We start from the raw sequence: 92,816 nt of genomic DNA on the forward strand, positions 1-92,816 counted from the left end.
TACTGTTGCACCTATCACTGCTGAATTAATTATAATTCCAGCAACCCCATTTTGAATAACTATTTCTTTAGACCAAGGTATGGACGTTGGTGCTTCATTAGCTCCTGCACCAGATGCTGATATGTAAGTGACGTCAAATGTACCAGTTGCATTTCCAGTTATTTCATATTTAACTGTTCTACTGTCAGATGGTTTAGTGTGATCATCATCTTTGCTACATGACATTAATACACTTGCTGTAATCAGCATAAATAAACTTGCTTTTAAAATTGATTTTTTCATATTGATATGTATTTATATTGTTGATTTTGAAGGAATGCAATGTTGTATTTTACATTTTTTTAATCTATTACAAAAATAAATGTGGTACAATTAAAACTCGTTAACTTAAGTTAATAAGTATTAAACTTCTTATTTCGAAATAATCTAATTCATGGCTATAGAATAGAAAACATTTTCTATTAATTTTGACAAGCATTTCTGAATTCTTTGGGTGAGATTTCTGTTTGAGTCTTAAAGAAATGTATCAAATGATTTGCTTGGGATTAATCATTAGATAATGAGGGAGAAAACCTTAAAGTTGTCTTTCATAAACTGTGTTTGGAAGTGAAATCAATCACTGCAAACGAAGTGCTGAGCTTAGTAGAGAACAATATTATTAGTTACTGAATTCATAGCTTTTGTCCGCCGTGTTGTAAATTGCTTTCAAAATTGTTTTTAGGTTATAATTCTCAACGTAACGAAAGCATAGCAGATTGATAATGATAACTACTCCTTTGTTAAAATTCAGAGAAACATTCTGAAATTTTAAACAGTTGGAATTTGGAAATTTATAAAATTTGGAATTTCATTCGTTTTTTTTCTTCAAACAACGTCCTCTTGGCTCATCACTTTCATGAAGTACAATTTCGGAATGCAGGAACTGTGCTGCATCGGCTGAATCTTTCACTTTGGTCGCAGAGCGTTCTAACATTTCTGTTTCAAACTCCGTTAATACACTTTTCCTTATTCCAGCTTTTCGCCATTCTGATGCAGGTCGGCATCCTTTGAAGATTTCCCGAGCTAGTGCAAGAGCATCTAGCAAGGCTTGATTAGCTCCTTGTCCCTTAAACGGACTCATGGGGTGAGCTGCATCACCAATTAGAGTTGCTTTTCCTGCTTTCGCTAACAATTCGGAACTCAGCAATTCACGATCATAAACTGGATAACCCGAAATTTGGGCTTCTTGAGTTGCTGCTAAAATTTCAGGTATTGGATTGTGCCACTGTGTTCTACGGAAAGCTTCTTCTTTAAGAGCTTGAGGTCCTTGTGCGCTTAGTTTTTTCGCTTCTTTTTCGGTCATTGGAAAACTAAGTTGCCACATGATCGAATCTGAAGTGTAAGGCATCATGTAAATTCGTTCGTTTCCATTGGCAGTTTGAAATACAGTTGCCGAGTCTAATAAAGGATTTTTAATATCTTCGAGAGCACTTAAAGGACAAATTCCCAATATCACAATACAATCCAGATAGCGTAGAGGAGAAGTATCTTCTCCAATAAGCAATCTTCGTACCGAACTACGAATTCCATCAGCTCCAACAACCAAATCAGCTTTGTAGCTCTTTATTTCGTCTTTTACTTGAAAGTTAAGATGAACATCATCCTGCGATTCTTTAAAATCCACTAATTGATGTCCCCAATGTACCTTATTTTGTCCGCCAAGTTGCTGAAGTAATGCTAAACGCAACGATTGTCGTGCGATATGAATATTGGTTCGTTTCTGAAATGTTTTCGCATCGGATTGGATCCACTTTCTGATGCCCCATTCGCCAATCACTTTTCCATCGGTAGTATGAACCAAATGTCTTGTGGAAATCACGCCTTCTTCTAACGAAAAAACACCCAATCCTTCAATTGCTTTACTCGCTTGCTGTAGAGTGAGTCCGTAACCTTGAGATCGAGCTTCGAAATTGTTGTCGCGTTCAAAAAGAGTGAAGGGAATTCCGCGGTGCAAACAAGCTACAGCAAGTGCAACTCCGCCGATACCACCACCAATAATAGCAACATGTGGAAAATTTTCTTTATCTGCTTTAGGAGGACTGGCAGCAGGAATCAAACCAGATCCGGAACATGTAGTGCAGGTATGTAAGTGTCCTTTTGGACGAACAGGAGCTGTTCCTATACCATTCAATTTTTCGAATTGATCCAATGCTTTCTGATAACGAAGTTTCGCTTTATGGCTGAGTCCTCGACTTTTTTTGCCGCGTCCCTGACATTCCGGACAAAAAGTCCAGCTTACTTCCTTATTTTCTGCTTTTTTCACTTCTTTCTAATTTGACAAATGGTATTCCTAAACAAAACTACTTTTTCCAATTGTAATAAAAAGGATTTTCAGTGCTATTTTATTGATTTTTTAAGTAGTACTTTTTAAAGTAATTCCAAATGTACTCCCCAGACCCAATTCGCTTTCAACGTAGATTGACCCATTTTGGGCATCAATAAATTCTTTGCTTATAGCAAGTCCTAAACCAGTTCCGGATTTACTGCTCCCTGGAATTTGAAAATATTTATCAAAAATTTTATTTTTATAACGAGCATCAATTCCTTTACCAAAATCAGTCACACTAAAAGAAATCTGATCATTTTTTGAAATTATTTTTACAATAATAGTGCTGTTTTCAGGAGAATAAGTGATGGCATTGGTTAAAAAATTAATTAAAACCCAAGATGTTTTTTCTTTATCTGCTTTAACATTTGGTAAATTTTCTGGAGTTTCTGTCACTAATTGGATGTTTTTTTGTTCGGCTTTTACTTTAACAGCATCAATAGCATAATTTACAATATCATTGGGATCGCTTTTTTCAATATTCAACTGAATATTTCCTGTTTCTAGTTGCGCTAAATTGAGTAATTCGGCTGTAATTTTCAATAACCGTTGGCTGTCGTCTTTAATACTTTCAACCAATTGTTTTTGTTCTTCATTTATAGTTCCAGTTGAAGTGTTTTCTAATAATTGCAGACTCAATTTTATAGAAGCAATAGGTGTTTTTAATTCATGTGAAACGGTGGCTATAAAATTAGTTTTAGCAAAATCCAATTCTTTAAAAATGGTAATATTTCTTAAAATAATAACATCTCCCACATTGATTTCTTTTTCTTCGCCCGTTGGAGTAATAGTGATTGAAATGGTTTCTTTATCAAAATAACTTTCTTTTCCGTTAGCAAAAATCTTTAATGGTTGTGTTTTTTTCGAACTATTAGTTTGTTCTTTCAAAATTAAAGACCGTATCAAATCATTCGATAAGGCTAGGGTAGAAGCTGATTTTCCAATAATATCTTCTGTTTTTAAACCTATGATTTTCAATGCTTCATCATTCACAAACAAAACCATAGCTTCATTGTCTAATCCAATAATTGGATCGTGCATATTATTGATTAGTGTTTCCAATCGCTTTTTTTCGAAAAATATTTTGTACAAATTACTGTTGTTGTATTCTTCGAGTTTTTGAGCCATAGTATTAAATGATTTTGCTAAATCGCCAAATTCATTATGATTGGTAAAATGCACCCGTTCAGAATAATTTTTATTCGCAATTTCCTTAATGCTCAACGTCAATTCTTTGATAGGATTGGCAATGTTATTTGGCAAATTTACAAGTAGATTAAAAGCAATTAAAAAACACAAACTTCCCACAATTGCAATCGAAAAATTAGCAGTTTCAGCAGTTTCTTTTGCAATATCACTCTTCACTTTGATGGCATTCATATTAAGTTTCATAATCTCAAAAATATCTTGCCGAATTTGCGATTTCAGATTTTCATTTTTAGGACTAAGTTCTAAGAGCTTAAATTTTTTCTGCAAATTTTCTGTTGCTTTTTTCTCGCCAGATTCTGTGATATTAATGAGTTGTTTTTTGAGATTCGTATCAAAAAGAAGAATAGCTTTGGATTCATTTTTAGTAATTTCGTCCAAAGAAGAAAGCATATTTCTAGAGTATTCCAATGTTATATAATTGGCTTTCAGAATATTTTGAGTGTCTTTTTTTATCGAAAAAATATAAAAAGCACTTACCAATGCAAGGATAATGATCAAGGTAAACAACAATCCGACACCGAGGTTTAATTTGGTTTTAATTTTCATATCAAGACAGAATTACAAGATCAACATTTGATTTCGAAAGATTATTCAATAATTTTCTAAAAATAGTGGTTGACAAAATTACTTTAAATAAATTGAAATGCGGTTTGCCAATACAAACCGTCGTAATGTTTTTTTGCTCCACGATTTTCAGCATCGCTTCGGTAATATTTGAACTTTCAATCTTAATGACTTCGGCACCCAATTGTGTAGCCAATTTGAAATTATAGATCAAATGACGCTGCTTGTCCAATGCAATTTTATTCGGGCTTTCCTTTGGCGTTTCCACGTACAAAACATACCAACTTCCGTTGTAATAACTCGCCAATCGTGCTGCTTTTCGGATTACGATTTTGGCGGTTTTATCGTTGCTACTAATGCAAGCTAGTAATTTTTCATGTTTTAAAGCTAATTTTTTTGGGACTTCATTTTCTACTTTCCGAACCACTTGGCTGGCCACTTCTTTCAATGCTAATTCTCGTAATTGCAGAATTTGTTCGGCTTTAAAAAAGTTAGCCAAAGCCGTTTGGATTTTATCTTCTGTATAAATTTTTCCTTCTTTTAAACGCGAAATCAAATCCTCCGAAGTCAAATCGATATTCACTACTTCATCCGCCAATCTCAGAACATTATCTGGAACGCGCTCTTGAACATCAACGCCAGTTATCCGTTTCACATCCTCATTCAAACTTTCAATATGCTGAATATTTACCGCCGAAATCACGTTGATTCCCGCTTCTAAAATCTCCAAAACATCCTGCCAACGTTTTTCATTTTTGCTTCCTTCAATATTCGTATGGGCCAATTCATCTACAATCACGACTTCGGGACGTAAATTGATGATGGCTTGAACGTCCATTTCCTCCAGATTTTTTCCTTTGTAGAAAATGCTTCTTCTTGGAATGACAGGCAAACCATCAAGCAATTCATGGGTTTCTTTCCGAAAATGGGTTTCGATATAACCAATTTTTACGTCAATTCCGTTCTTCAAAAGCGTGTGAGCTTCCTGCAACATACGGAACGTTTTTCCCACACCAGCACTCATTCCGATGTAGATTTTAAACTTTCCTTTTCGTGATTTCTGAATTAAATCGAGGAAATGCTGGGCGTTATTTTGTTTTTCTTGTTCCATATTTATAGCCACGAAGGCACAAAGTCACGAAGTTTAAAATTCAGTTATAACTTTAAAATTTTAGAATATTTACTTTAAAAACTTTGCGACTTTGTGTCTTTGTGGCAAAATTTTAAAATGAAATTGCTAACGAAGTCGTCAAAAAGGTATTATTATCCGTCGGATTTCCATCTTTCAAAAATACTTCATCTTTACTAGATAAATTTCTAGCCTCAATTCTGAACATCACATTATCAGAAACTAAATAATCAAAATTTGCTGAAAATCCATAGGTTTTAAATCCGTTTTCAGTTCCCGTGGCGATAATCACACCTTGTTTATCTTGGTAATATTCACCTCTAACCCCAATTTGAGTTTTAGCAGTTGGCTTGTGTTGCAAAATCAAAACAGGCGAATACCAAACATCATAATCACTGCTTCCATTCACGGTTTGTTGTGCTCCAATATCAAATCCGGCAGTTAGATTCGTTTTATCCGAAAATTTAAATTGACCATAAAGATTGTTGAAATACCTCCATTTTCTGTCGTTATCAGGTTGTTCGTTTCCAACATACGTACTCCAGTTTAAAGTCGTCTTACCAGTTGGTTTGTACGTAATTTGAGTTCCAAAAGCAGGCGTTTGATTACTGTCAATCTTCTGAATACGTTGCCAACCATTCAAATACATTACCGCCAAATACCATTTCTCGGATGGCGAAGTGTAGCCAATTTTTGCTCCAGCTTCATAATAAGGTGAATTATCGGCCAAAATACTTCGGGTTAAAGTTGGACAATCTTTTCCAATCGCACTTTCAAAACCAATGTGAGATGGCATAATTCCGGCATCAATCCATAAATTATGTTTCGAAGAAATTTTCACACCAACGTTCGCTTCAAAAACATTTTTCAATAAATCTTGTTCGGCTGCCAAGTTATATTCGGCATAGGTTCCCGCCATAATGGCTAAATTTCCACGGACATTATCTTTTGCATAATTCACTTTTGCAAAGCCCAAATTCAGGTTTAATTCGTTGTGTTTGTTATGGCTGTAAATAAATCCAGGACGAACATGATTGTCAGGATTTCCAAAATCATAACTGTAATAGGTTTCAATATAACCTGAAAACGTCAACGGACTTTTTTCTTTTTCCAAATCTTGGGCGTTAACACTTGAAAACCCGAATGCTACAAGAGCAGTAAATATTATTTTTTTCATTTTATTTGTCATTGCGAGGCACGAAGCAATCTCATCCTCTATTTTTTTTTTGAAGCTAATCCAGCACCCGAGGCTAGAAGCCGAACTGGCGAAGCAGTCTGGGCTAGGCATTCCGTTTTTAAAGAACTTTATTCTTAAATTCACAATCTTAATTCTTATTTTAATTTATCTAATTCAATATTCAATTGTAAAACATTAACTTTAGCAGGTCCAAACATTCCAAAAAGAGGGCGTTCTGTATTATTTTGAACAATTTCTAGTATTTTCCCCATTGACAAATTTCTACTGTTTGCAATTCGTTCAATTTGAACTTTGGCACCATTCACAGAAATGTTAGGATCTAGTCCGCTTCCGGAAGCTGTAACCAATTCCGAAGGAACTTCGCTACGTTTTACCGATGGGTTTTTCAACAAAAAGGTATCAATTCTGGTTTTTACTTCTGCCAAATAATCAGGATTGTTCGGGCCTTTATTGCTTCCGCCTGAACCGTCAGCATTATAATCCACCGCTGATGGTCTAGACCAAAAGTACTTATTCTCCGTAAATTTCTGTGCCACATTGATGTGATGATTTTTTCCATTTACGGTTATAATTTCACCTTTTCCTTGATTAGGAGCCAATTGTGCAATTCCGAGAATGCTCAATGTGTAAATTCCGGAGAAAAACACGGCACAAAAAATGGTTAATCGAATCGCTGGTATTATATTTTCTTTCATAATTTTTAGATTTTTGCCACAAAGGCACTAAGACACAAAGTTTTTATTTTTCTTGCCACTGATTTAAAGAATTAAAAAGATTTTTTTTTGCTAATCTGTGGAAATCTTTTAATTTGTGGCAAACTGTATTTCTAATTTTTAAACAAATAATGACACAACCAAATCAATCAATTTTATTCCGATAAACGGAACGATTACACCACCAATTCCGTAAATGAATAGGTTTCTACGCAACAAGGCCGAAGCACCAATCGGTTTATAAGCAACGCCACGTAACGCCAACGGAATCAAGAATGGAATAATAATCGCGTTAAAAATCACTGCCGATAAAATAGCACTTTCTGGACTGTGTAATCCCATAATATTCAATCCTTGCAAAGCGGGAATTGCTGTGATAAAAAGTGCAGGAATAATGGCAAAATATTTCGCAACGTCATTGGCAATTGAGAAAGTTGTCAAAGTTCCTCTTGTCATTAAAAGTTGTTTTCCAATTTCTACAATCTCGATTAACTTGGTTGGGTCATTGTCTAAATCAACCATATTCCCAGCTTCCTTTGCAGCTTGAGTTCCGCTGTTCATGGCTACACCAACATTAGCTTGAGCTAGGGCAGGAGCATCGTTTGTTCCATCTCCCATCATGGCAACCAATCTTCCTTCGGCTTGCTCTTTTTTGATGTAATCCATTTTATCTTCAGGTTTGGCTTCGGCGATAAAATCATCAACACCCGCTTTTTCTGCAATAAATTTTGCTGTAAGCGGATTATCACCCGTAACCATAACCGTCTTGATTCCCATTTTGCGTAGGCGTTCAAAACGTTCTTTCATTCCAGTTTTGATGATGTCCTGCAACTCAATTACACCTTGAACTTGATTGTTTTTGATGACCACCAAAGGCGTTCCACCGTTGGATGAAATGTCAATCACTTTTTGCGCAATATCGTCTGGAAATGAATTTCCTGCTTGAACCGAAATATTTTTAGCTGCATCTTGAGCACCTTTTCTAATGTTGGTTCCGTCTTTCAAGATTACACCAGAAGTTCTGGTTTCGGCAGTAAACTTGATTAAAGTAGCACCTTCGATTGATAATTTGTTAGCCACATCTTGACCAGCCAATTCCACAATACTTTTTCCTTCTGGCGTATCATCTGCCAAAGAACTGAAAACTGCTGATTTTATAAAATCGTCCTTTGAAATGCCTTTTGTAGGATAAAATGCAGTTGCTTTTCGGTTTCCAATAGTGATAGTTCCTGTTTTATCCAAAAGTAACACATCAATATCTCCGGCTGTTTCCACTGCTTTTCCAGATTTTGTAATCACGTTGGCACGTAAAGCTCTGTCCATTCCAGCAATTCCGATGGCTGATAATAATCCGCCAATAGTGGTTGGAATCAAACACACAAAAAGCGAAATAAAAGCTGCAATCGTGATTGGTGCATTCGCATATTTTGCAAATGGAGCCAACGTTACGGTTACGATAATAAAAACTAAAGTAAATCCGGCCAATAAAATCGTCAAGGCGATTTCGTTTGGTGTTTTTTGACGGCTTGCACCTTCCACCAAGGCAATCATTTTATCCAAAAAACTTTCGCCAGATTCAGAAGTTACGATTACTTTTATTTTATCTGATAATACTTTTGTCCCACCTGTTACCGATGATTTATCGCCTCCAGCTTCACGAATTACCGGAGCACTTTCGCCAGTAATGGCACTTTCGTCTATTGTTGCCAAACCTTCGATGATTTCACCATCCGTTGCAATAATATCGCCAGCTTCGCAAACAAAAATGTCGCCTTTTTTTAATTCGGCTGATGAAATAGTTTGACCGTTTTCTAATTTGGCTGGCGTTTCTTCACGTGTTTTTCGCAAACTATCAGCTTGTGCTTTTCCTCTTGCTTCGGCGATGGCTTCGGCAAAATTAGCAAACAGCAAGGTTAAAAATAAGATTAAAAAAACGGTGAAATTATAGGCAAAACTTCCTTGTGAGCCTTCACCCGTTAAAATCCAAAGACAAACAAAAAACATGATGGCTGTTCCAATTTCAACCGTAAATAGTACCGGATTTTTGACCATTATTTTGGGGTTAAGTTTCACGAAAGCCTGTTTGAAAGCTTCGCTAACCAACTCTTTTTGAAATAAATTATTTTGAGATGTACTCATTCTATTTAAAATTTAGATTAATTTTTCTAAACGATTAAGGTATTAGCGTTCATTAAGAATTGGTTAGAAGTTTAATTTTATATTAAAAAACCTTAACTTTCTTAATTCCTTAATGGTTTAATTTTTTATTTAGCAGAAAAATATTCAGCGATTGGACCTAAAGTTAAAGCTGGGAAAAACGATAAAGCGGCTACGATAAAAATGACTGCGAAAACCATCAACCCGAAAGTGGAGGTATCCGTTTTTAAAGTTCCGTTACTTTCAGGAATGTATTGTTTTTGGGCCAACATTCCAGCGATAGCAACGGGTCCGATGATTGGTAAGTATCGTGCAAACAACATTACAATTCCTGTAGCGATATTCCAAAACGGAGTATTATCGCCCAAACCTTCAAATCCACTTCCGTTATTGGCTGAAGAAGATGTGAATTCGTAAAGCATTTCACTAAATCCATGATAACTCGGATTCGCCAACCAACCCGATAAAGCTTCTGGATTTCCAGCATATAAATGACTTGCCAAAGCGGTTCCAACCAAGATTAAAAAAGGATGCAATAAGGCAATTATCATAGCAATTTTCATTTCTTTGGCTTCTATTTTCTTCCCTAAAAATTCAGGAGTTCTTCCAACCATTAATCCACTAATGAAAACTCCGAGAATGATGAAGATGTAGAAATTCAAGAATCCAACGCCAACACCTCCATAAAAACAATTGATCATCATTCCGAGAAGTGTTGTCATTCCAGTAATTGGCGTCATACTGTCGTGCATTGCATTTATAGAACCATTACTGGTTACGGTTGTATAGGTCGCCCAATTCGCAGAAGCTGCCGAACCAAAACGCACTTCTTTTCCTTCCATACTTCCCATATCTTGGGCAATTCCCATATTGGTAATAGCAGGACTTCCGTTCATTTCACTTATTACGGCAGGAATCAACAGCATCAGAAAACCTAAAGTCATGACGCCATAAATTGTCCATGATAACTTTTTGCGTTTCAAGATAAATCCTAGAGCAAAAACCATTGCTATCGGAATCAAGAAGATGGAGCTATTCTCAACAATATTGGTCAAGTAATTCGGATTTTCCATAGGATTTGCGGAATTCGGACCATAAAATCCGCCGCCATTTGTTCCTAATTGCTTAATGGCGACAAAAGCTGCAACTGGACCGCGACTGATATTTTGTTCGTTTCCTTCGAGAGTTGTGATGGTATCTTTTCCTTCAAAAGTCATTGGCGTTCCGTTCATCACCAAAATTGTAGCTACTACAAATGCTAATGGTAACAAAACTCTGGTACAAGAACGAACGAAAAAGCTATAGAAATTGCCTAAAGTTGCTGACGTTTTTTCTTTCATTGCCATAAAAACTGCGGCACAAATTGCCATTCCGCAACCAGCACTGATAAATTGCCAAAGCATCAAGGTTAATTGACCTAAATAGGACAATCCGCTTTCGCCAGAATAGTGTTGCAAATTGGTATTGGTTACAAAACTAACGGAAGTATTGAATGCCAAATCGCCACTCATGGATGGATTTCCATCAGGGTTAAAAGGTAGCCAAGCCATATTGGTCAGTACCAACATTGAAATGATAAACCAAACAACATTGATAGTCAAAAGTGCTGCCAAATGCTGTTTCCAGTTCATTTCCTTGGTTAGATTGATGCCACCAATCTTGAAGAATATTTTGTCGATTGGATTAAAAATTTTGTCCAAGCAAGTGCTTTCATAATTGAATATTTTGCCGATGTAACGACCAAGCGGAATGGCTAAAAGTATAACCAATCCGTAGATAACGATAATTCCGAGTATTTCAGAGTTCATATTTAGAATTTTTCGGGTTTAATTAAAACATAGCAGATGTAAATAAAAACCGCTATGGCGATGATGAAAAGTGGTATCATAAATTAGATTTTTTCAAAGAATTGAATCATTTTAAAAAACAAGGCGAATACAATCAATCCGCTTGCAGTAAGGACAATTGCCATCATACTCCTGAAGTATTTATTTGTTTGAGATATTCCGCCTTGAGAGATTGAGGAAAGAGATCGGAGATACTGCAATGACGCAGTTCCATAAAAGTAGAAACCGAGAAAACATAGACATTAGAAATGGCGTTTTTGGTTTCGTAACTTCCGGTAGCAAATAATTTTTCGGCTAGAGCCAAACATTTTTTTGCTCTTACAATATTTCCTGAAATGATAGCTGATTTTGTAATTTCAGCAAAGCGTTCGGCTTGTTTGTAAATATTGGTAACTTGATTTTTCATAAGAATGAATTTTTATGTTCATTCGCCTAATGCCAAAAGCTGTTCCAATAAAATAAAAATATCGTAAGGTGTTGTATTTGTTATATTTGTAATTGATGTGCCAAAAATTGGGCATAAAAAAGCCTATCAAAATGATAGGCTTTTATTGAAATGAAAAGATTTATATAAATAAACCATTAAGAAATTAAAGTTCATTAAGTCTTAACTAGCTTAATCTCTTAATGGTTTAAAAAAGAGAATTAATTTAATCCAAACTCATCAATTTTCCGGTATAATGTTGCAATCCCAATTTCTAATAATCGTGCCGTTTCGGCTTTGTTGCCTTTCGTATAATTTAATACTTTTTGAATATGCAATTTTTCAATACTTTGCATTGAAAAAGCCGACATCGTTTTATTAGAATTATCTTGAATATGTTGCATTTCGTAAGGCAAAACATCTGAAGTTAAAATTTCATCAGCTAAAATAACCGAACGTTCGATAATGTTTTTTAATTCACGAACATTTCCCGGCCAATGATAGGCTTCTAATTTTTGAAGGAAATCAGGCGAGATTTGTAGTTCTTTCTTATTGGTTTTAGCTGAAAATTGCTTCACAAAATAATTCGTCAGGGGCGAAATATCTTTTATTCGTTCTCGCAATGGCGGAATAATAATTTCGAAAATATTTAACCTAAAATACAAATCAGAACGGAAATTATGGTTCTCGCTTTCGGTTTTTAAATCGCGGTTGGTAGCTGCTATCAATCGAAAATTTGATTTTTTTGGAGTTGTATCGCCAACAGGAATATATTCGTTGGTTTCTAAAACACGAAGTAGCTTGGCTTGCAAATCAATGGGCATTTCACCAATTTCATCTAGAAATAAAGTTCCGCCGTTGGCTTCTTCAATAAATCCTTTTTTGTCTTTTAAAGCTCCAGTAAAAGCCCCTTGCTTGTGTCCGAATAATTCGCTTTCCAGAATTTCTTTGCTAAACGTACTACAATTTAAAGCCACGAAAGATTTGCCAACTCGATTGCTGTTTTCGTGAATCGCTTGTGCAAAAACTTCTTTTCCGGTTCCGGTTTCGCCTGTCAATAAAACGGTAGAATCGGTTTTGGCTACTTTTTTGGACAAATCAATTATTTGCTCTAAAGCTTTTGATTTTCCGATTATGGTATCAAATGAATATTTATCAGAGATGCGTTTTTCTAATTTTTGAACTTTCTTTTGAAGTTCCGATTTTTCTAAAGCTTTATACAAAAGCGGAATGATCTTATCATTGTCGTCGCCTTTTACGATATAATCGAAAGCACCGTTTTTCATGGCTTGAACACCATCGGCAATTTTCCCGAAAGCAGTCAATAGAATCACTTCGACTAATGGAAAATTGATTTTAATCTTTTCAAGAAATTCAACGCCATTTCCGTCTGGTAATTTTACATCACATAAAACAACATCAATATCATTTTGTTCTAATTTTTTGAAGCCTAATTTTAAATCTTTGGCTTCGAAGACTTCAAAACCTTCTGATTTTATAATTCTTCCCAACAGATTTCGAAGTTTTTCTTCGTCGTCAATGATTAATATGTTTTTCAAAACTGAAAGTTTATTTTTAACAAATTTAGCTAATATTCTAATGTATCAAAAAAGATCCTTGTTTTTATCACTTTCGAGATTTATTCTATTTAACTTTCTATTAGTATTTGATACTATCAAAAGCATTTTACAATTCTTACCTTTGTATATACAAATAAGAAGAGATCATTATGACTACAAATACACTTTCTAATATAAAATTTTCTGTTCTCGATTTAGCAATAGTTAGAGATGGTGGAAATGCTGCTGATACTTTTAAAAACAGTTTAGACTTGGCTCAAAAGGTTGAAAAATGGGGTTACAACCGATTTTGGTTAGCAGAACATCATAACATGCAAGGGATTGCTAGTACTGCAACTGTGGTATTAATTGGTCATATTGCTGCTGGAACATCAACATTAAGAGTGGGTTCAGGAGGAATTATGCTTCCCAATCACGCGCCTTTGATTGTTGCGGAACAGTTTGGAACCTTAGCAACTCTTTTCCCTGACCGAATTGATTTGGGATTAGGTCGAGCACCAGGAACTGATCAATTTACGGCTGCAGCTTTAAAAAGAGACGAACATGCAGCTATGGAATTCCCTAGTAATGTAGAAGAATTACAACGTTATTTGTCAGAAGGAAATAAGAATGGAAGAGTACGAGCCATTCCTGGAGAAGGCTTGGATATTCCAATTTGGATTTTAGGTTCTAGTACTGATAGTGCTTATTTAGCCGCTTCTTTAGGTTTGCCTTATGCTTTTGCAAGTCATTTTGCACCAGCTCAATTGCATAATGCATTAGCTATTTACAGGAGAAATTTTAAACCATCAGCACAATTGGCAGCACCTTATGTAATTGCTTGTGTGAACGTAATTGCTACTGATACAGATTATGAAGCCGAGCGATTAGCGACTTCGTTTAAAAAATTATTTTTGGGAATTATCACTGGAAATAGACAACAATTAAAAGCACCCGAAGAACCTAACGAAGATTTTATGGATCCAATGGAAGAAGCTGCATTGCAACAAATGATTCAATATACTTTTATTGGTAGTCCTGAAAAAGTTAAAAAAGAATTAGAAAATTTTATCGAAATTACTCAGGTTGATGAACTGATGGTCGCTTCTGCAGTTTATGAACACGTGGCTAGATTGCATTCGTATGAAATTTTAGGACAATTAAATAAAGAATAATTTTTACTAATTTAAAGTCAAAGCTCCTAGAATTTCTTCAGACATAAATGGTCCTCCAGGATATTTGGCTGTGTAATCCAGATTCAACCAAATTTGGTTACGCTCATCAATGTGATAGTGAAGCTGTTGGCCATGACTTTCTTTTACAAACAGCTTGTTTTTTATCAAAAAATTGGCGGTTTCTAAATCGTTCATAGTTCCAATTAGAATCTCTGGGTAAATATGTCCTTTGGTGTGAATTAATCTTGGAGTTCCTCCAATAGCGCGAACACAAGCAGCCATCAAAATCGAATGATCATCACAATCTCCGGATAAAAATTCTAAGGATTCGCTAGCGGTAGCAATATAATCTCCATCTTTAGGATCGCTTACATAATTCCAGCGGCTATTAATTTCTTTAAAAACAGCAAAACATTGGATAATCGTACGATAATCTGAATATCCTTTGATGTTTTTAAAATTCTTATTGACAGCCATAACAGCAAAATTTCGAACCTTAGGATTTTTGTATTCAATTGCACGAAGAATTTTTGATTTATTTGGAAAAGGCAGTAGTTTAGAAATAATGATATCCTGAGGATTTGGATTGTTTGACATGGTATAAATCATAGAATCATAATCTTCATAAACACTTTCGAAGCCATAATTTCCCAATACAGTTCCATAAACTAAAACCAAAATATAAATGACAATACAAATAATAATGACGGTTCTAAGTAAACGTAAAATTAATTGTGTTGCAACAACAATAAGAATAAACAATAAAATACGATCTAAATTAAACTCCCAATTTAATTCGATTAAATTTTCATGGGCAATTAGAAAAGAAGGTATGCTAATCAAAATGTTCAAGACAAAAATAATCACATCATCCCAAGGCTTCTTGACCTGAAGTTTTTGTTTTATGTTTTGAAAAGTAAGATTTTTAAAGTTTATCATGCGAAGCAAAAAAGGAAAAACTAAACTGTTTTAACTATTTCATCAAAAGTACCGATTTTATCAATAATTTTCAGTTCTAATAGCTGATTTTGAATATTGTTTAACATTTCTTTAGATAATTGCTCTTGCGACCATTCGGTAATAGAAAGCCATTCTTGAATATCTTCTATTTTTTGATGGTATTTTTTGGCTAGAACAGCGTCAATTTCAGAAATTAATTTAAAGGAAGCTGTTGCTTTATTAATTGTATCTAGAATTTTCTGAATTGCTTCTGGTTCTTTTTCTAAAACTTCATCACGCACTGCAATCACAAAACACGGCCAGGGAGTAGGGCAGTCGGCTATTTTTCTAAAAATACCTTTGTCAACCAGTGGTTTAGTCATAAATCGCTCCCACATAAAATAATCGGCAGTTCCGTTGCTTAAAGCTTCCACAGCACCATCAATAGTATTTACAATTTCAAATTGAAGATTATCAGTTTCCCAATTTTGATTGTTAGCATTTACATAAGCCATTAATTGCGATCCAGAACCCAAACGAGAAATAGCAACCTTAGTATTTTCAATATCTGCCAAGGTTTTATAATTGGATTTTGCAGCAACATGGATTCCCCAAATCAAAGGCGATTCAACATAAACCTGAACAATTTTTGATGGATTTCCTGTTACAATGTCTTTTACAATTCCTTCCGAAAGAATTACGGCAATATCAGTTTCACCATCGCGAAGCATCTGACACATTTTCCCAGTTCCTTCAGGAACGTCTGTCCATTGTAAATCGATATTTTGAGTTTCGAATTCTTTATTTTCAATACTTAAATGCCAAGGCAAATTGAAATGTTCTGGTACTCCAGCTATTTTGATTTTTTTCATTTTCATTTATTTTTTTAGGAACACAGGTTTAAGAAATCTATTAAATTTCTTAAACCTGTGTTCCAATTTTTTTATTGACTCAACTTTTGCAAAGTATAACCAATTAATTTGTCTATTGTTTTGTATGAATCATTACTAAAAGTTCCATCAGCACGATTGGCAATAATTGCATTTAACGAAATGGCTTTATGTCCTAAAAGAGCTGAAAGTCCATAAATGGCAGCAGTTTCCATTTCGAGATTGGTTATCTGAATTCCGTTAAAATTGAACTGATCCATTTTTTTATTCAAATTAGGATCTTGAATATTCAATCGTAAAACCCGTCCTTGTGGGCCGTAAAATCCGCCAGCCGTTGCTGTAAAACCTTTTTGAATTTCAACAGAATAGAAGCGGCGTGCTAAAGTTTCACTCGAAGAAATCACATAAGGTTTTCCTTTTTTCAAATCCCAACTAGTTTGCTCGATAAAAGCATTTTCAATTTCAGTATTCGAAATTTCATCAATACAATAGGAGCGAAGCATGTTGTCCAGACCAATTGCATATTGACTCATAACAATGCTGTCAACAGGAATATTGGCTTGCAGTGAACCCGAAGTTCCTATTCGAATAATATTGAGCGATGTGAGTTTTTCTTTTACTTTTCGAGTTGCAAAATCAATATTGACCAAAGCATCCAATTCGTTCAAAACAATATCAATATTATCAGGACCAATTCCAGTAGAAATTACGGTGATTCTTTTGCCTTTGTAACTTCCTGTTTGTGTTTTGAATTCTCTTTTTTGGGTCGTAAATTCAATTGAATCAAAATAGGCTGTCACTTTTTCAACCCGATCTTGATCACCAACAAAAATGATATCTTCGGCAATATGTTCGGGTTTGAGATTCAGATGATATATGCTTCCATCTGGATTCAGAATCAATTCTGATGCTTGTATCATTTTCTTTTTAAATTACTAATATTTATAAAAATTCCAATTTAAAAAATTCCAAATTCCAAAAATGAATCATTGGTATTTGGAACTTCAAATTTGGGATTTATTAGCCTCCCACACGTTTGGTTTTAAATCCTTTTTCTTGTAAAATTTTCATGATTTTATCACGATAATCTCCTTGAATGATAATTGCTCCATCTTTAAAACTGCCACCAACGCTTAATTTGGTTTTAATTTCTTTGGCAAGAATCTTAAAATCTTCATCATCACCTTCGTAACCTTCAATTATAGTAGTTGGCTTTCCTTTTCTTTTTTCGAATTTACAAATCATAGGCTCTTTCTGAATCCATAATTCTTTCTCTTCTTTTACTATTTCTTCTTCGGGAGTGGGAATATGCTCTGGAAAAAGGTTTTTTAATTGGTCTTGTAAATCCATAATTATTTTTACGCTAAAAATAAAAATCAAATTTTTAAAAATCCAAATTCCAAAAGTAACTCATTGGAATTTGGAATTTTAATTTTGAAATTTATCTGTTACTATTTTTTAATCAATCCTAAATCCACTAATCGTTCGTATAGAAAATCTCCTGCGGTAATATCTTCAAATTGTTTTGGGTTTTCATTGTCAACACAATTTTCCAAACAATTCAGAGGCATATCGCTTACTGGATGCATAAAAAATGGTACAGAATAACGCGAAGTTCCCCATAATTCTCTCGGTGGATTCACCACTTGATGAATGGTCGATTTTAATCTATTATTAGTATGTCTTGACAACATATCACCCACATTAATTACCAATTCATCAGGTGCTGCAATGGCGTCAATCCATTCTCCATTGTGGTTTTGAACCTGAAGTCCTTTACCTTGAGCGCCCATCAAAAGCGTAATTAAATTAATATCGCCATGAGCCGCTGCACGAATTGCATTTTCTGGTTCAGATGTAATAGGCGGATAATGAATTGGTCTTAAAATCGAATTTCCTTCTTTGGCATAATCATCAAAATAAAATTCGTCAAGACCTAAACGCAAAGCCAAAGCTCTTAAAACATAAATTCCTGTTTTTTCCAGCATTTGGTATGCTTCTTTTCCTATTGCATTGAAACGAGGTAATTCAGCGACGGAAATGTTTTGAGGATATTCTGCGGCATATTTCGAATCAGCGGAAACGTATTGTCCAAAATGCCAAAACTCCTTTAAATCTCCTTCTTTTCTGCCTTTAGCGTGTTCTTTTCCAAAAGAAACATAGCCTCTTTGCCCTCCCAATTCAGGATTTTCATATTTTCTTTTGGTTTCCAAGGGCAAACTGAAAAACTGTTTGATTTCACTATACAGTTCTTCAACCAATTGCTGGTCTAAAAAATGTCCTTTTAGGGCTACGAAACCAATATCTTCAAAAGCACTTCCAATTTCGTTAACAAATTTTTCTTTGCGTATGGGGTCATTGGAGAGGAAGTCACGTAAATCAACACTAGGGATATTTTGCATTAAATAAATATTTATTTGATTGATGTTGAAACTGATTTTATTTTCGGTATACAAATGTATTTAATAATTATTTTAATTAGAATTTAAAAAACTAAAATAGTTGGAAGAAATAGGCATAAAAAAATGCTTAATGAAAATAAAGCCGATCTCTTTTCTTCTAAAATTGCTACTTAAAAACTCATAAAACTCAATTGTAAAATATTCAAAAAACAGGGATGTTTTTTTTATTATATTTAATTTAATAGGCTCTTAATATTAAATTAAATATAACTGATGATATTTGAATAATTAATATGATTTAACGGATTTTATTATTTATTTTTATTTTTTTTATTGAGTTATTTCTTAGTTTTTTATATTTTAAATAACAAGTTTTTTTACTATTAAATTTACTACTTGTTATTTTTATTTTGCTACCCCCGCAATTCATAAAAAATAGGAATCATACTATTATACTCATTATGTCTGTATATCAGATGATTGAGTTGTATTTTAGAATTTAAATTATCTCTTTCTAAAAGTATTATTCTGTAAATGAAATTTCTTTTTTTATAAAAAAAATATTCTTTAATAACGTAAGGAAAAAATATTCATTATTAATTTAAAATGATAGTATCTTTTTTAATACTTGACGCAAACTATTATTTCTTCCCCATAAGAAATACAAATTTGTATATAATTCCCCATAATAATCTTAAATACCACCTACAACATGAAAGATTTAACCATTATTGGATTAACCCCTTTTGAAAATCCAGATGTAAAAATTCTGCCTCAGTTATATCAGGCAGGAGCATTTCCTGTCCTAAGCTTAGGATATGAATTGTCAGCTGCTCAAGAGGCGATTAACCAATTAGATCAAACAGATATTCCGTCTTATGGTCTTTATTTTCCTGAACCAGAACATTTATCGCTTCAATTCTCAAAAAAAGTAGAGTTCATTATTCTACAGTTTAGCAGTTCTTGTAATGCAATTGCTGATATACCTATTATTTATCAAGTAACGAGCCTAGAAGAAGCAAAAGCAGCACAGATTTTAGGCGCTAAAGGCATTATAGTAAAAGGAAATGAAGCAGGAGGTTTAATAGGTTATGAGTCTACTTTTGTACTTTTTCAGCGCATCATTAATGAAGTTCAAGATATCCCTATATGGGTACAAGGCGGTATTGGTATACATACAGCCGCCGCTTTTAAAGCATTAGGGGCAACGGGAGTAGTATTAGATAGCCAGCTGGCATTGTTTCCAGAAAGTTCAATTCCTAAAGAGATTAAGGATCTTTTTTCGAAATTAAACGGTACAGAAACTAAAATAATAGCCAATCATCGCGTATTGGTAAGACCTAATTCTCCTTCGCTATCAGAAAATGTAAGCAAGGAAGAGCTTAAAAAATATTTTATAAACTTAGATCCTAGTGAAAGTTATATTCCTATGGGACAGGATGTTTCTTTGGCAGTAGATTTAGTAGAGAATTTTAAAAATCTTAAAAGGCTGGTTTTTGGATTTAAAGAAGCCATGCGTGGGCATTTAAAACAGGCAAAAACATTTAAAGTAATCAATCCAGACAATCAATTAGCAAAAGATTTAAAGACAAAATATCCTATTGCACAAGGTCCAATGACTCGTGTAAGTGATGTTCCCTTATTTGCTAATGCAGTAGCAGAAGCTGGCGCTTTACCCTTTGTTGCTTTATCATTACTTAAAGGCAAACAAGCGAAAGCATTAGTAATGGATACTAAAAAATTAGTTGGAGAAAAAACATGGGGTATTGGTGTTTTAGGATTTGCACCAGCAGAATTAAGAGAAGAACAAAACGCCTATATTTTAGAAGCAAAACCTCCAGTAGTTTTAATTGCAGGAGGAAGACCTGCTCAGGCAAAAGTTTTTGAAAAAGAAGGAATAAAAACATTTTTACATGTTCCTTCTCCTGCATTATTAGATCTTTTTTTAAAGGAAGGAGCTACTAATTTTGTTTTTGAAGGTCGTGAATGTGGCGGTCATGTTGGACCACTTTCAAGTACGGTTCTTTGGGAAAAACAAATGGAGCGAATTTTAAAAGAAGAATCACCAGAAAAAATTAGTGTATTTTTTGCTGGGGGGGTTCACAATGATTTTTCAGCAGCATTTGTGGCTATTATGGCAGCTCCGCTAGCAGCCAGAGGAGTAAAAGTAGGAGTATTGATGGGAACTGCTTATTTGTATACGCAGGAAGCCGTTTCTTGTGGAGCTATTCAGGAAGAATTCCAAATTCAGGCACTTCAGGCAAAAGACACCGTCTTACTAGAGACAGCTCCAGGTCATGAAACTCGGTGTCTAGATACTAAATTCGCCCAATTTTTTCGCGATGAAAAAGCAAAATTGATTGAAGCAGGAACTGATAAAAAAGAAGTTTGGGAAAAACTTGAAAAATTGAATGTTGGACGATTAAGAATCGCCGCAAAAGGTTTAGAAAGACAAGGGAATAATTTAGTTACTATTCCTAAAGGCGAGCAACTAGATCTAGGAATGTATATGATTGGACAGGTAGCAACAATGCATAATCGCATCATTTCTATGGATGAACTTCATCAAAATGTTTGCGTTAATAATTATCAGTATATTAAAGAAGCTGTTATTCCCGATTTGCCAATATCAAAAGAAAAACCATTAGATATCGCTATTGTTGGAATGGAATGTATTTTTCCTGAAGCAAAAAACTTAGAAGAATATTGGAAAAATATTATTATTGGAAAAGATAGCGTAACAGAAGTACCAGACGAAAGATGGAATAAAGAAATTTATTATCATCCTGATTCTAATGAATCTGATGTTTCTCATTCAAAATGGGGAGGATTTATTCCAAAAATTGATTTTGACCCATTAGAATTCGGAATACCTCCACAATCTCTTGCCGCAATTGAACCTACACAATTATTAACCTTACTGGTTGCCAAACGTGCAATGGAAAATGCAGGTTATGGTGAAAAACATATAAATCGGGAAAATATTTCTGTAATTATAGGAGCTGAAGGAGGTAATGATTTAGCTAATAGCTATAGTTTTAGAGGTTTTTACAAACAGGTTTTTGGTGAACTTCATGAAGAGGTTAAAGAAGCTTTTCCGCATACAACAGAAGATTCTTTCCCTGGGATTTTAGCAAATGTTATTGCAGGAAGAATTACCAACCGTTTAGACTTAGGCGGAAGAAACTACACTGTAGATGCGGCTTGTGCTTCATCTCTAGCAGCACTTGAACTGGCTTGTCAGGAACTGGTTTTGGGCAAATCAGATATGGTTTTGGCTGGTGGAGCCGATTTACATAACGGCATTAATGATTACCTGATGTTTTCTAGCACGCATGCACTTTCCAGAAAAGGAAGATGTGCAACATTTGATAACGAAGCAGACGGAATTGCTCTAGGAGAAGGTGTTGCTATTTTAATATTAAAAAGATATGAAGATGCTGTAAAAGACGGAGACCGAATTTATTCAGTTATTAAAGGAATTGGAGGATCCAGTGATGGAAAAGCTTTAGGACTTACTGCTCCAAGAAAAATTGGGCAGGTTCGAGCTTTGGAACGTGCTTATGCTCAGGCAGGAATAAGTGCGGCGTCTGTTGGATTAGTTGAAGCTCACGGAACTGGAACTGTTGTAGGAGATAAAACTGAATTAAACGCATTGACTAATTTATTTAGTCGTTCAGGAGCGGTTCCTGGTCAGACATATCTAGGATCTGTAAAAACTCAAATCGGACATACTAAGTGTGCGGCAGGATTGGCAGGGTTAATTAAAGCTTCTTTAGCGGTTTACCATGGTGTGAAACCACCAACTCTTCATCTTAAACAACCTAATGCTTACTATGATAAACAAACAAGTCCTTTTACTTTTAATGATGAAAGCGGATTATGGGCAGAGAAAAACCGTTTTGCGGGAATTAGTGCTTTTGGTTTTGGTGGGACTAATTTTCATACAGTAATTGCTAATCATCCAAAAGAAGATGATTTTACAGTATTACATTCTTGGCCTTCAGAATTATTTGTATTTCGAGGAAATTCCTATGAAGAAGCTAAAATTCAATTAAATCAAGTTAAATCTTTATTAGAAATAAACGATAACATTTCATTAAAAGATATTGCTTATAGTTTAGCTTCTAATTCTGACAAACAAGTTCAGGTAAGTATTGTGGCAGGCGCCGTTGAACATTTGATGCTTAACATCGAATTAGCACTTGCAGGCATTGAAAGTAAAAATATATTTATAACAAATAAAAAAGAAGGTAAACTCGCTTTTTTATTCTCAGGACAAGGCAGTCAAAGAATAAATATGGCACGTGATTTATTTGTAGTTTTCCCTGAAATGCGAAAACTGATAGACTCTTACCCTGAATTAGAGAAAGTTGTTTTCCCTTCAAAAACTTTTGATGAAGCTACTCATCTTCAACAAAAAGAAACAATTAAAGACACTCGTTTAGCACAACCGCTTTTAGGTATAGTAGATTTGGCGTTAGCAAAATTCCTTCAATCATTAGGTATTGTTCCGGATATGTTGGCGGGTCATAGCTATGGAGAATTACCAGCATTGTGTTTTTCGGGAGTATTTGAAGAGGAGCAATTAGTAAATTTGAGTATTAAACGTGCTCAATCTATTTTAGATTCTGTTGAAGGTGGCGACCCGGGTGCTATGGTTGCAGTAAGTGCTACAAAACAAAATTTACTTCCTATTTTAACAATGGTGGAAGGCTGTTATCCTGTAAATTATAATGCTCCAACTCAATGTGTGGTTGCAGGAAGTACAGAAGCCATCAATAAATTAATAGAAGTTTTAAAAGAGGAAAGAATTTCAGCTAAAAAACTGGAAGTTGCCTGTGCATTCCACAGTCCGTTATTGGCAAAATCTAAAGGTTTGTATCAAACAGTTTTAAAGGATGTTTCATTTAATGAAATGCAAATTCCGGTTTGGTCGAATACGACAGCAAAAATTTATCCTACAAGCGTTTCAGAAATAAAAGAAAGACTAACCGATCATTTAGTACAGTCTGTAAGATTCGTTGAACAAATTCAGGCTATGTATAATGATGGAGCAAGAATATTTATCGAAGTAGGACCTGGAAAAGTATTAACTGGACTAACAAAATCTTGTCTTGAAAAAAATCAATTGGCATTGTTTGTCGAAGGTAGTAATAACAAATTAGAACACCTTCTTTCAACACTTGCTCAATATTTAGGCACAGGACGAAGTTTTAACATTGCTAAACTTTTTGAGGGGCGAAATGCTAAATTAATCCAAATCGACCAACCCGAATTGTATAAAAAAAGTCCTGCTATATGGAGAGTGAACGGACAGGCAGCTCATCCAACCACAGGTTCACTTCCTGCTAATGGTGCATTACCAATAATAAATCCAATTCAAATGAACCACTTTACTAATACTCCAACTCCTGTAACAGAAAACCAGACAAATACAGAACGTTTGTTGCAAGAATACTTAAACAGCATGAAAATGATGATTCAGGCGCAACGTGATGTGATGCTTACCTTTCTGGGACAGAACCCTCAGGTAAATCAGGCTCCAGTAGTTTATGATTCACCTATTCAAATTCAAAATATTCAAGCTCCGATTATTTCTGTTCCAAATAATGACGTTGTTGACAAATCGGTTGTCATTCTAACAAAACAAGCTCCGATAAAGGATATTAAAGCATTATTGTTACAAGTTGTAAGCGATAAAACAGGATATCCTCATGATATGCTTGGCATGGAAATGGATTTAGAAGCTGATTTAAGTATTGATTCCATTAAAAGAGTTGAAATCATTGGAACGTTGAAAGCGGAATTAGGGTCGTTTTCGTCCAATGATACTAATGAAGACAACATTATGGAGCAATTAGCAGGAATCAAAACATTAAATGGTTTAGTTTCTTGGTTAACAGAATATTCAGGAGCATCAAATACTTCAGAACAAACCGAAATTGCAGAAATAACTGTTTCAAGTACTCAAAATCAAGTTGCATTTTCTCTTGAAGAACTTCAGACTGCTATTTTAAATATCGTAAGTGACAAAACGGGTTATCCAAAAGAAATGTTGGGTTTAGATCTTGATTTAGAAGCTGATTTAAGTATTGATTCCATCAAACGTATGGAAATTATTGGTGAACTTAAAACGAAAATCGGTTTCGGTGGAGATATGGAACAGGTAGATGATTTAATGGAAAAATTAGCCGCTATCAAAACATTGAACGGATTAGCTTTATGGATTAACGAAATGAATGGAAACAGCACTTTTGAGCCAGAGCAAAAACCTTTGTCTCGTCTTCGTTTTGATTTGACTCCGACTAATGTTACTTTAAATGAAAATACCAAAACGCTTCAAGGAAAACGTTTTGCCATCACTCAGGATAATAGCTCACAAACACAAGCCATTAAAAATGAGCTTCAAAAGCATGGAGCTATTGCAGAGTTAGTAAATACCGATAAAGATTTGACGGATTTTGACGGATTGATTATTCTTGATTTATTCTCATCTTCTGTAAAGCACAATATCATCGATCATGTTGGTATGATTAAAAAAATGGATCTGGATAAAGTGAAATGGATTTATCTCATTTCAGATACTCTGGCTCATGTTCAAGAATTAACCGACACGACACTTTTACGTCATCATAAAGGACATCCAGGACTTTTTAAAAGTTTAGCCCGTGAGTTTGAACAGACCAATTGCAGATTGATTAGTTTAAGTTCTCCTCAACAAATCAACCAGATTGCGGAAATTGCTTTAAAAGAAATTTTATCAACCGATAATCCTTCTGAGGTTATTTATAAAAATGACCAAAGACATAAAGTTGACATCATTCCATCGCCGTTGTCAACAGGTTTAAGCGAAGCACAAATTCAATTAGATAAAGATTCTGTTGTTTTGGTTCTTGGAGGCGCACAAGGAATTACTTCTGAATTGGTAAAACACATGTCACAGGCTTATCCTTGTACGTATGTTTTAGTGGGAAGATCCGCAGACCCAAGAAATTTGGCAGTAAACAAAGATTTAGAAGTCTTGAAAAGGAAGGAAGAAATAAGAAGCTATCTTATCAAATCCGGAAAATTCACTTCTCCTTCTGAAATCGAAAAAGAAACAATCAAAATTTTCAAAAACAATCAAATCCTACGCACAATCCTTGATATGGAACAATTAGGAAATACCATTGTTTACCAATCATTAGATCTTTGTGACGAAGATGGCTTGTCTAAATTAATCAACAGTATTTACGAAAAACACAACCGTTTGGACGGTGTGATTCATGGAGCAGGTCTTTTGGAGGATAAATTATTCAAGCAAAAAACAACAAGTTCTTTCGGGCGTGTGTTTGATACTAAAGTAAAGCCGCTTCGTGTATTGGCAGAACAGCTTCGTGCAGATTGTCAATTTGTTGTGTTATTCTCAAGCATCGCTTCGGTGTATGGAAATAAAGGGCAAACAGATTACGCTGCTGCAAATAGTGTTTTGGATGATTATGCAAATGCTTTAAATAAAAAATTAAAAGGAAAAGTAATTTCCATTAATTGGGGACCTTGGAAAGGTGCAGGAATGGTTTCACCAACACTGGAAACAGAATATGAGCGTAGAGGTATTTCTTTAATTCCATTGGAACAAGGAAAGGAAATTTTTCTTAACGAAATAAAATATGGAACTGAAAGTCAGATATTAATCATGTCTGGAAGTAACTGGTAATCTGTAAGGTATGAAAAAAACAGATGTTGCTGTAATAGGCCTGTCTTGTGTGTTTCCAGGGGCACAGGATGCCAACACTTTTTGGCAAAATATTGTCAATAAAGTAGATTCTACCCAACTGGCTCCTGCCGACCGAATCGATCCTGTTCATTTTAGCGACAGTACGAATCCGGTTGATCGTTTTTATTGTCAACGAGGCGGATTCATCTCTGATTATGAGTTCGATCCAACTGCTTTCGGAATTTTACCATTAGCGGTTGAAGGTACAGAACCAGATCATTTATTAACCCTGGATCTGGTAGAAAAAGCCTTGGATGATGCAGGTGTTTTTCAGAGAAATATTTCGCTAGAAAAAACAGGAATCATTATTGGAAAAGGAAATTATACTGGACCTGGTGCTACACGTGCCATAGAAATTGTAAGAACTGGAGAGCAAATTTCTTCTTTACTAAAAGAATTATTACCCGAAGTTTCTTCTGCCGATATTGAAAAAGTAAAACACGCTTTTCAGGAAAGAAAAGGACGTTTTGCTGCCGATACCGCAATGGGATTGATTCCAAATTTGGTTGCTTCTTTGGTAGCCAATCGTTTCAATTTAGGCGGTGTAGCTTTTACCGTTGATGCCGCTTGTGCAAGTGCTTTATTGGCAGTTGATCATGCGGTTCAAGAACTTCAAAGAGGAAGATCTGATATTATGATTGCAGGTGGAGTTCACACTGGACAAAACGCTGCGTTCTGGAGTATTTTTGCTCAATTGGGCGCTTTATCCCGTCAACAGCAAATTAAACCTTTCAGCACTGATGCAGATGGGTTGTTGATTGGCGAAGGCTGCGGTTTTGTAGTTTTAAAACGGTTAGAAGATGCTGTTCAAGATCAAGATAAAATCTATGCAGTTATCAAAGGAGTTGGTGTAAGTAGCGATGGAAATGGAACCAGCGTGATGAGTCCTTCTGTAAAAGGTCAGTTAAAAGCTTTGCAACAAGCTTGGGCAAATGCAGATTTAGATGAAAATCAAATTGGTTATTTGGAAGCGCACGGAACAGGGACTCCGCTTGGTGACAAAACCGAACTTCAGACTTTAGCTCAATTTTTTGGAAAAGAAGAAGGTGCTAAAATCGCTGGAATTGGTTCTGTTAAATCCAATATCGGTCATGCGATGCCCGCTGCAGGAATTGCAGGTTTAATAAAAACTTGTTTGGCTTTATATCACGATACGTTGCCACCGACATTATACTGTGAAAATCCAACTGTAGATATGAAGAATACCAGATTCGAAGCTGTACAGGAAGCAAAAAACTGGTCTAAAACGGGGTTGCCAAAAGTGGCGGCTGTCAATGCTTTTGGATTTGGAGGAATCAATGCACATGTTGTTTTAGAGGGGTATGATATGCCTAAAAAGGATAAAGTTTTAATTCTGGCAAGATCAACACATGAAGAATTATTAACCGCTTTACAAAACAATGATACGACGGTAGGAGAAGGAGATTATCGAATCGCACTATTCGATCCAAGTCCTGCAAGAATTGAAAAGGCTATTAAAATTGTTGCTAAAAACAATCCGTGGCGTAACAAACAGGATATTTGGTACACCAATATGCCTCTATTGCAAAACAGAGAAAAAGTTGCTTTTGTATTTCCTGGATTAGATGGTTTGGCGAAAGGTGAAGTAGAAAGTGTAAGCCGTTACTTTAACATCAATGCACCGATAAAAACTGAAGGTGAAGGACTTTTAAATGATGCTTTAAATGTTTTCAATAACTGTAGTATTCTTGATAATTCATTAAAAAAACTAGGAATTGTTCCTGATATGAATGCAGGTCACAGTTTGGGTGAATGGCTTGCGGGCTATTCTTCAGAATTGGCGGAAGTGAGTTCTGTAAAAGCTTTAATTGATGTTTTAAATCCTGAAACCTTTGAATTAAAAGATTCGAAATTCATAGCAATCGGAGCAGGAATTGAAATCATAAAACCTATTATTGAAGAAATTCCGAATGTCTATATTTCCAATGACAATTGCCCTAATCAGGTAATTCTTTGCGGAAGTAATTCGGCTTTGGATGAATTGGTTCCGGTATTAAAATCAAAACAGGTATTTCATCAAATATTGCCATTTCAATCAGGTTTTCATTCGCCTTTTATCGCAGATAAACTGGATGTAATTTTAGCAGGAATGGAAAAAGCACAATTTCAGCAAACAAAAATTCCATTATGGTCAGCAACGACTTTAGAACCTTATCCAACAGATCAGGACGCAATCAGAAAATTGAGCGCTGAACACCTTGTGGAGCCCGTTCGTTTTCGTGAACTAACGGATAAATTATACGCAGAAGGCGCAAGATTTTTTATCCAAGTTGGAACTGGTGGATTAATTGGGTTTATTGATGATACACTAAAAGGAAAAGCATTCAGCACGATTGCTTCCAGCGTTGCTACACGTTCTGCATTAGCTCAGTTTCAAAGAGTTGTTGCGGCTTTATTTGTAGAAGGAAAAACAGTTGCGTTGGATTTTTTAGAGATTCAAACTTCTTCAATAAAATCATCAGGAAAAGGGATGAAACTGGAATTAGGTTCGCCAATTATCCGTGATTTTGCAGCAATTAAAAATTTATCAAAATATATCGATACTCCAAAGCAGAAAGTTTCTGCGGCGGTTGTAAAATCAAGACATCCGCTTGTTCAGGCATTTCAGGATAATATTTCGGATATGATTCGTATGCAGGAAGAGGTTTTAACTTTATTCCAAGACCGTCCGGAAATTTCGGTTTCTAATGTTGTTTTGCCAAAAGTTCAAACTCCAGTACTTAAGAATTTTGAAAGAAAGTTATATGTGACATTGGAAAATCATCCTTATTTGATTGACCACAGCTTGCTGAGACAACCAAAAGGTTGGCACGAAATTGCTGATATGGAACCCGTGATTCCAATGACAATGATTTTCGAACAATTGGCAGAAATTGCACAGGCTGAAATTCAGGGAAGTCAGGTTCATAAAATCATGAATGTAAGCGTTTTTCAATGGATGAATGTGGCAAAACCATTCGAAAAAACAGTAAAAGCAGAATGGAAATCAAATAATCACGCTTATTTGGATATTGAAAATTTTGTAAATGCTGAAATCTTATTAACCTCGTCTGCAAGACCGAATCTTACGTTCAATCTTTCAATCGGAGATTTGTTACCTATCGAAAGAACTCCTGAAGAAATCTACGATATGCACATGTTCCATGGAGAAAAATATCAGGGAATTACAGAAGTTTCAAAAGTGGGAACAAAAGGAATTGTTGGAAAAATAAAAGGAAATGGCGGAAAAGGTTCGTTGTTAGATAACGCCGGACAATTATTTGGCCTTTGGTTGCAATTGACATTAACAAAAGACAGAATTGCTTTCCCTGTAAAAATCAAAGACATTGAATTTTTCGGAGATATGCACGATCAGGATGGCATTTTTGAATGTACCTGCAGCTTGACTGAAATGAATGACGAATTTGCGATTGGAGATATTCTTTTAACTAGAAATGGAAAAGTTTGGTGTAAAATTTCAGGCTGGCAAAACCGTCGTCTGGAAATTGATGCTGCCTTATGGAACATCTCGATGTCGCCTTTGCACAATCGTCTTTCGGAGGAAATTGCGCCTCAGGTATTTTTCTTTCATCAGGCATATTCAAGAGTGGCGTCCTGGGATTTTGTTCTGAAAAGGTATTTCAATCAGGCTGAAAAACAACATCATCAAAAACTTTTACCAAACAAGAGAAAAAGCTGGATGGTAAGCCGTGTTGCTGTGAAAGATGCTGTGAGAAACCTTCTTAAACAAGAAAAAAATCATCCTTGCTTCCCAATCACTTTTGAAATAGGCTCTGATGAGGCTGGAAAGCCTTATTTGATAGGAGATATGACAAAAAATATTCATATTTCTTTAGCGCACAAAGGAAAAGATGCTGTCGGAATTGCACAAAGTGGAAAACCGGTCGGAATCGATATGGAAATTATTGAAGAAAGAAGCTCAGGATTCTACGATTTGGTCTTTACTGATAACGAATTAGTATTATTAAAAGACAAAGATCAGGCAGAATGGACAACCCGTTTTTGGGTAGCTAAAGAAGCTTACGGAAAATTCATGGGAACGGGATTAAAAGGAAATCCAAAAAGATTAGAAGTCGAGAAAATTACAGAGGATTCTTTATGGATCAACAAAATAGAAATCAAAACAATTAAACATAAAAATTATATCATAGGATGGACACTATAAACACAACAGCAAAATTAAATCACGAAGAATTATTTAGCCTTTTAAAAGGTTTTATTACAGAAGTAATAGGCGAAGAATTTGTAGAAGAAATGGATATTACTCCTGAAAGTTCTTTTACGAAAGATTTAGAAATGGACAGTATCGAAATTGTTTCTTTTTCTGAGAAAATCAAAGCGCATTTTGGCGAGCAAATCGATTTCACGGGTTGGTTGTCTTCAATGGATTTAGACGAATTAATTAATCTGGATTTAAGTATGATTATTAATTATATCTACGAATGCCAATAATCTCTGTAAACAATAAAAAGGTTCATATTCAGGAACTCAATAAAGGAGCTGAACAAACTGTGGTACTGATCCACGGTATGTTCAGCAACCTTTCTATTTATTATTTTAATATTGCTCCGATTCTGGCAGAATATTTCCATGTGGTGATGTACGATTTGAAAAGTCACGGTATGAGCGAGCGTTTTGCAGACGGTTACGATTTAGAAAATATGTCATCTGATGTTTTGGCTTTGATGGATGTTTTAGAAATTGAAAAAGCACATCTTGTTGGCTATAGTTTTGGAGGATTGATTGCTCTAAAAACAGCTTTAAAATCACCCAATCGTATTGAGCAACTAATTGTTATCGAAGCTCCCGACCCGCAGGATGAAAAAGCCAGAAATATTATCGATGAATACAGCAAGGAATTTCTGGAACATTATGTAGCCAATTTTACCGACACCACGAAAGTACAAATGGGGAAAAGACAGATGGAAAAAAACCATCGCATGTATGAGTTTTTATTTAATCAGACCAGTATTAAAGAGGATATGGTTAAAGAAAAACATTTCCTGAGTGAAATTGATTTTTCGGAATTAAAACTTTCAACATTGCTGATGTACGGCGAAAATTCTAACTGCAGACCGACAGGAGAATGGCTGAAAGTTCAAATTGGAAAATCTGAATTACAATTAATTCACGGAGATCACAACATTCCGATTCAGGAACCGGTTTTGATTGCAGAAACCATAGCCCATTTTTTATCAAAATCATTAAAAACCTTATCACAAAACCATGGCTAAATTTGTATTTGTAGTTCCACCATTAACTGGTCATGTTAATCCAACATTAAGCATCGGTGCTACTCTTTTGGAAAGAGGGCATCAGGTTGCATGGATTAGTCTTGACCAAAATTTGCAACATAAACTTCCGGAAGGCGGAGAATTATTGTTGATTCAATACGACCAAACCGACGCAGAAAAAAGAGAAAGCGAAAACTATCTCGATATTATTTCCAAAAAAGTAGTCTACGGCATTGATAGTATCAAATTTCTTTACGAAGATGTTTTAATTCCTTTAAACAGACATTGCTATAACGGAATTATTCCTTTATTAAAAGAATATCAACCTGATTTGGTAATTGGCGATCATCAGTTATTTGCGGCTTCAATTGCGGCTAAAAAATTAGGTTTGCCTTACGCAACGACTGTTACCGCTCCAGCTGCCATCAAAATCATGAGTGAACTTCCAAAAGTTCATGAATGGGAAGAAAAACAAATTATCGCGTTGCAACAGGAATTAGGCGTAACAGAAAACCGTGCATTAGATTGTTCAGATTTATTGACCTTAGTTTTAACATCCCAATATTTCTTTGGCGAAATGGATTTGGAATCCAATTTCCAATTTACAGGTCCCGTTCTTACGGAACGTCCAATTTCATGTGAATTTGATTGGGAAAAATTCAATAGCAGTTCTAGAAAAAAAATTTTGGTAAGCATCGGAACGACTTTCGACCACAATCATAAAAAAGCTTTTTTCCAAAAAGTAATTGATGCTTTTAAAGACGAAAATCTAACGGTTGTTGTGGTTTCAGATCCTCAGCTTTTCGAACATTGGCCAGCAAACTTCATGGTGTATCAGCAAGTTCCTCAGTTGGATTTATTGCCGCATTTAGATGGTGTTGTTTCTCACGGCGGTCACAATACGGTTTCTGAAGCATTATCAAATAGTTTGCCGTTAGTTGTGATTCCGATTGCGTATGACCAGTCGCATGTTGCGGGTCGTGTTGTGCGTACCGGAGCGGGTGAACGTCTGAATTTTAACCGATTTAAAGCACATCATTTAAACGAAGCCGTACAAAATATTTTAACTAATCCTGAATATAAAAAAGCAGCAGAAACTGTTAGGAAATCTTTCATTGAATTTGGCGGAAGCTCAACTGCAGCCAATTTATTGGAAAACGCTATTTCAACTTCAAATATGGAAAAACCAAAGTCTAAATTTTTATTTGTTGTTCCGCCATTTTTTGGACATATCAGTCCCACATTGAGCGTTGGTGCAAGTTTAATAGCCCGTGGACATGAAGTAAAATGGTTTGGAATTACACCTTTCGACAATAAACATATTCCCGAGGGTGGAAGTTATTTTTACCCTGAACAAGATTTAATTCCGTATCAGGATGAAATTGCAAAAATTCTAAAAAGACAGGATGACGGTCCCGCTTGTTCAGGTCCTGAAGTAATGAAACTGGCTTTGGAAGAAACCTATGTTCCTTTCGCTAAAATGATGATGCCCGGATTGGAAACGCTTACAAAAGAATGGCAACCCGATGTTATTGTTAATGACTGTATCACTTTTGGAGGAGCGCTTTTTGCTTACAAAAATAATATTCCCTGTGTAACAACAACGCCAGTTCCGCCTGATGTTATGGGGGATACAGAAAATAGTTCACCGAAAATTTTCGAATGGCAACAGAATTTAATCAAAGAACTACAAAAAGAAGTCGGAATTGAAGATGATGGAATTTTTATTCATTCTCATCATTTGAATTTGATTTTTACTTCTCAAAAATTTGCTGATTTTGAAGAAGTTCCTTCTCACATGCAATTTGTTGGCCCAGTGAAAGGTCGCCCAAATCCTGCAGCTTTTGATTGGAATAAATTGAATGCATCTACAACTCCGAAAATATTTGTTTCATTGGGAACATTATTGGTTGATATCAGAAAAGCATTTTTTGAAAAAGTAATTGCAGCGTTTGCTGATCAGCCTGTAACCGTAATTGCTGCAACTCCGCCAGAAATTTTCGAAGAATGGCCTTCTAACTTTATTGTGAGCAGTTTTGTGCCTCAATCAGCATTAATGCCTCACATGGATGCGGTGATTTGTCATGGTGGATTTAATACCGTTAATGATACTTTTACGAATGGATTACCGATGTTGATTACTCCAATCGCTTACGATCATTTTCATATTGCAAAACTGATTGAAAAAGCAGGTTGTGGAATCAGCATCAGATATAAAAGATTGAGTGTGGAAGCGCTTCGTCAAGCTGTTTTTGAATTATTAGAAAATCCAACCTACAGAAATGCAGCAAAGGAAGTTCGATCGAGTTTAATTAACGCTGGAGGAAACGATCGTGCCGTAGAATTGTTGGAAGATTTTGTGGAACAGTCAACTTTAGCTTTGGTATAAATCTATGAAAAGAAAACTATTATTTGGAGAATGTATGTTACTTGGCGACGGAACAGAACCATTTAACACAGTAATTCCATTTAGATTAAAAGGAAGATTTGTTTTAAAGGATGTCGAGCATGCTTTGAATGTACTTCAGGCTAAACATCCTTGGTTGAATGCGGTTATTAAATATGATGAAAATAAAGCCCCTTGGTTTGAAGTTACAGAAAGAAAAATTATAATTCCAATACGAACTGTTCATAGAAAAGGAGAGGAGCAGTGGCAGGAAGAATCTAAGAAAGAATGGCATACTGTATTTGATTCTAAAGAGAATCCTCTTATCCGATTTGTTTGGATAGAAGGGGGAGATGTTTCAGATATGCTTTTTGTATTTCATCATTGTCTGTGTGATGGCGGTTCTGCTATGACTTTGCTTCACGAATTTTTACAGTTATTAGACAATCCATCAGTCCAAATTAATTTAGAAAATCCTATTTTAGGAATTCAGGATGTGGTTCCGAATGACATTTTATCTAATCGCAGACAGCAATTGAAAGCCAAATTGATTGGAAGATTGGCTTCAACGGTAATCAAATGTATCGCTATTGAAAAAAGAGGAATAGATCGAAAAAAAGATTATTTAATTCACTGGAAATTTGATACAGAAACCACTAAAGAAATAATTTCTTTCTGTAAATATCAAGAGGTGACAGTAAATACTTTTTTGAGTGCTGTAGTTCTTCAGGCTTTTAAAAAAACAAGAAAAAAAGCATTTAACAAAGTTTCGTGTCCAGTAGATATTAGACGTTTTGCTCCGCAGATAAAAGACAATCATATTTTTGCTTTTGGGCTGATGATTGTAGTTTCTTTGAATAAAAAAATCAGTTTTGAAGAAAATTTAAAATTGATACAGCAAGCTGTAGAGAAAAAAACATCTAAACTTAATCCATATCTCACAATGATGGTTTTGGAATCAGCACATGATGCTGTAAAGAAATTTACAAAACTATTAAAATTTGGAAAATCTTCTAATGATTGTATGTTTTCAAATTTAGGGCGTATTCAAATTCCCAGTGAATACCAACAATTTTCATTAGAAAATGTTTTTAGTCCTTCTGTTATTGGACCTTTAGGAAATACAACAACAATGGTAACTTCGACTTTCTGTGGCGAAATGGATTTTTCATTTATAGGAAGTGAAGGTTATTTGTCTTATGTGGAAGCATTGACCATTCGTGATGAGATGATTAAAACAATTCAACAACAATTAGAATCTTTAGTAGTATCATGATGAAACGAAATTTAATGATGGTGGAAAGAATCATGTATGTTGATTCTCAAACGCCTTTAAACTTAGTATTTGCAGCAAAAATTAAAGGAAACCTTTTAGAAGAAAATTTTGAAATTGCTTTATCCAAAATTCAGCAAAAACATTCTTTATTAAGAGCAAAAATCGATGATAAAAGTCAAAAACATCCTTTTTTTATAGAAGAAAAAGAAATTTCGTCCATTCCGTTTCGTATTGTGGAACGAAAATCGGACGAAGACTGGCTCTCGGAATCTAAAAATGAATGGTACAGATTATTTGAAGATGAGAAAAAACCACTGGTTCAAGTGGTTTGGATTAAAGGTAAAGATGTTTCAGAGATTCTTTGGGTAATGCCACATTGCATCTGTGACGGTACAACAGCCGTAACATTGATGCGTGAACTTCTTTGCCTTTTAGATGAACCTTCTTTTGAACTGACTTCATATAAGCCGTTTAATTCAGTAAATGATTTTCTTCCTCATGATTTTAATCTAAAAAATAAGAAACGAAAAGCAGGCTTTTATTTATTGATGGCTAAACTTTTCTTTTTATTACAGCAAAAGAGTAAAAAGAGAAATCTTGGAGAAAATTTTGTCTTTCACAGGAAATTAGATTCAAAAATAACAAAACAGATAGCAGAAAAATGCAAAGTCAACGGGATTTCTATCCATTCTTTGCCCTGTTCGACATTTATGCAAGCCTTTAAAGAGATACAAGGAAATAAGTCTAAAGGGAAAGTGATTAGTCCTGTAGACGTTCGTCATTTTATTCCTGAAATAAAGCAAGATTATATTTTTGCGTTTGCTCCAACAGTTGAATTGTCATTAAAAAAAGGCAATCAGGATTTGTTGGAGAATGCCAAACATATTAAAAAGGATCTTTTTCAAAAAATAAAGAAAATGAATGTTAGAGAGCTTTTATGGATGGCTGAAAACATGCATCCAGTTGTAGAACGTATGATTTTGATGTTAAAATCAAGCAGGGGAGGACATGACATTACGTTATCTAACATGGGAAAAATTGATATTCCGAGCGATTATAAGAACTTTAAATTGGAAACCATTTTTAGTCCAAGTGTTGCCTTTCCTTGGTTGAATTCCAACACTCTGGTAACTACAACTTACAATCAGGAAATGGATTTTATGTTTATGTCTAATGAAAGTTTTCTTTCTAAAGAAGAAGCGAAAAAAATAAAAGATAAAGCTATTGAATTCCTTACTTCATGAAATTTAAAATAAAAACAGCTCAACCGAAAATTATCAAAAAGACTACTTTAAAACGCTTTTTAAGGAAGCGAATGATCTATTATGTACTTCCGAATGTATTTTTTAATTTCATTATTGCTTATGCCAGTTTTAGCGAATTGGGTTATACTCATTTCTTTGCAGGAACACAATGCCTGGCTCAATTAACGCTGCCAATGGCCATTTTTTTACCTGTAGTTCTTACAATTGATATTATTAAAAGAGTAAGTGATGCTGCTAATCAGAAGGCGATTGAGTTTACGGTTGATGAGCAATCTAATCTAAAAAAAATAATGACCAAACTGAGTATTTTAAATGGTTTGGTTACCGGTTCTTCTGTATTATCATGTTTGCTGTTTGCTCAATTTATTTTATCCAAATATTACAAATTGGATGCAACGTCAATGGCGGTTCTTGTCGGATCTCTTGCTGCGTTTCTATCCATTTTATTTACTTATTTACCAATTAAAAAATTGAAAAAATATAATATCTTAAAATGTGTTGAATGAAAATAGTTGGAAGAAATAAGCATAAAAAAAACGCTCCAATTTCTTGAAGCGTTTTTGTGGGGAGAGCAGGATTCGAACCTGCGAAGTTTTCACAGCAGATTTACAGTCTGCCCTCGTTGGCCGCTTGAGTATCTCCCCGAAGCCTTTGAGTACAACAGTTGTTTGTTGTTGTTAGCGGTGCAAATATAGGAACACTTTTCGTTTCTGCAAACTAATTCTGTACTAATTTTGCAATATTTTGCATGCTTTTTTTTAACCTATTGGTGTTGAATAAAATAAAAAATCTCCACTAGGGAGATTTTTTATTTTTATAACTTAAATCAGCTTTATTTAGCTAAAAGTTCGATGATTTTTGCTTTTAATTCAGCACCTCTCAAGTCTCTTGCAACTACTTTTCCAGAAGCATCAAGGATAAAAGTGGCAGGAATTGCTTCTACTTTATATTGAGCAGCAATTGGTTCTTGCCATCCTTTTAAGTTAGAAACCTGATTCCAGGTTAATTTATCTTTTGCAATGGCTTCTTTCCATTTTTTAGCATCTTGATCTAGTGATACTCCTATAATATTCAATCCTTTTGAATGCAACTCATTATAAATTGCTACAACATTCGGATTTTCTTGTCTACAAGGACCGCACCAGGAAGCCCAAAAGTCAACAATAGTAACTTTTCCTAAGCTTTCTTTAAGAGAAATTACTTTACCTTCTGGATTTGGAGCTGAAAAATCTGCTCTTCAGTTAGCTGCACCTGGAGTTGGAGTTGCACCAGCAGCAGAAGCACCTGCACCTGGAACAGAAGAATTAACAGCAGCAATTCTTTCTTTGATTTCTTTCCCTGGTTTAGTGTTTTTCAACTCTTCGTCAAAACCTTTGAAGATTTTTTCTGCTTGTTTAATATCAGCAGATGGATCTTGCAACATACTTTGAAGAATTAAAGCACTAATAAAAGATTTTGGGTGAGTTTCTGCGTAAGACAAATATTTTGTTTTAGAGTTAGTACCAACTTCTTCTTGAATTTTTTGGTATTCTTGCATTAAACTATTGATCACAGCAGTATCTTTAGCTTGTTGTGCTTGATTCATTTTAAGCATATTAGCTGATTGAAAATCAATTAATTTCTTTTGAACCACTTTGATTTCTTCGTTAAATTTCACATACTCATCATTGTTGTAAGTACCAGAAATTTTAGATTTTTGAATACTATCTTTGTTAACTTCGATGTTGATTTCTCCTTCTTCTAAGATAAAAGGAATTTTTTCATTTACCGCTTCTAATTGAAGTACGTGGAATGAAGGTTCAGTAACTTTTCCTTTAATTTCAAATTTTCCGTTTTCAACTTTTACAGTATCGATATTGATTAATCCTCCCATTCCGCTAGGATCCTGTGTTTGAAGAATGATTGTTTTTCCGTTTTCGATTCCTTTTGCAATACCAGTGATGATATACTCGTCTTTACCAACTTTACTACAAGAGAATAGTACAGCAGAAGCAGAAAGTAATAAAAATAATTTTTTCATTATTAATTAGTTAAATTAGTTAAGTGTGCAAAAGTATTTAAATTTATAAAATGGCAATAATTTAATTCGCTAAATTTTTGTTATAATTACTAATATTAATGGTTAACTGGGAATGATTCTGTATTCTAGTTAAAACAATAATGAAATAATAATTTAGAAAGCCAGAGTTTGATAATTTGTTTTTGTAATTAGACTGATTTATTTTTGATAAAAAAATGAATACGATTTTATGAAGCGATTAAAAGAGATACTGTTGATAAAAGATGCTACTATAAATAAAGTGCAATTTGACAAAGAATGGTTTTTTAAATTAGACGATATGGCTTTTCATCTAAAAGAAGATTTATCAGAAGTGGAATTTGTTTATTTACCAATGCTGATCGATGGGGAAGAAGAAATAGTAAAATGCAGTAGTTTTGAAGATATCATTAGAGGTAGAAAAGAATTGTTGCCATAAAAAAAGAGAGAAGTTGCTTTCTCTCTTTCTATTTTATCTGTTGCTTCGTTTTGCTTTTTCTTTAATAATGTCGCTAATTTTTCGGTTTTCAATTTTACTTTCGAGCCAGGAAATAATATCAAGATACAGAAAAGCTCTTTTTTCATAAGTGTTTTGTTCTAATTCAACAAAGCGTTCTTTCATTTTGATAAATTCCTTCTTAATATCGCTTGGATAAATTGAATTCAGGTTTCTCAGGAATCGAATAATTTCTTTTTGTACTTCATGCAAATCATTCATTTTTATCAAAAACTTATAAGTGTTTTTTAATTGCGTTTCTAAGTAAAAATCCTTTCCTAATTCATAATGCGCAATCAAACATAAAATACGGGCAAAACACATTAAGTCTTCACGCATACTCAAATTCTTGTTGTTGATGATTTTTTCTAAATAGAAAATAGATTCATTGTATTTTCCAACTCCAAAATAAATACTGGCAATTTTGTAGAAAAACAACATTTCGTGATGTTCGTCTAAATGTTCGTTGTGTGTTTTTAGTTTGCTTAAAATTTCAGGAATTAAATATTCGCTTTCCGCAAAAGTCCCTTCCATGATATGATAATTCAATTTGTTATTATACGTATATAAAAACGCTAACGAAGCAATGTTATCATTACTAGGAAAACGAGGATCTTTAATGGTTTCTTCTAATAATGTTAAGTATTTTTTGAACTTGGTTTGGTACTTTAACATGTACAAAGATTCCAGTAAGTAATTATTCCCTTTTAAGAAAAACACCGGATTTAAGAAAATCATGTTGGAGTTATCATAAAAAAGCCTAACCCATTTGGAAGCAAATTTATAACTGCCTAAAAAATCCTGAACTAAGAAACTTCGCCAAAGACTAGCATTGTAAAACCAGTATTTTTCACGGAATCCAAATTTATTTTCATCTAATTTAGAAATGTGTTTGTTGAAATAATCATCAATATAAGTGTATTCTTCATCGCTTTTTACATAACCTGTTTTAAGCATGATTCCGTACAACTGCAAAGACAAATTAGATAATTTACTGGAAATAGTGTTCTGATAATTCAATTCCTTTGCCTGAATGACTAATTCGTCAGCTCTACCCTGAATACTTCGGGTAATGTATTGTGATTCGATTAGTTTTTCGAATTCCACAATTTCATACGCCATTAATTTTTCGTCATTCTCTATAGCCTGTGTTTTGGTTTTATCCAAAATCTTTAAACTCTGCTTGTACAATCCTTTATTATATAGAATAGTAGCGAAATCAATTTGTTCTCTTAATTGATAGCGAATATTTTGACTTGGAATATTCAACCGAATGCTCACTAATATTTGTTTGTACAAATACGATTTTAAATTCGATAATTGTACTTTTTTGATGATACCACTTTTTAAAATAAGTTTTTCATCATAACTCTCTGATTTGTCTAGAATATTAAATAGTTCAATGAATTTTGTATTCGAACTAGTTTCTAATCGACTTGCAAAAATCTTAAATTGTCGTTTTTCGGATTTAGATAAGGACTTTATTAGAACGAATAAAAAATCTTTTTGATGGTTAGCCATTGTAAATTAAATAGATTTAACTAGTTGATTTTTAATTATTTAAACCTCCTTTGATGGGCTTATAAACAGTATATTCATGTAAAATGAATTTTCTATTCAAAGTAAAGAATATATTTTTGTTATCAAGATGTGAAATTACATTAAATAAATGAATATGAATAGAGAGAAAGTCCAAATTTTTGATACCACTTTGCGAGATGGCGAACAAGTCCCAGGATGTAAATTAGATACCAATCAGAAACTCGTTATAGCTGAACGATTAGACGGAATGGGGGTTGATATCATTGAAGCTGGATTTCCTGTTTCTAGTCCAGGTGATTTTTTATCTGTTACTGAAATTAGTAAGATAGTTCAAAATGCAACAGTTTGTGGTTTAACCAGAGCCGTTAAAAATGATATTGACGTTGCTGCTGCTGCTTTAAAACATGCAAAAAGGCCACGTATTCACACTGGTATTGGAACTTCTGATTCTCATATATTACATAAGTTAAATACCACTAGAGAAGATATTATAGCTAGAGCAAAAGCTGCTGTAGCCCATGCAAAATCGTATGTAGAAGACGTAGAGTTTTATGCTGAAGATGCCGGAAGAACTGATAATGCTTTCTTGGCACAAGTTTGCGAAGAAGTAATCAAATCGGGAGCTACAGTGCTTAATATTCCTGATACTACAGGATATTGTTTGCCTGATGAGTATGGTGCAAAAATTAAATATCTTAAAGAAAATGTAAAAGGTATTGATAATGTAACTATCTCTTGCCACTGTCATAACGATTTAGGTATGGCAACTGCTAACTCTATTTCGGGAGCAATTAATGGTGCCAGACAAATAGAATGTACCATTAACGGTATCGGAGAAAGAGCTGGAAACACAGCACTTGAAGAAGTAGTGATGATTTTTAAACAACATCCTGATTTGAATTTATACACTGATATCAATACAAGACAATTAAACGAAATGAGTCGTTTGGTTTCTGAAAGCATGGGTATGATGGTGCAACCGAATAAAGCGATTGTAGGAGCGAATGCTTTTGCGCACAGCTCAGGAATTCATCAAGATGGTGTTATTAAAAACAGAGCAACTTATGAAATTATTGATCCTTTAGATGTAGGCGTCAATGAATCTTCAATTGTTCTTACAGCCAGAAGTGGTAGAGCAGCATTAGCTTACCGAGCTAAAAAAGTGGGTTACGAATTGACAAAAACACAATTAGATGTTGTTTATGTTGAATTTTTGAAATTCGCAGACGTTAAAAAAGAAGTTTTAGACGACGATATTCATTTAATTATAGCAGCTTCAAAAATAGAAGGTGATTTAATTAAACGATAGTTAGGGATTAAGCGTTTTTAAATGATTAAATTTGCAGCTTTTTAATTAAAAATAATCCGCATGAACTTAAAAATAGCTGTATTGTCGGGAGACGGAATAGGTCCAGAGGTGATTTTGCAAGCCAAAAAAGCCTTGTATGCTGTAGGAGTTGTTTATGAACATGATTTTATTTTTGAAGATGCACTTATTGGTGCTATTGCAATTGATAAAACGGGTTCATCACTTCCTGAGCAAACTTTAAATCTATGTCTGAATACCGATGCTGTTTTGCTAGGTGCCATTGGTGATCCAAAATATGGTATTGATGCTGCTGCAAATGTTCGTCCAGAGCAAGGATTGTTGAAATTAAGAAAAGAGTTAGGGCTTTTTGCAAATATCCGCCCTCTTAAACCTTTCAAAGGTTTACTAGATGTTTCTCCTTTAAAAAGAGAAATTGTAGAAGGAGTAGATTTTGTGATTTACAGAGAACTAACGGCTGGAATTTATTTCGGAGAAAAAAAGCTGAACGAATCAGGAACAATTGCTTCTGATTTATGTGAATATACAGAAGACGAAATTACCAGAATCGCTCATTTGGCTTTTCAATCGGCTCAAAAAAGAAGAAAAAAATTAACATTAGTAGATATGGCTAATGTTCTTGAATCTTCTCGATTGTGGAGAAATGTAGTTAAAAAGATTAGTGCTGATTATCCTGACGTTGCTTTGGATTTTTTGTTTGCAGATAATGCAGCAAAACAGATTGTAACCAATCCAAAACAATTTGATGTGGTATTGACTGGGAATTTATTCGGAGATATCCTATCTGATGAAGCCAGTGTAATTACAGCATCAATTGGAGTTTTAGCATCAGTTTCAATTGGAGAAAAACACGTTTTATTTGAACCTGTACATGGATCTTATCCACACGCAAAAGGAAGAAATATTGCTAATCCGTTTGCAGCGATACTTTCGGCAGCGATGTTGCTAGAATATTTTGGTTTAACCGAAGAAGCTAAAAAAGTGTACGAAGGAGTAGAGAAGGCAATCGAATACAATGTGGTTACAATAGATTTAAATCCAGATACAAAATTTGGAACCAATGAAGTAGGGGAATTTGTTTCTAACTTCATTTTAAATAAAGATGATTTAATGTACTTTAATAATGATAATGTGCATTTAGGTCAATCAACAATAGTATAATACAATGTTTTGACATATAATTAAGTTTAATGATAAGAAATTCGTAAAATTTTATTTTTTATTTTTTTAAATATAAAGGTTTTTATACTTTTGTTGCATCAAAAAAAGAAAATGAAAAATTCAATTGTAATAGTTTCTGTCGTTAATGTCATTGTTGTATCAACAAGTGCATAAGGGAAGCTATTAATATAATTGAAAAATAATATTATATAACTCCCATAAATTGGGAGTTTTTTTTTGGAATTATATCAGACAAAAAATAAAAAAAATAAGATGGAATTAAATAAATACAGCAAGACGATTACTCAGGACGAAACACAACCCGCTTCTCAAGCGATGTTTTACGGAATTGGATTAACAGAAGAAGATCTTAAAAAAGCACAGGTAGGAATTGTAAGTATGGGTTACGACGGAAATCCGTGTAACATGCACCTAAATGATTTGGCTAAAGATATTAAGACTGGTGTCTGGAAAGAAGATTTAGTAGGGTTGATTTTTAATACTATTGGAGTTAGTGATGGTATTTCAAATGGGAATGATGGAATGCGTTTTTCTTTAGTTTCTCGCGATGTAATTGCCGATTCTATCGAAACAGTTATGGGTGCACAATGGTACGATGGTATGATTGCTGTTCCAGGTTGTGATAAAAATATGCCAGGAGCTTTAATGGCTATGGGAAGAGTAAATCGCCCATCTATTATGGTTTATGGAGGATCTATTCATCCAGGAAAATGGAAAGGTCAGGATTTGAATATTGTTTCTGCATTTGAAGCTTTAGGAAAAAAAATCAGTAACACCATTACGCCAGAAGATTTTAAAGGTGTAATTCAAAATGCTTGTCCAGGTGCAGGTGCTTGCGGTGGAATGTACACGGCTAACACGATGTCATCAGCAATTGAAGCATTAGGAATGAGTTTACCTTACAGTTCATCTAATCCTGCTTTAAGTCCAGAAAAAAAACAAGAATGTGTTGATGCTGGAAAAGCGATTAGAATATTATTGGAAAAAGATATTAAGCCAAGAGACATTATGACTCGTAAAGCTTTCGAAAATGCTATTACAATGGTAGCTGTTTTAGGAGGTTCTACAAATGCAGTAATGCACTTAATTGCAATGGCTCATTCAGTAGGTATCGAATTAACATTAAAAGATTTCCAGGATATTAGTGATAAAACACCATTATTAGCCGACTTGAAACCAAGTGGTAAATACTTAATGGAAGATTTACATAATGTAGGTGGTGTTCCTGCAGTAATGAAATATTTACTAAAAGAAGGCTTCTTACACGGAGATTGTTTGACTGTAACAGGAAAAACAATTGCTGAAAATTTAGCTTCAGTTCCTGATTTACATGATGGACAAGAGGTGATTTTTGAAATCCAAAAAGCATTAAAAGCAACTGGAAATATTCAAATTTTATACGGAAATATTGCTTCAGAAGGTTGTGTTGCAAAGATTAGTGGAAAAGAAGGAGAATTTTTTGAAGGTACAGCTGTAGTTTTTGAAGGAGAAAAAGATGTAATCAGAGGAATCCAAGCCGGTGAAGTTAAACCAGGTAATGTCGTCATTATCCGCTATTGCGGTCCAAAAGGTGGTCCTGGAATGTCTGAAATGTTAAAACCAACCTCTGCTATTATGGGAGCTGGTTTAGGAAGCAGTGTAGCTTTGATTACTGACGGACGTTTCTCTGGAGGTTCTCACGGTTTTGTAGTAGGACATGTTACTCCGGAAGCTTACGAAGGTGGCGGAATTGCTTTAATTGAAAATGGAGATGTTATTACAATTGATGCGGTGAAAAATACCATCAACATGAAAATCTCTGAAGAAGAATTTGCAAAACGTAAAGCCAACTGGAAACAACCAGAATCACCAATCAAACAAGGAGTTTTACTAAAGTATATGCGTTCAGTATCCAGTGCATCTGAGGGATGTGTTACTGACAAATAATAAATAACAATATCAATCGCAATACCAATGAAAATATAAATAATCAGTTTAGTATTGAAATTGATTTTTGACATTGCCATTGAAATTGATTTTTTGAAAAAAAATAAAGTATGAAAATATCAGGAGCAGAAGCAGTTATCAGATGCTTATTAGCCGAAGGAGTTGACTTAGTTTATGGATATCCAGGTGGTGCCATAATGCCAGTTTACGACGAATTATATAAATTTCAAGATCAATTGCACCACGTTTTGGTGCGTCACGAACAAGGTGCGGCTCACGCTGCGCAAGGTTTTGCCAGAGCTACAGGAAAAGTAGGAGTTGCTATTGCAACTTCAGGACCAGGAGCAACAAATCTGGTTACAGGTATTGCTGATGCTCAAATCGATTCTACTCCAATGGTTTGTATCACTGGACAAGTAGGGAAACATTTATTAGGTTCTGATGCTTTTCAGGAAACAGATATTATTGGAATTTCGACTCCGGTAACCAAATGGAATTACCAAATCACAGAAGCTGATGAGATTCCAGAGATTATGGCAAAGGCATTTTACATTGCCCGTTCCGGTCGTTCAGGTCCTGTATTAGTTGATATTACTAAAAACGCACAGTTTGATACTTTAGATTTCAGTTATAAAAAATGTAACGATATTAGAAGTTATCATCCAAAACCAGTTCTAAAAATAGAAAAGGTGAAGGAAGCGGCTGCGGTTATTAACCAGGCTAAGAAACCAATGATTATTTTTGGTCAGGGAATTATTCTGAGCAAGGCCGAGGAAGAATTGAAAGCTTTGATTGAAAAATCAGGAATTCCTGCGGCTTGGACAATTTTAGGACTTTCTGCTTTACCTACAGAACATGAGTTAAATGTTGGAATGGTAGGAATGCACGGAAATTACGGACCCAATGTTTTAACTAACGAATGTGATGTTTTAATTGCATTAGGAATGCGTTTTGATGACCGTGTTACTGGAAATTTAGCAACTTATGCAAAACAGGCAAAAGTAATTCATTTTGAAATTGACCCAGCTGAGATTGATAAAAACGTAAAAACGGAAGTTGCTGTATTAGCCGATTTAAAAGAAGCTTTAACAGCATTATTACCTCTTATTGAAAAGAATGCTCACGAAGAGTGGCATAACGAATTCAAAAAGAAATACGAAATCGAATTGGATGCAGTTATTAATGAAGAATTGGCTCCAACCAATGGTAAAGGAATTTCAATGGGAGAAACTATAGAAATGATTAACAAACACTCAAAAGGTGATGCGATAATGGTTTCTGATGTTGGGCAACACCAAATGTTTACTTGTCGTTATTCTAAATTCAATCAAACTAAAAGTAATGTAACTTCTGGAGGTTTAGGAACTATGGGATTTGCTTTACCAGCAGCAATTGGAGCTAAAATGGGACGTCCGGATCGTGAAGTTGTTGCCATTATTGGTGATGGAGGTTTCCAGATGAACATTCAGGAATTAGGAACTATTTACCAAACTAAGGTTCCAGTTAAGATTGTGGTTTTAAACAACGAATTTTTAGGAATGGTAAGACAATGGCAAGAATTGTTTTTTGACTATAGATATGCTTCTACAGTAATGGTAAATCCTAACTTTTGTGCTATTGCAGAAGGGTATTATATCAAAGCTAGAAAAGTAACTAAGAGAGAAGAATTAGATGAAGCAATTGCTGAAATGATGGCTTCTAAAGACTCTTATTTCCTTGAAGTTATGGTTGAAAAAGAAAACAATGTATTCCCAATGATTCCAACAGGAGCTTCGGTTTCTGACATCCGATTAAGTTAATATTATGGAAAATAAAACATTCACCATTTCTGTTTATTCAGAAAACAACGTTGGCTTATTGAACAGAATATCAGGGATATTCTTAAAGCGCCACATTAATATATTGAGTTTAAATGTATCCGAATCGGAAATTGAAAACGTTTCTCGATTTGTAATTGTAGTAGATACTACTGAAAAATGGGTACAAAATATTGTTGGACAAATAGAAAAACAAATTGAAGTAATAAAAGCGTTTTATCATATCGATGAAGAAACCATCTTTTTAGAAAGTGCTTTATTCAAAATCAATTCTAGTTTATTATTTGACGAAAGACAAATTCAAAACATCATTAAAGAAAGTCATTCGGAAATTGTAACCGTATCCAGAGACTTTTTTGTAATCTCAAAATCAGGAAGACGTTCAGAAATTGAAGAACTACATTCAAAATTAAAACCTTTTGGAATTATGCAGTTTGTGCGTTCGGGAAGAATATCCGTTTCTAAAGAGAAAATGGAAGTAACAAGTTTATTATTAGAAGAATTAAAATCATAAATTAAATATTAAAAAATGGCAAATTATTTCAATTCATTACCACTTAGATTACAATTAGAACAATTAGGCGTTTGCGAATTCATGGATCAATCAGAATTTGCTAATGGAATCGAAGCTTTAAAAGGTAAAAAAGTAGTTATTGTTGGTTGTGGTGCTCAAGGTTTGAACCAAGGTTTGAACATGAGAGATTCAGGTTTAGATATTTCTTATGCGTTGCGTGCTGAAGCTATTGCTCAAAAAAGAGCTTCTTTCATGAACGCTGCTGATAATGGTTTCAAAGTGGGAACTTATGAAGAATTAATTCCAACGGCTGATTTAGTTTGTAACCTTACACCAGATAAACAACATACTGCTGTAGTTACTGCAATTATGCCATTAATGAAACAAGGAGCTACTTTAGCTTATTCTCATGGTTTTAATATTGTTGAAGAAGGAATGCAAATTCGTAAAGACTTAACAGTTATTATGTGTGCTCCTAAATGTCCAGGTTCTGAAGTACGTGAAGAGTACAAAAGAGGATTTGGTGTACCAACACTTATCGCTGTTCACCCTGAAAATGATCCAAATGGCGTAGGTTTAGACCAAGCTAAAGCTTATGCTGTTGCAACAGGAGGAAATAGAGCAGGAGTATTGCGTTCTTCTTTCGTAGCTGAAGTAAAATCAGATTTAATGGGAGAGCAAACTATTCTTTGTGGATTGTTGCAAACAGGTTCTATCTTATGTTTTGACAAAATGGTAGCTGAAGGTGTTGATGCAGGATATGCTTCTAAATTAATTCAATACGGATGGGAAACGATCACTGAAGGGTTAAAACATGGTGGAATTACAAACATGATGGATCGTTTATCTAACCCTGCTAAAATTGCTGCATTTAATGCTGCTGAAGAATTAAAAGACATCATGCGTCCGTTGTTCCAAAAACACATGGATGATATTATCTCTGGTCATTTTTCTAAAACAATGATGGAAGACTGGGCAAATGATGATAAAAACTTATTGTCTTGGAGAGCAGCAACTGGAGAAACTAATTTCGAAAAAACACCAGCTGGAGATGTTGAAATCTCTGAGCAAGAATACTACGATAATGGAGTATTAATGGTAGCTATGGTTAAAGCTGGAGTAGAATTAGCTTTTGAAGCTATGACTGATTCAGGAATTATCGAAGAGTCTGCTTACTACGAGTCATTACACGAAACACCACTTATTGCTAACACAATTGCAAGAAAGAAATTGTTCGAAATGAACCGTGTAATCTCTGATACTGCTGAGTACGGATGTTATTTGTTTGATCACGCTGCTAAGCCATTAATCGCTGAGTACGTTAAAAATGCACCATCAAACTTAATTGGTCGTCCATTTAACAACGGAAACAACGGAGTAGACAACAAAGAATTAATTGAAGTAAATGATATCATCCGTAACCACCCAGTTGAAGAAGTAGGAGCTTGGTTAAGAGAATCAATGACTGCAATGAAAAAAATCGTTTAATCACGAATTTTTAATAAGCTAGAAAGCGGAGTAATTATTTACTTCGCTTTTTTTGTGCTTTTTATTTTTTTAGGAGCAGACCTTTTTAGCTTATAATAACGAATGCTCTCGCTTTCCGTTGCAATCTTTTCTTTTTTAAGAAAAAAAGAAAAGGATTTCCACTGCAAATGAAATTCACTGAACTCCAATGAAAATAAATGTTAGGTGAAGTAATCGGGGTTAGGAAATAACTTTTTTATTTCCAAAAAAACTTTTTCAAAATCATTTATAGAGTAAATTAGTTTAATTCTTCGTAAGAAAAAATAATATACTTACATTGTAAAATAGAAGCTACTATCATAGAATAAGCACATCTAACATGTAAAATTTGTAGCTATTTTATGATTTATTATATTAAGAATGGATTTGTTGTGAAAAACAGAAAAAAAAATGTCAAAAAGGAAAGATAGAAAACTTACAAAATTAGAATTATCATATTTAGAAGAATTGGAGTTGTATGATAAGGTGTTAGCTTTTACAGCTCTAGTTTCATTAAATCAACATAATATACAAACAGATGGACGTGGCATACGTGCTGTTAAAATATTTACAAGGCAAACCTTAACAGCTATATCGCTTAGTAAATTATTACCAAGACCAATTTCATCTAGACCAACTGATGAAGATGTGTGGGATATTACTTCTATTGCCTCCCTTACAAGAAATATTATTGAAACATATTTAAGTATGTATTATTTTGGAACTGAAAAAATATGTGAAAGTGAAGCCGAATTACGTTTCTTTATATTACAATTACACAGGAATTTAGAATGGTATTCGATTAGAAAACAGGAAATGGATTTAACAGAATTAAAACAGTTTGAAGATGGAATTGCTAACGAAAAGATTCGAATAAAAAACCATGTTTATTTATCTAAATTACCTAAAGATCAAAGAATAAGGGCTATTCAATTCAGAGAAATGTATAAAACAAAAGTTGAATTTGAACAAGAACTTTATGTTTGTAAAGATTTGAGAATACATTATAGACAGCTTTCAAACTTAGTACATCCATTACCATTATCAATTGAAAGAATAGATAATGGTAAAGGAAGAGGTTTAGGGACGGATCCAGATGTTAATTACAGTCTGATTTTTGTGATGCTAGCAAGAAGATACCTTGCTGCATCAGTTATTGGAATTGTTAATCATTTTCCCAATGAATTAGGAAAAAAATTAAAAAATGAACTAGAATTAATAAGACCGCTTGAAAACGCAGGATTTAACTAAATTACATTATTGTATTATTGCAGCAACTAAAAAAGAATTATATGTCAGAACAATCATTATTTATCCCAAAATTTTTTGAAAACAATGATTATTTTATCGATGAGAAAGTAAATTATTTTAAATTTGGAAATACCTATAATATATTTAACAAAAGCGGAGAACAAGTTGGTGTTATCAATCAAAAAGTAACGAGTTGGCACAAAGTTTTACGTTTGTTTTTGAATAAAGCAATGTTTCCGTTTTTATTGGAAGTGCATAATATGGATAGTGATTTACAAGTGAGTATCAAAAGAGGTTGGACTTTCTGGATGAGTAAAATTGTTATTGTTGATCCAAATGATAAGACTATTGGAACTATTAAACAAAAATTTAAATTTTTTAAACCAACTTTTATCATTGAAAATGCTGTTGGGAAAACAATTGCTAGAATTACGGGTGATTGGAAAGCTTGGGATTTTAAAATTAATGATGCTAATGAAAAACCTATTGGTACAATCAATAAAAAATGGGGAGGCGTTATGAAAGAAGTTTTTACAAGAGCTGATAAATATTATGTTGCTGTAAATCCAGATTACACAGAAATCACCAATAAAATTACCATTATTTCTTGTGCAATAACTATTGATATGGTTCTTAAAAACAATAAATAAGCTAAAAATGACAAAAAAAACTACCACTTCCGCCGTTTAATTTTGAAACGGCAACTCAGAAAGTACAAATTGCAGAAGACGCCTGGAATACTAAAGATCCTGAAAAAGTTTCACTGGCTTACACCATTGATACCGAGTGGAGAAACAGAGATCTTTTTATTAATGGAAGAGAAGAAGCAAAACAATTTTTGACTGCCAAATGGGAAAAAGAATTGGATTATAAACTCAAAAAAGAACTTTGGGCTTTTACCGATAACAAAATTGCAGTTCGTTTTGAATACGAATGGCGTGACAATGAAGGACAATGGTTTCGCTCTTACGGCAATGAAAACTGGGAGTTTGACGAAAATGGTTTTATGAGAAAACGTTATGCAAGCATTAACGACTTAGCAATAAACGAAACTGATAGAAGGTTGTAATAAAGCTTTCTATTTAATTTAGTGTTTGAAAATCAGGATATTGAAATGCTTTTGAACTTACTTCGCATCTAGTTCATTTTAAAATAGGAGTTAGAAAACATCGTTGTATAGAATAAATTTGTAATTTTGAACAGAAGCTTTAGTCATGGACATACAAACTAGAAAAATAGAATTTATTCAAGAATTTCTCAAAATTCAAAGTGAGGAAGCTATTGCTCAGTTTGAAAATTTACTAAAAAAAAGAAAAAATAGCGATAGTGAAGATGCTTTTAAGCCAATGACTATCGAAGAGCTTAATAAGAGAATAGATAAGTCTGAGAAGGATTTTAAAACTGATAAATATAAATCCAGTTTTCAACTTTTGTTAAAATATTTTTAGAAACGAAACAATTAATCTTAATTCAAAAAAAGCGAAGTAATAATCTACTTCGCTTTTCTGTTTTTATAAAATAGGTGTTTTTAAACGGTGTTTTGAATAATTTGCATTTTTGTTAGGATTGAATTTCATTATTTTGATTAAATTGCATTGATTAATGATTTATTTTGTTTTAAAAATAGAATCAGATTTAATACATTTATAAAAAATACAAACAGGGATGAGTTACTATAAAGTTGATAATTTAGAGCAATATTTTAAGCATTACAATAAGTCAATTCGTGAACCAAGAAAATTTTGGGGAAAAATTGCCGAAGAAAATTTTACCTGGTACCAGCCATGGGACAAAGTAGTAGAATTTGATATGGCAGAAGCTGATGTTCAGTGGTTTGCTGGTGCGAAACTAAATATCACCAAAAATTGCATTGACAGACACTTAAATAAAAGAGGAGAGAAGACTGCCATTATTTTCGAACCCAACAATCCAGACGAAGAAGCCTTACACATCACTTATAATGAATTGCACCAACGAGTGTGCAAAATGGCTAATGTTTTGCGAGAGCAAGGCATAAAAAAAGGAGATCGTGTTTGTATCTACTTACCCATGATTCCAGAATTAGCGGTAGCTATTTTAGCTTGTGCCAGAATTGGAGCGATTCACTCAGTAGTTTTTGCAGGTTTTTCATCCAAAGCTTTAGCTACTAGAATTAATGATAGTGATAGTAAAATGGTCATTACTTCTGATGGTGGTTTTAGAGGAAATAAAACTATTGAATTAAAAGAAATTGTTGACGAAGCATTAGATAGAAGCCCATCAGTTAGTACTGTTTTAGTAGTAAAAAGAACTAATACAGCAGTGAACATGAAAGAAGGCAGAGACATTTGGTTGCAACCTTTATTAGATGAAGCTTCAGATAATAGTGTTGCCGAAATTATGGATGCCGAAGATCCTTTGTTTATTCTTTATACTTCTGGTTCTACTGGAAATCCAAAAGGAATGGTGCATACTACAGCGGGTTATATGGTTTTTACAGCCTATACCTTTAAAAATGTTTTTAGTTATGAAGAAAATGATGTGCACTGGTGTACTGCCGATATTGGTTGGATAACAGGACATTCCTATATATTATACGGACCATTATTGAATGGAGCAACAACTGTAATCTTTGAAGGTGTACCTTCTTATCCAGACCACAGTCGTTTTTGGCAGGTAATTGAAAAACATAAGGTGAGTCAGTTTTACACGGCACCAACTGCTATTAGAGCTTTGGCAAAAGAAAAAATAGAATACGTTCAAAAATACCATTTAGAAAGTTTAAAAGTTATTGGATCAGTAGGCGAGCCTATTAACGAAGAAGCTTGGCACTGGTTTAACGATCACGTAGGAGAAAAAAAATGTCCTGTTGTAGATACTTGGTGGCAAACAGAAACTGGAGGAATTATGATTTCGCCATTGGCTTTTATAACACCTACAAAACCTACGTATGCAACTTTCCCCTTACCTGGAATTCAAGCCGTTTTAATGGATGATAAGAGAAATGAAATTGAAGGAAATCAAGTGGTGGGAAGTTTATGTATTAAGTTTCCATGGCCAGGAATGGCAAGAACAATCTGGAATGATCACCAACGTTATAAAGACACTTATTTTTCTCAATATCCGGGTAAATATTTTACTGGTGACGGTGCTTTGCGTGACGAAGTGGGTTACTATAGAATTACGGGTAGAGTAGATGATGTAATTATTGTTTCTGGGCATAATTTGGGTACAGCACCAATAGAAGATGCTATCAATGAACATCCAGCAGTTGCCGAAAGTGCTGTAGTAGGTTTTCCACATGATGTAAAAGGAAAAGCTTTATATGGTTATGTTATTCTAAAAGAAACAGGAGAAATTAGAAATAAGGAAAATCTTTTTATCGAAATTAACCAACACATCACAGATCACGTTGGTCCAATTGCAAAACTGGATAAAATTCAGTTTGTTTCGGGATTACCAAAAACACGTTCGGGAAAAATTATGCGTAGAATTCTTAGAAAGATTGCCGAAGGTAATTTTACAGACTATGGAGATATGAGTACCTTATTGAATCCTGAAATTATTGAAGAAATTCAAAACGAAAAAAAATAATATTATTTGGTAACAAATAGTTTATATAACAGAAAAGCTGCTTCAAAATCGAAGCAGCTTTTTTTATTTTAATCCTAATTTGAATTTTAATTTCAAAAAGAGTAAAGCAATTGTGTATGCTTTTTCAGTTACCGAATTCCCTGATGTGGTCGGAATTTTATAAAATGCAGCCAGTTCATCAAGAGATATTTCTTTGTCTTCTGGAAGTTCGTGTAATTTTCGATGCATAATAGCAATATCTAAAGCATCATTACGCAATTTTCCACAGTCTAAACGTTCTAAAGTAGCATTTACCATCTCCATGTCAGAGGCAATTTCATGACCTACTATAACGCCATTTCCTAAATATTCAACAAACGATTTAAAAGCTTCAGGTTCTGATAATTTAAGTAATTTACTTTCAATGATGTATTCATTAGAAAGGTGATTGTCGTGCATAAAACGGTATTGCAACAAAATAGTTTCAAAACTATCTTTAATCAAAACAGAATCATTTTCAACGGCAAAAGCGCTAATGAAAGTAATAACATCTTTTTCAACAGAATCTCCAGTTGCTTCGGTTGATAGTATAACGTATCGATTTGTTTTTTTTGAAAATTTAGCTAAATATTCTTTCCAGAATTCCGGATGTTCTTTATTAATATTTTTTAACCAGTCTAACATAAATCTATGAGAATTGTGTGAGTTGAAACTTATCCTTAATTAATTCTTCCAATTCTTTCATTGGAATCAGCGCATTTTTAAGTTTTTCTCTATCAATTTTTGATAGTTCCTCTAAGTTAATATATTGTCCTGAATTTTCATTTTTTAAACCTTCTAAAGTTCTAATTTTTGTTAAAAATAAATAAGCTTCAGCACAGTTGAGATAAATTTCGGAATGTTTTGGGTCAACTATAGCCAATTGTTTGAATCGGGTATAGGTATTATTGATTCCTTTGATATCATAACTCAAGGTGAAAAGTCGTGCACTATCAATCAATGGCATTAATGCTCTGGTTTTTATATCAAATTTATCTTTATGAATTCCTTCTTCTTCAACCAGAAATTTTTTGAAAAAACTCAAAGGCGAATTTTTTCTCAAAGCATCATTTCCTAGAAAATCAAAAAACAAAGTATTGTTAACCGCATTTTCAAAAACAATATTATTGATTGCTGTTTCTATTTTTTGTTCGCCAATAACCAACTCATAATCAAAGAAAATACTACTTAAGTTAGCTGAATTTTCTCTTGTAGCATTCATCCAATTACTGTATTGTTTTATCCAGTCAGTCAATGACTTACACCACATCATATTGCTTGCCATGTGTCCGTGAGGACAGAGTTCGTAACCTATGGTTTCTAAAAGAGTGGTTGTCTTTTTTCCAAGCTTTAAAAAATAGTCTTTTACTTCAATATACTTGTCCTGAGCGACATCTTCAAAAACTAAAATACTATCTTGATCCGTTAATAAAAGTTGCTCTTTTCGTCCTTGACTACCGATACTCAACCAGGCAAATCGCGCAGGAGGGGAGCCTAATTCTAAAATAGACAATTCGACAACTCTTTTTAAAATCGCATAGTTGATTTCGCTGGCAATATTAGTAATATGGGTTAATGGAATGTTTTTTTGAATTGATGACTGAATTAAATTTGTCAATCGATTACGGATTTCTTTAAGTTCTTTTGAAGACAAAGAACGTTTTATTTCTTTAATCAAAACACCAGGATTACTGGCTTGAGCTGCAATTAAATCGTGTTCAGAAATTACTCCTTTTATTGTAGATTTATCGGTTCCGTCAATGGTTACACACAAATGAGTGACATTATTTTTCAGCATTAACAATTGGGCTTCTGCCAAAGAAACATTTTCTAAAACCGTAACCACCGGCGACGACATGATATTTCTAACAGGCGTATTAATAGGAAAACGCCCAGTTGCAATTTTTGAAGCTAAATCAGCATGCGTTACAATCCCGATTGGACCATTTCTTTCGAAAATGATAACATTGTTTTTTAAGGATTCGGCCATTAATTGTGCCACTTCCTGAGCAGTATTGTCTGATGTAGCCAAAAGTGGCGTGGTATTATAAGCTAAGGTTTGAAAAAATTGTGCTTCCGATTGTTTTTCAGAATAAAACATTCCGTCAGAAACTAAATTTCCCTGAGACGAACGGTCATCAGGCAAATTGCTGGCAAAATTCTCTAATAAAAAGTTTAAAACCTCTGAATTATTTGCCAATAAAGGCTTAAAAACAGCAATAGGAATAGCATATACCAGACTTTCTTCTCTGGCTTTAGCCGTCATTTTATAATTGTTTTTTGCAAAAAACGGACGCAAACCAAAAATGGTTCCTTCATGACATTTATTAATAATACTTTCTTCGGCGTCAGCAATTACAGAGATATTGACAACTCCCGAAGCCACAACATAAAAGCTGTCGTGTAGCGCATCATTAATTTTAAATAAAGTCTGTTTTTTTTCTAAACTTACAACACGAATATTGCTAGCTATTTCAGCTAATTGATCTGATGTAAGCTGATTAAAAGGCTCGTAAATTTTTAAAAATTCAGCTATTTGTTCTGCAATTATATTCATGGGATTATAATAAATTATACTACAAAACTACTAAAATAAAACAGTTAAAATTAATTTCATTTCTATCTTAGACGTATTGTTTATAAAAAATGTTTTTAGACTAAATATAATAAAACCCTAAACTAGATTATAAATTGTATTTAGATTTAAATATGTGCGAAGGAGAGGAATTATTTATAATAAAATGAAATATTCTATTTTACATAATATAAATTATAGTTCATTTTAAAATAAAGGAAATAACAACTAAACCATCATCTATTTTCAACAAGCATTATTGTCTTTAAAAATTCTATAGTTCGTTCAATGTCAAAATATTTGTCTTTTAAAAGTTTTACTTTGTAGTTTTCTGGTAAATAATCACTCCATTTAGAAAAATCTAATAATGCTGGATTTGACTTCAAAAGTTTAGAAATATGGCTATCAATATTTATTAATGGTACAGAAACAGAACTCCATTTAGAAATTAATTCTTGTTTAGAAACTTGAATATAAAATGAACTGTTAGCATCGTCAAACATATTTTTTATTCCAACTATATCTAAAAGTAATTTAATTGTTCTGTTTATTCGTGTTCCTGTAAACGTAAAAAGTTGTAGATTTTTGTCTGATGATTGCAAAGGTCGTTCAGAATGTAAATCCTTAATATTGAAAACAGAGAATTCTTTTCGAAGGATTTCTATTTCATCACAACTTGCTTGGTCGAGAAAATCGTAATCCGTTTTAGAATAAAGAACTTCAACCATTTTTTCTCTAATTCTTTGATGTATTGCACCGCCACTACCAAAAAACATTGGCTTCTTTCCATCTTTTGCCGGAATCACTTCTATTTTTTTTGATTTATGGTCAACGAATTTAATTTTCCAAATTTTAGCAGAAAGTAAAATATTTTCGTCTTCAATAATTTGTGGCGAAAATGGCACTTCACCAATTTTATTACCTGCGTTTACAACTTTGAAATTTTCTTCAGTCTTAAATACACTGTAAAAATCACGACTGTTTACTACTTTCTCTCCTTCAATACCAATTATAACTTCATGTTCCAATTTTTCAAGGAAATCAATTTCAATTAAGTGATTAAGTATTTCTTCAATTTCAAATAATTCAATTCCTTTAAAAGCCGAATTTGCACAAAGTTGTTTTATTAAATTAGTTAATTTAATTCCTGAATATCCTTTTGTTATGGACAAAGCTTGATGAACTAAAATATCATAAGGCTTTTCGTTTTTTTGAGGCGGTTCAATAAAACCCTCTTTATATAATAGCCAACAAGCAATTGATTGAAGCAAACTCCATTCATTTGTAGCATAAAAAAACAGATTACTGCTTATACCTTCTTTTCGTCCACTTCTGCCAACACGTTGAATTAGTGAAGCAATACTATGAGTTGCATCAATTTGAACCACTGCGTCAACCGCTCCAATATCAATACCTAATTCTAATGTAGATGTGCAGGAAATGCAAAAAATTTGTCTATTGTTATTCTTTGCAAAGTATTCAACATACTCTCTAACTTCTCTATCAACTGATGAATGGTGCGAAAAATAATTAGAATGACCATTTAAACGCTCCGAAATCTTTTTTAGCTTAACTGCAACCTCTTCGACTCTTCCTCTACTGTTGGGAAAAATTAAAACGGTACTGTCTTTCGTTTCAATGTATAAATCTTTTAAAAGTTCTAATGGTAAATCAATGGTTGTACTTTTAAAATATCTAAATACTGTATTGATTTCTTTTGCAGTTCTGTCTAATAATACCTTTGTTTTTGATTCATCTCCTGTAAATTTTTTAGCTTCATCATAATCACCGATTGTTGCAGATAGTCCAACAATACTAAACGATGTTGAATTCACTTGCTTTAATCTTGATAAAATAGATTTCAACTGAATTCCTCTGTCTGTGCCTATAAATGAATGAATCTCATCTATGACTACATATTTAAGATTTGAAAATAATTGCCTTACATTGAAAGGTTTATTTACAAACATTGCTTCCAAAGATTCGGGAGTTATTAGAACAATCCCTTTGGGATTTTTTAACAACTTATCTTTTACTGTTTTGTTGGCTTCTCCATGCCATTTTACAACATCTACATCAAGGTTTTTGCAAAGTTCTTCTACACGATAAAATTGGTCGTTTATTAAAGCAATTAAAGGCGAAATATAAAGTACTTGAACACCCGACTCATTGAAATCAACTTTTGAAAGGATTGGTAAAAAAGCGGCTTCAGTTTTTCCAGATGCTGTCCGTGATGCTAAAATATAATTATCATCTGAACCTAGTATTCTTATAATTGCCGCATTTTGAATTGGTCGCAATTCCTCCCAACCTTTGTCACGAATAAATTTCCGTATCGGTTCTGAAAGTAAATTAAACGACATTATAATTCTTCAATGCTGTCTAATGAAAAGACATCAGGTCTTTCATCTGAAATTTCAAGTCCTCCAAATAATTTAATTTTGTCCACTGTTGGATTTTGACGAATGATATTTAGAATATTTAAAAAATCTCGAATTACTTCTCTTGGCGTTAGAAATTCAGAAGCTCCAGGCTTATTAAATAACTCTTCCATAAATTGTTGGATATCATAATCATTTATTGATAGTTCCGTTTTATAGTTGTAATCAAATATTGCTTTTAAATTTTTTAGCAATACAAATATTTCATTGTGATCTAGTGGAAGTAAACGAATTACAGGTTGTGCAAAATCTCTTATTTCCGATGTTTCATATTTATTGTTTACCAATCTTGTTTTTAAAGCATCATAACTAAAAAGACCTCTGCGTTGATTTTCTAAAACCTCTTTTGTACCCGCAAAATTGAAAAATAAATTGTTTACCTTTCCTTGAAAGCAATCATTGTATATAGTAAGTATTTTTTCGTAATTTTTCTCTCTAATAGCAGAGTTTGAAATTTTGTAAAGATTAATAGCTTCATCAAGATTTACCATAAAACCACTATAACCCATACTTACAAATAGTTTACAGAAATTTTTGAGCATATCATAATAATTCAAATCATTTATAATTTCTCTAATTCCTAAATCTTGTCTTGCTTCAGTTTTAGTCCTGTATTCGCCTTTCAGCCATTTTAAAGCATTTCTCCTTAATTGCTCATCATCTTTTATATATCCTTCGTAATATTTCATTACCACCAATCCAAAATCAAAACCACCAACATCGGTAATTTCATTGATTGTTTTTTGAATATTGGTCTGAATGATACTCAAATATTGTTCATTTCTAATTTCTGTCAATGAAATTTTATTTTCTTCTGCTGTTTTAGTGACAACTTGCTCAATCCATTTTTCTAATAGAGTCGATAAAGCTCCACCTTCAGGCTTTGTCTGAATAGATACATTATCCATAATGGCGGTATAAAGTGTAACCGCTTTTCCATCATTTGAATACAAACGATTATCAGGAGTAAAGTCTGCATTTGCTACTACAAATTTCTGTTTCAAAGCCACTGTATTAAGTAAATGAAGCATAAAGGATTTGCCCGAACCAAAGTCGCCAATCCAAAATTTCACCATACTATGACCGTTCTTTACGTCTTCTAATGCAGTGACTACTGCATTTATTTCTTCGGAACGTCCAACGGCAATATGCTGAACGCCAATTTTTGGGACTACACCTCCAATTAATGAATTGATAATTGATGTAGCTTCTTTGGGTTTAATTTTGTCTATCATTTTATTGAAATTCTTTGAAAATAGTCTGTATTTATTGTGTAATAATCATCTTCTTCCTCAATCAAAACATCATCCAAAAACTCATAACATGTATCGTTGATGCTTTCTATTAATTGATTTTTAAAGACTCCTTTTGATTTAGCAAATATTTCGAATTCGTTTTGAGGTATTGAAAAATTACTTTTTGCGAATAGTTCTAATGCCGTTGTGTGTATTGCAGTAAAAGTTAATTCACTCACAAAAGCGGACTGATAAACTTTCTCGCTTTTTTGAATTATCTCAATTTGAATTTCTTCATTACTTATTTCTTGAGATTTAATACTATTGTTTTCATCTTCAAAATCATCTTTTAGATACTCATTCAAGAGTTCGACTGTTTCAGAATGTTGTTCTAAAACTTCTTTTATTGAATCTCTATTAAGTTGTATTTTTTTACGTTTGATTTTATAAATTTCTGGAATTTGTTTTAAAGCTTTTTCTAAATCCTTATCCTTAATTAATTCACTAATAATTTTTTCAAAATCGTGTAATTGCTCATTCGTTTTAAATAGACTTTTTTGAATGGTTTTTGTATGTTGTTTATTATCAAAAGTTGCAGATTTTAAATCGTGATGTAAATAATGGATATATAGGCAAAGGGATGCTTCCTTATCGTATTTTGCAATAAATTTTGATGCTTCAAAAAATATATTTTCAACTGACGGATTCTTTTTATTTAGCTTTCCAAGAGATATAATGGAGTCTATAAATTCCTTTGGATTGTCATTGTAATTTGAAGTTAATTGTTCAAACTTAATTTTCCAACGATTTGTATTTAGTGCATAAAGTTCAATTTCTGTATCTATATCTGGCTGAGAAACTTTTGAAATTAAAGTTGGCAATAATTCGGTTACTTTTAAAAGTATTTTGATTTCGAACTCTGTTTTAGCTTCTACATTCGTGTAATAATTGTCTGTATTTAATTTGCGTTTATGGCCATAGAATTCACGAACTGCATTTTCACTACATTTAAAAATATGTGAATAAAATGCATTCGAGGCTGTATCAATGCAATATTTATAATTTTCGCTACCATTCCTATATCTGAATTGCTTTCTGGCAATTATATCTGCAACAGCCAAAAACTGCTCATCAAGAGTCATTTCTTCTTGGATGTATTTATTTTTCAAGGCTAAAATTACAGCAATATAAAGCTTAAGAATTTCAAGCCCACAATATTCTATATTGAAAAAGGTATTATATGGATTATAAATAGCATTAAGGAGTTTTACCTCTTCTTTATTCAATTTTAATTTATCCTTGAATTTGTTTCCTAATTTCCAATAGTCATCGTAATAATTATCATTAGAATAAACGTTCGTATTCTTAAATTCAAGAATATTCTCTTTTTCTCTTCTTTTACTGAGAAAAGAATCTGTATAACTTTTAGTTTTTGGATAGTATTTTCCTAAAATATTAAATTGACTTTCTAATGTTGATAAATCTTTATGATTATAATATTCGTTCTGTAAATCATTTAATAAAATAAAAGCATAATTGGTACTTCCTTCTAAATCATAATAGATTCCATTTAGAAAACTGTTTTTGAAAATACGGTAAAATTCTTTCTGTTTAATTGATGCATTATTGATTTCTGCATATTTATATTCATATTCATATTGGATAGGCCATTGCGGAATACCTAATACATATTTAACCAAAACAATATTAGAATTTATTTTCGTGGATTGCCCTGTTACATCAATAATCGACTCATCTTTAATATTGCCATTTAAAGAATTTGTGATTGTAACAGAAACTTTAATGTTTTTATTAAGTATTTGTATCAATTCATTTCGAATTACCTGATCTGATTTATATGTATTATTATTTGAAGAGACATTATTATTTTTATAGTTTTCATCTTTACTTGATGCAATATAAATTATAAAGATAATTATTGCAATTATGAATATTGTCATCATTTTTCTATCGATTATTAAATTCTACTCTATTAACTGGATTAAATCCATTAATTTTATTAAATGACATATTACTAGTAAAATGGTTAATATTGTCTAGTGGTTCACTTAATCCAAAATTTATTTTTTGCATAGTTTCTGCGGAAAATATTATTGACAGAATCAATTTTTCTTCAATATTTCCATTTTGGCAATTTACAATTTTTGTAGTTGCGTTAATTCTTGAATACTTATAGGGTAAATGAGCAAATATTTCTCTTCCCACTCTTAATATACAACTACAAACATGCTGTTGATATAACTCGTTAAATCTTGTTTTAGACATATTTGTTTTAGACAATTTGCCAGTTGACGTTTGTTTTAGTTCATAGTCAGGAATAACATCAAGGCTATTAATAGCCAAATAAATATCAATAAACTCATTATCTAAATTGATACTAATCTCGTTCCCAATTTCTCCAATTTTAGAAAATGGATTAAAATATTCAAGAGCTTTTTTATAAGATTCAATTTGATTTTTCTCCACTCCTATTGATATTTCTTGTAACTTTTCCCAGTTTTTAACACACTCTAAATACTTTTTGAAATTAACATCGTTTTCATTTTCATCTTTAACTTTTGCTTGTTCTAATAGTTCTTTAAGGTTATTTATTTTTTTTGGAATTAAACCAAATAATTTATCTAAAATGGAGGGTTTAAAGTTTTCTAATTGATTTTTAGCAAAATCTTCATTTTTATATTCTCTTTTTGGTTGGACTGGTTTTTCTACGTTTTTAATTTTATTCCAATCAACCACAGAAGAAGACTTCAAGTGAATCGTTTTTAAAGTTAGGATATAATTTTTCCAATCATTTACTGCTTTATAAGCATTTTGAATCTCAATTGATTTTTGACGTGCTTTTTCAATCCTACGCTCATTTGCTTCATAAGATCTTAATGTTTTATATGTAGTCATTAGATTATGATTTTAATTCCGGAAATTCCAACAAACATTTAGAGATTTTATTTTAAAAAATATTTTTATCACTTTCAACTCTATCAATTCCTTCTCTGTGTGCAGCTAAACCTAAATAGTGTTTTTTGTTATCAACTATTTTGTAAATAAACTATTTCCTTTTAACTCTCTATTAAAAAGGAGCCTTTTGGTGCATCATTATAGCAGTAGTAGATAATTTGCCGTTTGTAATCTTTCTCCAAATATAACAACTTTACTCAAAGTAATACATTTCTTGTTATGTAATTATTGTGTTTAATTAATAAATTAATAGGTGTATGAAAAATTCCAATAAAAAAACCGATACATTAATCTGCATCGGTCTTTCTATTTTACGAAAACTTTTATTTTACAACTTCTTCTACTTTTATTTTTTTATCAGGTCTGATAATCATTCGTAACGAATTGTCTTTAGAGAAATAAGCGATCATCCAGTTGTAGAAAGTCTTTATTTTATTTCTATAGGTAATCAATGAAATCAAGTGAATAAAAAGCCAAATGATCCAGGCAAAAGTACCTTTAAAGTGCATTTTGGGTTTAGGTAAATCAACTACAGCTTTTGCTTTTCCAATAATTGCCATTGAACCTTTGTCTAAATATTTAAAAGGAACTAAAGCTTTTCTTTGGATCTCATTTTTTAAGTTTTTTGCCAAATTAATCCCTTGTTGGATAGCAACTTGTGCAACTTGTGGGTGTCCGTGAGGAAAACTTTCGTCATTAAACTGAATACAAGTATCACCGATGGCATAAATATTATCCGTTCCGTTAATTTTATTAAAAGCATCGGTAGTTAAACGTTTGCCACGACCATAACTTTCAGCAGGAAGCCCTTTAAATTCACGTGCAGTAACTCCAGCTGCCCAAATCAGGTTTTTAGTTTGAATGGTTTCTCCATTAGCAAAATGTACCGTATCATCTACATAATCTACTACATTGTTGTTCAATTTGACAATTACTCCTAAATCAGTCAGTTCTTTAAGCGTATCTTGTTGCGATTCCTTACTCATTGGAGTCAATAATGCAGCTGCTCCATCAACTAAATAAATATTACTAACCGAAGTTTCTAATTCAGGATATTCTTTTAAAAGAATGTTTCTACGCATTTCGGCAAACATTCCTGAAATCTCCACTCCTGTAGGCCCTCCTCCAGCAACTACAATAGTCAATAATTTTCTACGCTTACGAATGTCTTTAGTAATAGCTGCTTTTTCTAAGTTTTTAAGCAAAGTGTTACGCATTACAATGGCATCGTTCAGTGTTTTCATTGGAATGGCATTCTTTTTTACATTTTCCATTCCAAAATAACTTGTCTCTGCTCCTGTTGCAAAAACCAGTTTATCGTAGTTTAATTCGCCATTACTTAAAATTATTTTATTCTCCGTAGGTACTACTTCTAATAATTCTCCTAAACGAAATTGCAGATTCTTTTTCCCTGCGAAAAATTTTCTAAAAGGATAACTAATACTTGATGGCTCTAAATAAGCCGTAGCAACTTGATAAATAAGTGGTGGAAAAAAATTGTAGTTGTTCTTATCAACCAGAGTTACATGTACTCCATCTTGATTTAATAATTCCTTTGCAAGATTCATTCCAGCAAAACCGCCTCCGATTATTACGATTTCCATATTTTACAATTTTAAAAAATAATCTCTTTTGTTTATTATCCAAAAGAGTTTTGGATTGTTTTTTATTTTTTTTGTTTTAGTTTTTTAACTGGCTTTTCTACCACTTGGCTTTTATTTTGCAATAAATAATTAGCTAGTATTTTTTCTATTAATTCATCCTTGGTTAAATGATGAAATATGGTTTTTATCTTTGTTTTTAATTCGGTATCTACCTCGTGATTGGGTTTCGTTTTAAAAATTTGTTTTGCCCAAAGCAAAGTATTGTTGTCTTCGATACTAGTTGCAGAAGGTTTTGAAAATGGTTTGAATTGGATACCTAATTCCTTTTCAAAATCAGCAATTTCTATTTCTTCTTCGGCTTGTAAAATAGTTAATGATAATCCGTTTGCTCCTGCTCTGGCGGTTCTACCACTTCTATGAACATAATTTTCATAAGTATCTGGCAAATGGTAATTAACTACATAAGCAATCTCTTTTACGTCAATTCCTCTGGCAGCCAAATCTGTAGCTACTAATATATTGATATGTCCTTCGCGGAATTGTTCCATGATTCGATCTCGAATTCCCTGAGACAAACTACCGTGTAAAGCTCCCGACGAAAAACGATTGATAGCTAAATTTTTAGCTAATTTATTTACGGCAGCTTTTGTTTTGCAAAAAATAATGCCGCGCTGTCCTTCTCTGGAATTCAAAAAGTGCATTAAAACATCTAATTTCTCAATAGGATCTACAACAATGTATTGGTGATCAATACTTTGATTTCCTGAAGTTTCCATATTAGCACTTATTTGCACTACATTTTTATGCAAATAATTCTGAATCAACTGCTTAATCGTTCCTGGCATAGTTGCCGAAAACAAAAAAGTACGGTGATTTTTAGGCAATTCGGCAACAATTTCGTCTAAGCTTTCTTTTAGAATGCTTACCATTTCATCGGCTTCATCCAGAACTAAAAATGAAGTTTCTTTTAGACTGATGGCTTTTCGTTGCAACAAATCAATCAAACGTCCTGGAGTTGCCACCACAATATGGGTAGGATTGCTTAAACGTTCTATTTGTGGTTTTATTGGAATTCCTCCGCAAACAGCAGCAATGGAAACTGCAGGAAGATTTTGAGCAAAAGCCTCTAGGTTTTTAAAAACTTGTTGTCCTAATTCTCTGGTTGGAACTAATATTACGGCTTGTACATTTGGTTTTGAAGAATCAACTAATTGTAAAATTGGTAAACCAAAGGCAGCGGTTTTTCCCGTACCTGTTTTTGCTAATCCTACCAAATCGGTTTGATTTGCTAAGAGCAGCGGAATCACTTGTTCCTGTATAGCTGTAGGAGCAACAAGGTTCAACTGAGTTAAAGTTTGTACTAAAGCTGTCGAAATTCCTAAATCTGAGAATTGTTTGGACATTGTTTTGTTTTATTATTTGTATGAAAAACAGTTTTTCTTAATCTTCATCATCAGGTTCGTTCATGATTTTTTCACGATACTTTTTTCCTAATAACAAAGTCAATTTTAGTTTGTAATCGTCTACAAGCCATTCGCGGTAATTTTTACTGCATTGACTCAAGCATTTTGCGTAACGTTTGATACGACATTCGATATCATCATCTAATTCTTTAGCTAATAGTTTAGCTTCTTGCAAAGTTTCGGTGTTGTACACACACATCGTTGCATGTTGATCCAGTGATTTATCAAGAACAACCTTAGAACGTAAATTTTGTTTTATAGCTAATTTGTGTTCTTCGTCAACATCAAAAGTTACTTCTTCAGTATTAGGAAATTTAGCTCTTAATTCTGGCGGCATGGTGTATTTAAAGTACAACTCGATTTCAGCATCGTCACGTAAATTTTCCAAGTAAAATTCAGGTGATTTAAAGATGTGTTGCCAGTTTACCGGCTCACTCCAAAGTCCAAAACGCGCTGCATTATTCCCTAAATCGATAACCGTAAATTCATCTTTAAGAGGTAATTTACGAGAACCACGACCAATCATTTGGTAATATAAAGTCAATGATTTTGTGGCACGATTTAATATAATGGTTTCTACTGTAGGCTCATCAAAACCTGTTGTCAGGATTCCTACAGAAGTAAGAATAGCATCATCTGTATGTTTGAACCAATGTAAAATTTCTTTTCTTTCTTCGTTGCTACTGGTGTTGTCCAGATGTCGAATTTCATAACCAGCTTCTCTAAAGGTTTCATATACATACAATGACGTATTGATACCATTATTGAAAATTAAGGTTTTTTTGCCTAATGATTTTTCGGTATACGCATGCAATAATTTTTCTTGCATTAAAGTATTCGTATACAAATCATCCGACGATTTTACAGTATAATCTCCGTTAATACCCACTTTTAAGGATGTCAAACCCACATCATAGCTATAGGTGGTGGCTTTCGCCAAAAATCCTTTTTCTATCAATGAACTAATAGTATCTCCAACGATTAATTCATCATAGCTTTGATTCATTGGTAGTTTTATATTAGAACTTAACGGCGTAGCGGTAACTCCTAATATAAAGGCATTGGTAAAGGAGCTTAATAATTTTCTAAATGAGTTGTAATGCGCCTCATCAATAATAACCAAACCAATATTGTCTAATATTAATTTTTCGTCATTGATACGGTTTTTAAGGGTTTCTACCATCGCAACAAAACAAGAATATTCGTTTTGATCGGGTAAATCTTTAACCTTAGAATTGATGATTTTATTTTTAACGCCAAAACCTTTTAACATCTTAGAAGTTTGTTTGCACAACTCGATTCTATGCGTTAAAACAACTACTTTTTTATCGTGTTTGGATAGGTAACGGCGAACAATTTCTGAGAATATTACTGTCTTTCCTCCGCCTGTAGGCAATTGATACAACAGGTGGTGTTGTGCAGGGCCGTTATCGATGCGCTCAAATATGGCATCAATATCTCCTTTCTGGTAGGCATAAAGTTCTTTTTTTTCTTCTTTTTCTATTTCTATCGTACTTTCGAACATTGTTTTTTGTTGGATTTTTGCAAAAATACGTCTAAAAAACAGTTATCTTGTTATATTTAATTTAAAATATTAACTCAATTTGAAATAATTTGGTTTAGAAGGGGATTATTCGTCAATTCGTTCTATAATTAGCAGAAAATCGCTCTTATTTTTCCATTTTTGTTGAATGGTTTCTTCTGTAATAGCTCTTATTCGACTTGTAAATTCGCTCAAAATACCATTTGCTATTGCAAATTGTACGGCCTGATCATAAGAATTGTACATACTTTTATAAAATGCGTCTTGTGTAATAGAGTTTTCGGATGCAAAAGTTTGAGCAATTTCAATAGTATACAACATCACATCAGCTATAATAAATGGGTCTACTCCTAGCGTGATAAAATGTTTGATATATTTTTGAGCCACTGAGCGACGCATTTTGGGACGCTTCCGTTTTTTGGTATTCGAAACTGGAAAATATTCGTGAGAAATTTTCAGTTTGGCTTCTTGAAGTAATTTATCTTCTTTTGGGTTGAATACAAAATCATAAAATTCTTTTACAGGACTAAATTTTTCATACAATTCAATCAGTTGTTCCTGAAGTTGTTCCTTATCAAGTTCGCTCAAATATTTTTTTAAATCTCTTTTACTCATTATAAAAAATTTATGATTACAAAAGTAAATTACTTTGAGGTTTAATACCTATAAAACGAATGATAATCCTTAATTTTGGCATGAAACACTAAAAAAATAACAGCAATGCTTAAGATTTTTAAAATTACTGCCATCCTTGAGGGAATTTCGTATTTGGTTCTATTTTCAAATATGCTTTTTATCAAACCAAATAACTTTGAACTTTATCACCAATTATTATATCCTATTGGAATGAGTCATGGGATTTTATTTATTGCTTACATCATTTTGGCATTTTTATTAAAAACACCTCAAAAATGGAGTATTAAAGATTTTGGAATCATTCTATTGGCTTCTTTGATTCCGTTTGGTACTTTTTATGTAGAAAAAAAATACTGTTAATATGTACCACATATTAAAGCAACTATTCTCTTTTCTATACCCTCTTTTTAAAACCTGGGGATGGAATAATACTATAGCATCTTACACTAGTTTGATAATAAACATTGTGCTGCTCTGTTTTTTATCCTATTTAGTTTACTATGTATTTAGACAGATTTTAGTTGGTTTAATGATTTTTATAGCTCGAAAAACTAAAACTCAGTTTGACGATTTACTGGTTTCAAACAAAACCGCGAAGTATATCGCTCGCTTAATTTTGGTTTTATTTGTGTACAAATCGATTCCTATTATTTTAGAACGTTACGAATACTGGGATGGAGTTTTTGAGAAATTGATAGGGATTTATATTCTTATTTTAGTGCTTTGGATTATCCGTACTGTTTTTAATGCGCTGCGTGATTACTTAAAGCAAAAACCTCGTTACAGCGATAAACCTATTGATAGCTTTATTCAGGTCATCATGATTGTGCTTTGGTTAGTTGGAATTACAATTCTGGTTTCCCAATTGTTCAATATCGATTTTAAAAATATGTTTACCACTTTAGGAGCGGTTTCGGCATTAATTATTTTAATTTTTAGAGATATTATTTTAGGATTTGTAGCCAGCGTTCAGGTAGCTGTAAATGATATGATTCGAATAGGTGATTGGATTACCATAGATAAATTTGGTGCCGATGGTGATGTAATCGAAATCAATTTGACCACAGTTAAAATCCGTAATTTTGATAATACGACCACTACCATTCCTACTTACAGCCTGAGTTCAGATTCGTTTCAAAACTGGCGAGGAATGCTTAAGTCTAATGGGCGACGCATTAAAAGACACCTGCTTATCAAGACGAATAGTATTCGTTTTTTGAATGAAGCCGAATTAGCCGATTTGAAAAAAATCCAATTAATTAGTGATTATATTACCACTCGAGAAGCCGAAATTAATAAATACAATACCGACAGAGGAATTGACAAGTCCCTACCAATCAACGGGAGAAATATAACTAACTTAGGGTTGTTTCGAAAATACATCATTCAGTACCTTCGCAATCATCCGGCTATTAATCAAGATATGGTTTTAATGTGCCGTCAGCTGCAATCTACTTCCGAAGGAGTTCCGCTTGAAATTTACACTTTTGTGACAGATAAAAGATGGGAAAATTATGAATATGTAATGTCTGATATTTTTGATCATGTTATTTCCGCAGTTCCCTATTTTGATCTTGAAATATTTGAATTACCTTCTAAAAATTCATTTTTAAATCATAAATATTAGATACGATTTTTTACAAATTCAATTTCTGTTTTTCCATGTGCTTTTGGTTTTCCATCTTCGCCTAAATTTACCATCACGGTCTTGTCAATGGTAATGATAGTTTCACGAGTCATCATATTTCGAACTTCACATTCAAGAGTAATTGAAGTTACTCCAAAACGAACTACATCAATACCTATTTCGATTACATCTCCTTGTTTTGCTGAACTTGTAAAATTAATTTCAGACATATATTTAGTTACCACTTTTGAATTTTCGAATTGAATAATCGTATATAAAGCCAGTTCTTCGTCTATCCAAGAAAGCAGTTTTCCTCCAAATAAAGTTCCGTTAGGATTAAGGTCTTCGGGTTTTACCCATTTTCTAGTATGAAATCTCATAATTTTAATTAATTTATGCTAAAATAAGACTTCCTTGATGATTTTTTTCCTATTTTTAAGAAAAAAAGATGAGTCAGAGAGATAGTTTTTTAAGTGAATTCCGAGGTGCTCCTATAGGTAGTGTTAGCACCCAATCTTCAGCAGATGAAATTTTTCAAAATGAAGTTTTGAGACCCATTTTAAAACTACAAAATGATTTATTTATCGCTTCTTTTCACAATTATATCAGCAAGTACAAACGGGATTTCTATTCGCTCAGCGTAGAAAAAAAAATCGCAACTATCGAAAATGCGATTCAAAAAGACATCAAATTCAGGAATGCTTTAAAAGGAATGATTATTGCCTTATTTACTGTTGATGAATATATTTTGTACATAAAAAATTCATCGAGTTTTAATAAACGAATGATGAATATGCTTATCGAAAGATTAAAAAATCAAGTACAGTTATTTGAAAAAAGTCTTGCCGAATAAGGCTAAGAAAATTAAACTAAATAATCATCTTCAAAAATTAATTTCAATCCCATTTCAGATTAATTTTTTAAAGGGTTAGACTTTTGCAGTTTATACCTTTTGATTTTATTCCACTTAACCTTTTTTGAGTACTAAGAAATTAGTGTTAATAAATTGCTATAAAACATTCTGTTTCAAGGCTAAAATATGAATAATTCTCTGCAATTTCAGCAAGAGTATTATGTTTTTGTTAAAAATAAAATGCTATATTCTAAATATGAATTTAGTATTGATTAATTCATTATAATTGTTAAAACCAAAGTTTATGAAAGAGAACTATTTGAAGTGGTATTCTCCAAATTTGAGTAGAGATATCGAAATGCTTGTATTTGGTCATTCAGGTTATCCTGTAATTTTATTTCCTACTTCTATGGGAAGTTTTCATGAAAACAAAGATATGGGCTTAATCGAATCCGCAAGATGGTATGTCGAACAAGGATTGATACAAATTTATTGCCCAGACAGTATTGATAAAGACAGTTTTTATAACAAACAAATTCATCCTATACACCGCATAGAAAATCACGATTGGTACGACAAAATGATTTCTCATGAAGTAGTAGAAAAGGTAAGACACAACACACCTTCTGGAAAAGTGGTTGTAGCAGGTTGTAGTTTTGGAGGTTATCATGCCGCTAATTTTGCTTTTAGACATCCTGGTTATGTGAGTCATTTATTTAGTATGAGCGGAATTTTTAATATCAAAAGCTATTTAGACGGTTTTCATAACGATACCGTTTTTTATCATTCTCCAGATGATTATTTGCATGGATTAAATGATTACGAATTGTGGAATATGGACATTGCTCTGGGGACTTCTAATTGGGATATTTGTTTTGATGCCAATTTAAAAATAAGCAAATTATTAGCGAATAAAAATATGGATCATTGGCTTGATATCAGACAAGACAAACTACATGATTGGCCACTTTGGAAAGAAATGTTTCCTCATTATTTGTCTCGAATTAAATTTAACTAAACCACTTTAAATTAGAATAGTAAAAAAAAAGAAAAGAAAAATATAAGTATGAAAAAGATTGGAATTTTATTTGGAATGGAAGATACCTTTCCGCAAGCATTTATTGATAGAGTAAATTCAAAAAACGAAAAAGGAATTATTGCCGAAGCAGTTTCTATTGATAAGGTTGTTCAAAATAAAGCCAGCGAATATGCCGTAATTATTGATCGCATTTCGCAGGATGTTCCTTTTTATCGCGCCTTTCTTAAAAATGCAGCTTTAACGGGAACAAATGTCATTAACAACCCTTTTTGGTGGAGTGCAGATGATAAATTTTTTAATAATGCTTTGGCTGATACACTTGGTGTTCCGTTGCCGAATACAGTAATTCTTCCTTCGGCTGAACATCCTACAGATACAACAGCCAATTCGTTTAGAAACCTGAAATTTCCATTAGATTGGGAAGGTATTTTCGAATATGTAAAATTTCCAGCTTATATGAAACCCTATTCTGGTGGTGGATGGAAAAACGTATATCGTTTGGAAAACAAAGAAGAATTCTGGGAAAAACATAAGGAGACTGGACAGTTAGTAATGTTATTACAGGAAGAAATTGTTTTTACCGAGTATTTTAGAGTCTATTGTTTAGGTTGCAAAGCGGTTAAGATTATGCAATATGAACCTAGAAACCAACCTCATTTACGTTATGTTCACGACGGTCCAGCAGTAGATAAAAAGTTATTAGCAACGATTAAAGACTACACTATTCGTCTTTGTAAAGGTTTAGGTTACGATTTTAATACGGTAGAATTTGCAGTTCGTGATGGAATTCCTTATGCTATTGATTTTGGAAATCCAGCTCCCGATGCTGATATTAATTCGGTAGGAGCTGAAAATTTTGAATGGGTGGTTGAAGAAGCTGCTAAAATGGCGATTACAGCAGCAAAAAAACAAAAACCAGGAAAAATCAATCTAACCTGGGGAACATTTATGCAGGAGGCTGTAGGATAAAAATAACAATCGGAAGAATTTAAATGAAAAAGTTGCCTGTTTTTACGTTGGGTATTGAAGAGGAATACCAAATTATAGATCCTGAAACCAGAGATCTACGCTCCCACTTATCCAAAATTGTGGATGGAGCTAAAATATTATTGAATGAACAAGTAAAAGCCGAAATGCACCAATCGGTTGTGGAAGTAGGAACTAATATTTGTAAAAATGTTAAAGAGGCCGAATGTGAAATTAAATTTTTAAGGACTAAAATTGTTGAACTTGCTGAAAAACAAGACCTAATTGTAGGTGGTGCAGGAACACATCCGTTTTCAAAATGGCAAGACCAGGCCATAACTGATGATCCTCGATATCACAATATTATCAATGAATTGCAGGATGCAGCGCGTTCTAATTTGATTTTTGGAATGCACTGCCATGTGGGAATTGAAAGTCGTGAAATTGGTTTAAAATTAATCAATCAGGCTTGTTATTTCTTGCCTCATATTTTCGCTTTGTCTACTAATTCTCCTTTTTGGGAAGGCAGACAAACGGGTTATAAATCCTTTAGAACAAAAGTTTTTGATAAGTTTCCAAGAACAGGATTGCCGGAATATTTTGATTCGGTAGCTTCTTATGATAAGTTTTTGGAAACCTTGGTAAAAACCAATTGCATCGATAATCCAAAGAAAATTTGGTGGGATTTGCGCTTGCATCCTTTTTATGATACCATCGAATTCCGAATTTGTGATATGGCATTAACGGTTGAAGAAACCATGTGTGTTGTATCTATAATTCAGGCAATTGTCGCTAAATTATATCGTCTGAATACACAGAATTTAAAATTCAACACCTATCGTATAGCCTTGATAAAAGAAAATAAATTTAGAGCGGCCCGTTATGGAATTGAAGGGAATATGATTGATTTTGGAGTTCAAAAAGAAGTAGAAACCAGAATGCTTATTCTAGAATTATTAGATTTTATTGACGATGTTGTGGATGAATTGGGCAGCAGAGATCACATTAATTATGCACATGAAATTCTGAAAAATGGTACTGGAGCCGACAAACAATTGGCCATTTTTGAGAAGACAAATGATTTAACTAAAGTAGTTGATTTTATAACATCCGAATTTACTAAAGGGCTATAAATTATTAGCTTATCTTTGTAAATATTAAAAAAAGGTTGGACTAATGAGAAAGAAAAGCATAACTATAGCAATATTAGATATGTACAATGGCGAACCCAATCAAGGGATGCGTTGTATCATTGATATTGTAAATCGATTTACACCATTTGTATCTTTTAAAATATTTGATGTAAGAGGAAAATGTGATTTGCCTGAAATCGATCAATTTGATATCTATATTTCTACTGGAGGACCTGGAAATCCGCTTGAAGGCGACGGCGAATGGGATATAAAATATTATACTTTTATTGATGCTATTGTAAAATGGAACAATGAAAATCCTATAAAAAAACATGTATTATTCATTTGTCATTCGTACCAAATGGCTTGCAAGCATTTTGGTTTGGCTGAAATTACAAAACGAAATGATACTTCCTTTGGCGTCATGAGCATTCACAAAACCAAAGATGGTCTTAAAGACTTATTGTTTGAAGGACTTGCTGATCCTTTTTTTGCCATTGATTCCAGAGATTATCAAGTAATCCAACCTAAATTGAGTGTTTTTGCTAAAAAAGGAGCTAAAATCCTTTCGTTAGAAAAAATAAGAGATCATGTGCAATACGAAAGAGCCATTATGGCGGTACGTTTCACCGATCACTTAGTGGGAACACAATTTCATCCGGAAGCCGATCCAATCAGTTTTCTTGCTCATTTGAGAAATAAGGATGTGAAAGAGAAAATTAGAAAAATGAAAGGCAAAAGAAAGTTTAGAAACATGCTCGAAGACTTAGTTGATGATGATAAAATATATCGTACTAATGAGATTTTGATTCCTAATTTCCTTCGTTCTGCAATTACTGACCTGATGAAAACTAAGAAAATCATGTCTAATTAATAAATTATCATTTTTTTTACAACCTAATATTGAAACACATATTAAGCGTATTGTTATTTAGAAAGATTTAAAAAATTTCTTTTTATCCGTTGAATTAGTATTATCTGTGTTCCAATTTTTAATAATTATACTGAATGATTCCTAAATATCGAAAATTATTCAACGAGCAGTTTACTGAAGAAAAATACCAAGCTTTAAAAGAAGATATTGCAACTGATTTTAATTATGCTCCTACTTTTCGATTAGCAGAAACCCCATTTTTTATTTCTAAAGAATTAAAAGAGCAATTGTTAGCAGGCTGTAATGATGTTATAGCGTTGATTCAACAAAAGAACTTTAAAGAACTTACAGATAAAGCATTAGAATTAAACAGTATAGTTCCTAATGAAGATAATCATTCTACTTTTATAGCTATTGATTTTGGAATTTGTGAAGAAGATGGAGCTGTTATTCCCAAATTAATAGAAGTACAAGGTTTTCCTTCTTTGTTTAATTACCAAATTAATCTTTTCGAAAAATTCAAAAAACAATATCCTTTTCTAGAGGAGTTAACGCCTTTTTTGAATGAACTAACACCACAGGAATATCTTGAAAATTTAGAAACGGTTCTTTGCAACAATCACCCTAAAGAAAATGTGATTTTGTTAGAAATTGAACCAGAAAAACAAAACACAAAAATTGATTTTTATTATTGCAAAAGAGACCTCGGGTTGACCATTGTTTGTGTTACAGATGTAATAAAAAAAGGAAAACAATTGTTTTACAAAAACGAAAAAGGCAAAGAAATCCAAATAAAACGGATTTACAATAGAGTCATTTTTGACGAACTCGATTTGCGTACCGATTTAAAATTGAATTTCAGTTTTTCAGACGAATTAGATGTCGAATGGGCGGGTCATCCCAATTGGTTTTTTAGAATCAGTAAATTCATTTTACCTTTGTTAAAAGGGAAATATTTTATAGAAACTACGTTATTGAGCGATTTAAAAGAAATTCCAACCAACTTAGAAAACTATGTTCTAAAACCACTTTTTTCATTCTCTGGTTCAGGCGTGATTTTCCATGTAAAACGAGAAGATATTGAAGCTGTTGTGGATAAAGAACTTTATATACTTCAGAAAAAAGTGAATTATTTACCTATTGTTCAATCTCCTGACGGAAAGGTAAAAGCCGAGGTAAGAATGCTTTGTACCTGGAAAAAAGAAGATAAGGCTCCTACTCTATTATGCAATTTAGTGCGCTTGAGCCGCGGAGAAATGATTGGTGTAAAATACAATCAGGATAAAGATTGGGTGGGGGGAACTATTGGATTGTTTGAGCGTTAATTTTTAAAATAGAAACATGAGTGCAACTTTTGATAGAAGAACATCTGTAAAAACTATTCTTGCAGGAACGGTAACCTTGGGTCTTCCATTAGATTTATTGGCTTTAACTAATCCAAATGAAGAGCTTAAATTTGATTCCATTTTGAAAGGAAGAATAAATCATTCGGTAGCCCGATGGTGTTTTAACGATTTTGATATTGAAACGCTTTGCTCAGAAGCTAAAAAAATCGGAATCACTGGCATAGATTTGGTTGGGCCAAAAGACTGGCCAATATTAAAAAAGCATAATCTTGTTTCGACTATGTGCAATGGTGCCGAATTAAATCTTGTTGATGGTTTCAATGATACGAAATTTCATGAGCAGCTGATTAAAAATTATACAGAAATGATTCCATTAGTTGCTGAAGCAGGCTATAAAAACCTAATTTGTTTTAGTGGAAACAGAAGAGGTAAAACAGATGAAGAAGGCTGGGACAATTGTGTACTTGGTCTTCAAAAGTTAATTCCATTAGCAGAGAAACATAATGTAACCCTGATTATGGAACTATTGAACAGCAAGATCAATCACAAAGATTATCAATGTGACAAAACATCCTGGGGAGTAGAATTAGCGAAACGCATCAATTCGGAAAATTTTAAGCTTCTATATGATATTTACCACATGCAAATTGATGAAGGAGATGTAATTCGAACAATTCGGGAAAATCATAAGTACATTGAACATTATCATACAGGAGGAGTTCCCGGACGTAACGAAATTGATGAAAACCAAGAACTTAATTATATGGCCATAATGAAAGCTATTGCTGAGACTGGTTTTACAGGTTTTGTGGGACAAGAGTTTATTCCTAAACAAAAAGATAAAATAGCCTCCTTAAAAAAGGCAATTTCAATTTGTGATATTTAATTTATAAAATAAAAAATGATAAAGAGAAGAGATTTTATAATTAATAGCAGTTTGGTTTTAGGCGCATTGGCAATTGCTCCTTCCCTCGCCTTTTCAACAAAAGAAAAAAATATCGGTTTACAATTATATACTTTAAGAGACTTATTTTCTAAAGATGTAAAAGCTACTTTAGAATTTGTTGCAAAATCCGGATATAAGGAAATAGAAACTTATGGATACTCAGGCGAAAAAGGTTTTTTTGGCACTTCTGCAAAAGAGTTTAAAAAAATAATTACTGATTATGGACTAAAAGCACCAAGCGGACATTATGATTTTAATTCGTTTATAAAAGACAACAATGCTGATTTTTTAAAAGCTTGTATTGAATGCGCTAATGAATTGGGAAGCGAATATATAACTGTTCCACATTTAGGTGAAAAATTAAGAAGTAGCTTAGATGATTATAAACATATCGCTCATAAAATAAATGAAGCAGCCGTTTTATGCAAGCAATCGGGATTAAAATTAGCGTATCATAACCATGATTTTGAATTTAAAAAGTTCGGAAATCAAACAGGATATGCTATTTTATTACAGGAAACCGATAAAAAATTGGTCGATTTTGAATTGGATTTGTATTGGGCAGTCCGTTCAGGATATGATCCTATAGAATTATTTAAAGCCAATCCCGGGCGATTTACAATGTGGCATGTAAAAGATATGGATAAATCCAAAGCCGAATGGAATACCGAAGTTGGTGAAGGAAGCATCAACTTTAAATCCATTTTTGCTGCAGCTAAACTATCTGGAATGAAACACTTTTTTGTGGAACAAGAGACAAATTATAAGCCTAACCTTTTAGAATCTTCGGTAAAAAGCTTTAACTATGTAAAAAATAATTTGATCTAATTGTAATTAGTTTGCAATGCTGTTCAAAAAAATATAAGAATTAAGTTTTAATTATTTTATCCAGAATTTTTTAAATAAAACAGGACAAACTTTTTCCATAGTTTGAGGTTCATCAATATTCCAGTTAAATTCTAATATTGGATAATGTTCGTCGTTTGTTTTAAAATTTTCATAATCAATATAGGCATAAGCTTCTTTATCAGTCCTATTTTTAAAAGCACTTAAACTTACATGCCAAAAACCTTCAAAGTCATAAACCTGTGGCTCGTTACCAACTATATTTACTAAATAATCAGGATTTTCTTTTGCTTTGTAATAAGCCTCTTTTCCTTTAGAAATCAACCAGCATCTGAAATAATCAAAACCATCGTCAGCCACACCATTGCTGATGATGTAATTAGCACACCATAAATCTGAAGTATAGGAGTCAAACAGAAGTTTATCCGTTCTTAATCGAAAACCAACCATTTCTTTGGGTGAAAGTTTCTCAATTTCAGAAATAAGGAAAACTTCCTGATCTTCTTGATTGGTCGTTTCTTGGATAGATTTTTCAATAATTGCCCAATAACTTTCTTCGTCCAGCATTTCACTTGATGCTGTAAAATGTATCGAATCTAGATTTATTTTAGAAAGAACTTCAGTAGAATCAGCCATTGTATTTGCTGTTAGTTCAGCTGAATTAGTTATATTATTTTGGCTGTAGCCAATGGTAGTATGAACTAAAAGGAACGATAGAAAAAAGTAGTGATGTCTCATATTAATAGAATATTCGATTAGACAGTGCTGAAATACTGTATAAAATTAGTCTATTTTATTTTCTAATATGGACTCCTTTCACATAAAAATTAACGTCAACAACTAAATTTGAATTTTGATCAATGTTAGTCTCTGTTTTCCAATCTGTTTCTGGTTTTAACCATTTTTCAACTCCATTAAGTGTAATTTTGACTGGAATATTAAATTCCGAAACACAATTTGCCCAACGATAAACTAAATTATTATTCTCAAAATAATATTCTAATGCGGGTATTCTAATATCTCTTAAATATTGATTAAAAAAAGGATTCAAATCCATTCCTGCTTCTTCGCTTATATAATCTTCAATTTGTTTTGTAGTAACCGTTTGATGATAAAAAGTAGCGTTTAAACCTCTTAAAATACTTCTCCATTTTTTGTCGTCATTTACAATTTGGCGTAAAGTATGCAACATATTCCCTCCTTTTGCATACATATCTCCCGAACCTTCATTGTTTACATCATACTTTCCAATAATTGGAAAATCATTTTCAATACCACTTCTTGTTCCTACAACATACTCCGATCCCGCTTTTTTTCCATAATAATATTCCACAAAAAGACTTTCGGAATAGTTTGTAAAACTTTCATGAATCCACATATCAGCAACGTCTTTGTAAGTGATGTTATTGGCAAACCATTCATGTCCTGATTCGTGAACAATAATAAAATCAAATTTTAATCCCCAGCCTGTCCCGCTCAAGTCATGTCCCAAATAGCCATTTTGAAACCCATTGCCATAAGTCACAGAACTTTGGTGTTCCATACCTAAATAAGGAACTTCAACTAACTTATAGCCGTCTTTGTAAAAAGGATAAGGTCCAAACCAGTATTCGAAAGCTTTAAGCATTCTAGGTACTTCTTTGAATTGTTTTTTGGCTTTCGCCAAATTGTCTCTCAAAACATAATAACTACAATCTAAAGTTCCTTTTTCGCCTTTGTATTTTTCTGAAAAAGAAACATAATCACCAATATTGATGTTCACGCCATAATTATTTATTGGATTTGAAACGTACCAATTATAGGTTTTAGTTCCATTTTTATGTTTTTTTACACTCAATAAACGACCATTAGAAACATCCATTAAGTCTGACGGAACATTAACACTAATGTACATATCCTCTACTTCATCATACATGTGATCTTTATTTGGCCACCAAACACTAGCACCTAAACCTTGACAAGAAGAAGCTATAAACGGTTTTCCGTTCCTGTCTTTTTTCCAGGTAATTCCACCGTCCCAAGGCGGATTTACGGCAACTTTGGGTTTACCACCATAAAAAACGCTAAGTTCTTTTGTAGAGCCTTTTTTTTGTAGAGCAACTAAGTTTACAAAATACACATTTTCTTCTCTATTGTATTTTAATTCAATTCCGTCCTGAACAATTTTATTGATTTCTAAAGGATTTTGTAAATCAATTTGCATTACATTGTATTCTTGTAATACTTTATATTTAATAGTATTAGAACCTGTAATTGTGCTGTCTAAAGGATTTACTTTTATATCTAATCGATATTGTTTTAAATCCCACCAGGATCTTTCTTTAGTGATACTTCCACGCAAGCTGTCTTGTCTGGTAAACAAAACGTCTTTATTATCTAAAAGTAATTGCGCTTTTATAGAGTTAAAAATAAAAAATGAAATCAAGACAAAAAAATAGACAATTCTCATAGATTCAAGATAATATTAGTGCAAATTAGTTACTTTGTTTTGTTTTACAACCGCAGTATAATCTGTAACTAAACGGTCAACATAGTGGTTTAATAATTCTAAAATTCGTTCGTTATTGTCTGATTTTATAATTAAACCCGCATGATAATCTAAAGGCACTCTAAAACAAACTTCGGGATCTGAAAATGAAGATAAATCAGGATGTTGATATTTAGACAAAGTCAAAACAATACCAGCATATTCTTTTTTTACTTTTGGTAATTTATATTTTTTTTCTTTAACCAAAGCGTCTTCGATTATTGCCCATTCTTTCCAAAGATTGATATTTGAAGCTGCTTCAACCATTTCGGCAATATGGGCACCGCCTACACGAGAAGAAGTTTCCAGAAAATAGATTTTTCCGTCCTCTTCGCATTTTATAAATTCGGTGTGAGCCACTCCATTCTTTAAACCAAAGCCTTTTAAAACTGCTTCGTTTACCTTTTTGATTTCGATGTCATCCTCTGAATTATAAGGAATATTGGAAGTTCTAAAAACGCCACCGCCTTGGGTTATTTCCATTGGCGTAGCCAAATATTTTGAAGTCAAACTGAACAGAATTTTACGATCTAAAATCAAACTATCGCAATGGTACACATCACCTGGTTTAAATTGTTCCAATAAATACTTAAAACGATTATTTCCCATTTCGTTAATATGAATCCATAAAGTTTCTTTATCAAAAACTTTAATAATTCCAGATGCGGAAGCTTCTGAACGCGGTTTTAAAACCCAAGGAGGTGAAACAGTATCTGCAAAAGTATTGATATCATGATTATTGAACAAAGAACAAAAGGCAGGAATAGGGATTCCGCAACTTTTGGCTCTCATACGCATCGCTAGTTTATCTCTAAAATAACGCCCAGTAGTTTGTCCCATTCCGTCAATACGAAGATTTTCTCTTAGGTAAGTTGCTTTTTCAACATCGAAATCGTCTAATGCTACTATGGCATCAACCGTATTTGATTTCATCAAATTCCCGACTCCCAACAACAAATGCTCTAAATTCCAGTCAGTATCCGAACCTTGCATATAGAAAATCTCGTCTATATAATCATGTGGCCAGGGTTTGTCTCTCAATTTTTCGCTGGTTACGAGATAGACTTTGTTTCCCAGTTTTTTTAACTGAATTAAAAAATCAGTTCCTTTAAAATAATTTGAAATACAAACGAAGCTTTTAGCACTTTCCATAAATTCATAAATTTTCTATGAATTTAGTTAATAAATGTACACCATACGCAGTTGCATGTTTACTTTTTGCAAATTCATCATCTCCAAAGGCAACTCCGGCAATATCCAAGTGTACCCAAGCGGGATGTTCCTGAGTGAAAAACTCTAAAAATTTAGCGGCACTAATGGCTCCAGCTACGGGTTTTCCGCTGAAATTCTTAACATCGGCAATATCACTTTCAATGTCTTTTTTATATGAATCCCACAATGGTAACGGCCACAATTGTTCGCCTATTGAATCTCCTGCTTCTTGAATTTTTTTAGAAATCAATTCGTTATTGGTAAACAAAGCTCCTGCTTCATATCCTAAAGTTGCGACACTACTTCCTGTAAGTGTGGCAATATCTACAATATATTCAGGATTATAATTTTTAATTAAATACGACAATCCATCGGCTAAAACCAAACGTCCTTCAGCATCCGTATCAATAATTTCAATAGAATTTCCGCTGTAACTATAAATGACATCACTTGGTAAAAAAGACTTACTATCGACTGAGTTTTCTGCACAAGGCACAATAGCAGTCACTTTTATAGGTAATTGTAAATCGGCAATTAATTGCATTGCTCCAAAAACAGCAGCACCGCCAGCCATATCACATTTCATGTGAACCATTCCAGCCGTTTTAATATTTAATCCGCCAGTATCAAACGTAATTCCTTTACCAACTAAGCCAACGTGCTTTAAATTAGGAATCGTTTCTTTAGGACTGTAATTCATAATTACAAATTGAGCTTCATTATCACTGCCTTTTCCAACAGCCACAAAAGCGCCCAAATTTTCTTTTTTTGCTGCTTCTAACCCTAGAACTTTTACTTCAAAACCATATTGATTCCCTTTTTCCTGAGCCCAATTGGCCAAATATTTTGGAGTAACGGCATTTGGTGGTAAATCGACTAGCGTAAAGGTTTCCAGTTGGGCTTTAGCAATTTTTATAGCCTTATTAATTGTTTCCGAAAAATTTTTATCCGATAAAATTTGAAGTTCAAATTCAGCATTTAAGAATGGATGGAATTCTTGCTTTTTATAATGCCCCAGATTATAAGTTCCTAAATACAAACCAGAAACAGCGGCTTCAACTTGTTCTTCAGTAAAAACTTCTGGTAAAAACAAAGACACATTTTGCCCAAACGTGTCTTTCTCTTTAGTAGCTATTCTTCTAAATATTGTTTTTAATGATTTGTAGTCAATTGATTTTCCTAAACCAATAAAAATATAAGTTGTATCCTTTTTCTCGGCTAAATAATGAGTGTCTTTTTTTCCATAAAAAACTTTAGAAGCTATTGCTACACCATCAAATTCAATAGGAATTAAATTCTGAGCAGTGGTTTCAAAAACGGGAACTAAAACAGTTCCTGAAAAAATTTCTAAACTATTAATTGTTTTGATTTTCATCTAATTATTGTCTTTAGTATTAAAAAAGAGCCATTCTATTGCCTTGGGAAATTCGTCACTCCAGTAGGTTTCGTTGTGTTTTCCTAATTTATTAATGCTCAAATTAATTTTCATTTTATCAGCAACAAATTCGCTTTCGAGCATTTTATTTTTGAAAGTTTCTACATGCTCAATCATCGTTTCGCTCTCCTCTCCACCCGCATACAAGTAGATTTTTGTTGCTTCGGAATTTTCATAAGTCTTCAACTCCATTTTAGGAACTACCCAAAGTGAAGGAGAGAAAATCATCAATTTTCCAAAAACATCCGGATGTCTCAAACCTGAAAAAATACTGATTAATCCGCCCATAGAACTTCCGCCTATTCCTGTAAATTCTCTTTCTTTTTTAGTTCTAAAATTGCTATCAACGTAAGGTTTTAAGGTTTCAACTAAAAATTTAATGTATTTTTTGCCCTGTCCTTTTCCTAAAATTGTTTTTCCAACATTGTATTCTTTTAGTCGGTCTTCTTCGGCATGTTCTACAGCAATAACAATAATTTTACCCACATTATATTCGGACATTACGGCTAATTTTTTGTCAATTTGCCAATTGCCATATCCTGAATTTTCATTGAATAAATTCTGAGCATCCTGCAAATACATTACAGGATAACTTTCGTTAGAATAATCGTAATCGTGTGGTAAAAGTGCCCAAACTTTGCGTGTAGTATTCAATTGCGGAATTGCAAATTCATCCGATATCAATTGGATTTGAGGCAAAAAATTAGGCTTAAAAGGCAACCAGTTTCTTCTCCAACGAAATACGTGTTCATTTTGTATTCCAGTGTGTTTATTAGTGGAACGATTTTCTGTTCGCTCTCCAATAGCATCAATTTCTACTGCACTCCAATCTCCTTTGGTGAATTTATACAAGATGTTTTCGGGCAATACGAAATCATGTGCGAATTTAAAATGATACAATCCTGAACCTACTTTTTCCATCACAAAATTTTTGTCCTGGGTAAGCCAATTATTGAAATTTCCCGAAATATAAACTGGACGAGAATCATCTTCGTCTGTAGTCAATATGATATGTAATCCTGTTTCTATTTTAGTAGTGATTAAATCTTCTGAAAAATGAGTGTTGTCAAAAATCATAAGGGGTTATTTCTAAGTGAATTAATTTATGCGGTAAATATAGCGGATTGCTTTTTTTTGAAAAAGAAAAACGAGTCTAGAAGTGAATTTTATTCTCTAATAGACTCGTTTTTAAATAAATTAACACAAAATAAGGCTGCTATTTCTGACGGTCTTTTAAAACCGAAATTACATCGTCCAGTTTGTATCCTTTGGCTTGTAATAAAATCAAATAATGAAATAATAAATCGGCACTTTCGCTTAAGAATAAATCATCATTGGCATCTTTAGCTTCGATAACTACTTCCACAGCTTCTTCACCTACTTTTTGAGCAATTTTGTTGATTCCTTTTGCAAAAAGAGAAGCTACATAACTTTGTTCTGAATCCGCATTTTCTCTTCGGCTTTGAATAGTGTCTTCTAAATGAGAAATAAATCCGTAACTATTATCATTTGGCGTTTGCCAGCAAGTATCAGCACCAGTATGACATGTTGGTCCAACAGGCTCTGCTTGAATCAATAAAGTATCTTCATCACAATCATTTTTAACATCAACCAAGTTTAAAAAATGACCACTTTCTTCCCCTTTTGTCCAAAGACGTTGCTTAGAACGGCTGTAAAAAGTTACTTTTCCTGTTTCAATTGTTTTTTGATACGCTTCAGCATTCATGTAGCCTAACATCAAAACATTTTTTGTTTCACTATCTTGAATAACGGCTGGAATTAATCCGTGTGCCAATTTTGAAAAATCTATTTCCATATTTTTATTTTTTAGTTGGAAGTTGGTTTTATGAGTTGGAAGATGGGAGATGGAAGCTGGAAAAAAATAATTCACATAGTCTATTTTTTTACTCATTATAACTTCCTACTTCACGCTTCCTACTTCAAACTTTTACTTCACGCTTCTAACTTCTATATTATTCTTTTTTAATTCGTTTTTTAATGTTTTAATTTCAATTTCTTTGAAATGAAAAACACTGGCAGCTAAGGCAGCATCGGCTTTTCCATCAATAAATGTATCGGCAAAATGCTGAATGTTTCCTGCTCCTCCCGAAGCAATAATTGGAATATTTACTAAAGTTGATAATTTAGCCAAAGCTTCATTAGCAAAACCATTTTTAGTTCCGTCGTGATTCATGGATGTGAACAGAATTTCTCCTGCTCCTCTTTGTTCTACTTCTTGTGCCCAATCAAATAATTTGATTTCTGTTGGCACTTTTCCACCTACCAAATGTACAATCCATTCTCCATCAATTTGCTTGGCATCAATAGCAACAACAATACATTGGCTTCCAAATTTCTGTGCCAAATCATTAATTAATTGCGGATTTTTTACCGCCGATGAATTAATCGAAACTTTGTCGGCTCCATTTTGCAACAGCACTTCAACATCCGAAACTGCCGAAATTCCTCCACCTACCGTAAATGGAATATTAATGGTTGCGGCAACTTTTCGAACCAAATCAACCAAAGTACGTCTTCTTTCTTCCGTTGCAGAAATATCTAAAAACACTAATTCATCCGCACCTTCATCCGAATAAATTTTAGCTAATTCCACTGGATCTCCTGCATCACGCAAATCTACGAAATTAACACCTTTTACGGTTCTTCCGTTTTTAATATCGAGACAAGGGATTATTCTTTTTGTAAGCATATTTTTTTTGTTACACAGAGATTCGCAAAGATTCCACAGAGATACACAAAATTTTAGCGAATCTTTGTGTTTCTTAGTGCTTCTTTGCGAAACAATCTATTTTATTATGAATTCTTCTAGTTGCTTCAAACTAATTCTTCCTTCGTAAATTGCTTTTCCAATTATTGTTCCTTCGCAACCTAATTCGGCTAATTTAGGTAATTCATCAAAAGTAGAAATTCCTCCTGAAGCAATTAATTTTATTCCGTTAGCTTCCTTTAGAATTTTAGCATACAAATCAAAACTAGGGCCTTCCAGCATTCCGTCTTTAGCAATATCAGTACAAATTACATACTGAATTCCTTTAGCTTGATAATCCTGAATAAAAGGAACTAAATCTTCATTAGAATCTTCTAACCAGCCAGAAACAGCCACTTTTTCATTATTGGCATCAGCCCCTAAAATAATTTTATCAGCCCCATATTCGGCAATCCATTTTTCGAAAATAGCACGATTTTTTACCGCAATACTTCCTCCTGTAATTTGGTTTGCTCCGCTTTCGAAAGCAATTTTTAAATCAGAATCCGCTTTTAATCCACCACCAAAATCAATCTTTAATTTGGTTTGTGAAGCAATTTGTTCCAATATTTTATAATTGACAATCTTACTTGATTTGGCTCCATCTAAGTCCACTAAATGCAAATATTCGATTCCGTGTGCTTCAAATTCTTTAGCAACTTCAAGCGGATTTTCGTTATATATAATTTTAGTATTGTAATCTCCTTTAGACAAACGAACACATTTTCCGTCGATGATGTCTATAGCTGGTATTATTCTCATTTTTTTGTCATTGCGAGGAACGAAGCAATCTCATTCCACTGATTTTTTAATATTGTGATTGATTTTTGATATTGCTATTGAAATTTTAAAGCTTTAAAAAATTCCCTAGAATTTTCTCCCCTACATCACCACTTTTTTCAGGGTGAAATTGAGTTCCGTAAAAATTATTATTTTCTAATGCTGAAGCGTATTCTACTTCGTAATTAGTAGTTGCAATGGCTTCGTCACAAAGTGGTGCATAAAAACTATGTACCAAATACATGTATTCGTTTTCGGCAACATCTTTAAATAAATCCGATTTTAGATTGTAAATGGTATTCCATCCCATTTGTGGCACTTTTACTTTTGGTGTAAATTTAATCACATCAACATCAAAAATACCTAAACCAGTCGTATCGCCTTCTTGTGTGTGTTTGCACATCAACTGCATACCAAGACAAATTCCTAAAACAGGTTGTGTCAAGATAGGAATCAAAGTATCTAATCCACTTTCTTTTAGTATTTTCATGGCATAACTCGCCTCTCCTACACCTGGAAAAATGACTTTATCCGCTGCTCTTATTTCCTCTGGATTATTGGTTAACACAGCAGAATATCCCAGCCTTTCTATAGCAAATAGAATACTTTGAATATTTCCTGCTCCGTAATTTATGATAACTATTTTCATTGTTTTTTAGTTGGGAGTTAGAAGTTGGGAGTTGGGAGTTGGGAGTTGGAAGAAGCAAATTTTACTTCAAATTTCCAACTCCAAGCTTCCTTCTTTATAACATTCCTTTCGTTGAAGGTAAAATCATTTTTTCGGTATCGCGTTTTACCGCTACTTTTATCGCTTTCGCAAAAGCTTTAAAAATCGCTTCAATTTTATGATGTTCATTATCGCCTTCTGCTTTGATATTGATATTGGCTTTTGCCCCGTCAGAAAATGATTTGAAAAAGTGGAAAAACATCTCTGTTGGCATTTTTCCCACCATTTCACGTTTGAATTCGGTTTCCCAAATCAACCAGTTTCTACCACCAAAATCGATGGCCACTTGTGCCAAACAATCGTCCATTGGCAAACAAAAACCATAACGTTCAATTCCTAATTTATTTCCTAAAGCCTTAGCATAGACTTCACCTAAAGCAATCGCAGTATCTTCAATCGTGTGGTGTTCATCGACTTCTAAATCTCCTTTTACTTTGATATCCAGATCCATTTGTCCGTGACGCGAAATTTGGTCTAGCATGTGGTCGAAAAATGCAATTCCAGTATCAATGTTACTTTTTCCAGTTCCGTCCAGGTTCAACTTAATGTAAATATCAGTTTCATGGGTTTTTCTGGTAATCGAAGCAGTACGAGCTTCTAATTTCAAGAACTCATATATTTGTTTCCAATCGGTGGATTGTAAGGCAATAACAGCATCTAATTCTTCTCTTTTAGCACTGATTTCAGTACTTCCCTCTCCATCAGTTGTATTTAAAAAGATCGCTTTTGCACCAAGATTTTTAGCCAATTCAATATCGGTAAGTCGGTCACCAAGAACAAAAGAATTTGCCAAATCGTAGTTTGGATTATCAATATACTTAGTCAACATTCCTGTACGCGGTTTGCGTGTTGGTGCATTGTCTTCTGGAAAAGAACGATCGATAAAAATATCATCAAACAGCACTCCTTCGTTTTGAAACGCTTTCAGAATAAAATCCTGTGTAGGCCAAAAAGTATCTTCCGGAAAACTCGCTGTCCCTAAACCGTCTTGGTTAGTAACCATTGCTAATTCATAATCCAATTCGTTAGCAATTTTAGCCAAATATTGAAAAGCTTTTGGATAAAATTCTAATTTCTCCAAGCTGTCTAATTGGTATCCTTCCGGTTCTAAAACAATCGTTCCATCACGATCTATAAAAAGTACTTTTTTCATTTATTATTTCTATTTGCTATAGATTAAAGATTAAATCTGTTTAATCTGTGAACTATTTAATTTTTATTTTCTTCTTTTGCTAAACTTGTACTTTTATAACAATTCCGATTATAAAAGTCGACTACTTCAAATACGTTATTTTTAGAAAATCCATCGTTTTCTAACTTTGCTATTAATTCAGGACAATCGTTAAAATAATCTTTAACCGAATTTTTAAAGCTTTTAGAAAAAGGAAGTCCTCTAGTATAAAAATTTTTCACGTTATTACTTTCTCCTTTTCCAATAAAATAACTAATTCGTGGTATAGATAACCAAAAATCAGCATCTTGACTTACAGCACCATTAAAAACAGCTTTAATAAATGAACCTTCATCATATAATCTAAGATATAAACTTAAATCTCCAACCGATATAAGTTCTAATATTCTTGGAAATTTTTCACCTTCAATATTTCTATACATGAATTTTCGTTTATAATCCTTTTCAAAAATATCAATTCCTAAAATTTCTTTTGAATTATATGTTTTATATTTTAAAGTATCATTTTTAAATTTTACAGTAATAATTGATGAAAATCCACTAATCTCTCCTATTCCATTTATTTGTGTGCCATCTTTTAAAATTAGTATCGCTTTGCCTTTTTGTGAATACGAGTAACTACTAAAAATAAATAGTAATAGAATTAAAAAATATTTTTTCATCTTTATCAAAGTTTAATTAGATATTTCCATTAATGCCTCCATCAACTTCTTATTCTCCTCTTCCGTTCCAATTGTCAAACGCAAAGTATTTTCGCAAAGTGGTTGTGTGGTTCTGTTTCTGATTACAATTCCTTTCGCTATTAATTCGTCGTAACGTTTGTTAGCATCGTCTACTTTTACCAAGATAAAATTAGCTTCTGTGGGATGAATTTTTTCTACAAAAGATACTTGATCTAAAACTTGTAATAAAGCTTCTCTTTGCGCTATGATTGAGGTGATTTCGTGATCAATTTTTGATTGATTTTTTAATCTTTCCAAAGCTCTTTGTTGTGTCAATTCGTTTACGTTATACGGCGGTTTTATTTTATTCAAAACTGCAATAACTTCAGCTGAACCATAACAAATTCCCAAACGAATTCCTGCCAAACCATAGGCTTTCGACAAGGTTTGTGTAATAATCAAATTCGGATATTGATCTAATTTTGCTAACCAACTCGCCTTATCTGAAAAGTCAATATAAGCTTCGTCAATTACTACAAAACCATTGAATTTTTCTAATATGGTAGTGACACTTTCTTCAGTAAACGAATTCCCTGTTGGGTTATTCGGCGAACACAAAAAGATAATTTTAGTGTTTGCTGTTACCGCTTCTAAAATCGCTTCTACTCTAGGTTGGAAACTCTCAGAAAGCAAAATTTCTTTGTGTTCTACATTATTGATATTGGCTAAAACACCATACATTCCGTAAGTAGGCGGCAACGAAATTACGTTGTCTTCTTTTGGCTCACAAAAAGCTCTGAACAACAAATCCAATACTTCATCACTTCCGTTTCCTAGCAAAATTTGTTTTGGACTCAAGCCTTTGTTTTTCGCTAAAATTACTTTTACATTAGCTTGTTGCGGATCTGGATAACGGTTTACCCCATTTTGATACGGATTCTCATTGGCATCCAAAAATACCATATTAGCGGTATCAAAATCTTCAAATTCATCACGTGCTGACGAATAAGGCTTCAACACCTTTACGTTATCACGAACTAAACTATTTATATCGAAATTTTTCATTTTTTCATTTTTATTAGAAAAAAGAGGAAAGAAACTAGAAAAAAGATTTCTATGCTATTTTTTTATCTTCTTCTCTTGCTTCTTGTCTCTTGCTTCATCAATCTATTCTAAACTCTTCAATCTTAAAGTAACAGCATTTTTATGTGCTTGCAATCCTTCGGCTTCTGCCATGATTTCAATCGCTTTTCCAATGTTTTGGATTCCTTTTTCAGAAATTTTTTGGAAAGTCATTGATTTCATAAAACTATCTAAGTTTACACCACTGTAATTCTTTGCATAACCATTTGTTGGTAACGTATGATTGGTTCCTGAAGCGTAATCTCCGGCACTTTCTGGCGTATAGTTGCCTATAAAAACAGATCCTGCATTCTGGATTCCATCTACATAGAAATCATTATTTGCAGTACAAACAATAAAATGTTCCGGTCCGTATTCGTTAATTAAATCTAATGCAACAGTATCATTTTCAACAAAAATCAATTTCGAATTAGCAATGGCTTTTTCGGCAATGGCTTTACGAGGTAACACTTCCAATTGAGATTGAATTTCAGTTTCAACAGCATCCATCATTGCTTTAGAAGTAGCAACTAAAATTACCTGACTGTCAGTTCCGTGTTCAGCTTGCGATAATAAATCGGAAGCTACAAATGCTGGAACAGCCGTGTCATCAGCTACAACCAATAATTCAGAAGGTCCGGCAGGCATGTCTATTGCCACACCAAACTGGGTTGCCAATTGTTTGGCTACCGTTACATATTGGTTTCCGGGACCAAAAATCTTGTACACTTTAGGAATTGCCTGTGTACCGAAAGTCATTCCTGCAATCGCCTGAATTCCTCCTACTTTGATAATTTTAGTAACACCACATAAATTAGCAGCATACAAAATAGCAGGATTAATATTTCCGTTTTTATCCGGTGGCGAACACAAAACAATTTCGCCACAACCTGCAATTTTAGCAGGAACAGCCAGCATCAATACTGTAGAAAACAAAGGAGCTGTTCCTCCTGGAATATATAAACCTACTTTTTGAATCGGTCTTTTTTCCTGCCAACATTGCACTCCGGGAGCAGTTTCTACAGAAACACGATTTGTTTTTTGTGCTTGATGAAACTTTTCTACATTGGCTTTTGCCAAAGCAATCGATTCTTTCAAATCATTTGGTAAACTCGCAACAGCAGCATCGATTTCAGCAATCGTTACTTCGATGTTTTCAAAACTTACGCCATCAAACTGATTCGTATATTTGGCTACAGCCGCATCTCTGTCTTTTTGAACAGCAGCAAAAATTTCTTTTACCGTTTGTTCAATATCGTTAACCGTCTTAGTTGGTCTTTCTAAAATAGAAGTCCAGGTATCGGGTATTGGATTATATATTTTGTTCATTTTATATTCAATTGAATAAATTCCAATTTTTAAAATTCCAAATTCCAATCTGATAAAATTTGGAATTTGGGTTTTCACTATTGGAATTTTTAATTTTAAAGTACCATTTTCTCAATTGGGCAAACCAAAATCCCTTCAGCTCCTGCTGCTTTCAATTGGTCAATAACTTCCCAAAAAGTATCTTTATCAATCACAGTGTGCACACTACTCCAACCTTCTTGAGCCAATGGCATCACAGTTGCACTTTTCAATACTGGAAGAATACTGCTTACCGCTTCGATTTTTTCGTTAGGAACGTTCATCAAAATATATTTTGATTTACGGGCTCTTAAAACCGATTCGATTCTGAATTTTAAAGTGTTAATAATTTCTTGTGATGCTGCAGAAACTTTTGGAGAAACGGCTAAAACGGCTTCACTTTTAAAAATTACTTCTACCTCTTTCAAATTATTTTTAAACAACGTACTTCCGCTAGAAACGATATCTACAATGGCATCAGCTAAACCAATGTTTGGAGCAATTTCAACAGAACCAGAAATTTGGTGAATATCAACGGTTACTCCTTTTGAATTGCAATAATCAATAACTGTATTAGGATAAGAAGTTGCAACACGTAAACCATTCAAATCCTGAATCGAATTGTACTCAAACGTTTTAGGTACGGCAATAGAAACTTTACATTTAGAAAAACCTAATTTTTGAATTACTTCAATGTTTTTTCCTTTTTCAACTAATAAATTGTCTCCTACAATAGCAATATCCACTACTCCATCAATCAAATATTGAGGAATATCGGAGTTTCTTAAATACAAAACTTCCAATGGAAAATTAGATGCTTCAGCCTTTAACTGATCAATACCATTGTTGATAGAAATCCCCGCATCTTTAAGAATTTGGATACTTTCTTCGTTTAATCTACCTGATTTTTGAATTGCAATTTTTAGCGTACTCATTGTTTTGTTTTTTTATGTTTTATTGAATGTGTTTGAGTACAAAGGACTTAACACACAATGAAAAACCCGTTTGATGTACTCAAACGGGTTTATTAATATGATGATTTACACGCATACCATTAACACATCGCTTGAGAGCAATAATGTGAATAATGATGATGCAATTGATTTGATAACATTATGATTTTGTATTAATCTTAAAATTGTGCTGCAAATATAAGTGATAAAATAGTTACAACCAAATTTTTAATTTAACTAAATGTGTCGAAAATATTAAAAACTAAACCACTCTGCACTGAAAGTGT

General features: G+C 33.2%; 73 protein-coding genes, 1 tRNA gene and 2 pseudogenes. 31 read left to right on the forward strand and 45 right to left on the reverse strand.

All coding sequences use genetic code 11. The annotated features are described in order from the left end of the window. The 11 genes from AAGV33_RS10940 to AAGV33_RS10990 all read right to left on the reverse strand — a co-directional run. On the reverse strand, positions 1 to 282 hold a 282-nt coding region (locus AAGV33_RS10940), incomplete at its 3' end, for an MmpS family transport accessory protein (RefSeq protein WP_373392058.1). Between the two features lie 565 nt (positions 283 to 847). Further along, complete coding sequence (locus tag AAGV33_RS10945) at positions 848 to 2,302, reverse strand: FAD-dependent oxidoreductase (RefSeq protein ID WP_373392059.1); 1,455 nt, start codon at positions 2,300 to 2,302, stop codon at positions 848 to 850. A gap of 90 nt (positions 2,303 to 2,392) precedes the next feature. Beyond that, entirely contained in the window at positions 2,393 to 4,120 is a 1,728-nt protein-coding gene (locus tag AAGV33_RS10950) for a HAMP domain-containing sensor histidine kinase (RefSeq protein ID WP_373392060.1), read from the reverse strand. 1 nt (position 4,121) lies between these two features. Continuing rightward, on the reverse strand, positions 4,122 to 5,249 hold the full coding sequence (locus tag AAGV33_RS10955; protein WP_373392061.1) for a sensor protein KdpD: 1,128 nt from the start codon (positions 5,247 to 5,249) through the stop codon (positions 4,122 to 4,124). A gap of 112 nt (positions 5,250 to 5,361) precedes the next feature. Further along, positions 5,362 to 6,444 (reverse strand): porin, encoded by a 1,083-nt coding sequence (locus AAGV33_RS10960; protein WP_373392062.1) that lies wholly within the window; start codon positions 6,442 to 6,444, stop codon positions 5,362 to 5,364. Between the two features lie 155 nt (positions 6,445 to 6,599). Beyond that, on the reverse strand, positions 6,600 to 7,160 hold the full coding sequence (locus tag AAGV33_RS10965; RefSeq protein WP_373392063.1) for a K(+)-transporting ATPase subunit C: 561 nt from the start codon (positions 7,158 to 7,160) through the stop codon (positions 6,600 to 6,602). Positions 7,161 to 7,298: 138 nt separating this feature from the next. Further along, entirely contained in the window at positions 7,299 to 9,317 is a 2,019-nt protein-coding gene (gene kdpB, locus AAGV33_RS10970) for a potassium-transporting ATPase subunit KdpB (RefSeq protein WP_373392064.1), read from the reverse strand. Between the two features lie 125 nt (positions 9,318 to 9,442). Next, positions 9,443 to 11,143, reverse strand: a complete 1,701-nt coding sequence (kdpA, locus tag AAGV33_RS10975) for a potassium-transporting ATPase subunit KdpA (protein ID WP_373392065.1) — start codon at positions 11,141 to 11,143, stop codon at positions 9,443 to 9,445. Positions 11,144 to 11,145: 2 nt separating this feature from the next. Further along, positions 11,146 to 11,223, reverse strand: coding sequence for a potassium-transporting ATPase subunit F (locus tag AAGV33_RS10980; RefSeq protein ID WP_073246669.1), 78 nt, complete (start codon positions 11,221 to 11,223; stop codon positions 11,146 to 11,148). 83 nt (positions 11,224 to 11,306) lie between these two features. After that, a complete protein-coding gene (locus AAGV33_RS10985) occupies positions 11,307 to 11,588 on the reverse strand; it encodes a DUF7674 family protein (protein WP_373392066.1) in 282 nt (93 codons plus the stop codon). A 239-nt stretch (positions 11,589 to 11,827) separates the two neighbouring features. Further along, positions 11,828 to 13,165, reverse strand: coding sequence for a sigma-54-dependent transcriptional regulator (locus tag AAGV33_RS10990; protein ID WP_373392067.1), 1,338 nt, complete (start codon positions 13,163 to 13,165; stop codon positions 11,828 to 11,830). Positions 13,166 to 13,335: 170 nt separating this feature from the next. Between AAGV33_RS10990 and AAGV33_RS10995 the strand changes: the two genes are divergently transcribed. Continuing rightward, the gene (locus AAGV33_RS10995; protein ID WP_373392068.1) at positions 13,336 to 14,340 is read left to right on the forward strand and encodes an LLM class flavin-dependent oxidoreductase; all 1,005 of its coding nucleotides are present in this window, start codon (positions 13,336 to 13,338) and stop codon (positions 14,338 to 14,340) included. Between the two features lie 6 nt (positions 14,341 to 14,346). Here the strand turns inward: AAGV33_RS10995 and AAGV33_RS11000 are convergent, their stop codons facing one another. The 5 genes from AAGV33_RS11000 to AAGV33_RS11020 form a co-directional block, all read right to left on the reverse strand. Continuing rightward, positions 14,347 to 15,279, reverse strand: coding sequence for a transglutaminase (locus AAGV33_RS11000; RefSeq protein WP_373392069.1), 933 nt, complete (start codon positions 15,277 to 15,279; stop codon positions 14,347 to 14,349). A 20-nt stretch (positions 15,280 to 15,299) separates the two neighbouring features. Further along, entirely contained in the window at positions 15,300 to 16,151 is an 852-nt protein-coding gene (locus tag AAGV33_RS11005; RefSeq protein WP_373392070.1) for a substrate-binding domain-containing protein, read from the reverse strand. 71 nt (positions 16,152 to 16,222) lie between these two features. Next, complete coding sequence (locus AAGV33_RS11010) at positions 16,223 to 17,089, reverse strand: nucleoside phosphorylase (protein WP_373392071.1); 867 nt, start codon at positions 17,087 to 17,089, stop codon at positions 16,223 to 16,225. Positions 17,090 to 17,189: 100 nt separating this feature from the next. Then, positions 17,190 to 17,519, reverse strand: coding sequence for a translation initiation factor (locus AAGV33_RS11015; RefSeq protein WP_373392072.1), 330 nt, complete (start codon positions 17,517 to 17,519; stop codon positions 17,190 to 17,192). A gap of 101 nt (positions 17,520 to 17,620) precedes the next feature. Continuing rightward, entirely contained in the window at positions 17,621 to 18,571 is a 951-nt protein-coding gene (locus AAGV33_RS11020) for an isopenicillin N synthase family dioxygenase (RefSeq protein ID WP_373392073.1), read from the reverse strand. Positions 18,572 to 19,283: 712 nt separating this feature from the next. On the opposite strand from AAGV33_RS11020, the gene AAGV33_RS11025 reads away from it, so the two are divergent. The 8 genes from AAGV33_RS11025 to AAGV33_RS11060 are packed head-to-tail and all read left to right on the forward strand — an operon-like array spanning position 19,284 to position 37,018. Continuing rightward, positions 19,284 to 26,270: an SDR family NAD(P)-dependent oxidoreductase gene (locus AAGV33_RS11025; RefSeq protein ID WP_373392074.1), complete on the forward strand. Its 6,987-nt coding sequence runs from the start codon at positions 19,284 to 19,286 to the stop codon at positions 26,268 to 26,270. 10 nt (positions 26,271 to 26,280) lie between these two features. Further along, positions 26,281 to 30,516: a beta-ketoacyl synthase N-terminal-like domain-containing protein gene (locus AAGV33_RS11030; protein WP_373392075.1), complete on the forward strand. Its 4,236-nt coding sequence runs from the start codon at positions 26,281 to 26,283 to the stop codon at positions 30,514 to 30,516. Further along, positions 30,504 to 30,803 carry an acyl carrier protein gene (locus tag AAGV33_RS11035; RefSeq protein ID WP_373392076.1) on the forward strand — a complete coding sequence of 100 codons (300 nt, stop codon included), beginning with the start codon at positions 30,504 to 30,506 and terminating at the stop codon, positions 30,801 to 30,803. The genes AAGV33_RS11030 and AAGV33_RS11035 overlap by 13 nt, the downstream gene beginning before the upstream one ends. Further along, positions 30,794 to 31,585, forward strand: a complete 792-nt coding sequence (locus AAGV33_RS11040) for an alpha/beta fold hydrolase (protein WP_373392077.1) — start codon at positions 30,794 to 30,796, stop codon at positions 31,583 to 31,585. The genes AAGV33_RS11035 and AAGV33_RS11040 overlap by 10 nt, the downstream gene beginning before the upstream one ends. After that, on the forward strand, positions 31,578 to 33,974 hold the full coding sequence (locus tag AAGV33_RS11045) for a glycosyltransferase (protein WP_373392078.1): 2,397 nt from the start codon (positions 31,578 to 31,580) through the stop codon (positions 33,972 to 33,974). Before AAGV33_RS11040 ends, AAGV33_RS11045 begins: the two co-directional genes overlap by 8 nt. 4 nt (positions 33,975 to 33,978) lie before the next feature. Beyond that, entirely contained in the window at positions 33,979 to 35,247 is a 1,269-nt protein-coding gene (locus AAGV33_RS11050) for a condensation domain-containing protein (protein ID WP_373392079.1), read from the forward strand. Beyond that, positions 35,244 to 36,491, forward strand: coding sequence for a condensation domain-containing protein (locus AAGV33_RS11055; protein WP_373392080.1), 1,248 nt, complete (start codon positions 35,244 to 35,246; stop codon positions 36,489 to 36,491). The genes AAGV33_RS11050 and AAGV33_RS11055 overlap by 4 nt, the downstream gene beginning before the upstream one ends. After that, positions 36,488 to 37,018: a hypothetical protein gene (locus AAGV33_RS11060; protein ID WP_373392081.1), complete on the forward strand. Its 531-nt coding sequence runs from the start codon at positions 36,488 to 36,490 to the stop codon at positions 37,016 to 37,018. The genes AAGV33_RS11055 and AAGV33_RS11060 overlap by 4 nt, the downstream gene beginning before the upstream one ends. Before the next feature lie 57 nt (positions 37,019 to 37,075). On the opposite strand, the gene AAGV33_RS11065 is transcribed toward AAGV33_RS11060, so the two are convergent. The 3 genes and pseudogenes from AAGV33_RS11065 to AAGV33_RS11075 form a co-directional block, all read right to left on the reverse strand. Next, positions 37,076 to 37,156, reverse strand: a tRNA-Tyr gene (locus AAGV33_RS11065). 188 nt (positions 37,157 to 37,344) lie between these two features. After that, a pseudogene (locus tag AAGV33_RS11070) lies at positions 37,345 to 37,731 on the reverse strand (TlpA family protein disulfide reductase); the annotation flags it as partial. Between the two features lie 18 nt (positions 37,732 to 37,749). Next, entirely contained in the window at positions 37,750 to 38,532 is a 783-nt protein-coding gene (locus AAGV33_RS11075) for a DUF4369 domain-containing protein (RefSeq protein ID WP_373392082.1), read from the reverse strand. A 229-nt stretch (positions 38,533 to 38,761) separates the two neighbouring features. Here AAGV33_RS11075 and AAGV33_RS11080 point away from each other — a divergent pair, with 229 nt between their 5' ends. After that, positions 38,762 to 38,989, forward strand: coding sequence for a hypothetical protein (locus AAGV33_RS11080; RefSeq protein WP_373392083.1), 228 nt, complete (start codon positions 38,762 to 38,764; stop codon positions 38,987 to 38,989). 33 nt (positions 38,990 to 39,022) lie between these two features. Here the strand turns inward: AAGV33_RS11080 and AAGV33_RS11085 are convergent, their stop codons facing one another. Next, positions 39,023 to 40,567: a hypothetical protein gene (locus tag AAGV33_RS11085; protein WP_373392084.1), complete on the reverse strand. Its 1,545-nt coding sequence runs from the start codon at positions 40,565 to 40,567 to the stop codon at positions 39,023 to 39,025. Positions 40,568 to 40,721: 154 nt separating this feature from the next. On the opposite strand from AAGV33_RS11085, the gene AAGV33_RS11090 reads away from it, so the two are divergent. The 11 genes and pseudogenes from AAGV33_RS11090 to acs all read left to right on the forward strand — a co-directional run bounded on the left by AAGV33_RS11090 (position 40,722) and on the right by acs (position 53,684). Next, positions 40,722 to 41,897 (forward strand): 2-isopropylmalate synthase, encoded by a 1,176-nt coding sequence (locus AAGV33_RS11090; protein WP_373392085.1) that lies wholly within the window; start codon positions 40,722 to 40,724, stop codon positions 41,895 to 41,897. A 60-nt stretch (positions 41,898 to 41,957) separates the two neighbouring features. Continuing rightward, complete coding sequence (gene leuB / locus AAGV33_RS11095; RefSeq protein WP_373392086.1) at positions 41,958 to 43,076, forward strand: 3-isopropylmalate dehydrogenase; 1,119 nt, start codon at positions 41,958 to 41,960, stop codon at positions 43,074 to 43,076. Positions 43,077 to 43,349: 273 nt separating this feature from the next. Next, positions 43,350 to 45,023: a dihydroxy-acid dehydratase gene (ilvD, locus tag AAGV33_RS11100; protein ID WP_373392087.1), complete on the forward strand. Its 1,674-nt coding sequence runs from the start codon at positions 43,350 to 43,352 to the stop codon at positions 45,021 to 45,023. Positions 45,024 to 45,133: 110 nt separating this feature from the next. Next, the gene (gene ilvB / locus AAGV33_RS11105) at positions 45,134 to 46,822 is read left to right on the forward strand and encodes a biosynthetic-type acetolactate synthase large subunit (RefSeq protein ID WP_373392088.1); all 1,689 of its coding nucleotides are present in this window, start codon (positions 45,134 to 45,136) and stop codon (positions 46,820 to 46,822) included. A 4-nt stretch (positions 46,823 to 46,826) separates the two neighbouring features. Continuing rightward, positions 46,827 to 47,354, forward strand: a complete 528-nt coding sequence (gene ilvN / locus AAGV33_RS11110) for an acetolactate synthase small subunit (protein ID WP_373392089.1) — start codon at positions 46,827 to 46,829, stop codon at positions 47,352 to 47,354. A 15-nt stretch (positions 47,355 to 47,369) separates the two neighbouring features. Beyond that, positions 47,370 to 48,842, forward strand: a complete 1,473-nt coding sequence (ilvC, locus tag AAGV33_RS11115; protein ID WP_373392090.1) for a ketol-acid reductoisomerase — start codon at positions 47,370 to 47,372, stop codon at positions 48,840 to 48,842. Positions 48,843 to 49,271: 429 nt separating this feature from the next. Continuing rightward, on the forward strand, positions 49,272 to 50,111 hold the full coding sequence (locus tag AAGV33_RS11120) for a hypothetical protein (RefSeq protein WP_373392091.1): 840 nt from the start codon (positions 49,272 to 49,274) through the stop codon (positions 50,109 to 50,111). Between the two features lie 41 nt (positions 50,112 to 50,152). Then, the gene (locus AAGV33_RS11125; RefSeq protein ID WP_373392092.1) at positions 50,153 to 50,761 is read left to right on the forward strand and encodes an LURP-one-related/scramblase family protein; all 609 of its coding nucleotides are present in this window, start codon (positions 50,153 to 50,155) and stop codon (positions 50,759 to 50,761) included. 11 nt (positions 50,762 to 50,772) lie between these two features. After that, positions 50,773 to 51,180 (forward strand): annotated as a pseudogene (locus AAGV33_RS11130) (DUF1348 family protein); the annotation flags it as partial. A 145-nt stretch (positions 51,181 to 51,325) separates the two neighbouring features. Next, positions 51,326 to 51,559 (forward strand): hypothetical protein, encoded by a 234-nt coding sequence (locus tag AAGV33_RS11135; protein WP_373392093.1) that lies wholly within the window; start codon positions 51,326 to 51,328, stop codon positions 51,557 to 51,559. Between the two features lie 217 nt (positions 51,560 to 51,776). Beyond that, positions 51,777 to 53,684: an acetate--CoA ligase gene (gene acs, locus AAGV33_RS11140; RefSeq protein WP_373392094.1), complete on the forward strand. Its 1,908-nt coding sequence runs from the start codon at positions 51,777 to 51,779 to the stop codon at positions 53,682 to 53,684. Positions 53,685 to 53,747: 63 nt separating this feature from the next. Here acs and AAGV33_RS11145 read toward each other — a convergent pair whose 3' ends face one another. The 10 genes from AAGV33_RS11145 to AAGV33_RS11190 form a co-directional block, all read right to left on the reverse strand. Next, entirely contained in the window at positions 53,748 to 54,347 is a 600-nt protein-coding gene (locus tag AAGV33_RS11145; RefSeq protein ID WP_373392095.1) for a 3'-5' exonuclease, read from the reverse strand. Positions 54,348 to 54,351: 4 nt separating this feature from the next. Further along, a complete protein-coding gene (locus AAGV33_RS11150) occupies positions 54,352 to 56,259 on the reverse strand; it encodes a DUF294 nucleotidyltransferase-like domain-containing protein (protein ID WP_373392096.1) in 1,908 nt (635 codons plus the stop codon). Positions 56,260 to 56,513: 254 nt separating this feature from the next. Then, positions 56,514 to 58,640, reverse strand: a complete 2,127-nt coding sequence (locus tag AAGV33_RS11155) for a DEAD/DEAH box helicase (protein WP_373392097.1) — start codon at positions 58,638 to 58,640, stop codon at positions 56,514 to 56,516. Continuing rightward, positions 58,640 to 59,953, reverse strand: coding sequence for an ATP-binding protein (locus tag AAGV33_RS11160; RefSeq protein WP_373392098.1), 1,314 nt, complete (start codon positions 59,951 to 59,953; stop codon positions 58,640 to 58,642). The genes AAGV33_RS11155 and AAGV33_RS11160 overlap by 1 nt, the downstream gene beginning before the upstream one ends. Beyond that, on the reverse strand, positions 59,950 to 61,917 hold the full coding sequence (locus AAGV33_RS11165) for a tellurite resistance TerB C-terminal domain-containing protein (RefSeq protein ID WP_373392099.1): 1,968 nt from the start codon (positions 61,915 to 61,917) through the stop codon (positions 59,950 to 59,952). The genes AAGV33_RS11160 and AAGV33_RS11165 overlap by 4 nt, the downstream gene beginning before the upstream one ends. Before the next feature lie 4 nt (positions 61,918 to 61,921). After that, a complete protein-coding gene (locus tag AAGV33_RS11170) occupies positions 61,922 to 62,869 on the reverse strand; it encodes a hypothetical protein (protein ID WP_373392100.1) in 948 nt (315 codons plus the stop codon). Positions 62,870 to 63,252: 383 nt separating this feature from the next. Then, positions 63,253 to 64,533, reverse strand: a complete 1,281-nt coding sequence (locus tag AAGV33_RS11175; RefSeq protein WP_373392101.1) for an NAD(P)/FAD-dependent oxidoreductase — start codon at positions 64,531 to 64,533, stop codon at positions 63,253 to 63,255. A gap of 62 nt (positions 64,534 to 64,595) precedes the next feature. Further along, positions 64,596 to 65,936, reverse strand: a complete 1,341-nt coding sequence (locus AAGV33_RS11180) for a DEAD/DEAH box helicase (protein ID WP_373392102.1) — start codon at positions 65,934 to 65,936, stop codon at positions 64,596 to 64,598. Positions 65,937 to 65,973: 37 nt separating this feature from the next. Continuing rightward, positions 65,974 to 67,521, reverse strand: coding sequence for a DEAD/DEAH box helicase (locus AAGV33_RS11185; protein WP_373392103.1), 1,548 nt, complete (start codon positions 67,519 to 67,521; stop codon positions 65,974 to 65,976). A 105-nt stretch (positions 67,522 to 67,626) separates the two neighbouring features. After that, positions 67,627 to 68,154: a DUF6155 family protein gene (locus AAGV33_RS11190; protein ID WP_373392104.1), complete on the reverse strand. Its 528-nt coding sequence runs from the start codon at positions 68,152 to 68,154 to the stop codon at positions 67,627 to 67,629. Positions 68,155 to 68,259: 105 nt separating this feature from the next. On the opposite strand from AAGV33_RS11190, the gene AAGV33_RS11195 reads away from it, so the two are divergent. After that, positions 68,260 to 68,535 (forward strand): DUF3817 domain-containing protein, encoded by a 276-nt coding sequence (locus AAGV33_RS11195; protein ID WP_373392105.1) that lies wholly within the window; start codon positions 68,260 to 68,262, stop codon positions 68,533 to 68,535. 1 nt (position 68,536) lies between these two features. Continuing rightward, positions 68,537 to 69,802, forward strand: a complete 1,266-nt coding sequence (locus tag AAGV33_RS11200) for a mechanosensitive ion channel family protein (protein ID WP_373392106.1) — start codon at positions 68,537 to 68,539, stop codon at positions 69,800 to 69,802. Here the strand turns inward: AAGV33_RS11200 and AAGV33_RS11205 are convergent. Beyond that, complete coding sequence (locus AAGV33_RS11205) at positions 69,799 to 70,182, reverse strand: acyl-CoA thioesterase (RefSeq protein ID WP_373392107.1); 384 nt, start codon at positions 70,180 to 70,182, stop codon at positions 69,799 to 69,801. The two genes, AAGV33_RS11200 and AAGV33_RS11205, sit on opposite strands and share 4 nt — an antisense overlap. A gap of 68 nt (positions 70,183 to 70,250) precedes the next feature. Between AAGV33_RS11205 and AAGV33_RS11210 the strand changes: the two genes are divergently transcribed. From AAGV33_RS11210 to AAGV33_RS11245, 8 genes are all read left to right on the forward strand, one after another. Continuing rightward, a complete protein-coding gene (locus AAGV33_RS11210) occupies positions 70,251 to 70,655 on the forward strand; it encodes a glyoxalase (protein WP_373392108.1) in 405 nt (134 codons plus the stop codon). 304 nt (positions 70,656 to 70,959) lie between these two features. Further along, entirely contained in the window at positions 70,960 to 71,673 is a 714-nt protein-coding gene (locus tag AAGV33_RS11215; protein ID WP_373392109.1) for an alpha/beta fold hydrolase, read from the forward strand. 48 nt (positions 71,674 to 71,721) lie between these two features. Beyond that, positions 71,722 to 72,663 (forward strand): ATP-grasp domain-containing protein, encoded by a 942-nt coding sequence (locus AAGV33_RS11220; protein WP_373392110.1) that lies wholly within the window; start codon positions 71,722 to 71,724, stop codon positions 72,661 to 72,663. 23 nt (positions 72,664 to 72,686) lie between these two features. Beyond that, positions 72,687 to 73,793, forward strand: coding sequence for a carboxylate-amine ligase (locus tag AAGV33_RS11225; RefSeq protein WP_373392111.1), 1,107 nt, complete (start codon positions 72,687 to 72,689; stop codon positions 73,791 to 73,793). Positions 73,794 to 73,836: 43 nt separating this feature from the next. After that, the gene (locus AAGV33_RS11230; RefSeq protein ID WP_373392112.1) at positions 73,837 to 74,667 is read left to right on the forward strand and encodes a type 1 glutamine amidotransferase; all 831 of its coding nucleotides are present in this window, start codon (positions 73,837 to 73,839) and stop codon (positions 74,665 to 74,667) included. A gap of 134 nt (positions 74,668 to 74,801) precedes the next feature. Beyond that, positions 74,802 to 75,992 carry a hypothetical protein gene (locus tag AAGV33_RS11235; RefSeq protein WP_373392113.1) on the forward strand — a complete coding sequence of 397 codons (1,191 nt, stop codon included), beginning with the start codon at positions 74,802 to 74,804 and terminating at the stop codon, positions 75,990 to 75,992. Positions 75,993 to 76,008: 16 nt separating this feature from the next. Beyond that, a complete protein-coding gene (locus tag AAGV33_RS11240; protein WP_373392114.1) occupies positions 76,009 to 76,899 on the forward strand; it encodes a hydroxypyruvate isomerase family protein in 891 nt (296 codons plus the stop codon). A gap of 15 nt (positions 76,900 to 76,914) precedes the next feature. After that, positions 76,915 to 77,787: a sugar phosphate isomerase/epimerase family protein gene (locus AAGV33_RS11245; RefSeq protein WP_373392115.1), complete on the forward strand. Its 873-nt coding sequence runs from the start codon at positions 76,915 to 76,917 to the stop codon at positions 77,785 to 77,787. 51 nt (positions 77,788 to 77,838) lie between these two features. Here AAGV33_RS11245 and AAGV33_RS11250 read toward each other — a convergent pair whose 3' ends face one another. The 14 genes from AAGV33_RS11250 to hisG form a co-directional block, all read right to left on the reverse strand. Further along, complete coding sequence (locus AAGV33_RS11250; protein WP_373392116.1) at positions 77,839 to 78,543, reverse strand: DUF4240 domain-containing protein; 705 nt, start codon at positions 78,541 to 78,543, stop codon at positions 77,839 to 77,841. A 55-nt stretch (positions 78,544 to 78,598) separates the two neighbouring features. Further along, on the reverse strand, positions 78,599 to 80,254 hold the full coding sequence (locus tag AAGV33_RS11255) for a M1 family metallopeptidase (protein ID WP_373392117.1): 1,656 nt from the start codon (positions 80,252 to 80,254) through the stop codon (positions 78,599 to 78,601). Positions 80,255 to 80,269: 15 nt separating this feature from the next. Then, positions 80,270 to 81,484, reverse strand: a complete 1,215-nt coding sequence (locus AAGV33_RS11260) for an ATP-grasp domain-containing protein (RefSeq protein WP_373392118.1) — start codon at positions 81,482 to 81,484, stop codon at positions 80,270 to 80,272. Positions 81,485 to 81,488: 4 nt separating this feature from the next. Next, positions 81,489 to 82,919 (reverse strand): leucyl aminopeptidase family protein, encoded by a 1,431-nt coding sequence (locus tag AAGV33_RS11265; RefSeq protein WP_373392119.1) that lies wholly within the window; start codon positions 82,917 to 82,919, stop codon positions 81,489 to 81,491. Then, positions 82,920 to 84,056, reverse strand: a complete 1,137-nt coding sequence (locus AAGV33_RS11270; protein ID WP_373392120.1) for an alpha/beta hydrolase — start codon at positions 84,054 to 84,056, stop codon at positions 82,920 to 82,922. It lies immediately after the preceding gene. Positions 84,057 to 84,195: 139 nt separating this feature from the next. After that, positions 84,196 to 84,795, reverse strand: a complete 600-nt coding sequence (hisIE, locus tag AAGV33_RS11275) for a bifunctional phosphoribosyl-AMP cyclohydrolase/phosphoribosyl-ATP diphosphatase HisIE (RefSeq protein WP_373392121.1) — start codon at positions 84,793 to 84,795, stop codon at positions 84,196 to 84,198. A 132-nt stretch (positions 84,796 to 84,927) separates the two neighbouring features. Then, complete coding sequence (gene hisF, locus AAGV33_RS11280; RefSeq protein WP_373392122.1) at positions 84,928 to 85,689, reverse strand: imidazole glycerol phosphate synthase subunit HisF; 762 nt, start codon at positions 85,687 to 85,689, stop codon at positions 84,928 to 84,930. A 96-nt stretch (positions 85,690 to 85,785) separates the two neighbouring features. Further along, entirely contained in the window at positions 85,786 to 86,508 is a 723-nt protein-coding gene (gene hisA, locus AAGV33_RS11285; RefSeq protein ID WP_373392123.1) for a 1-(5-phosphoribosyl)-5-[(5-phosphoribosylamino)methylideneamino]imidazole-4-carboxamide isomerase, read from the reverse strand. Positions 86,509 to 86,593: 85 nt separating this feature from the next. Further along, positions 86,594 to 87,175 carry an imidazole glycerol phosphate synthase subunit HisH gene (gene hisH, locus AAGV33_RS11290; protein ID WP_373392124.1) on the reverse strand — a complete coding sequence of 194 codons (582 nt, stop codon included), beginning with the start codon at positions 87,173 to 87,175 and terminating at the stop codon, positions 86,594 to 86,596. 94 nt (positions 87,176 to 87,269) lie between these two features. Further along, positions 87,270 to 88,406 carry a bifunctional histidinol-phosphatase/imidazoleglycerol-phosphate dehydratase HisB gene (gene hisB, locus AAGV33_RS11295; protein WP_373392125.1) on the reverse strand — a complete coding sequence of 379 codons (1,137 nt, stop codon included), beginning with the start codon at positions 88,404 to 88,406 and terminating at the stop codon, positions 87,270 to 87,272. Positions 88,407 to 88,462: 56 nt separating this feature from the next. After that, complete coding sequence (locus AAGV33_RS11300; RefSeq protein WP_373392126.1) at positions 88,463 to 89,107, reverse strand: hypothetical protein; 645 nt, start codon at positions 89,105 to 89,107, stop codon at positions 88,463 to 88,465. Positions 89,108 to 89,119: 12 nt separating this feature from the next. Further along, positions 89,120 to 90,172 carry a histidinol-phosphate transaminase gene (gene hisC / locus AAGV33_RS11305; RefSeq protein ID WP_373392127.1) on the reverse strand — a complete coding sequence of 351 codons (1,053 nt, stop codon included), beginning with the start codon at positions 90,170 to 90,172 and terminating at the stop codon, positions 89,120 to 89,122. Between the two features lie 102 nt (positions 90,173 to 90,274). Further along, entirely contained in the window at positions 90,275 to 91,558 is a 1,284-nt protein-coding gene (gene hisD / locus AAGV33_RS11310; RefSeq protein WP_373392128.1) for a histidinol dehydrogenase, read from the reverse strand. 95 nt (positions 91,559 to 91,653) lie between these two features. Further along, positions 91,654 to 92,511, reverse strand: coding sequence for an ATP phosphoribosyltransferase (hisG, locus tag AAGV33_RS11315; protein WP_373392129.1), 858 nt, complete (start codon positions 92,509 to 92,511; stop codon positions 91,654 to 91,656). Between the last annotated feature and the right edge of the window lie 305 nt (positions 92,512 to 92,816).

Origin of the sequence: Flavobacterium magnesitis, assembly GCF_041729735.1 — a bacterium.
Taxonomy (GTDB): Bacteria; Bacteroidota; Bacteroidia; order Flavobacteriales; family Flavobacteriaceae; genus Flavobacterium; species Flavobacterium magnesitis.

What these genes read in the sequence shown, in the direction of transcription:
- AAGV33_RS10950 (WP_373392060.1), bottom strand. Translation starts at nt 4,120, where the DNA reads ATGAAAATTAAAACCAAATTAAACCTCGGTGTCGGATTGTTGTTTACC.
- AAGV33_RS10955 (WP_373392061.1), bottom strand. Translation starts at nt 5,249, where the DNA reads ATGGAACAAGAAAAACAAAATAACGCCCAGCATTTCCTCGATTTAATT.
- AAGV33_RS10960 (WP_373392062.1), bottom strand. Translation starts at nt 6,444, where the DNA reads ATGAAAAAAATAATATTTACTGCTCTTGTAGCATTCGGGTTTTCAAGT.
- AAGV33_RS10965 (WP_373392063.1), bottom strand. Translation starts at nt 7,160, where the DNA reads ATGAAAGAAAATATAATACCAGCGATTCGATTAACCATTTTTTGTGCC.
- kdpB (WP_373392064.1), bottom strand. Translation starts at nt 9,317, where the DNA reads ATGAGTACATCTCAAAATAATTTATTTCAAAAAGAGTTGGTTAGCGAA.
- kdpA (WP_373392065.1), bottom strand. Translation starts at nt 11,143, where the DNA reads ATGAACTCTGAAATACTCGGAATTATCGTTATCTACGGATTGGTTATA.
- AAGV33_RS10980 (WP_073246669.1), bottom strand. Translation starts at nt 11,223, where the DNA reads ATGATACCACTTTTCATCATCGCCATAGCGGTTTTTATTTACATCTGC.
- AAGV33_RS10985 (WP_373392066.1), bottom strand. Translation starts at nt 11,588, where the DNA reads ATGAAAAATCAAGTTACCAATATTTACAAACAAGCCGAACGCTTTGCT.
- AAGV33_RS10995 (WP_373392068.1), top strand. Translation starts at nt 13,336, where the DNA reads ATGACTACAAATACACTTTCTAATATAAAATTTTCTGTTCTCGATTTA.
- AAGV33_RS11000 (WP_373392069.1), bottom strand. Translation starts at nt 15,279, where the DNA reads ATGATAAACTTTAAAAATCTTACTTTTCAAAACATAAAACAAAAACTT.
- AAGV33_RS11005 (WP_373392070.1), bottom strand. Translation starts at nt 16,151, where the DNA reads ATGAAAAAAATCAAAATAGCTGGAGTACCAGAACATTTCAATTTGCCT.
- AAGV33_RS11010 (WP_373392071.1), bottom strand. Translation starts at nt 17,089, where the DNA reads ATGATACAAGCATCAGAATTGATTCTGAATCCAGATGGAAGCATATAT.
- AAGV33_RS11015 (WP_373392072.1), bottom strand. Translation starts at nt 17,519, where the DNA reads ATGGATTTACAAGACCAATTAAAAAACCTTTTTCCAGAGCATATTCCC.
- AAGV33_RS11020 (WP_373392073.1), bottom strand. Translation starts at nt 18,571, where the DNA reads ATGCAAAATATCCCTAGTGTTGATTTACGTGACTTCCTCTCCAATGAC.
- AAGV33_RS11025 (WP_373392074.1), top strand. Translation starts at nt 19,284, where the DNA reads ATGAAAGATTTAACCATTATTGGATTAACCCCTTTTGAAAATCCAGAT.
- AAGV33_RS11030 (WP_373392075.1), top strand. Translation starts at nt 26,281, where the DNA reads ATGAAAAAAACAGATGTTGCTGTAATAGGCCTGTCTTGTGTGTTTCCA.
- AAGV33_RS11035 (WP_373392076.1), top strand. Translation starts at nt 30,504, where the DNA reads ATGGACACTATAAACACAACAGCAAAATTAAATCACGAAGAATTATTT.
- AAGV33_RS11040 (WP_373392077.1), top strand. Translation starts at nt 30,794, where the DNA reads ATGCCAATAATCTCTGTAAACAATAAAAAGGTTCATATTCAGGAACTC.
- AAGV33_RS11045 (WP_373392078.1), top strand. Translation starts at nt 31,578, where the DNA reads ATGGCTAAATTTGTATTTGTAGTTCCACCATTAACTGGTCATGTTAAT.
- AAGV33_RS11050 (WP_373392079.1), top strand. Translation starts at nt 33,979, where the DNA reads ATGAAAAGAAAACTATTATTTGGAGAATGTATGTTACTTGGCGACGGA.
- AAGV33_RS11055 (WP_373392080.1), top strand. Translation starts at nt 35,244, where the DNA reads ATGATGAAACGAAATTTAATGATGGTGGAAAGAATCATGTATGTTGAT.
- AAGV33_RS11060 (WP_373392081.1), top strand. Translation starts at nt 36,488, where the DNA reads ATGAAATTTAAAATAAAAACAGCTCAACCGAAAATTATCAAAAAGACT.
- AAGV33_RS11075 (WP_373392082.1), bottom strand. Translation starts at nt 38,532, where the DNA reads ATGAAAAAATTATTTTTATTACTTTCTGCTTCTGCTGTACTATTCTCT.
- AAGV33_RS11080 (WP_373392083.1), top strand. Translation starts at nt 38,762, where the DNA reads ATGAAGCGATTAAAAGAGATACTGTTGATAAAAGATGCTACTATAAAT.
- AAGV33_RS11085 (WP_373392084.1), bottom strand. Translation starts at nt 40,567, where the DNA reads ATGGCTAACCATCAAAAAGATTTTTTATTCGTTCTAATAAAGTCCTTA.
- AAGV33_RS11090 (WP_373392085.1), top strand. Translation starts at nt 40,722, where the DNA reads ATGAATAGAGAGAAAGTCCAAATTTTTGATACCACTTTGCGAGATGGC.
- leuB (WP_373392086.1), top strand. Translation starts at nt 41,958, where the DNA reads ATGAACTTAAAAATAGCTGTATTGTCGGGAGACGGAATAGGTCCAGAG.
- ilvD (WP_373392087.1), top strand. Translation starts at nt 43,350, where the DNA reads ATGGAATTAAATAAATACAGCAAGACGATTACTCAGGACGAAACACAA.
- ilvB (WP_373392088.1), top strand. Translation starts at nt 45,134, where the DNA reads ATGAAAATATCAGGAGCAGAAGCAGTTATCAGATGCTTATTAGCCGAA.
- ilvN (WP_373392089.1), top strand. Translation starts at nt 46,827, where the DNA reads ATGGAAAATAAAACATTCACCATTTCTGTTTATTCAGAAAACAACGTT.
- ilvC (WP_373392090.1), top strand. Translation starts at nt 47,370, where the DNA reads ATGGCAAATTATTTCAATTCATTACCACTTAGATTACAATTAGAACAA.
- AAGV33_RS11120 (WP_373392091.1), top strand. Translation starts at nt 49,272, where the DNA reads ATGTCAAAAAGGAAAGATAGAAAACTTACAAAATTAGAATTATCATAT.
- AAGV33_RS11125 (WP_373392092.1), top strand. Translation starts at nt 50,153, where the DNA reads ATGTCAGAACAATCATTATTTATCCCAAAATTTTTTGAAAACAATGAT.
- AAGV33_RS11135 (WP_373392093.1), top strand. Translation starts at nt 51,326, where the DNA reads ATGGACATACAAACTAGAAAAATAGAATTTATTCAAGAATTTCTCAAA.
- acs (WP_373392094.1), top strand. Translation starts at nt 51,777, where the DNA reads ATGAGTTACTATAAAGTTGATAATTTAGAGCAATATTTTAAGCATTAC.
- AAGV33_RS11145 (WP_373392095.1), bottom strand. Translation starts at nt 54,347, where the DNA reads ATGTTAGACTGGTTAAAAAATATTAATAAAGAACATCCGGAATTCTGG.
- AAGV33_RS11150 (WP_373392096.1), bottom strand. Translation starts at nt 56,259, where the DNA reads ATGAATATAATTGCAGAACAAATAGCTGAATTTTTAAAAATTTACGAG.
- AAGV33_RS11155 (WP_373392097.1), bottom strand. Translation starts at nt 58,640, where the DNA reads ATGTCGTTTAATTTACTTTCAGAACCGATACGGAAATTTATTCGTGAC.
- AAGV33_RS11160 (WP_373392098.1), bottom strand. Translation starts at nt 59,953, where the DNA reads ATGATAGACAAAATTAAACCCAAAGAAGCTACATCAATTATCAATTCA.
- AAGV33_RS11165 (WP_373392099.1), bottom strand. Translation starts at nt 61,917, where the DNA reads ATGATGACAATATTCATAATTGCAATAATTATCTTTATAATTTATATT.
- AAGV33_RS11170 (WP_373392100.1), bottom strand. Translation starts at nt 62,869, where the DNA reads ATGACTACATATAAAACATTAAGATCTTATGAAGCAAATGAGCGTAGG.
- AAGV33_RS11175 (WP_373392101.1), bottom strand. Translation starts at nt 64,533, where the DNA reads ATGGAAATCGTAATAATCGGAGGCGGTTTTGCTGGAATGAATCTTGCA.
- AAGV33_RS11180 (WP_373392102.1), bottom strand. Translation starts at nt 65,936, where the DNA reads ATGTCCAAACAATTCTCAGATTTAGGAATTTCGACAGCTTTAGTACAA.
- AAGV33_RS11185 (WP_373392103.1), bottom strand. Translation starts at nt 67,521, where the DNA reads ATGTTCGAAAGTACGATAGAAATAGAAAAAGAAGAAAAAAAAGAACTT.
- AAGV33_RS11190 (WP_373392104.1), bottom strand. Translation starts at nt 68,154, where the DNA reads ATGAGTAAAAGAGATTTAAAAAAATATTTGAGCGAACTTGATAAGGAA.
- AAGV33_RS11195 (WP_373392105.1), top strand. Translation starts at nt 68,260, where the DNA reads ATGCTTAAGATTTTTAAAATTACTGCCATCCTTGAGGGAATTTCGTAT.
- AAGV33_RS11200 (WP_373392106.1), top strand. Translation starts at nt 68,537, where the DNA reads ATGTACCACATATTAAAGCAACTATTCTCTTTTCTATACCCTCTTTTT.
- AAGV33_RS11205 (WP_373392107.1), bottom strand. Translation starts at nt 70,182, where the DNA reads ATGAGATTTCATACTAGAAAATGGGTAAAACCCGAAGACCTTAATCCT.
- AAGV33_RS11210 (WP_373392108.1), top strand. Translation starts at nt 70,251, where the DNA reads ATGAGTCAGAGAGATAGTTTTTTAAGTGAATTCCGAGGTGCTCCTATA.
- AAGV33_RS11215 (WP_373392109.1), top strand. Translation starts at nt 70,960, where the DNA reads ATGAAAGAGAACTATTTGAAGTGGTATTCTCCAAATTTGAGTAGAGAT.
- AAGV33_RS11220 (WP_373392110.1), top strand. Translation starts at nt 71,722, where the DNA reads ATGAAAAAGATTGGAATTTTATTTGGAATGGAAGATACCTTTCCGCAA.
- AAGV33_RS11225 (WP_373392111.1), top strand. Translation starts at nt 72,687, where the DNA reads ATGAAAAAGTTGCCTGTTTTTACGTTGGGTATTGAAGAGGAATACCAA.
- AAGV33_RS11230 (WP_373392112.1), top strand. Translation starts at nt 73,837, where the DNA reads ATGAGAAAGAAAAGCATAACTATAGCAATATTAGATATGTACAATGGC.
- AAGV33_RS11235 (WP_373392113.1), top strand. Translation starts at nt 74,802, where the DNA reads ATGATTCCTAAATATCGAAAATTATTCAACGAGCAGTTTACTGAAGAA.
- AAGV33_RS11240 (WP_373392114.1), top strand. Translation starts at nt 76,009, where the DNA reads ATGAGTGCAACTTTTGATAGAAGAACATCTGTAAAAACTATTCTTGCA.
- AAGV33_RS11245 (WP_373392115.1), top strand. Translation starts at nt 76,915, where the DNA reads ATGATAAAGAGAAGAGATTTTATAATTAATAGCAGTTTGGTTTTAGGC.
- AAGV33_RS11250 (WP_373392116.1), bottom strand. Translation starts at nt 78,543, where the DNA reads ATGAGACATCACTACTTTTTTCTATCGTTCCTTTTAGTTCATACTACC.
- AAGV33_RS11255 (WP_373392117.1), bottom strand. Translation starts at nt 80,254, where the DNA reads ATGAGAATTGTCTATTTTTTTGTCTTGATTTCATTTTTTATTTTTAAC.
- AAGV33_RS11260 (WP_373392118.1), bottom strand. Translation starts at nt 81,484, where the DNA reads ATGGAAAGTGCTAAAAGCTTCGTTTGTATTTCAAATTATTTTAAAGGA.
- AAGV33_RS11265 (WP_373392119.1), bottom strand. Translation starts at nt 82,919, where the DNA reads ATGAAAATCAAAACAATTAATAGTTTAGAAATTTTTTCAGGAACTGTT.
- AAGV33_RS11270 (WP_373392120.1), bottom strand. Translation starts at nt 84,056, where the DNA reads ATGATTTTTGACAACACTCATTTTTCAGAAGATTTAATCACTACTAAA.
- hisIE (WP_373392121.1), bottom strand. Translation starts at nt 84,795, where the DNA reads ATGGAAATAGATTTTTCAAAATTGGCACACGGATTAATTCCAGCCGTT.
- hisF (WP_373392122.1), bottom strand. Translation starts at nt 85,689, where the DNA reads ATGCTTACAAAAAGAATAATCCCTTGTCTCGATATTAAAAACGGAAGA.
- hisA (WP_373392123.1), bottom strand. Translation starts at nt 86,508, where the DNA reads ATGAGAATAATACCAGCTATAGACATCATCGACGGAAAATGTGTTCGT.
- hisH (WP_373392124.1), bottom strand. Translation starts at nt 87,175, where the DNA reads ATGAAAATAGTTATCATAAATTACGGAGCAGGAAATATTCAAAGTATT.
- hisB (WP_373392125.1), bottom strand. Translation starts at nt 88,406, where the DNA reads ATGAAAAAAGTACTTTTTATAGATCGTGATGGAACGATTGTTTTAGAA.
- AAGV33_RS11300 (WP_373392126.1), bottom strand. Translation starts at nt 89,107, where the DNA reads ATGAAAAAATATTTTTTAATTCTATTACTATTTATTTTTAGTAGTTAC.
- hisC (WP_373392127.1), bottom strand. Translation starts at nt 90,172, where the DNA reads ATGAAAAATTTCGATATAAATAGTTTAGTTCGTGATAACGTAAAGGTG.
- hisD (WP_373392128.1), bottom strand. Translation starts at nt 91,558, where the DNA reads ATGAACAAAATATATAATCCAATACCCGATACCTGGACTTCTATTTTA.
- hisG (WP_373392129.1), bottom strand. Translation starts at nt 92,511, where the DNA reads ATGAGTACGCTAAAAATTGCAATTCAAAAATCAGGTAGATTAAACGAA.